106 protein-coding genes, 2 tRNA genes and 2 pseudogenes (2 of these 110 running past the window's edge) are annotated in these 114278 nt (G+C 70.0%); 58 read left to right on the plus strand and 52 right to left on the minus strand.

Going from position 1 to position 114278, the window contains the following annotated elements; translation table 11 throughout:
- From ACPCHZ_RS06105 to egtE, 12 genes are all read left to right on the plus strand, one after another.
- Positions 1-122: the 3' portion of an aspartate-semialdehyde dehydrogenase gene (locus ACPCHZ_RS06105; RefSeq protein WP_423483945.1), read on the plus strand. 913 nt of this gene lie to the left of the window's left edge; only the last 122 of its 1035 coding nucleotides appear in the window; its start codon lies beyond the left edge, outside the window; the stop codon is at positions 120-122.
- A gap of 35 nt (positions 123-157) precedes the next feature.
- The gene (locus ACPCHZ_RS06110) at positions 158-1252 is read left to right on the plus strand and encodes a DUF4185 domain-containing protein (protein WP_423484653.1); all 1095 of its coding nucleotides are present in this window, start codon (positions 158-160) and stop codon (positions 1250-1252) included.
- A 75-nt stretch (positions 1253-1327) separates the two neighbouring features.
- Entirely contained in the window at positions 1328-1732 is a 405-nt protein-coding gene (locus tag ACPCHZ_RS06115; RefSeq protein WP_423483946.1) for a hypothetical protein, read from the plus strand.
- Positions 1733-1787: 55 nt separating this feature from the next.
- The gene (locus ACPCHZ_RS06120; protein ID WP_423484654.1) at positions 1788-2228 is read left to right on the plus strand and encodes a Fur family transcriptional regulator; all 441 of its coding nucleotides are present in this window, start codon (positions 1788-1790) and stop codon (positions 2226-2228) included.
- Positions 2229-2396: 168 nt separating this feature from the next.
- A complete protein-coding gene (locus ACPCHZ_RS06125; protein ID WP_269896269.1) occupies positions 2397-3866 on the plus strand; it encodes a catalase in 1470 nt (489 codons plus the stop codon).
- Positions 3867-3912: 46 nt separating this feature from the next.
- Positions 3913-4341, plus strand: coding sequence for an organic hydroperoxide resistance protein (locus tag ACPCHZ_RS06130; protein ID WP_423483947.1), 429 nt, complete (start codon positions 3913-3915; stop codon positions 4339-4341).
- An 11-nt stretch (positions 4342-4352) separates the two neighbouring features.
- Entirely contained in the window at positions 4353-4988 is a 636-nt protein-coding gene (locus ACPCHZ_RS06135) for a sensor domain-containing protein (protein ID WP_423484655.1), read from the plus strand.
- Positions 4989-5132: 144 nt separating this feature from the next.
- Entirely contained in the window at positions 5133-6419 is a 1287-nt protein-coding gene (gene egtA, locus ACPCHZ_RS06140; protein ID WP_423483948.1) for an ergothioneine biosynthesis glutamate--cysteine ligase EgtA, read from the plus strand.
- Positions 6416-7705 (plus strand): ergothioneine biosynthesis protein EgtB, encoded by a 1290-nt coding sequence (gene egtB, locus ACPCHZ_RS06145; protein WP_423483949.1) that lies wholly within the window; start codon positions 6416-6418, stop codon positions 7703-7705. Before egtA ends, egtB begins: the two co-directional genes overlap by 4 nt.
- Positions 7705-8400 carry an ergothioneine biosynthesis protein EgtC gene (egtC, locus tag ACPCHZ_RS06150; RefSeq protein ID WP_423483950.1) on the plus strand — a complete coding sequence of 232 codons (696 nt, stop codon included), beginning with the start codon at positions 7705-7707 and terminating at the stop codon, positions 8398-8400. The genes egtB and egtC overlap by 1 nt, the downstream gene beginning before the upstream one ends.
- A complete protein-coding gene (gene egtD, locus ACPCHZ_RS06155; protein ID WP_423483951.1) occupies positions 8397-9362 on the plus strand; it encodes an L-histidine N(alpha)-methyltransferase in 966 nt (321 codons plus the stop codon). Before egtC ends, egtD begins: the two co-directional genes overlap by 4 nt.
- Entirely contained in the window at positions 9359-10495 is a 1137-nt protein-coding gene (egtE, locus tag ACPCHZ_RS06160; RefSeq protein ID WP_423483952.1) for an ergothioneine biosynthesis PLP-dependent enzyme EgtE, read from the plus strand. Before egtD ends, egtE begins: the two co-directional genes overlap by 4 nt.
- Here the strand turns inward: egtE and ACPCHZ_RS06165 are convergent.
- A complete protein-coding gene (locus ACPCHZ_RS06165) occupies positions 10492-11163 on the minus strand; it encodes a class I SAM-dependent methyltransferase (protein WP_423483953.1) in 672 nt (223 codons plus the stop codon). The two genes, egtE and ACPCHZ_RS06165, sit on opposite strands and share 4 nt — an antisense overlap.
- Before the next feature lie 10 nt (positions 11164-11173).
- Entirely contained in the window at positions 11174-12667 is a 1494-nt protein-coding gene (locus tag ACPCHZ_RS06170; protein ID WP_423483954.1) for a glutamate--cysteine ligase, read from the minus strand.
- A gap of 84 nt (positions 12668-12751) precedes the next feature.
- Between ACPCHZ_RS06170 and ACPCHZ_RS06175 the strand changes: the two genes are divergently transcribed.
- On the plus strand, positions 12752-13555 hold the full coding sequence (locus ACPCHZ_RS06175) for an MBL fold metallo-hydrolase (RefSeq protein WP_423483955.1): 804 nt from the start codon (positions 12752-12754) through the stop codon (positions 13553-13555).
- Between the two features lie 9 nt (positions 13556-13564).
- On the opposite strand, the gene ACPCHZ_RS06180 is transcribed toward ACPCHZ_RS06175, so the two are convergent.
- From ACPCHZ_RS06180 to ACPCHZ_RS06195, 4 genes are read right to left on the minus strand one after another with little or no spacing between them, the layout of a single operon-like run.
- Positions 13565-14881: an MFS transporter gene (locus ACPCHZ_RS06180; RefSeq protein ID WP_423483956.1), complete on the minus strand. Its 1317-nt coding sequence runs from the start codon at positions 14879-14881 to the stop codon at positions 13565-13567.
- 55 nt (positions 14882-14936) lie between these two features.
- Positions 14937-15542 carry a lysophospholipid acyltransferase family protein gene (locus tag ACPCHZ_RS06185; protein WP_423483957.1) on the minus strand — a complete coding sequence of 202 codons (606 nt, stop codon included), beginning with the start codon at positions 15540-15542 and terminating at the stop codon, positions 14937-14939.
- Positions 15542-16123, minus strand: a complete 582-nt coding sequence (locus tag ACPCHZ_RS06190) for a CDP-alcohol phosphatidyltransferase family protein (RefSeq protein ID WP_423483958.1) — start codon at positions 16121-16123, stop codon at positions 15542-15544. The genes ACPCHZ_RS06185 and ACPCHZ_RS06190 overlap by 1 nt, the downstream gene beginning before the upstream one ends.
- Before the next feature lie 57 nt (positions 16124-16180).
- Positions 16181-16945 (minus strand): class I SAM-dependent methyltransferase, encoded by a 765-nt coding sequence (locus ACPCHZ_RS06195; RefSeq protein ID WP_423484656.1) that lies wholly within the window; start codon positions 16943-16945, stop codon positions 16181-16183.
- A 46-nt stretch (positions 16946-16991) separates the two neighbouring features.
- Here ACPCHZ_RS06195 and ACPCHZ_RS06200 point away from each other — a divergent pair, with 46 nt between their 5' ends.
- Together ACPCHZ_RS06200 and glpK are read left to right on the plus strand one after the other, a co-directional pair.
- On the plus strand, positions 16992-18515 hold the full coding sequence (locus tag ACPCHZ_RS06200; protein ID WP_423483959.1) for a TIR domain-containing protein: 1524 nt from the start codon (positions 16992-16994) through the stop codon (positions 18513-18515).
- A 36-nt stretch (positions 18516-18551) separates the two neighbouring features.
- On the plus strand, positions 18552-20069 hold the full coding sequence (glpK, locus tag ACPCHZ_RS06205) for a glycerol kinase GlpK (RefSeq protein ID WP_423483960.1): 1518 nt from the start codon (positions 18552-18554) through the stop codon (positions 20067-20069).
- Between the two features lie 48 nt (positions 20070-20117).
- Here the strand turns inward: glpK and ACPCHZ_RS06210 are convergent, their stop codons facing one another.
- From ACPCHZ_RS06210 to ACPCHZ_RS06235, 6 genes are all read right to left on the minus strand, one after another.
- Complete coding sequence (locus tag ACPCHZ_RS06210; protein ID WP_423483961.1) at positions 20118-20972, minus strand: oxidoreductase; 855 nt, start codon at positions 20970-20972, stop codon at positions 20118-20120.
- A 14-nt stretch (positions 20973-20986) separates the two neighbouring features.
- A complete protein-coding gene (locus ACPCHZ_RS06215; protein WP_423483962.1) occupies positions 20987-22030 on the minus strand; it encodes an NADP-dependent oxidoreductase in 1044 nt (347 codons plus the stop codon).
- A 107-nt stretch (positions 22031-22137) separates the two neighbouring features.
- The gene (locus tag ACPCHZ_RS06220) at positions 22138-22845 is read right to left on the minus strand and encodes a PadR family transcriptional regulator (protein WP_423483963.1); all 708 of its coding nucleotides are present in this window, start codon (positions 22843-22845) and stop codon (positions 22138-22140) included.
- Between the two features lie 105 nt (positions 22846-22950).
- Positions 22951-24504 (minus strand): NCS1 family nucleobase:cation symporter-1, encoded by a 1554-nt coding sequence (locus ACPCHZ_RS06225; protein WP_423483964.1) that lies wholly within the window; start codon positions 24502-24504, stop codon positions 22951-22953.
- A gap of 109 nt (positions 24505-24613) precedes the next feature.
- The gene (locus ACPCHZ_RS06230) at positions 24614-25045 is read right to left on the minus strand and encodes an ester cyclase (protein ID WP_423483965.1); all 432 of its coding nucleotides are present in this window, start codon (positions 25043-25045) and stop codon (positions 24614-24616) included.
- A complete protein-coding gene (locus ACPCHZ_RS06235; RefSeq protein ID WP_423483966.1) occupies positions 25042-25914 on the minus strand; it encodes a helix-turn-helix transcriptional regulator in 873 nt (290 codons plus the stop codon). The genes ACPCHZ_RS06230 and ACPCHZ_RS06235 overlap by 4 nt, the downstream gene beginning before the upstream one ends.
- Positions 25915-26068: 154 nt before the next feature.
- Between ACPCHZ_RS06235 and ACPCHZ_RS06240 the strand changes: the two genes are divergently transcribed.
- Genes ACPCHZ_RS06240 through ACPCHZ_RS06250 form a run of 3 tightly spaced genes read left to right on the plus strand, consistent with a single transcriptional unit; the run spans position 26069 to position 29637 of the window.
- Positions 26069-26845, plus strand: coding sequence for an SDR family oxidoreductase (locus ACPCHZ_RS06240; protein ID WP_423483967.1), 777 nt, complete (start codon positions 26069-26071; stop codon positions 26843-26845).
- Between the two features lie 56 nt (positions 26846-26901).
- Entirely contained in the window at positions 26902-28218 is a 1317-nt protein-coding gene (locus ACPCHZ_RS06245; RefSeq protein ID WP_423483968.1) for a carotenoid oxygenase family protein, read from the plus strand.
- Positions 28219-28266: 48 nt separating this feature from the next.
- Positions 28267-29637, plus strand: coding sequence for a DUF4253 domain-containing protein (locus ACPCHZ_RS06250; protein ID WP_423483969.1), 1371 nt, complete (start codon positions 28267-28269; stop codon positions 29635-29637).
- A 22-nt stretch (positions 29638-29659) separates the two neighbouring features.
- On the opposite strand, the gene ACPCHZ_RS06255 is transcribed toward ACPCHZ_RS06250, so the two are convergent.
- Positions 29660-30592: an AraC family transcriptional regulator gene (locus tag ACPCHZ_RS06255; protein ID WP_423483970.1), complete on the minus strand. Its 933-nt coding sequence runs from the start codon at positions 30590-30592 to the stop codon at positions 29660-29662.
- Positions 30593-30678: 86 nt separating this feature from the next.
- Between ACPCHZ_RS06255 and ACPCHZ_RS06260 the strand changes: the two genes are divergently transcribed.
- A complete protein-coding gene (locus ACPCHZ_RS06260) occupies positions 30679-31176 on the plus strand; it encodes an anthrone oxygenase family protein (RefSeq protein WP_423483971.1) in 498 nt (165 codons plus the stop codon).
- Here ACPCHZ_RS06260 and ACPCHZ_RS06265 read toward each other — a convergent pair.
- Entirely contained in the window at positions 31160-32053 is an 894-nt protein-coding gene (locus ACPCHZ_RS06265; RefSeq protein WP_423483972.1) for an RDD family protein, read from the minus strand. The genes ACPCHZ_RS06260 and ACPCHZ_RS06265 overlap by 17 nt on opposite strands.
- Positions 32054-32079: 26 nt before the next feature.
- Here ACPCHZ_RS06265 and ACPCHZ_RS06270 point away from each other — a divergent pair, with 26 nt between their 5' ends.
- Positions 32080-33072, plus strand: a complete 993-nt coding sequence (locus tag ACPCHZ_RS06270; protein ID WP_423483973.1) for a stage II sporulation protein M — start codon at positions 32080-32082, stop codon at positions 33070-33072.
- 17 nt (positions 33073-33089) lie between these two features.
- On the opposite strand, the gene ACPCHZ_RS06275 is transcribed toward ACPCHZ_RS06270, so the two are convergent.
- The 5 genes from ACPCHZ_RS06275 to ACPCHZ_RS06295 are packed head-to-tail and all read right to left on the minus strand — an operon-like array spanning position 33090 to position 38436.
- Positions 33090-34412 (minus strand): DUF58 domain-containing protein, encoded by a 1323-nt coding sequence (locus tag ACPCHZ_RS06275; RefSeq protein ID WP_423483974.1) that lies wholly within the window; start codon positions 34410-34412, stop codon positions 33090-33092.
- A complete protein-coding gene (locus ACPCHZ_RS06280) occupies positions 34412-35407 on the minus strand; it encodes an AAA family ATPase (protein WP_423483975.1) in 996 nt (331 codons plus the stop codon). The genes ACPCHZ_RS06275 and ACPCHZ_RS06280 overlap by 1 nt, the downstream gene beginning before the upstream one ends.
- Entirely contained in the window at positions 35404-36537 is a 1134-nt protein-coding gene (locus ACPCHZ_RS06285) for a DUF4350 domain-containing protein (RefSeq protein WP_423483976.1), read from the minus strand. The genes ACPCHZ_RS06280 and ACPCHZ_RS06285 overlap by 4 nt, the downstream gene beginning before the upstream one ends.
- On the minus strand, positions 36534-37187 hold the full coding sequence (locus ACPCHZ_RS06290; protein WP_423483977.1) for a DUF4129 domain-containing protein: 654 nt from the start codon (positions 37185-37187) through the stop codon (positions 36534-36536). Before ACPCHZ_RS06290 ends, ACPCHZ_RS06285 begins: the two co-directional genes overlap by 4 nt.
- A 1-nt stretch (position 37188) precedes the next feature.
- The gene (locus ACPCHZ_RS06295; protein WP_423484657.1) at positions 37189-38436 is read right to left on the minus strand and encodes a glycerophosphoryl diester phosphodiesterase membrane domain-containing protein; all 1248 of its coding nucleotides are present in this window, start codon (positions 38434-38436) and stop codon (positions 37189-37191) included.
- A 164-nt stretch (positions 38437-38600) separates the two neighbouring features.
- On the opposite strand from ACPCHZ_RS06295, the gene ACPCHZ_RS06300 reads away from it, so the two are divergent.
- Both ACPCHZ_RS06300 and ACPCHZ_RS06305 read left to right on the plus strand, forming a co-directional pair.
- Entirely contained in the window at positions 38601-39065 is a 465-nt protein-coding gene (locus ACPCHZ_RS06300) for a GatB/YqeY domain-containing protein (protein ID WP_423483978.1), read from the plus strand.
- 63 nt (positions 39066-39128) lie between these two features.
- A complete protein-coding gene (locus ACPCHZ_RS06305; RefSeq protein ID WP_423483979.1) occupies positions 39129-40115 on the plus strand; it encodes an LLM class F420-dependent oxidoreductase in 987 nt (328 codons plus the stop codon).
- A gap of 2 nt (positions 40116-40117) precedes the next feature.
- On the opposite strand, the gene ACPCHZ_RS06310 is transcribed toward ACPCHZ_RS06305, so the two are convergent.
- On the minus strand, positions 40118-40354 hold the full coding sequence (locus ACPCHZ_RS06310; protein WP_423483980.1) for a three-helix bundle dimerization domain-containing protein: 237 nt from the start codon (positions 40352-40354) through the stop codon (positions 40118-40120).
- Positions 40355-40503: 149 nt separating this feature from the next.
- Between ACPCHZ_RS06310 and ACPCHZ_RS06315 the strand changes: the two genes are divergently transcribed.
- Entirely contained in the window at positions 40504-40662 is a 159-nt protein-coding gene (locus tag ACPCHZ_RS06315) for a hypothetical protein (RefSeq protein ID WP_264015798.1), read from the plus strand.
- Between the two features lie 2 nt (positions 40663-40664).
- On the opposite strand, the gene ACPCHZ_RS06320 is transcribed toward ACPCHZ_RS06315, so the two are convergent.
- On the minus strand, positions 40665-41336 hold the full coding sequence (locus tag ACPCHZ_RS06320) for a phosphodiesterase (RefSeq protein WP_423483981.1): 672 nt from the start codon (positions 41334-41336) through the stop codon (positions 40665-40667).
- 118 nt (positions 41337-41454) lie between these two features.
- Here ACPCHZ_RS06320 and ACPCHZ_RS06325 point away from each other — a divergent pair, with 118 nt between their 5' ends.
- Positions 41455-42153, plus strand: a complete 699-nt coding sequence (locus ACPCHZ_RS06325; protein WP_423483982.1) for a HemK2/MTQ2 family protein methyltransferase — start codon at positions 41455-41457, stop codon at positions 42151-42153.
- A 44-nt stretch (positions 42154-42197) separates the two neighbouring features.
- Positions 42198-42383: a CDGSH iron-sulfur domain-containing protein gene (locus ACPCHZ_RS06330; protein ID WP_423484658.1), complete on the plus strand. Its 186-nt coding sequence runs from the start codon at positions 42198-42200 to the stop codon at positions 42381-42383.
- Here the strand turns inward: ACPCHZ_RS06330 and ACPCHZ_RS06335 are convergent.
- Both ACPCHZ_RS06335 and ACPCHZ_RS06340 read right to left on the minus strand, forming a co-directional pair.
- Entirely contained in the window at positions 42363-43382 is a 1020-nt protein-coding gene (locus tag ACPCHZ_RS06335; protein ID WP_423483983.1) for an iron-containing redox enzyme family protein, read from the minus strand. The genes ACPCHZ_RS06330 and ACPCHZ_RS06335 overlap by 21 nt on opposite strands.
- 50 nt (positions 43383-43432) lie before the next feature.
- Entirely contained in the window at positions 43433-44260 is an 828-nt protein-coding gene (locus tag ACPCHZ_RS06340; RefSeq protein WP_423483984.1) for an acyl-CoA thioesterase, read from the minus strand.
- A gap of 120 nt (positions 44261-44380) precedes the next feature.
- Between ACPCHZ_RS06340 and ACPCHZ_RS06345 the strand changes: the two genes are divergently transcribed.
- Both ACPCHZ_RS06345 and ACPCHZ_RS06350 read left to right on the plus strand, forming a co-directional pair.
- Positions 44381-44791: a VOC family protein gene (locus ACPCHZ_RS06345; protein ID WP_423483985.1), complete on the plus strand. Its 411-nt coding sequence runs from the start codon at positions 44381-44383 to the stop codon at positions 44789-44791.
- 67 nt (positions 44792-44858) lie between these two features.
- Positions 44859-45758, plus strand: coding sequence for a lytic transglycosylase domain-containing protein (locus ACPCHZ_RS06350; protein ID WP_423483986.1), 900 nt, complete (start codon positions 44859-44861; stop codon positions 45756-45758).
- 21 nt (positions 45759-45779) lie between these two features.
- On the opposite strand, the gene ACPCHZ_RS06355 is transcribed toward ACPCHZ_RS06350, so the two are convergent.
- The 5 genes from ACPCHZ_RS06355 to ponA2 all read right to left on the minus strand — a co-directional run bounded on the left by ACPCHZ_RS06355 (position 45780) and on the right by ponA2 (position 51384).
- A complete protein-coding gene (locus tag ACPCHZ_RS06355) occupies positions 45780-46340 on the minus strand; it encodes a hypothetical protein (RefSeq protein ID WP_423483987.1) in 561 nt (186 codons plus the stop codon).
- A 120-nt stretch (positions 46341-46460) separates the two neighbouring features.
- Positions 46461-46534 (minus strand) — tRNA-Pro (locus ACPCHZ_RS06360).
- A gap of 268 nt (positions 46535-46802) precedes the next feature.
- Positions 46803-47906, minus strand: coding sequence for a PLP-dependent cysteine synthase family protein (locus ACPCHZ_RS06365; protein WP_423483988.1), 1104 nt, complete (start codon positions 47904-47906; stop codon positions 46803-46805).
- Positions 47903-48862, minus strand: coding sequence for a metallophosphoesterase (locus ACPCHZ_RS06370; protein WP_423483989.1), 960 nt, complete (start codon positions 48860-48862; stop codon positions 47903-47905). Before ACPCHZ_RS06370 ends, ACPCHZ_RS06365 begins: the two co-directional genes overlap by 4 nt.
- A 74-nt stretch (positions 48863-48936) precedes the next feature.
- Positions 48937-51384, minus strand: a complete 2448-nt coding sequence (gene ponA2, locus ACPCHZ_RS06375) for a transglycosylase/D,D-transpeptidase PonA2 (RefSeq protein ID WP_423483990.1) — start codon at positions 51382-51384, stop codon at positions 48937-48939.
- 323 nt (positions 51385-51707) lie between these two features.
- On the opposite strand from ponA2, the gene ACPCHZ_RS06380 reads away from it, so the two are divergent.
- The gene (locus ACPCHZ_RS06380) at positions 51708-52025 is read left to right on the plus strand and encodes a WhiB family transcriptional regulator (RefSeq protein WP_364976792.1); all 318 of its coding nucleotides are present in this window, start codon (positions 51708-51710) and stop codon (positions 52023-52025) included.
- A 6-nt stretch (positions 52026-52031) separates the two neighbouring features.
- On the opposite strand, the pseudogene ACPCHZ_RS06385 reads toward ACPCHZ_RS06380, so the two are convergent.
- Positions 52032-53176 (minus strand): annotated as a pseudogene (locus ACPCHZ_RS06385) (ArsA family ATPase); the annotation flags it as partial.
- Positions 53177-53210: 34 nt separating this feature from the next.
- Positions 53211-54230 carry an ArsA family ATPase gene (locus ACPCHZ_RS06390; RefSeq protein ID WP_423483991.1) on the minus strand — a complete coding sequence of 340 codons (1020 nt, stop codon included), beginning with the start codon at positions 54228-54230 and terminating at the stop codon, positions 53211-53213.
- Positions 54231-54290: 60 nt separating this feature from the next.
- Between ACPCHZ_RS06390 and ACPCHZ_RS06395 the strand changes: the two genes are divergently transcribed.
- The 3 genes from ACPCHZ_RS06395 to ACPCHZ_RS06405 are packed head-to-tail and all read left to right on the plus strand — an operon-like array spanning position 54291 to position 55692.
- Entirely contained in the window at positions 54291-54452 is a 162-nt protein-coding gene (locus tag ACPCHZ_RS06395; protein WP_006243873.1) for a DUF4177 domain-containing protein, read from the plus strand.
- Entirely contained in the window at positions 54449-54904 is a 456-nt protein-coding gene (locus ACPCHZ_RS06400) for a RidA family protein (RefSeq protein WP_423483992.1), read from the plus strand. Before ACPCHZ_RS06395 ends, ACPCHZ_RS06400 begins: the two co-directional genes overlap by 4 nt.
- Entirely contained in the window at positions 54901-55692 is a 792-nt protein-coding gene (locus tag ACPCHZ_RS06405; protein WP_423483993.1) for an MBL fold metallo-hydrolase, read from the plus strand. Before ACPCHZ_RS06400 ends, ACPCHZ_RS06405 begins: the two co-directional genes overlap by 4 nt.
- Positions 55693-55747: 55 nt before the next feature.
- Here ACPCHZ_RS06405 and crp read toward each other — a convergent pair whose 3' ends face one another.
- Together crp and ACPCHZ_RS06415 are read right to left on the minus strand one after the other, a co-directional pair.
- On the minus strand, positions 55748-56422 hold the full coding sequence (gene crp / locus ACPCHZ_RS06410; RefSeq protein ID WP_005063269.1) for a cAMP-activated global transcriptional regulator CRP: 675 nt from the start codon (positions 56420-56422) through the stop codon (positions 55748-55750).
- 101 nt (positions 56423-56523) lie between these two features.
- Entirely contained in the window at positions 56524-56817 is a 294-nt protein-coding gene (locus ACPCHZ_RS06415) for a hypothetical protein (RefSeq protein ID WP_423484659.1), read from the minus strand.
- Between the two features lie 294 nt (positions 56818-57111).
- Between ACPCHZ_RS06415 and nth the strand changes: the two genes are divergently transcribed.
- Genes nth through marP form a run of 4 tightly spaced genes read left to right on the plus strand, consistent with a single transcriptional unit; the run spans position 57112 to position 60446 of the window.
- Complete coding sequence (nth, locus tag ACPCHZ_RS06420) at positions 57112-57792, plus strand: endonuclease III (protein ID WP_423484660.1); 681 nt, start codon at positions 57112-57114, stop codon at positions 57790-57792.
- 19 nt (positions 57793-57811) lie between these two features.
- The gene (locus ACPCHZ_RS06425; protein ID WP_423483994.1) at positions 57812-58471 is read left to right on the plus strand and encodes a TlpA family protein disulfide reductase; all 660 of its coding nucleotides are present in this window, start codon (positions 57812-57814) and stop codon (positions 58469-58471) included.
- Positions 58468-59262 (plus strand): NUDIX hydrolase, encoded by a 795-nt coding sequence (locus ACPCHZ_RS06430; RefSeq protein WP_423483995.1) that lies wholly within the window; start codon positions 58468-58470, stop codon positions 59260-59262. The genes ACPCHZ_RS06425 and ACPCHZ_RS06430 overlap by 4 nt, the downstream gene beginning before the upstream one ends.
- A complete protein-coding gene (gene marP / locus ACPCHZ_RS06435) occupies positions 59259-60446 on the plus strand; it encodes an acid resistance serine protease MarP (RefSeq protein ID WP_423483996.1) in 1188 nt (395 codons plus the stop codon). Before ACPCHZ_RS06430 ends, marP begins: the two co-directional genes overlap by 4 nt.
- Positions 60447-60450: 4 nt before the next feature.
- Here the strand turns inward: marP and ACPCHZ_RS06440 are convergent, their stop codons facing one another.
- Both ACPCHZ_RS06440 and ACPCHZ_RS06445 read right to left on the minus strand, forming a co-directional pair.
- The gene (locus ACPCHZ_RS06440) at positions 60451-61431 is read right to left on the minus strand and encodes an alpha/beta fold hydrolase (protein WP_423483997.1); all 981 of its coding nucleotides are present in this window, start codon (positions 61429-61431) and stop codon (positions 60451-60453) included.
- Positions 61431-61940, minus strand: coding sequence for a phage holin family protein (locus ACPCHZ_RS06445; RefSeq protein WP_423483998.1), 510 nt, complete (start codon positions 61938-61940; stop codon positions 61431-61433). The genes ACPCHZ_RS06440 and ACPCHZ_RS06445 overlap by 1 nt, the downstream gene beginning before the upstream one ends.
- 137 nt (positions 61941-62077) lie before the next feature.
- Here ACPCHZ_RS06445 and ACPCHZ_RS06450 point away from each other — a divergent pair, with 137 nt between their 5' ends.
- Positions 62078-62785 (plus strand): serine protease, encoded by a 708-nt coding sequence (locus ACPCHZ_RS06450; protein WP_423483999.1) that lies wholly within the window; start codon positions 62078-62080, stop codon positions 62783-62785.
- A gap of 10 nt (positions 62786-62795) precedes the next feature.
- Here ACPCHZ_RS06450 and acs read toward each other — a convergent pair whose 3' ends face one another.
- A complete protein-coding gene (gene acs / locus ACPCHZ_RS06455) occupies positions 62796-64748 on the minus strand; it encodes an acetate--CoA ligase (protein WP_423484000.1) in 1953 nt (650 codons plus the stop codon).
- 126 nt (positions 64749-64874) lie between these two features.
- On the opposite strand from acs, the gene ACPCHZ_RS06460 reads away from it, so the two are divergent.
- Positions 64875-65624, plus strand: a complete 750-nt coding sequence (locus tag ACPCHZ_RS06460) for an oxidoreductase (RefSeq protein WP_423484001.1) — start codon at positions 64875-64877, stop codon at positions 65622-65624.
- Positions 65625-66095: 471 nt separating this feature from the next.
- Here ACPCHZ_RS06460 and ACPCHZ_RS06465 read toward each other — a convergent pair whose 3' ends face one another.
- Positions 66096-66884 (minus strand): HAD-IB family hydrolase, encoded by a 789-nt coding sequence (locus ACPCHZ_RS06465; RefSeq protein ID WP_423484661.1) that lies wholly within the window; start codon positions 66882-66884, stop codon positions 66096-66098.
- A gap of 494 nt (positions 66885-67378) precedes the next feature.
- Between ACPCHZ_RS06465 and ssd the strand changes: the two genes are divergently transcribed.
- The 7 genes and pseudogenes from ssd to ACPCHZ_RS06500 all read left to right on the plus strand — a co-directional run.
- A complete protein-coding gene (gene ssd, locus ACPCHZ_RS06470; protein WP_423484002.1) occupies positions 67379-68443 on the plus strand; it encodes a septum site-determining protein Ssd in 1065 nt (354 codons plus the stop codon).
- Positions 68440-69606, plus strand: coding sequence for a TadA family conjugal transfer-associated ATPase (locus ACPCHZ_RS06475; RefSeq protein WP_423484003.1), 1167 nt, complete (start codon positions 68440-68442; stop codon positions 69604-69606). The genes ssd and ACPCHZ_RS06475 overlap by 4 nt, the downstream gene beginning before the upstream one ends.
- Complete coding sequence (locus ACPCHZ_RS06480; RefSeq protein ID WP_423484004.1) at positions 69603-70388, plus strand: type II secretion system F family protein; 786 nt, start codon at positions 69603-69605, stop codon at positions 70386-70388. Before ACPCHZ_RS06475 ends, ACPCHZ_RS06480 begins: the two co-directional genes overlap by 4 nt.
- Complete coding sequence (locus ACPCHZ_RS06485; RefSeq protein WP_423484005.1) at positions 70385-70966, plus strand: type II secretion system F family protein; 582 nt, start codon at positions 70385-70387, stop codon at positions 70964-70966. Before ACPCHZ_RS06480 ends, ACPCHZ_RS06485 begins: the two co-directional genes overlap by 4 nt.
- Before the next feature lie 57 nt (positions 70967-71023).
- Positions 71024-71227, plus strand: coding sequence for a DUF4244 domain-containing protein (locus tag ACPCHZ_RS06490; protein ID WP_364976786.1), 204 nt, complete (start codon positions 71024-71026; stop codon positions 71225-71227).
- 35 nt (positions 71228-71262) lie between these two features.
- Complete coding sequence (locus ACPCHZ_RS06495; RefSeq protein ID WP_423484006.1) at positions 71263-71568, plus strand: TadE family type IV pilus minor pilin; 306 nt, start codon at positions 71263-71265, stop codon at positions 71566-71568.
- Between the two features lie 40 nt (positions 71569-71608).
- Positions 71609-71833 (plus strand): annotated as a pseudogene (locus tag ACPCHZ_RS06500) (Rv3654c family TadE-like protein); the annotation flags it as partial.
- Between the two features lie 65 nt (positions 71834-71898).
- On the opposite strand, the gene ACPCHZ_RS06505 reads toward ACPCHZ_RS06500, so the two are convergent.
- Both ACPCHZ_RS06505 and ACPCHZ_RS06510 read right to left on the minus strand, forming a co-directional pair.
- Positions 71899-72909 (minus strand): PAS domain-containing protein, encoded by a 1011-nt coding sequence (locus tag ACPCHZ_RS06505; RefSeq protein ID WP_423484007.1) that lies wholly within the window; start codon positions 72907-72909, stop codon positions 71899-71901.
- Between the two features lie 298 nt (positions 72910-73207).
- Positions 73208-75562 carry a DEAD/DEAH box helicase gene (locus tag ACPCHZ_RS06510; protein WP_423484008.1) on the minus strand — a complete coding sequence of 785 codons (2355 nt, stop codon included), beginning with the start codon at positions 75560-75562 and terminating at the stop codon, positions 73208-73210.
- 302 nt (positions 75563-75864) lie between these two features.
- Here ACPCHZ_RS06510 and ACPCHZ_RS06515 point away from each other — a divergent pair, with 302 nt between their 5' ends.
- The 3 genes from ACPCHZ_RS06515 to topA all read left to right on the plus strand — a co-directional run bounded on the left by ACPCHZ_RS06515 (position 75865) and on the right by topA (position 79722).
- Positions 75865-76068 (plus strand): cold-shock protein, encoded by a 204-nt coding sequence (locus ACPCHZ_RS06515; RefSeq protein WP_006243848.1) that lies wholly within the window; start codon positions 75865-75867, stop codon positions 76066-76068.
- Positions 76069-76182: 114 nt separating this feature from the next.
- Positions 76183-76773: a hypothetical protein gene (locus ACPCHZ_RS06520; RefSeq protein WP_364976365.1), complete on the plus strand. Its 591-nt coding sequence runs from the start codon at positions 76183-76185 to the stop codon at positions 76771-76773.
- Between the two features lie 135 nt (positions 76774-76908).
- The gene (gene topA, locus ACPCHZ_RS06525; protein ID WP_423484009.1) at positions 76909-79722 is read left to right on the plus strand and encodes a type I DNA topoisomerase; all 2814 of its coding nucleotides are present in this window, start codon (positions 76909-76911) and stop codon (positions 79720-79722) included.
- Positions 79723-79730: 8 nt separating this feature from the next.
- On the opposite strand, the gene ACPCHZ_RS06530 is transcribed toward topA, so the two are convergent.
- Positions 79731-82484, minus strand: coding sequence for a helix-turn-helix transcriptional regulator (locus ACPCHZ_RS06530; protein ID WP_423484010.1), 2754 nt, complete (start codon positions 82482-82484; stop codon positions 79731-79733).
- Between the two features lie 50 nt (positions 82485-82534).
- The gene (locus tag ACPCHZ_RS06535; protein ID WP_423484011.1) at positions 82535-84124 is read right to left on the minus strand and encodes an adenylate/guanylate cyclase domain-containing protein; all 1590 of its coding nucleotides are present in this window, start codon (positions 84122-84124) and stop codon (positions 82535-82537) included.
- Between the two features lie 81 nt (positions 84125-84205).
- On the opposite strand from ACPCHZ_RS06535, the gene ACPCHZ_RS06540 reads away from it, so the two are divergent.
- Together ACPCHZ_RS06540 and ACPCHZ_RS06545 are read left to right on the plus strand one after the other, a co-directional pair.
- Positions 84206-85414: a DNA polymerase III subunit delta' gene (locus ACPCHZ_RS06540; protein ID WP_423484012.1), complete on the plus strand. Its 1209-nt coding sequence runs from the start codon at positions 84206-84208 to the stop codon at positions 85412-85414.
- A gap of 65 nt (positions 85415-85479) precedes the next feature.
- Positions 85480-85552: transfer RNA gene (locus ACPCHZ_RS06545), tRNA-Thr, on the plus strand.
- Between the two features lie 55 nt (positions 85553-85607).
- Here ACPCHZ_RS06545 and ACPCHZ_RS06550 read toward each other — a convergent pair.
- From ACPCHZ_RS06550 to galE, 6 genes are all read right to left on the minus strand, one after another.
- Entirely contained in the window at positions 85608-86483 is an 876-nt protein-coding gene (locus tag ACPCHZ_RS06550; RefSeq protein ID WP_423484013.1) for an alpha/beta fold hydrolase, read from the minus strand.
- Between the two features lie 957 nt (positions 86484-87440).
- The gene (locus tag ACPCHZ_RS06555) at positions 87441-89699 is read right to left on the minus strand and encodes an EspA/EspE family type VII secretion system effector (protein ID WP_423484014.1); all 2259 of its coding nucleotides are present in this window, start codon (positions 89697-89699) and stop codon (positions 87441-87443) included.
- A 110-nt stretch (positions 89700-89809) separates the two neighbouring features.
- On the minus strand, positions 89810-90346 hold the full coding sequence (locus tag ACPCHZ_RS06560; protein WP_423484015.1) for a hypothetical protein: 537 nt from the start codon (positions 90344-90346) through the stop codon (positions 89810-89812).
- 163 nt (positions 90347-90509) lie between these two features.
- Positions 90510-92870 (minus strand): EspA/EspE family type VII secretion system effector, encoded by a 2361-nt coding sequence (locus ACPCHZ_RS06565; protein WP_423484016.1) that lies wholly within the window; start codon positions 92868-92870, stop codon positions 90510-90512.
- Between the two features lie 56 nt (positions 92871-92926).
- Positions 92927-94678 (minus strand): hypothetical protein, encoded by a 1752-nt coding sequence (locus ACPCHZ_RS06570; RefSeq protein ID WP_423484662.1) that lies wholly within the window; start codon positions 94676-94678, stop codon positions 92927-92929.
- Positions 94675-95667 carry a UDP-glucose 4-epimerase GalE gene (gene galE, locus ACPCHZ_RS06575; protein ID WP_423484017.1) on the minus strand — a complete coding sequence of 331 codons (993 nt, stop codon included), beginning with the start codon at positions 95665-95667 and terminating at the stop codon, positions 94675-94677. Before galE ends, ACPCHZ_RS06570 begins: the two co-directional genes overlap by 4 nt.
- Positions 95668-95756: 89 nt before the next feature.
- Here galE and ACPCHZ_RS06580 point away from each other — a divergent pair, with 89 nt between their 5' ends.
- Together ACPCHZ_RS06580 and ACPCHZ_RS06585 are read left to right on the plus strand one after the other, a co-directional pair.
- A complete protein-coding gene (locus ACPCHZ_RS06580; RefSeq protein ID WP_423484018.1) occupies positions 95757-97544 on the plus strand; it encodes an N-acyl-D-amino-acid deacylase family protein in 1788 nt (595 codons plus the stop codon).
- A gap of 1 nt (position 97545) precedes the next feature.
- The gene (locus ACPCHZ_RS06585; protein ID WP_423484019.1) at positions 97546-98139 is read left to right on the plus strand and encodes a TetR family transcriptional regulator; all 594 of its coding nucleotides are present in this window, start codon (positions 97546-97548) and stop codon (positions 98137-98139) included.
- On the opposite strand, the gene ACPCHZ_RS06590 is transcribed toward ACPCHZ_RS06585, so the two are convergent.
- The 3 genes from ACPCHZ_RS06590 to ACPCHZ_RS06600 are packed head-to-tail and all read right to left on the minus strand — an operon-like array spanning position 98117 to position 104624.
- A complete protein-coding gene (locus ACPCHZ_RS06590; RefSeq protein WP_423484020.1) occupies positions 98117-99382 on the minus strand; it encodes a hypothetical protein in 1266 nt (421 codons plus the stop codon). The two genes, ACPCHZ_RS06585 and ACPCHZ_RS06590, sit on opposite strands and share 23 nt — an antisense overlap.
- Positions 99379-100713 (minus strand): M1 family metallopeptidase, encoded by a 1335-nt coding sequence (locus tag ACPCHZ_RS06595; RefSeq protein WP_423484021.1) that lies wholly within the window; start codon positions 100711-100713, stop codon positions 99379-99381. Before ACPCHZ_RS06595 ends, ACPCHZ_RS06590 begins: the two co-directional genes overlap by 4 nt.
- Complete coding sequence (locus ACPCHZ_RS06600) at positions 100710-104624, minus strand: Pls/PosA family non-ribosomal peptide synthetase (protein WP_423484022.1); 3915 nt, start codon at positions 104622-104624, stop codon at positions 100710-100712. The genes ACPCHZ_RS06595 and ACPCHZ_RS06600 overlap by 4 nt, the downstream gene beginning before the upstream one ends.
- A gap of 291 nt (positions 104625-104915) precedes the next feature.
- On the opposite strand from ACPCHZ_RS06600, the gene ACPCHZ_RS06605 reads away from it, so the two are divergent.
- The 6 genes from ACPCHZ_RS06605 (at position 104916) to ACPCHZ_RS06630 (ending at position 111346) form a co-directional block, all read left to right on the plus strand.
- Positions 104916-105992 (plus strand): TerC family protein, encoded by a 1077-nt coding sequence (locus ACPCHZ_RS06605; RefSeq protein ID WP_423484023.1) that lies wholly within the window; start codon positions 104916-104918, stop codon positions 105990-105992.
- A 45-nt stretch (positions 105993-106037) separates the two neighbouring features.
- A complete protein-coding gene (locus ACPCHZ_RS06610) occupies positions 106038-106433 on the plus strand; it encodes a hypothetical protein (protein ID WP_423484024.1) in 396 nt (131 codons plus the stop codon).
- Positions 106434-106523: 90 nt separating this feature from the next.
- Positions 106524-108119 (plus strand): aldehyde dehydrogenase (NADP(+)), encoded by a 1596-nt coding sequence (locus ACPCHZ_RS06615; RefSeq protein ID WP_423484025.1) that lies wholly within the window; start codon positions 106524-106526, stop codon positions 108117-108119.
- Between the two features lie 29 nt (positions 108120-108148).
- On the plus strand, positions 108149-109084 hold the full coding sequence (locus ACPCHZ_RS06620; RefSeq protein WP_423484026.1) for a 5-dehydro-4-deoxyglucarate dehydratase: 936 nt from the start codon (positions 108149-108151) through the stop codon (positions 109082-109084).
- On the plus strand, positions 109084-110349 hold the full coding sequence (locus ACPCHZ_RS06625; protein WP_423484027.1) for a glucarate dehydratase family protein: 1266 nt from the start codon (positions 109084-109086) through the stop codon (positions 110347-110349). The genes ACPCHZ_RS06620 and ACPCHZ_RS06625 overlap by 1 nt, the downstream gene beginning before the upstream one ends.
- A gap of 67 nt (positions 110350-110416) precedes the next feature.
- The gene (locus ACPCHZ_RS06630; RefSeq protein ID WP_264016168.1) at positions 110417-111346 is read left to right on the plus strand and encodes a LysR substrate-binding domain-containing protein; all 930 of its coding nucleotides are present in this window, start codon (positions 110417-110419) and stop codon (positions 111344-111346) included.
- 11 nt (positions 111347-111357) lie between these two features.
- On the opposite strand, the gene ACPCHZ_RS06635 is transcribed toward ACPCHZ_RS06630, so the two are convergent.
- The gene (locus ACPCHZ_RS06635) at positions 111358-111648 is read right to left on the minus strand and encodes a CDGP domain-containing protein (protein ID WP_423484028.1); all 291 of its coding nucleotides are present in this window, start codon (positions 111646-111648) and stop codon (positions 111358-111360) included.
- A 68-nt stretch (positions 111649-111716) separates the two neighbouring features.
- Entirely contained in the window at positions 111717-112379 is a 663-nt protein-coding gene (locus tag ACPCHZ_RS06640) for a TetR/AcrR family transcriptional regulator (RefSeq protein ID WP_423484029.1), read from the minus strand.
- Positions 112380-112440: 61 nt separating this feature from the next.
- On the opposite strand from ACPCHZ_RS06640, the gene ACPCHZ_RS06645 reads away from it, so the two are divergent.
- Positions 112441-113883: a carotenoid oxygenase family protein gene (locus tag ACPCHZ_RS06645; protein WP_423484030.1), complete on the plus strand. Its 1443-nt coding sequence runs from the start codon at positions 112441-112443 to the stop codon at positions 113881-113883.
- Here the strand turns inward: ACPCHZ_RS06645 and ACPCHZ_RS06650 are convergent, their stop codons facing one another.
- Positions 113884-114278: the final stretch of a 2-hydroxyacid dehydrogenase gene (locus ACPCHZ_RS06650; RefSeq protein WP_423484031.1), read on the minus strand. It continues 613 nt past the right edge of the window; 395 of the gene's 1008 nt are visible here — the last part of the coding sequence; its start codon lies off the right edge, out of view; the stop codon is at positions 113884-113886.

The raw sequence follows: 114278 nt of genomic DNA on the forward strand, positions 1-114278 counted from the left end.
GGCAGGACCCGGGCGTGCCCGACGGCCGTGGGCTTGCGCTGTTCGTCTCCGGTGACAATCTGCGAAAAGGTGCGGCGCTGAACACCATTCAGATCGCCGAGTTGCTGGCCGCTCGGTTGTGACCCGGCGCGCCGTCGGGGCGCTGCTCGGCGTCCTGATGCTGCTGCCCGCGGCGCCGTCCGCGCTTGCCGAACCGCCCTCGCCCGCACCGGGCCCGGTGCTGCCGCCGCTGGCGCCGGGGCAGGTGCTCCGCCTCGGGCCGACCGCCGGAACCGGAACGGCGACACGCGACTACGGCATCGGCGCGACCGACCTGTGCGAGTTCATGGAGTTCCCCAGCGGCATCCTGCAGGTGTGCGGTGACAGCTTCGCCGGCCAGGGCGTCGGGTACGGCGGGTGGTACTCGCCGATCGCCTTGCACGTGGACCCGGAGTCCGTCGGCGATCCGAACGGCGTGCGCTACGACGGGGTTTCGGGAGTCGACACGCCGCTGCTCGCCGACCCCGCGCCGCCGGGGTCCTCGCAGCTGCCGGCCGGGGTGGTGCAGGTCAACCGGGAGAACTGGATGTTGATCACCACCACCCGCGACCTGCGGCCGCAGTCGTCGAGATTGGTGAAAGCATCAGCCGCCGAGGGTGAATGGCCGACGATCGAGGGTTCGGAGCGGGAGGCCGGCTACGACGGCGGCAGGCAGTCCCAGATCAGCGGCTACTACGATCCGATCCCCACCGCGGACTCACCCGGTGGCTGGGTGTACATCGTGGCCAACAACTTCGACCGCACCGCACCGGTGGTGCTCTACCGCGCGAGGCCCGACACCTTCACCGACCGGTCGACCTGGGAGGGCTGGTCAGGTCTGCCCGGTCCGGACGGCGGCTGGGGCAAGCCGGCCACGGCGCTGTGGGGCGACCGCGTGGGGGAGATGAGCGTCCGCCAGATCGACGGCAAGACCGTGCTGTCGTACTTCAACGCCGGCAACGGCAACATGGAGGTCCGGGTCGCCGACGCCCCGACGGGCCTGGGCACGGCGCCGGTGACGACGGTGGTGGTGGCCACCGACTGGCCGGAGCCGGCCGAGGTGCTGCCGCCTCCTGAGGTCAACCGGCTGGCGCAACCGTACGGCGGTTACATCTCGCCGGGCTCCACGCTCGACGAGGTGCGGGTGTTCGTCAGCCAGTGGAACACCACACCGCGCGGCGGGACGCCGTACCGGGTGATCCAGTTCGCGGTGAACCCGTTCAAGCCCTGGTGATCCCCACCATGGCTCACAGCGGATTCATAGCTGATTCAGGATCAGCGCTTGAACACCGCTTGCAGGCTGTGAGTCATGACCGAAACACCTTCATCCCCCGAACCGGCGACGCGTCCCGTCGTCACCGAATCCACCGCGCCCGTGGTCGAGCGTGAACCGCGGCGCGGCAGCCGCGTCACCACCGCCGCCGCGTGGGTCGGCATCGTCGCAGGCGTCGTGTTCGTCGTCGCGGTGGTCTTCTTCTCCGGCTTCATCCTCGGCAAGGCCTCCGACGGCGGACACCGCGGCGGTGGGCCCGGCCACGGCGACCGGGTGATGATGCACCACGGCGGACCGCCGCCGATGATGGGCCCCGGCGGTATGGAGCGGGGCAGCCCGTTCGGACCGGGCGGACCGGGCGGACCCGGCGGACCCGGTTTCGGCCCGCAGCGGCCGGCTGCGCCCGATGCGCCGACCACCACCGCCCCGGCCCGGCCGTGACGCACCTAATCTTGACTCGATCCAGATTGAGGGCATACTCGATGGTGTGACCGCGATGCACGACGCCGACTCCCGCGCCCTCCTGCGGGCAGCCGGTATGCGCGTCACCGCCCCGCGTGTCGCGGTGCTCGACGCGCTGGTCGCCGCACCGCACTCGACCGCCGACGAGGTCGCCGGAGAGGTGCGGCACCGGCTCGGTTCGGTGTCCACCCAGGCCGTCTACGACGTGCTGCGGGCGTGCACCGAGGCCGGGCTGGTGCGTCGGATCGAACCGGCCGGCCCCTCGGCCCGCTACGAGACCCGCACCGGCGACAACCATCACCACCTGGTCTGCCGGTCGTGTGGCCGCATCGCCGACGTGGAGTGCGTGGTCGGCGCGGCGCCGTGTCTCGCGCCGGCCGACACCGACGGCTTCGTCGTCGACCGTGCCGAGGTGGTGTTCTTGGGCGTGTGCGCCGACTGTCGCGACACCGGACCGGCCGACGTGTCCGCCTAGACGTTTCTCTGCAGCCCTTCGAGACGCCCCGTCGCCCCCGCGCCGGGGCGTCTCGTCGTTTCGTGCATCCAAGATCGCGGTTTCGGGTACACCCCGGAGGTGACGCGTCCGCGCGTCCGCGGTCCAGCCCCCACGGCCGCCTGTTCCCCGAGGAGATGAACGACCACGATGACCGCCACCGAGAACAACTTCACCACCAACGACGCCGGCAACCCGGTACCCAGCGACGAGTACTCGCTCTCCGTCGGACCCGACGGCCCGATCCTGCTGCAGGACCACTACCTGATCGAGCAGATGGCGAACTTCAACCGGGAGCGCATCCCGGAGCGTCAGCCCCACGCCAAGGGCGGCGGCGCATTCGGCGTCTTCGAGGTGACCAACGACGTGAGCAGGTTCACCAAGGCGGCGGTGTTCCAGCCCGGCGCGAAGACGGAGATGGTCGCGCGGTTCTCCACCGTCGCGGGGGAGCGGGGCAGCCCGGACACCTGGCGCGACCCCCGCGGCTTCGCGCTGAAGTTCTACACCTCCGAGGGCAACTTCGACATGGTGGGCAACAACACCCCGGTGTTCTTCGTCCGCGACCCGATGAAGTTCCAGAACTTCATCCGCAGCCAGAAGCGGATGCAGGCCAACAACCTGCGCGACCACCACATGCAGTGGGACTTCTGGACACTCGTGCCTGAGTCGGCGCACCAGGTGACGTGGCTGATGGGTGACCGTGGCATCCCCAAGACCTGGCGGCACATGAACGGCTACTCCAGCCACACCTACAGCTGGGTCAACGCCGACGACGAGATGTTCTGGGTGAAGTACCACTTCAAGACCGACCAGGGCGTCGACTTCCTGACCCAGGAAGACGCCGACCGGCTCGCAGGCGAGGACGCCGACTATCACCAGCGCGACCTCTACGACTCGATCGAGGACGGGGACTTCCCGAGCTGGACGCTGAAGATGCAGATCATGCCGTTCGAGGACGCCAAGACCTATCGCATCAACCCGTTCGATCTGACCAAGGTGTGGCCGCACAGCGATTACCCGCTGATCGACGTCGGCCGGATGACGTTGAACCGCAACGTCACCGACTACCACGCCCAGATCGAGCAGGCGGCCTTCGAGCCGAACAACATCGTGCCCGGCACCGGACTCAGCCCGGACAAGATGCTGCTGGCCCGCGGGTTCTCCTATGCGGACGCGCACCGTCACCGCCTCGGGGTGAACTACAAGCAGATCCCGGTCAACGAACCCAAGGTCGAGGTCCGCAGCTACTCCAAGGACGGGGCGATGCGGATGCGGCTGACCAGCGATCCGGTGTACGTGCCGAACTCGATGGGCGGCGCACACGCCGACCCGGCCCGCGGCACCGAGGCGCACTGGATGTCCGACGGTGACATGGTCCGGGCGGCCTACACGCTGCGCGCCGAGGACGACGACTGGAGCCAGGCCGGCACCATGGTCCGCGAGGTGCTCGACGACGATCAGCGGGACCGGTTGGCGCACAACATCATCGGACACGTGACCGACGGCGTGCGGGAACCGGTGCTGTCACGGGTGTTCGAGTACTGGCGCAACGTCGACGCCGAACTGGGCAAGAAGGTCGAGGAGGGCGTGCGGTCGAAGCTCGAGGGCAACGGCGGCTGACCGCCGGCACCTTGCCCTCCGCGGCGCGGCTGGCATGATCGAAGCCATGAGCATCGAGGTCAAGTACACCGCGGAATCCACGGCGAGCGGCGGCGGGCGCGACGGTCACGTCAAGTCCACCGACGGCAAGATCGATCTGGACACCCGCCCGCCGAAGGAGCTGGGCGGCAGCGGCGAGGGCGTCAACCCCGAGCTGCTGTTCTCGGCCGGCTACGCCGCCTGCTTCCTCGGGGCGCTGCGCCTGGTGGCGAAGAACGAGAAGGTCCAGATCGACGACGCCAGCGGCATCACCGCGCAGATCGGGTTCGGTTCCGACTCCGAGGGCGGCTTCGGCCTGACCGCCCATCTGATCGGCTACCTGCCCGGCCTCGAGCAGGACACCGCCGACGACCTGATGCAGAAGGCGCACGGGGTGTGCCCGTACTCGAAGGCCACCCGCGGCAACATCGACGTCAAGCTGTCGGCGAAGGTCTGACCGTGCGGGCGATCGTCGGGGCGGTGCTGGGCGCCGGGCTGGCGCTGACCGCGTCGGCGCCCCTGGCCGCAGCGCGGCCGTCGGACCCCGGCGTGGTGTCGTACGCGGTGCTGGCCAAGGGTTCGGTGGGCAACATCGTCGGCGGTCCGATGCGGTGGGAGTCGGTGTTCACCGATCCGGTGCAGACCTTCTCCGTCGACAACCCGGCGTGCAACAACTGGGCCGACGTCGGGCTGCCCGAGGTCTACGCCGACCCCGACCTCGCCTCGTTCAGCGGCGCGGTCGCCCAGACGTCGGCCACCGACACCACCCACCTGGTCAAGCAGGCGGTCGGTGTCTACGCCAACCCCGACGCCGCCGACCGGGCATTCCACCGCGTCACCGACCGCACGTCGGGGTGCGCAGGCCAGACCACGGCCATGCACCTGAACAACGGGACCACCCAGGTGTGGACGTTCAGCGGCGGACCCGCCACCGCGACCGACGCCGACTGGGTCAAGCAGGAGGCCGGGACGGACCGGCGGTGCTTCACCACCACCCGCAAGCGGGAGAACGTGCTGCTCCAGGCAAAAGTCTGTCAGTCCGGCAACGGTGGTCCCGCCGTCAACGTGCTGGCCGGCGCCATGCAGAACACGCTCGGGCAATAGTCCGCCGCGCCTGTCATCAAGGCGTCACGGTGAATTCGCGAGACTTTGTCGGTCGTCTCTGGAAGATATAGGGGGTAGCGGCGATCAGCCGGTCACCGCGCACGCCTGCCAGCGGTCCAGCCCGGGCCCGAAGGGATGGTTGAGATGACTATGCCCATCAGGTCCGCCGTGCGCCCGGACGAGCCCGCCGTGGAGTTCGCCTCCGCGGCCGACGCGGCCCGCCACATCACCGCCACCTGTCTGCAGGACGGGCCGGTCGGCAAGGTCGGGCTCGAGATCGAGGCGCACTGCTTCGACCGCGCCGACCCGCTGCGCCGCCCGGGGTGGGACGAGATCACCGACGTCATCGCGCGCGTGCCCGCGCTGCCCGGCGGCGGCGCCATCACCGTCGAACCCGGCGGGGCGGTCGAGATCTCCGGTCCGCCCACCGACGGGCCACTGCCCGCGATCGCCGCGATGGCGGCCGACCGCGCGGTGCTGTGCGAGGCGTTCGCCGACGCCGGGCTGGCCCTGGTGCTGCTCGGCGCGGACCCGCTGCGGCCGCCGCAGCGCGTCAACCCCGGCGCCCGCTACCGCGCGATGGAGGAGTTCTTCGCCGCCAGCGGCACCGCCGACGCCGGCGCGGCGATGATGACGTCGACCGCCTCGGTCCAGGTGAACCTCGACGCCGGGCCGCGGGCCGGCTGGGCCGACCGGGTCCGTCTCGCCCACGCGCTCGGCCCGACGATGGTCGCCATCACCGCCAACTCACCGCTGCTCGGCGGCGAGTTCACCGGGTGGCGGTCCGCCCGCCAGCGCGTCTGGAGCCGGCTCGACTCGGCCCGCTGCGGGCCCGTGCTCAGCGCCGACGGCGACGACGACCCGGCGGGTGAATGGGCGCGCTACGCGCTGCGGGCCCCGGTCATGCTGGTGCACAACCCGCCCGACATGCAGGCGCTGCCGGTCACCAACTGGGTGCCGTTCGCCGACTGGGCCGACGGGCTCGCGGTGCTCGGCGGCCGCCGGCCCACCGAGGCCGATCTCGATTACCACCTGACCACGCTGTTCCCGCCGGTGCGGCCGCGGCGCTGGCTGGAGATCCGCTACCTGGACAGCGTGCCGGACGCACTGTGGCCCGCGGTGGTGTTCGCGATGACGACGCTGCTCGACGACCCGGCCGCCGCCGACGCCGCCGCCGAGGCCACCGAACCCGTCGCGACGGCGTGGGACCGGGCAGCGCAGGTCGGCCTCGAAGACCGCAGGCTGCACGCCGCCGCGTTGCGTTGCGTCGAGATCGCCGCCGAACGTGCGCCCGGCGAGCTGGCGGAATCGATGACGCTGCTGCTGCGTTCGGTCGAAGAGGGCCGCAGTCCGGCCGACGACTTCTCCGACCAGGTGGTGGAGTGGGGCGTGGGACCCGCGGTGCAGCGACTCGTGAAAGGTGAGTCTTGACCTCACGACAGGCACTGGCCGACGGGATGGCCCGGGCGCGGGAGCGCACGCTGCGGTTGGTCGAGCTCGACGACGCCGAACTCCGCCGGCAGTACGACCCGTTGATGAGCCCGCTGCTGTGGGACCTCGCACACATCGGCTGGCAGGAGGAACTGTGGCTGCTGCGCGACGCGAACCCCGACCGGCCCGGGCTGCTCGCGCCGGACGTCGAACGGCTCTACGACGCCTTCCTGCAACCGCGCGCCGCGCGCGTCGAATTGCCGCTGCTGCCTCCGGCCGATGCCCGCACGTTCTGCGCGACCGTGCGCGACAAGTCACTGGACGCACTCGACCGACTGCCCGCGGAGACGGCTGACGGCGCCGACCCCGCCTTCGCGTTCGGCCTGGTCGTCAGCCACGAGAACCAGCACAACGAGACGATGCTGCAGGCGCTCAACCTGCGGTCCGGGCCGCCGCTGATCGGGCCCGGCGGCGCGCTGCCCCGCGGCCGGGCCGACGTCGCGGGCACGTCGGTCGAGGTGCCGGGAGGCCCGTTCGTGCTCGGCGTCGACGCCGTCACCGAACCGCATTCACTCGACAACGAGCGCGGCGCCCACGAAGTGGACGTCCCCACCTTCCGGATCGGGCGGGTGCCGATCACCAATCGCGAATGGCGCGAGTTCGTCGCCGACGGCGGCTACGACACCCGGCAGTGGTGGTCGGACCGCGGCTGGGCGCACCGGCAGGAGGCCGGCCTCGTCGCCCCGCAGTTCTGGCTCGCCGACGGCACCCGAACGCGGTTCGGCCACGTGGAGCAGATCCCCGACGACGAACCGGTGCAGCACGTCACCTACTTCGAGGCGCAGGCCTACGCCGCGTGGGCAGGCGCCCGGTTGCCCACCGAGATCGAATGGGAGAAGGCCTGCGCGTGGGATCCCGCCACCGGCAGCCGCCGCCGATTCCCGTGGGGCGCATCGGAACCGACACCGTTCCTGGCCAACCTGGGCGGGGATGCGCTGCGGCCCGCACCGGTGGGCTCCTACCCCGCGGGCGCGTCGGCCTACGGCGCCGAGCAGATGCTGGGCGACGTCTGGGAGTGGACGTCCTCGCCGCTGCGGCCCTGGCCGGGGTTCACACCGATGCTCTACGAGCAGTACTCGGCGCCGTTCTTCGACGGTGACTACAAGGTGCTGCGCGGCGGGTCGTGGGCGGTGGCGCCCGACATCCTGCGGCCGAGCTTCCGCAACTGGGACCATCCGATCCGGCGGCAGATCTTCGCCGGCGTCCGGCTGGCCTGGGACATCTGATGTGCCGGCACCTCGGGTGGCTGGGCGAACCGCGCTCGGTGGCGTCGCTGGTCTGCGATCCGCCGTCCGGGCTGCTCGTCCAGTCCTACGCGCCGCGCCGCCAGAAGCACGGGCTGATGAATGCCGACGGCTGGGGCGTCGGCTTCCATGACGACGAGGGAGTCGTCAGGCGCTGGCGCAGCGCCAACCCGCTGTGGGGTGACGCGTCGTTCGCCTCGGTGGCGCCCGCGTTGCGCAGCAGGTCCGTCGTCGCCGCCGTCCGGTCCGCCAGTATCGGCATGCCGATCGAACCGTCCGCGTCGGCCCCGTTCACCGACGGGCAGTGGCTGCTGTCGCACAACGGCCTGGTCGACCGGGCCGTGCTGCCGCTGTCGGAGCGGGCCGAGTCCACTGTCGACAGCGCACTGCTGGCAGCGCTGATCTTCGCGCGCGGCATGGACCGCCTCGGTGAGACCGTCGCCGCGGTCGGCGCCGACGATCCCGCCGCCCGGCTGAACATCCTGGCCGGCAACGGAACCGAGCTCGTCGCCACCACCTGGGGTGACACGCTGTCGGTGCTGCGGCGCGCCGACGGCGTGGTGCTGGCCAGCGAGCCCTACGACGACGATCCGCAGTGGCAGGAGATCCCGGACCGGCACCTGGTCCGGGTGAACGGCGCGCACGTCGAGATGACCGCCCTGAAAGGAACGGCATGACCTTCACCCTGTCGACCTACCTCGCCGCCGACTCGGCTGCCACCGCGCTGCGCCGCGACGTGCTCGCCGGGCTGTCGGCAACTCCGAAGTCGTTGCCGCCGAAGTGGTTCTACGACTCGGTCGGCAGTGAGCTGTTCGACGAGATCACCCGGCTGCCGGAGTACTACCCCACCCGCACCGAGGCGGGGATCCTGCGCGAGCGGGCCGCCGAGATCGTCGCGTCCTCGGGAGCCGACACACTCGTCGAACTCGGCAGCGGCACCTCGGAGAAGACCCGCATGCTCCTGGACGCCATGCGCGACAACGGATCGCTGCGCCGCTTCATCCCGTTCGACGTCGACCCGACCGTCCTGCGGTCCGCGGGCGCGGCGATCGAGCAGGAGTACCCCGGCGTCGAGATCGACGCGGTGTGCGGCGATTTCGAGGAGCACCTCGGCAAGCTCCCACAGGTGGGCCGCCGGCTGGTGGCGTTCCTCGGCTCGACCATCGGCAACCTGACCGCAGGCCCGCGGGCCGGTTTCCTCGCCGCCCTGGCCGACACCCTGCAGCCCGGCGACAGCCTGCTGTTGGGCACCGACCTGGTCAAGGACGTCGACCGGCTGGTGCGCGCCTACGACGACACGGCCGGAGTGACGGCGAGGTTCAACCGCAACGTGCTCGCGGTGGTCAACCGGGAACTGGACGCTGACTTCGATCAATCGGCGTTCGAGCACGTGGCGCGCTGGAACCCCGACGAGGAGCGCATCGAGATGTGGCTGCGCGCAACGGGTTCGCAGCGGGTGCGGATCGGTGCGCTGGACCGCACCGTCGACTTCGCCGACGGCGAGGAGGTGCTCACCGAGGTGTCGTGCAAGTTCCGGCCCGACGGCGTCGCCGCCGAACTGGCCGCCGCCGGATTGCGGCGGACGCACTGGTGGACCGACCCCGCCGGTGATTTCGGCCTGTCGCTGTCCACCCGATGACAGCGCTCAGCCTGGCCGAACGGTGGCGTTCGGCCCGGCCCGCCGTCGCCGGCCTGCACCTGGATTCCGGCGCGTGCTCGCGGCAGAGCCTCGCCGCCATCGACGCCGCCGCTCGGCACGCCGTGCACGAGGCCGAGGTCGGCGGCTACGTCGCCCTCGAGGCGGCGGCGCCCGTGCTCGATGCCGCCCGCGCGGCCGTTGCCGCGCTGACGGGGCTGGACGCCTCGCACGTCGTGTTCACCTCCGGGTCGAGCATCGGGCTCGACCTGCTGCTGGGCAGCTGGGCCGGTCCGCGCACGGTGGCCTGCCTGCCCGGTGAGTACGGCCCGAACCTGGCGATCATGGCGGGCAACGACTTTCAGGTGCGCGCGCTGCCCGTCGACGGCGCAGGCCGACTCGACGTCGACGCCGCCGCACGTGCGCTGGCCGACGATCCGCCCGCCCTGGTGCACCTGACACCGCTGGGCAGCCACCGCGGGCTGGCCCAGCCGCTGGCCGCGATGACCGAGGTCTGCCGCACGCTCGGCATACCGCTGGTGGTCGACGCCGCGCAGGCGCTGGGCCACCTCGACTGTGCGGTCGCGCCCGATGCGATCTACTCGTCGTCGCGCAAGTGGCTGGCAGGTCCGCGCGGCGTCGGAGTGCTGGCGCTGCGGCCGGAGTTCGCGCAACGCCTGCGGCCGCGGCTGCCGCCCGCCGAGTGGGGGCTGCCGATGAGCGTGGTCGACAAGCTGAGCCAGGGCGAGTCCAACGCCGGCGCCCGCATCGGTTTCGCGGTCGCGCTCGGCGAGCACCTGGCGCTCGACCCGGCGCTGATCCGGCAGGGGCTGGCCGGGATCGGGCGGCTCACCCGCGCCGCACTGGCCGATGTGCCCGGTTGGCGGGTGGTCGAATCCGCCGACGAACCCACCGCGATCACCACGCTCGAACCGGTCGACGGCGCCGACCCCGAGCGGGTGCGGTCCTGGCTGATCGCCAACCGCGCCATGGTGACCACGTTCGCCGGCGTCGCGCGCGCGCCGTTCGAGATGACCACGCCGGTGCTGCGGCTCTCACCTCACGTCGACACCGTCGCCGATGACCTGGCGCTGTTCGCCGCCGCACTGGCCGACGCGACGAAGCAGGCCTGCTAGCCCTTGTGGGCCGTGAGCAGGTACGCCGGCAGTTTGGTGCGACCCTTGTCGTCGGTGTCATGGGCCGACATGTCGGGTCCGTCCGGCCCGGGGAACGGGTTGGCGTGGATGAACGCCGGGCGGACGTCGTCGACCTCCCAGTGCGCCGACACCGCCGCACGCAGTTCCTCCTCGTCGACCGCGTTCGGCTTCATCTCGGCCTCGGCCGGGAAGGCGCTCGTGGCGAAGACCAGCGCGTAGAGGCGCGCGCCCGGAGCGGCGGCGCGGTGCACCGAACGCAGGTAGCCGTCGCGGCCCTCGACCGGCAGGGAGTGGAACAGCGTGCTGTCGACCACGGTGTTGAACCGGCCGTCGTAGCCCTTGAACGCCGTGATGTCGGCCTGGGCGAAACTGGCGGTGGCCAGCCCGCGCAGCTGGGCGGCCTGATTGGCCGCGGCGATCGCCGTCGGGCTCAGGTCGATGCCGACCACCGTGTAGCCGTCGGCGGCCAGGGCCAGGGACAGTTCGGCGTGACCGCAGCCCGCGTCGAGCACGTCGCTGCGGAACGCGCCGGCCCGGTGCAGCGCCGCGAGCTCGGGCTGCGGTTCTCCGATGTTCCACGGCGGTGGTCCCTCGAACCCGCCCTGTCCCCGGTACGCGTCGTCCCAGTCCATCACTTCAGCAGACATGCGAACCAACCTAGTCGGGGCCGTCCCAGGTGTGCACAGGCTCGTTGCTGTGCATCCGCTGGCAGTACAACCGCAGCATCTCCGCCAGCGCAGCGGGCCGGGCGAGGCCGCGTTCCTGCAGCGCACGCACGGTTTCGGTCTGCCACACCGCGCCGTTGCGGCCCGTCTTGGCACGCCCTTCGATCACGCCGAGGTAGCGGTCACGCACCTCCGCGGCGACGCCCCACCGGCGCAGCCCCTCCTCGGCCATCGGCAGCAGCTGGCGCAGCACCAGTTCGTCGGGTGTCACCTCGCCGAGCCCCGGCCAGTAGAGCCGTGCGTCCATGCCGTGCTGCGCGGCCTCGGAGAAGTTGTGGTGCGCCGCGGCGAAGCTCATCTTCGTCCACAGCGGCCGGTCCTCCTCGGACAAGGTGCGCAGCATGCCGTAGTAGAAGGCCGAGTTGGCCATCATGTCGAGCACCGTCGGACCCGCGGGCAGCACCCGGTTCTCCACCCGCAGATGGGGCTTGGCGTCCACGCCGCTCCCGACGATGTCGTACACCGGCCGGTTCCACCGGTACACGGTGCCGTTGTGCAGACGCAGCTCCGAGAGCTTCGGGGTGCGGCCTGCGGCGAGTTCTGCCACCGGGTCCTCGTCGGAGAGGTCGGGCAGCAGCGACGGGAAGTAGCGGACGTTCTCCTCGAACAGGTCGAAGATCGAGGTGATCCACCGCTCGCCGAACCACACCCGGGGCCGCACGCCCTGGGTCTTCAGTTCCTCCGGCCGGGTGTCGGTGGCCTGGGTGAACAGTTCGATGCGGGTCTCGGCCCACAGCTCGTGGCCGAAGAAGTACGGCGAGTTGGCGCCGAGGGCCAGCTGCGGGCCCGCCAGCACCTGGGCGGCGTTCCAGTTGTCGGCGAAATCGGCGGGTGACACCTGCAGGTGCAGCTGCATGCTGGTGCAGGCCGACTCAGGGGCGATGTTCGGGGTCTGCAGGCTGAGCCGTTCGGGCCCGCTGATGTCGATCGAGATGTCCTCGCCGCGCGCGGTGAAGATCGAGTCGTTGAGCGCCTGGTAACGCGTCGACTCGCTCATCCAGTCCCCGGAGACGAGGTGTTCGGGCATCAGGGTGGGCAGGATGCCGATCATCACGATGTGCGAGCCGCTCGAGCCGGCCTTGCGCTCGGCGGCGTTGAGGCTGGCGCGCACGTCGGCCTCCAGATCGAGGCCGGCCCTGCCCGGCAACGGTCGCGGCGGCACGTTGAACTCGATGTTGTAGGCGCCCAGCTCGGTCTGGTAGGCCGGGTCGGCGATGGACGCCAGCACCTCGGTGTTGCTCATCGCCGGCTGGTAGTCGCCGTCGACCAGGTTGCACTCGATCTCCATGCCGGTCAGCGGACGCTCGAACTCGAAACTGGACTGCGACAGCATCGTCTCGAACACGTCCAGGCAGAGCTGGACCTTGCGCCGGTACTCACGGCGATGCTCGCGGCTGAACTCTGTCCGCTTCAGTTCTTCGCCCACACCGCCGATGCTAGTGACGCGCGCGTAGGTGAACCGCGGATCGCGGGTGCGGTTGACCCGTGGCGAGCCGGGTAGCCGCGCGCCATGGACATCACGGTGACCTTCCTCGGCAACGCGACCACGCTGATCACCGCCGACGGCATCACGCTGCTGACCGACCCGAACTTCCTGCACCGCGGCCAGCGCGCCTACCTGGGCTACGGCCTGGTGTCCAAGCGGCTGCACGACCCCGCACTCGACGTCGACCGGCTGCCCGCGCTGGACGCGGTGGTGCTCTCACACATGCACGGCGATCACTGGGACCGCGTCGCCCAGGCCCGCCTCGACAAGCGGCTGCCCGTGTTCACCACCCCGCACGCGGCGAAGCGGCTGCACCGCCGCGGCTTCGGACATGCCGTCGGACTGCCCACCTGGCAGCAGCACACCCTGACCAAGGGTGAGACCACCGTCGCGGTGACCGCGCTGCCCGGGCGGCACGCACCGACGCCGATCGACCGGTTCCTGCCGCCGGTGATGGGCTCGATGCTGGAGTTCTCCCGTACCGGCGACGCGACGCGGCGGCTGTACATCTCCGGTGACACGCTGCTGGTGGAGGAGCTGCATGAGATACCGCGCCGGTACCCCGCGATCGACGCCGGGCTGCTGCACCTGGGCGGCACCCGGCTGCCGTTCGGCCGCCACCTGCCGATCGGCCTGACGGTCACCATGGACGGTGCGCAGGGTGCGGGACTGACCGAACTGCTGGACCTGCCGAAGGTGATCCCGGTGCACTTCAACGACTACGGCGTCTTCGCGTCGCCGCTGTCGGACTTCCACAAGGAGATGGCGCGGCGCGGGCTGGCCGAGCGGGTGGTCGAGATCGGCCGCGGCGAGTCGGTGACGATCTGAGCCACGCCGCTACAGCTCGCGTAGCGGGGTCGGTTTCAGCAACAGCGTGGCGACGACGCTGATCACCGCCGTGGTGACGAGGTAGCCGCACGCCAGCCATGGTGTACCGCCCGCCGCGGCGATCAGCGCGGTGAGGATGAGCGGAGTCAGCCCTGAGGCGTACACCCCGGACAGCTGATAGACCGTCGACAGCCCGGTGTAGCGGATGCGGGCGGGGTACAGCGACGCGTAGAGCGTGCCCTGGGCGCCGTAGAACCACGCGTGGATCACCCCGAACACGATCAGCAGCGCGATCGTGAACGCGGTGACGGTGCCGGTGCCGAACAACGCGAACGCCGGGAACACCGCGACCGCGTAGGCCGCGATACCGCTCGCGTAGACCAGGCGGGGGCCGTAGCGGTCGGCCAGCAGGCCCGACACCGGCAGCAGAGTGGCCATCAGCAGCGCCGACGCGGTCACCGCGAACAGCACCGGAACCTTCTCCAGGTGCAGCGTGCCGGTGGCGTAGGAGATGGCGAACACGCCCCAGGTGTTGAACGCGGCGCCCTCGCCCCACCGGCTGAGCAGGCCGAGCACCGTCGGCCGCAGCGACGGTGGCCGGAAGACCTCCTTGACGGGCACCGCCGAGCGGTCGCCGTCGGCGCGGACCTTCTCGAAGGCCGGCGTCTCGGCGGCCTTCAACCGCACCACCACCCCGAAGACCACCAGCACGATGCTGACGAGGAAGGCGATGCGCCAGCCGTAGGACTCGAACGCGTCCTCGGGCAGCGCGATCTGCAGCAGCGCGAACACCCCGGTGCCCAGCGCGAGCCCGAGCGCGAGACCGACCTGCGGCACGCTGCCGGACAACCCGCGCCGCCGCGGCGCGCTGTGCTCGACCGCGAGCAGCACGGCGCCGGCCCATTCACCGCCGAGCGCGAAGCCCTGGACGATGCGCAGCAGGAGCAACAGGATCGGCGCCAGCACGCCGATCTGCGCGGCGGTGGGCAGCAGCCCCATCAGCGCGGTGGCGCCGCCCATCAGCACCATCGTCAGCGCCAGCGTGCGTTTGCGGCCGATCCGGTCGCCGATGTGGCCGAACACGAAACCGCCGATCGGCCGGACGACGAAGCCGACCGCGAACGTCGCGAAGGACAGCAGCGTGCCGACGAGGGAACTCTGGTCGGGGAAGAACGCCTGGTTGAAGATCAGGCTGGCCGCGGTCGCGTAGAGGAAGAAGTCGTACCACTCGATCGTCGTCCCCACCAGGCTGGCCAGCAGGGCCGTGCGCGCGGTGGCCGGGTCGGGGGCCGGCGCCTCGGCGGACGGCGTGTCGGTGAGGCTCACGCTGCACAATGAGACCCGACGGCGGTGGGCCCGACAAGGGTTGTGCGCGTGACGATCAGAAGTCGCGGGCGCGGACTGCGACCACGAGTGCGCGCAGGGCGGCTGCGTCGACGGAGCCGGGGTCGACCGGTTCGCCAATGCGCACCTGCATCGCGGTGCGGTGGAATCCGCCGTGCTTGGGCAGCACCTCGCAGGTGCCCAGCAGCGCCACCGGCACCAGCGGAACCCCGCAGTCCCGCGCGAGATGGATCGCGCCGGAACGGAACTCACCGACCGACCCGTCCCGGCTGCGGGTGCCCTCGGGGTAGACGACGACGGTGCGCCCCCGGGCCAGTGCGGGCCGCGCGGCCGCGAGCAGCGCCGGGTAGGTGCTGCCGGTGGTGCGGCGCACCGGAAGCCCGCCGGCGAGCGCGGTGATCAGCACCCGCCGCACCGGATCGTCGAACCAGTAGTCGGACGCCGCGGCGAACACCGGCTGCGCCGATGCGGGCAGGGCCGCCATCAGGGCGGCGGTGTCGGCGTGCGAGCCGTGATTGGCCACCACCACGCAGCCGCCGGGACGGCGCCACCGACCGACGACCGTCAGGCCGCCCGACAGCCGGCAGACCGTCCGCCACAGCCGGTGGCGCAGCAGACAGGCGGTGCGGACGGCGATCGACATCAGCCCGCCAATTCCCGACGGACCGCCCGCAGCCGCACGCTCGCCGTGAGCATCGATCCGGCCACGACGACTACGCAGACGAGCGGAATGGCCTGCGGCAGCGCCGTCGCGACAACGACGGCCAGGCAGCGCTCGGTCTTGCCGAACGGGCCGCCGTTGCGCCGGGCGGCACCGGCGCCCGCACCCGCCAGGGCCGCGAAGGTGGGTTGGGTGGCCGCGAGCGCGGCCGTCAACACCCAGGCGACGGGTGTGCCGTTGGCGCCCGCCCACACCGAGAGGCCGGCGAACATCAGGACATCGGATGCGCGGTCGCCCAGTTCGTTGACCACGAAGCCCCACGGCGCGCTGATGCCGCGCGCCCGGGCGACCGCCCCGTCCAGGTTGGCGCCCGCCAGTCGCACCGCGAGGAACGCCAGGGCCGCCGGCCACCACCCGTTCGCGACGGCCACCGCCCCGCACGCCGCGGCGGCCACGCCGACGGCGGTGTAGACATCGGGCGAAATGCGATGCACCACAGCGTGTTCTACGGCGCCTCGCAGTTGCCGGGTGTACCAGGGCTTGAGCGCGTAGAGGCCTTGCACACTTTCATCGTGGCCCGGTGGACGTGGTGTCCGACACCGTAGTTCTACCTGGATCGCTCAGGCGGCGCGGCGCGCCACCACCACCTGCGGGCTCAGCAGGCCGCTGCGCAAGTCGAGTTCGATCGCCGGGTCCGCGTGCGCGGCCAGTGCACGCAGCGCCGACGGGCTGTAGGTGCGCAGCGAGCTGATCACCCCGTCGTGGACGAACGGTACGAACGGCGCGAGCGGCAGCATGGTCGCCAGCCGCAGCAGGTGCAGCGGGGCGGGCGGTCGCGGGAGGTCGATGATGAGCAGCGTGTCGGCGGCCCTGGTGCCCTCGGCGAGCACCCGTGCGGCCGCCGTCGGCGGCAGGTGGTGGAACGACAGCACGAACAGGGCGAGATCGAACGCCCGATCCGGCGCGTCGATCGCGGTGGCGTCCATCTCGCGGACGGTGACGCGGGGGTCGGCGCCGAGGTCACCGGCGGCGATGGCAGCGACCGAATCCGGGTCGACGTCGGTGACGGTGAGCTGCGCGGTCGGATGCTGCTGGAGGATCTCGCGCGACAGGCCGCCATGTCCGGCACCGAGTTCGAGCACCTTCGGATCCGGCACGTCGGCGAGTTCGGCCAGGGCGATACCCGCGAACCTCTGGTGGTTGCCGAAGATCTCCCCGGTGCGGTCCAGCGCCCGGATCACGCTGCGCTTGGTCCGGTCGTCGACGTCGTCGCGGTCGAGGTACTCGGGCCGGTCGGTCTGCAGCAGGCGGTCCAGGCACGACGCATCCGGCCCGCCGCGCGGCATCTTCTCGATACCGGTCGTCCGCCCGCCCACAACCGCCATCATGGCATGCTGAACCGGCGCGCAGGTCCAACGCACGGAGGTGGTCATGAGGGTCTTCGTCAGTTGCGCGCCCGCCGACCGCGCTCTCGCCGAACAGGTCAGCCGCGAGCTGTCCCACGCCGGGCACAGTGTCTGGTTCGACGGCGACATCAGTGGCGCCGAGCAGTGGTGGCGGCGTTGCATCGACGGGGTCCGCGACGCCGACGTGTTCCTCACATTGTGGACGGCCAACCTGGCGGCGGCCAGACCCGCGACGGCGCTGCTCCAGCATGCCGACGCCCTCGGCAGGCCCGTGCTGGCCGTGCGGTTCGGGCAGGTGGACCGGCCCGGTTTCGGGCCGACGGTCAAGGTCCTCGAATTCGGTGACGGCGCGCTGGCTTCGACGGTGCAGGCGATGGCTCAGCAGACCGGTCCGTGGCCGAGCACGCAGGCCCCGCCGCCGCCGTGGCCGTTCGGCTACCTGGGCTCCCTTCGGGAATTCGCCGCCGCACCCGCGCTGCCCGGATACGAGCAGCAGCAACTGCTCGCCCGGCTGCAGGCCGCCTCAGGTGAGGACGGGCAGTATCCCGTCGTCCGCGACGAGGTGGCGGCGATCGTCGCCGGCCTGCGCACCCGCCCCGATCTCGATCCGGCGCTGCGCCCGCAGCTGGACGCACTGTCGCCTGCGCCCGAACAGGCTGCGCCGCAGCAGTACTGGGCGCCGCCGGGACCGCCGGCGTTCCCGGGCCAGGCTCCGCAGGGCTTTCCGCCGCAGGGCTACCCGGCCCAGGGTTACCCGCCGCAGGGTTATGGTCCGCACGGCTATGTGCCGCAGGGCTTTCCGGGATATCCACCGCCGCCCTCGCGGTCGACGAGCGGGGGAGCGCTCGCCGTCATCGGCGCGGTGGCCGTCGTGGTGATCATCGCGCTGGTGGTCGGCATCGTCCTGCTGACCCGGTCGGACGGCGGCTCGTCCGACGCCTTGGGGTCAGGCACCTCCGAGCCGGGCACGTCGTCGCCGGACACCGACGATCCGGCCGTCCAGCTGCTCGCTGACGGCATCTCCGTCGGCAGCCGGGTGGCGCCGGTGACCATCGACGTCTTCAACGACGCGATGTGCCCGGCCTGCGGCCGGTTCATCAGCCTGTACGGCAATGACATCCGAAGCGCCGTGCTGGACAACGAAATCCAGGTGCATTACCACGTGGTCGCGATCCTCGACGACTACTCGTCCAGCGGCGACTACTCGTCGAGAGCGGCCGCCGCGGTGTACTGCGTCGCCCAGGACGCCGACGTCGACACCTTCGAGAACTTCTACTCGGCACTGTTCGACCCGGTCTTCCAGCCCGAGGAGGGCGGCACCAGCGACCACACCGACGACGATCTCGCAGACCTGGCCACCGAATCGGGAGCGCCGGCCTCGGCGGCCGAGTGCATCACGTCGGGCAGCGACGCCAGCGCGGCGGCTCGACGCACCGCCGCGGCGCTGAGCACCTTCGAAGGCCTGGGCGGCGACGGCGTGCCTGCGGTGTACGACGACGGTGTCGAGGTCGACATCCAGCCCGGCTGGGTGGACGCGCTCGTCCGGTAGCCTCAGCCTGCATCACATCACCGAAGGAGTTGCGAGATGGCCGATTTCGTCGCCGCGATCGACCAGGGCACCACCAGCACCCGCTGCATGATCTTCGACCACGACGGCGCCGAGGTGGGCCGCCACCAGCTCGAGCACGAGCAGATCATGCCGCAGGCCGGCTGGGTGGAGCACAACCCCGTCGAGATCTGGGAGCGCACCGCGTCGGTCATCATGTCGGCGCTCAACCGCACGGACCTGTCGGCCGGCGACCTGGCCGGGCTGGGCATCACCAATCAGCGTGAGACGGCACTGGTGTGGAACCGGCGGACCGGCAGGCCCTACTACAACGCGATCGTCTGGCAGGACACCCGCACCGACCGGATCGCCTCCGCACTCGACCGCGACGAGCGCGGCGATGTCATCCGGCGCAAGGCGGGACTGCCGCCTGCCACGTACTTCTCGGCGGGCAAGGTGCAGTGGATCCTCGACAATGTCGACGGGGTACGTGACGCCGCGGAGAAGGGCGACGCCCTCTTCGGCACGGCCGACAGCTGGGTGGTGTGGAACCTCACCGGCGGGCCGCGCGGCGGCGTGCACGTCACCGACGTCACCAATGCCAGCCGCACCATGCTGATGGATCTCGAGACTCTGGACTGGGACGACGAATTGTTGTCCTTCTTCAAGATTCCGCGTCAGATGCTGCCGGAGATCAAGCCGTCGTCGTACCCGCAGGCGTACGGCACGACGCTGGCCGACGGGCCCGTCGGCGGCGAGGTGGCGCTCACCGGAATCCTGGGCGACCAGCAGGCGGCCATGGTCGGCCAGGTGTGCCTGGACGCCGGTGAGGCCAAGAACACCTATGGCACAGGCAATTTCCTGCTGCTCAACACCGGGGAGAAGATCGTCCGCTCGGAGAACGGGCTCCTGACGACGGTCTGCTACCAGTTCGGGGACGCCAAACCCGTGTACGCGCTGGAGGGTTCGATCGCCGTCACCGGCTCGGCCGTGCAGTGGCTGCGCGACCAGCTGGGCATCATCAGCGGTGCCGCGCAGAGCGAGGCTCTGGCGAAACAGGTCGACGACAACGGCGGGGTGTACTTCGTGCCCGCCTTCTCGGGGCTGTTCGCACCCTACTGGCGGTCCGACGCCAGGGGCGCGATCGTCGGGCTGTCGCGGTACAACACCAACGCCCACGTCGCGCGGGCCACCCTCGAGGCGATCTGCTACCAGAGCCGCGACGTCGTCGACGCGATGGAGGCCGACTCGGGCGTGCACATGGAGGTGCTCAAGGTCGACGGCGGCATCACCGCCAACGATCTGTGCATGCAGATCCAGGCCGACGTCCTCGGCGTCGACGTGGTCAAACCCGTCGTCGCCGAGACCACCGCGCTCGGCGCCGCGTATGCCGCCGGGCTCGCCACCGGGTTCTGGGAGAACACCGACGACCTGCGCGCCAACTGGCAGGAGGGCAGGCGCTGGTCGCCGGACTGGAGCGACGACCAGCGCCAGGAGGGGTACGCCGGCTGGCAGAAGGCGGTGCAGCGCACCCTCGACTGGGTCGACGTCGACTGATCTGTGGAGCCGCAGCCGCGCTCACCGCGGTTGCGGCTCCACAAATCGCTACGGGGCGAAGCCGGCGGGCAGCTCGATGTCGTCGACGGCGAGGTTCTCCTCGAGGTGGGCGACCGACGACGTCCCGGGGATCAGCAGCACGTTCGGCGCCACCGACAGCGTCCACGCCAGCGCGACCTGGGCCGGGCTGCGGCCGAGGTCGGCGGCGGCCTGCTTGACGGCGGGATTGCCCAGCACCGGATTGTCGGCGGAGAAACCCGAACCCAGCGGGAAGAACGGCACGAAGGAGATGTCGCGCTCGACGCACAGGTCGAGCACCGGCTGAGAGGTCCGGTCGACCAGGTTGTAGGCGTTCTGCACGGTGACGATCTCGGTGCGCTCGAGGGCGAACCGCAGATGATCGACCGAGATGCTGGACAGCCCGATGCCGCCGATCAGCCCCTCGTCGCGGGCGGCGATCATCGCGTCGAGCTGGCGTCCGAACAGCTCGGGGTCGACGTCGCCCACGGCGTCGGGATCTCCGGAGTGGATGCGCAGGTTGACCGCGGCGAGCCGGTCGGTGCCCAGCGTGCTGAGGTTCTCTTCGATGTCGGCGCGCAGCTCGTCGGGCTGTTGCGCGGCGGTCCAGTTGCCTTGGTCGTCGCGGCGTGCGCCGACCTTGCTGACCAGCACCAGGTTGTCCGGATACGGGTGCAGCGCCTCGCGGATGAGTTCGTTGGAGACATTCGGGCCGTAGAACTGCGCGGTGTCGATGTGGTCGACGCCGAGTTCCACCGCCCGCCGCAGCACCGCGATGGCGGCGTCGTGGTCACGGGGCGGGCCGAACACGCCGGGGCCGGGAAGCTGCATGGCGCCGAAGCCGACGCGGTGCACGGGATAGGAGCCGATATGAAAGGTCGTCATGTCAGGTACTGACGTTATTCGGGCGCGATTTCATCCGCCCGGTCCGAGATCCGCACGAGTTGCTTGCCGAAGTTCTGCCCTGTGAACAGCCGTCGTAGCGCGTCAGGAGCGTTCTCCAGGCCGTCCACCACGTCGATGTGATCCTTGATCTTGCCCTCGGCTGCCCAGCCGGCGAGCTCGCCGACGGCCTCGCCCACCCTGCCGAAGTAGTCGAAGATCAGGAAGCCGCGCATGGTGCCCCGCTGCAGCACGAGATTGGTGAGGTTGCGGATGCCGTCCTGCGCGCCGGGGTCGCTGTAGCCGGCGACGGCGCCGCACAGCGCGATGCGCGCGCCCGACGCGAGATTCGCGAGCACCGCGTCGAGCACCTGACCGCCGACGTTGTCGAAGAACACGTCGACGCCGCCGGGACAGGCGGCACGAAGTCGGGCGGGGAAGTCGTCGGCCTTGTAGTCGACGGCCTCGTCGGCACCGACCTCGTCGCGCAGCCATTCGCACTTGCGGGCGCCGCCGGCGATGCCGACCACGCGACATCCCTTGAGCTTGGCGATCTGGCAGACGAGCGCCCCGACCGCGCCTGCGGCGGCGGAGACGACCACCGTCTCTCCGGCCTCGGGGCTGCCCACGTCGAGCAGTCCGAAGAATGCGGTGAGCCCCGTGATGCCGAACAATGACAACGCGGTCGCGGGGTCGACTCCGGGTGGGAGCTTGAGGGGTGCGACGAGGCCGCCGAACGCCGACCCGTCGCTGACGGCGAAGTCCTGCCAGCCGAACGCCCCCGAGACCAGATCACCCACGCTGAACGACGGGTGCTTCGACTCCACCACCACACCGACGGACGCGGACGCCATCACCTCACCCAGCGGAATGCGGGGGATGTAGGTGTCGATCGACATCCAGCTGCGCTGGGCGGCGTCGCAGCTGAGCCACAGGTTCCGGATGAGGAATTCGCCGTCGCCGACCGCCGGCACCGGGTCTTCCCGCCATTCGAAGTGTTCCCGTCCGACCACGCCATTCGGGCGCTCGGCGAGTACCCATCGACGATTGATGTCCCTCATCTTCGCTGCCTTTCGATCGGCGCCTGCTCACCGATCCCAGCGCACGCGACGCGATTTCGGCGCGGTTTCATCCGCTGAGCGAACGAAACCGCGCCGACGTCACGAATTCAGTCGGATTCGCCGAGGATGCCGTAGATCTCCCGGCGGGCATTGTTGAGTATGTCGACGATGCGCTGCTGCTGCTCGCCCGTCGCCGCGTGAGCGGACTGGGCGACCGCGCCCATCAGCTGGCCGACCGCACTGCGCAGGTTCATCGCACCGGGATCGGCGTCCGCGGTGATGTCGTCCCACGGCGCCGTCTCGATCTTCTCGGCGGCGGTGCGACCGTCGTCGGTCAGGTCGAACAGCTTCTTGCTGCCGTCGGTCTCGGTGGCGATCAGCAGGCCCTCGTCGACGAGCAGCTGCAGCGTCGGGTACACCGAGCCGGGGCTGGGTTTCCACAGGTCCTGGCTGCGTGCGGCGATCTCCTGGATCATCTCGTAGCCGTGCATCGGCCGCTCGGTGAGCAGCTTGAGGATCGCGGCGCGGACGTCGCCACGCCTGCCGCGACCGCCGCCACGCGGACCGCCGCGCCGTCCGCCGGGACCGAAGCCGAAGCCGGGGCCGAAGCCGCCGGGGCCGAAACCCGGACCGAAGCCGCGGTCGCCGCGGCCGTGCTCACGGACGTGGCCGCGGAATTCGCGGCGGGCCTGCCGCCGTCGTTCGTGCAGGGCTCGCCGGTCCTCGGGGCTGAAGCCGAAGCCGAAACCGCCCGGACCGAATCCGCCGGGATGCCCGCCGAACGGGCTGTCTTGAGGGGTGAATGGGGTGTTCATGGTGTGTTTCCTTCGTGTGCGAGGAAGCACGATGTGCGCTTCCGATACGTTAACGATATATCGGAAACTATCGAGATGCAACGTCGACCGCTCGGGCCGGCGATGTCACGACACCAGCGTCGCTCCCTCGGCCACCCGCAGCGCGGTCATGCGCCACGGGCCGCGCGTGGCCAGCACGTAGTAGATGGCGAACGCGACACCGCAGCCGATGAACCAGCTGTACTGCGCGGCGCCGGCCATACCGAGCACCTTGCCCCCGAGCAGCACGGGGATCATCGCGAGAACGGCGCCGACCAGCGTCGCGGCCACCGCCACCGGGTTGTAGCCCTTGGCATACCAGTAGTTGGCGGTCTTGGACATCGTGAACAGGTCGTCGACGACGATCTTCTGCTTGCGCACCAGGTAGAAGTCGGCGATGAGCACGCCGAACAGCGGGCCGATGAACGCACCGAGCGTCTCCAGCGTGTAGTGGATGACCTCGGGATTGCTGTAGAGATTCCACGGGGTTAGCAGCACCGAACCGACCGCGGCGATCATGCCGCCCATCCGCCAGCTGATCCGCTGCGGGCTGACGTTCGAGAAGTCGAACGCCGGCGAGATGAAGTTGGCGACGATGTTGATGCCGATGGTGGCGATCGAGAAGGTCAACGCGCCCAGCACGATTGCGGTCACGCTGTCGATGCGGGCCACCGTCGCCACCGGGTCGGTGAGCAGTTCGCCGAACACCGGCACCGTCGCCGCCGCCGTGATGACGACCAGCAGCGAGAACACCAGGAAGTTGACCGGCAGGCCGAGGAAGTTGCCCTTCTTGACGGCCTGGAAGCTCTTGCCGTAGCGGGCGAAGTCGCCGAAGTTCAGCATCGGGCCGGAGAAGTACGACACCACCAGCGCGATCGCACCGAGCATGATCACCAGCGAATTGCCCTGCTTCTCGCCGCCGAGGGACAGGCTGACGTGCCAGCCGGACTTCCACAGCAGGTATCCGCACAGGATGAACATCACGACATAGACGGCGGGACCGCAGAAGTCGATGAATTTGCGGATCGCCTCCATGCCGCGCCAGAACACCGCGGCCTGCACCACCCACAGCAGGGTGAAGCTGCACCATCCCAGCAGGGACAGCCCGGTGAACCCGTACTGGTCGACGTCGGCATACGGCGCGAGGCCGGGAAAGAGCTTGAGCAGCACCACGTCCAGCGCCGCCGAGGCCAGATAGGTCTGGATGCCGTACCAGGCCACGGCGATCAGGCCGCGGATGATCGCGGGGATGTTGGCGCCCAGCACGCCGAAGGAGCTGCGGCACACCACCGGATAGGGCACACCGGCCTGCTGACTGGGTTTCGCGACGAGGTTGCACAACAGGTACACGATCACGATGCCGACGAGCAGCGCGATCAGCACCTGCCAGCTCGCCAGGCCGAGAGCGAACAGGCTGCCCGCGGTGACGTAACCGCCCACGCTGTGCACGTCCGACATCCAGAACGCGAAGATGTTGTACGACGACCAGGACTGCTTGGCCAGCGGTGCGAGATCCTCGTTGGTCAGCCGGGGGTCGTAGTGGTCCTTGATCAGACCGCCGCCGACGGGGTGGCCCGAGGCCTCGACGATGTCGCCCGCGCCGATCACGGCGCTGGGCGGTAGGTCTCGGGTGTCTGTCATGTCCGCTCCCTGCAAGAAGTCCGGGCGAATTCGATGCAGGAAAGCTAGCGACGTGATGTTTCACCGCCGTTGCGCGCAGAATATGTTCTCGCGGCGACGGCCGGTGCGGTCAGCTCTCGATGTGCGCGCCGAGTTGATGCACCAGCGAGAACAGGTTGGCCACCCCCCAGTGCTCGACGATCCTGCCGTCGCGCACCCTCATCGCGTCGACGGTCTCGAACGACACGGTGCGGCCGGTCGGGGCGATGTCGAACAGCGGTCCGCGATGCGTGCCGTGATAGGTCTTGTAGGTGGTGACGATGTCGTCTTCGATTGTCTGCCAATGGATCTCGGGACTGAAGTCGGGGAATGCGTCGCGCAGCCTGCGGTACAGCACGAGCACCCCCGCCTTGTCGGGCGTGGTTCCGGGCTGCGGGGTGCGATCGACGAAGTCGTCGGCGAACAGCTCGTCGAAGAGCGCGAAGTCGCCCTGCCCCTGCACCACTTCGGTGTTGCGACGGACGATCGCCATCATCGCCTTCTGCTCGTCGGTGCGGCTCATCGGTGTGGTGTCCTCTCGTGGGAGTGTTCGTGCCAGGTGGCCAGCAGCCGGAGTGCGGTCTCGGAGGTCGATCCCGGCTCGGTGGTGTACACGAACAGGATCTGGTCGGGATCGCCCGACGAGTTCAGGGCCTGGTACTGCACCGTCAGGTCGCCGACCAGCGGGTGATGGTAGGCCTTCGTGCCGGTGGTGCGGCGCTGCACATCGTGATCGGACCACCACTTGCGGAACTCCTCGGACTGGATGGAGAGCTCGCCGATCAGGGCGGTCAGCTTGTCGTCGTTCGGGTAGCGGCCCGCATCGAGGCGCAGCATCGCCACCGTGTCGGCGGCCACTTGCGCCCAGTCGGAGTACAGCTCCCTGGCGTGCGGGTCGAAGAAGACGAATCGCGCCTGGTTGCGTTGCGCCGCAGGCAGCTCGCGGAACTCGGTGATCAGTGCGCCGGCGATGCGGTTGTGGGCCAGCACGTCGAGACGGCGACCGAGCACGAACGCCGGCGAACACATCTGGTCCAGCAGGTCGAGCAGCCGCAGCGTGGCCGGTTCCACGATCTGCGGGCGGGGCCGGCGCCTGCGCCCCGCGGGCTGTGGACGGCCGAGCTGGTGCAGGTGCTGGCGTTCGGCGTCGTCGAGTTGCAGCGCGGTGGCCAGCGCGTCGAGGACGTCGGTGGATGCGCTGCGGCTGCGGCCCTGCTCGAGGCGGGTGTAGTAGTCGACGCTGACCCCGGCCAGCCGGGCGAGTTCCTCGCGTCGCAGACCGGGCACGCGTCGGCGGACGTAGTCACCGCTGAGGCCGGCCTGCTCGGGGGTGAGCCTGGCCCGGCGGGCGCTGAGGAACTCCGCGAGTTCGGTGCCGGTGCGATCGCTCACGACGACATTCTGCCGCGAGGCGCCCGGCGCCGCGGCGCCAAGGTGGCCCATCTTGTCCCCCGATGAGCGCGGCCAGGCTGGCCGCGAAACAACGGCCGCGATCGCGGTTGTGTCGAGTGCACGACCACGTGAGCACACACGAAAGGAACCCACCATGTCCTCACTCATCACCGGCACCCCGCTGGACGGCCGCATCGCGGTGGTCACCGGAGCGTCGAGCGGCATCGGCGAAGCCACGGCGGAACGGCTGGCGGCGCTGGGCGCACGCGTCGCCGTCGCCGCCCGCCGCGCCGACCGGCTCGAGACGCTCGCCGGCCGCATCCGGTCGGCCGGCGGCACCGCGCTCGTCCTTCCCCTCGACGTCACCGACCGGACCGCCGTCGCGACCGCCGCCGACCGGGTGGCCGCCGAACTCGGTCCCGTCGACCTGGTGTTCAACAACGCCGGGGTTCAGCTGATCTCGCCGATCGACGATCTCCGCGTCGACGAGTGGCAGCGCCAGATCGACCTGAACGTCACCGGCGTGATGAACGTGATCGGCGCGTTCGTCCCGCAGCTGGTCGAGGCGGCCGCGGCGGGCAGGCCCGCCGACCTGATCAGCACGTCGTCGATCGCGGCCACCCGCGTCCTGGAGAAGTTCTCCGTCTACTCGGGTACCAAGGCCTACATCAGCCACCTGACGCGGCTGCTGCGGGTGGAACTCGGCCGCAAGATGGTCCGGGTGTCCACGATCGAACCGGGAATGGTCGACACGGAACTGCCCTCGCACGTCACCGACCCCGACGCCAGCACGCTGATGGCGGACCTGATCCGCGACATCGAGGTGCTCTCCCCGGCGGACGTCGCCGAGACCGTGGCATTCATCGCGTCGGTGCCCCGGCACGTCAATCTCACCGAGATCACCATCCTGCCCACCGGGCAGGCGATCTGAGGCGCATGATCGATCCGGAGGGGCGTGCCGCGCCCCTCCGGACGGCAGGAGCATCAATGACCGACACCGCCGACGCCTCGGCCCTGTCCGGCACCGACCAGTTCTTCCAGCGCGGGAACTACGCACCCGTTCCGGACGAACTCACCGCGTTCGACCTTCCCGTCGAGGGCGCCATCCCGCCGGACCTGTGCGGCTGGTACCTGCGCAACGGGCCGAATCCGCGGCAGCCCACCGGCCACTGGTTCACCGGCGACGGGATGATCCACGGCGTCCGCATCGAGAACGGTCGCGTCGCCTGGTACCGCAACCGGTGGGTGCGCACCGAGAGCTTCGAGAACGACTTCCCGGTGTTCAACGACGACGGCACCCGCAACCTGCGATCCAGCGTCGCCAACACCCACGTCGTCAACCACGCGGGCAAGACGCTGGCGCTGGTCGAATCGTCGCTGCCGTACGAGATCTCGAACGACCTGCAGACAATCGGGGCCTACGACTTCGGCGGCAGGCTGGACGACTCGATGACCGCGCATCCGAAGATCTGCCCGGCGACCGGGGAGCTGCACTTCTTCGGCTACGGCAGCCTCATCGCCCCGCACGTCACCTATCACCGGGCCGACGCCGACGGCGTGCTGACGGTGAACCGCCCGGTCGATGTGCCGGCGCTGACGATGATGCACGACTTCGCGCTGACCGCTGAGCACGTCGTGTTCATGGATCTGCCCGTCGTGTTCGACCTCGACATCGCGATCAGGGGCGACATGCCGTTCCGCTGGGACGACGCCTACGGGGCGCGCTTGGGTGTGCTGCGGCGCGACGACCCGTTCGGGACGGTGCGCTGGTTCGACATCGATCCCTGCTACGTGTTCCACGTCGTCGACAGCTACGACGACGGCGGTTCGCTCGTCCTGCAGGCGGTTCGCTACCCGAGCCTGTGGCGCGGCAGCGGTGCTTCCGACCCCGACGGTGTGCTGTGGAGCTGGACGCTGGACCTCGCCGCGGGCACCGTGTCCGAGCGTCCGCTCGACGACCGCGCGGTCGAGTTCCCGAGGATCGACGACCGGCTGGCCACCCTGCCCGCCCGGTACACGGTTACCGTCGCCGACCACAGCCTGCTGCGCTACGACCTGACCACCGGTGCGGCCGTCGAGCACTCCTTCGGCGACGGCGTACCCGGCGAGGCGGTGTTCGTGCCGTCCGCAGGCGCTGCCGACGAGAGCAACGGCTACTACCTGGCCTACAACTACGACCCGGTCCGCGACGGAAGTGACCTGGTGATCCTCGATGCGGCCGACTTCGCGGCCGCACCGGTCGCGAAGATCGCTTTGCCGCAACGCGTTCCGTACGGCTTCCATGGCAACTGGATCGCGGGCTGACGAAATTGCCGCACAGCGGCCTCTCCGATCGGCCATAAACTCACCGGGGTGAGCGAGATCGGGCGGGCGGCGGCCAGGGTGCTGGCGGACAGCGGGCAGGTGCCCATCGCGGCGGGCCTCACCGACGCCGAGATCAGCGCCGTGGAGGCGCGCTTCCGTTTCGAATTCGACGACGACCACCGCGCCTTTCTTGCCGCCGGCCTGCCGACCGGCCGTGGGTGGCCGGACTGGCGCGGTGACGACACCGCGCTGATCTTCCACGTCGGCTGGCCGGCCCGCGATCTGCTGCGCGCGGTCAAGGAGGACGAATTCTGGGGTGTCGCCTGGGGAGAGCGACCGGATTCGGAGTACCTGCGGACACACGCGGTGAGCCGGATGCTCGGCACAGCGCCGCGGATGGTGCCCGTGTTCCGGCAGTGCTACCTGCCCGCGGGCAGAGGCGGGACGGGTTCGCCGGTGTGGCTGCTCGACGGCGCCGACGTGTCCCACGCGGGTGCGGACCTGCACGACTTCGTCGCCCGGCTCTGCGGTGGTCCGGCGCAGCCGGTGAAAGCCGATGTGTCACTGGCATTCTGGAGCGATCTGCTGCCTGGCGCCCAAGCGCAGGCACCCGAGTACCCGGCCCTCGGCGCGCCGCCGTTCGAACCCGACCCGGCGGTCGAGGCCCCCGCGGCCGTGCGACCGTCCGCCGACCCCGTCGCCGCCTTCGCCGCGCGCGGCGTCGATCTCGCCGAGGTGAGCCGCCACGACGGGGTGCTGGCGCACGGCGGGCCGCTGTGGACGGTGCCGGTGACACCCGGTGACGAGGCGGCGCGATTGTGGGCGCAGACCCGGATCCTGTTCCCGGAGACCGGCCTGTGGCCGGTGCTCATCACCGCGCGCACCTGGCATCGCATCGGTGTCGAGGGCGTCGAGGATCCCGCGCTGTGGACCGGCGGCCTCGACGGGGCGGCCTGGCTTGACCGCGAATACCGCTCCTACATCGGGCACAACGACGACCTCCCGCGGGCCGAGGGCGTCGAGCTGGTCGGTCTGCAACGCACCCACTGGAGACAGACCTGGACCGGGATGGACGACACCGGGCGGTTCGACCGGCTGGCGCTGGTGCCGACGCCCGCCTCCTGGTACGTGCCCGCGCTGCTGCAGTGGTCCGGCGCCGTCAACTACGACATCACCGGCCGCGACCACACCGCGGTCCTGCGGCGCTGGGCGGGCACGTTCGACGCGCACATCGCAGCACTCGACGACGAGTCCATGGTGCTGCGGGTCAACCAGCCGCCGCGGCTACCGCCCGCGATGCGCTCGGCGGCACTGGAGGCGTTCCTCTACTGCGTCGACTCCGTGCTCCAGGGATCGGGTTCGATCGACGCGCTGGCCAATCGGCTGGGCTACGACATCTGGAACTTCTGGTGGGACTGAACCGCCTGCCGCAGAAGCCGTCTCACAGCGCCGCCACCCGGTGCGCGTTCGGGCTCATCCCGTAGGCGCGCTTGAACGCACTGCTCAGGGCGAACGGTGTGCTGTAGCCGACCCGGCGGGCCACCGCGGCGATGGTGTTCCCGCCGTCGCGCAGCAGGTCGGCGGCCAGGGCCAGCCGCCAGTGGGTCAGGAACGCGATCGGCGGCTCGCCGACCAGCCCGGTGAACCGCCGTGCGAAGACGGCACGTGAGACGCCAACGGCCGCAGCGAGTTCGGCGACGGTCCAGGGGTGGGCGGGATTGTTGTACATCGGCTTGAGCGCCGGGCCGGCCACCGCGTCCTGCTCGGCGTACCACCACGTCGGCGCGTGACCCTCACGGCCGAACCAGTTGCGTAGCACCGCGATCAGCAGCAGATCCAGCAGCCGGTCCAGGTAGGCCTCCTGGCCGGGCCCGTCGCAACCGGCCTCGGCGGCCAGCAGGTCGACCAGCGGGCTGTCCCACTCGTCCGAGCGAACCACCAGCACCGGTGGCAACGCGTCGAGCAGTCGGGTGCTCACCTCGCTGCGGCCCTCGTAGGCGCATACCACCGAACGAGTCGAGCCCGCCGCGGAGTTACCCCACGTGCGGACACCGACCGACATCTCGAAGCGCAGATCGGCGCCCGACACGGTGGTGCACCGCTGGCCTGGGTGGATCACCACCGTGGGAAGGCTGGACGGGTCGTCGGCGAACACGTAGTGCTGGCTGCCGCGGGCGACCGCGACGTCCCCGGGGTGCAGCCAGGTGGTCCCGCTGAGTGGGCCGACGATGGCCGCGTTGCCGGCGGTCTGGCAGATCAGCGTCAGCGGCGCCTCGTCGCGGATGCTCATCGCCCACGGCGGGTCCATCATCATCCGCAGCACGAACGCGCCGCGCGCCCGAACCCCCTCGAGCAGGCCGACCACCGCGTCCACGCCGCGAGCCTAGACCGAGACGCCTGCGTATGGAAGCGCGACGATCGACGATGGATCGTCTCACCCGAGCGCGGTTGAGTCGACCTATGAGCCTCAACCCCGTCGTCGCCCTCACCGTCACCGCCGCGATCGCCGCCGCCGCGGTCGGCGGGGTGTTCTACGCGTTCTCCACGATCGTCATGCGCGGCCTCGATCGGACGGGTCCGGTGGCCGCGATCACCGCGATGCGCGGGATGAACGCCGAGGCACAGGCGAACGCGCCATTCCTGATCCTGTTCGTCGGGTCGGCGCTGCTGTCGGCGGCTGTGGTGGTGGCCGCGGTGGTGCGCTTCGGCCGGCCCGGCGGCTGGCTGCTGCTGGCCGGCGGGCTGGCAGGCGTGGCCGGCTTCGTCGTCACCATGGCGTTCAACGTGCCGCTCAACAACCATCTCGACACCGTCGACCCCGGTGCGCTCGGCGCGGTCGAGGCCACCCGCGAATGGGCCGCCTATCTCTCGACTTGGACGGCGTGGAATCACGTCCGCGCCGCCGCCGGCATCGCGGCGGCCGTGCTGATGGCCCTCGGGCTCAGTTCGGGGGAGTGAAGCCGGTGTCGCGCTGGGGGCCCGGTTGCGGCGCCACGACGTACGTCGGGGGAGCGGGTGCGTACGGCGGGGGCGCGGGAACGGGTGCGAACGGCGGGGCCTGAGGAGGCGGCGGCGGTGCGGTCTGCGCGCCGAGCCGCACCAGTTCCCTACGATGACGCTCGGCGAGGACGGCGGCGAGCACGTACTGCGCCGGTGCGCCCGGTGGTGGTGGCGGCGAGATCTGTGCGACCACGTCGGCGGCGATCCGGTGCCCCATCACCTCACGGATCCGTGGGTCGAGTTGTGGTGCGCGGTTGAGGAACTGGCGGGCCAGCTCGATCGTCTGGGCACGCAACCCGGACAGTTGCAGGGTGCCGGCCCACCACGCCATGGACGGCGGCATCGCGGGCGGCGGACTCATCTTCGGCGCCCGCTCGCTGATCACCACGGTGCCGGCGAAGATGTCGCCGATGCGCTTGCCCTTCGCCGAGAGCAGGCTGCAGATGACCGCGGGCCCGCCGGTGAACGTCCAGAGCTCGATGAAGCCGGACAGGCCGCGAAACAGCGCCTGGCGGAACCGTTCCGGGCTGCCGTCCTCGGACACCACCCGCAGGCCGAGGGCCATCTTCCCCAATGACTTTCCGCGCGTCGCTGTTTCGAAGACGACGGGGTAGCCCACGATGGTCACGACCGTGAAGATGATGAGCACCGCCGCGACAAAGGCGGGATCGCGGTCGGTCAGCGTCAACGCCCACAGCAGCACCCCGACGAGGTAGCCGGTCAGCACCACGATCACGTCGATGGCCGCCGCCAGGACACGCACCGGCAGTTGCGCGATCTGTACGTCGAGGACGACCGCGTCCCCGGTCACCACCGGCTCGGGCTGGGAGACCATGTCGCCACGCTACTAGGCTCGGACGCGTGGATGTCGACGCGTTCGTGCTGGCCCACCGACGCAGCTGGGACCGGCTCGATGAGTTGATCAAGCGCCGCCGCAAGCTGTCCGGGGCCGAGATCGACGAGCTGGTCGACCTGTACCAGCGGGTGTCGACGCACCTGTCGATGGTGCGCAGCGCCTCGGCCGACGCGATGCTGGTGGGCCGGCTGTCGGGGCTGGTGGCGCGGGCCCGGTCGGCCGTCACGGCGGCCCACGCGCCGCTGTGGTCGGAGTTCGTCCGGTTCTGGACGGTGTCGTTCCCGGTGGTGGCCTACCGCTCGTGGCGGTGGTGGCTGGGTTCGGCGGTCGCCTTCTTCGCCGTCGCGGCGGTGATCGCGCTGTGGGTGGCGGGCACCCCGGAGGTGCAGGCCACGATCGGCACGCCGGAGGAGATCGCCAAGCTCGTCAACGAGGAGTTCGCCGCCTACTACAGCGAGAACCCCGCGGGGTCGTTCGCGCTGCAGGTGTGGGTGAACAACGCGTGGGTGGCCGCCCAGTGCATCGTCTTCGCGATCCTGCTCGGCCTGCCGATCCCGTACATCCTGTTCCAGAACGCGGCCAACCTCGGCGTCGCGGCGGGGCTGATGTTCGACGCCGGGAAGGGCGACGTGTTCCTCGGCCTGCTGGCGCCGCACGGCCTTCTGGAGCTCACGGCGGTGTTCCTCGCGGCGGCAGCCGGGATGCGGCTGGGCTGGACCGTGGTGTCACCGGGTGACCGGCCCCGCGGCCAGGTGCTCGCCGAACAGGGCCGGGCGGTGATGTCGGTGGCCATCGGACTGGTCGCGGTGCTGCTGGTGTCCGGCCTGATCGAGGCGCTGGTGACGCCCGCGCCGTTCCCCACCTTCGTGCGCATCGCGATCGGGGTCGCCGCGGAGGTCGCGTTCCTCGCCTACGTCGTGCACTTCGGCCGGAAGGCGGTGCGGGCGGGCGAGACCGGCGACGTCGACGACGCCCCCGATGTGGTGCCCACCCGATAGATCTCCGCGGAAGAGAGCTAGAGGCGGCCGGTGGCCTTCATCGCCAGGTAGTGGTCGGCCAGCGCGGGAGCGAGGTCGTCGGGCGGCGCATCGACCACGTCGACGCCGTGCCGCCGCAGCCGCGACGCGATCGCGCGGCGGTCGTTGCGGGACCGCTCGGCCGCCGCGGCGTCGTACACCGCCGCGGCGTCGGAGCGCCCTGCGGCCAGGGTGTCGACACGGGGGTCGGCCACTGCCGCCAGCAGCACCTGGTGGCGGCCCGTCAGCTGCGGCAGCACCGCCATCAGGCCCTCGTCGAGCGCCGAGGCGTTCAGGTCGGTCAGCAGCACCACCAGCGCGCGGCGGCGCACGCGGCGCGCTACGGCGGCCACCATCGCGGCGGCGTCGGATTCCACGAGTGCGGGCTCCAGCGGCGCCATCGCCGTCACCAGCTGCGCCAGCACCTCGGTGCGGGAGGCGCCGAACACACCGGCCCGGCTCACCCGGTCGTGGGCCAGGAAGTCGACGTGGTCACCGGCCCGCGCGGCCAGCGCCGCCAGCAGCAGCGCCGCGTCCATCGACCAGTCCAGCCGTGGCCACCCGGAGGGTTCGCTCGACGTCGGGTCGACGCCGACACGACCCGCCGACGTCCGCCCGGTGTCGAGCACGATCACCACCCTGCGGTCGCGCTCGGGGCGCCAGGTGCGCACCACCACGTCGCCGCGCCGCGCGGTCGCGCGCCAGTCGATCGACCGGACGTCGTCGCCGACGACATACTCGCGCAGGGAGTCGAATTCGGTGCCCTGACCCCGGATCAGCACCGGCACCATGCCGTCGAGTTCGCGCAGCCTGGCCAGCCGCGACGGCAGATGCTTGCGGGACAGGAACGGCGGCAGGATGCGTATCGACCCGGCCACCCGGTGGCTGCTCTGCCGCCCGGCCATGCCGAGCGGACCGATCGACCGCGCGGTGACGAACTCCGAGCGTAGGTCGCCGCGGCGGCTCGGGCGCAGCCTGGTGATCACCCGAACCGACTGTCCAGCAGTGATTTCCAGCTGATGGGCGCGTGGCTCGCCGCGCGCGCTCGGCGGCCAGGCGTCGCGGACCCGGCCGCGGAAGCGGCGCCGCCCAGGATGCTCGACGGTCAGCACCGCGTCCACCGGCTGGCCCAGCCGCGCCGACGCCTCCCCGGAGCGGTGCATCCGGAGACCGCGGGTGCTCGCCGCCAGTGCGACGTCCAGCGCGAGCACGGCCACCAGCGCGCCGAACAACACCACGAAAGCCGCTGCGGGCCATGGCGACAGGGCGATCGGCAAGACGAAGGCCAGCGCGACCAGGCCGGCACGCCCGGTGAGGACCACTACCGCGGGACCGGAACGGCCGCCAGGATGCCGTCGAGCACACCGTCGGGATCGGCGCCCTCGAGTTCGGCCTCCGGGCGCATCGCCACGCGGTGCCGCAGCGTCGGCCGCGCCATCGCCTTGACGTCGTCGGGGGTGACGTAGTTGCGCCCGGACAGCCAGGCCCACGAGCGCGCCGTGGCGAGCAACGCCGTCGCGCCGCGTGGCGACACGCCGAGCTGCAGGGAGGGCGAATGCCGTGTGGCGCCGACGATGTCGACGATGTAGCCCAGCACCTCGTCGCCCACCAGCACCTGACGCACCGCGTCCCGGGCGGCCGCGAGGTCGGCGGGTCCTGCCACCGGTCTGACGGCCGACAGATCCCGCGGGTCGAAGCCGCGGGCGTGGCGGGCCAGGATGGCGATCTCCTGGTCGCGCGGCGGCAGCGGCACGGTGAGCTTCAGCAGGAACCGGTCGAGCTGGGCCTCCGGCAGCTGGTAGGTGCCCTCGTACTCGATCGGATTCTGGGTGGCCGCGACGATGAACGGGTCGGGCAGCGGCCGGGGATGACCCTCGACGCTGACCTGACGTTCCTCCATCGCCTCCAGCAGGGCGGCCTGGGTCTTGGGCGGCGTCCGGTTGATCTCGTCGGCCAGCAGCAGATTGGTGAACACCGGGCCGGCGTGGAACTCGAACTCCGCGCTGCGGGCGTCGTAGACCAGCGATCCCGTGACGTCGCCGGGCATCAGGTCGGGCGTGAACTGCACGCGCTTGAACTCCAGTTGCAGCGCCGCCGCCAAGGTGCGCACCAGCAGTGTCTTGGCGACGCCGGGCACACCTTCGAGCAGCACGTGTCCGCGGCACAGCAGAGCCACCACCAGCCCGCTCACCACCGCGTCCTGCCCGACCACCGCCTTGGCGATCTCGGTGCGCAACGCCAGCAACGCGTTACGTGCGGAGTCCGACGATGCCGATGCGGCGGACGGGTCGGTGGTGTGTGCGGCCGGCTGAGTCACGACTGGGCGACCTGCCTTTCGGTGTCGTCGAGGTGGTGGGCGAGGTGGAGCAGGTCGTCGTCGGTCTCAGGGGGTGGGCCGAACAGCGTGTGACCGACCCGTTGCGGGTCCGCCCCCGTCCGCGCCGCGACGGCGGCCACGACGGCGGGTGGCGCCGCCCCGGCCGACAACCCGAGTCTGGGCAGCAGGCGCCCGAGGGTCGCGGTGCGCAGCGCGTCGGCGGCCCGGTCGCGGGCGCGTCGCGAGCGGTACAGCCGGCCGCGGCCCTCGACGGTCTCCGACGCCCGCACCACGACGGGCATCCGCTCGGCGACGAGCGGCCCGATGCGGCGGCCCCGCCACACCGCGACCAGTGCCACGGCAAGGCACAGCTGCAGCACGATCCAGATGACGGCGCCCGGGATGAGCTCGAAGATCGTTGCGGCGCCCGATGACTCGCCCTCGGGTTGCTGCGGGGCGTACCAGATGACCTGTGGCCGGGAGCCGGCGAGGTTCATCGCCAGCGCAGCGTTCCCGCGGTCGGGGAGTGCGCCGTTGGTCATGAACTCGGCGGTGCCGACCACGGTGACGACGCGCCCGCCGTCGCGGTACCGCACGACGGCGCCGTCGTAGCAGCGCGTCAACGAGACCCCGTCGGCCGCGTCGTAGGTGTCGCTCACCCCGAGTTGCACGTCACCCGCCGCGACCGCCTCACGCAGATCGCAGTCAGGCTCGCCCCCGAACGAGGTGTCCTCGCCGGGCTCGACGCCCGGGGCGAGAGCCTTCCGCACCCGCGAGCCGGGCTCGACGAGCAACCGGTCACCGGGCACCTCCGCGAGCCGGTCCATCAGCTCGTCACCGACCTGGAAGGTCTGCGCCGTCACGAGCAGGGTGTCGGGTGTGGCGGCACGCTCCACGTCGGCCACCGAGTCGGCGACCGTGACGTCGACGCCGTGGTCGCGCAGCAGCGTGACCAGGGCGCGGGCGCCGTCGGGTGACGTCGACCCGGCATCCATCCGGCCACCCGGCCGGGGTGCGGTGAGGTACGTCCCGATCGTGGCGACCGCCACGATGACCGCCAGCGCGAGCACCACCCAGCGTCCGGTGCCCCAGCGCTGCCGAAGGGTCGGTCCCGTCGCGGTGGACGTCATCGGACCTCGGCCCAGCCGCCGGCCGGCGCGGGACCGCCACCGGTGGACGAGGCGGCGTACGTGCGCGAGCGCAGGTGATCGTCGAGGCCGGCGATCAGGCGGTACGCGGATTCGGTTCCCGGCCGTTCGCCGTAGGTGACGTCGTTGAAAGCGGTTGCCGAAGAACGGAATTCGGAGTCGAGGCCGGGGAGCGCGGCTCCGGCGTCGCGGGCGAGCTCGGTGGCCGTGCGGCCCGGGACCGGCGCGAGCACGCCGGTCTGCTCGAGGTGGCGCGCGACGGCGCGCAGACGGTGCCTGATCGCCGACGCCCAGTCGCCCGCGGCGGCGAACTGCTCGGCGGTGGCCCGGTGTTCCGCGGCGCTGAGTTCCTGTCCGGTGAACAGCGCACCCTGCGCGCCGCGGTTGGTGCGCAGGGTGCGCCGGGCGACCCGGAATGCGACGACCAGCGCCACGAGCACCATCAGGATCAGCACCGAGATGGTGAACCAGCCGCCGGGGACCGTGGAACCCTCGGCGGCGATGCGGTACAGCAGTTCGTCGAACCACTCGCTGAGCCGTTCGGTGAGCGACGGCCGCGGGTAGATCGGCTTGCCGAGTTCCCGCTGCGCGGCGTCGTGCGCGGCGTCGCGGCCGATGTCTAGCGCAGGCACGTCACCGTTGCCGGGTCAGCCACAGGTGGTCCGTGGAGTCCTGCGGTGCGCCGGGCACGGCCGCCGCGCCGGTCTGCAGCACGAGGTCGAACGCCTCGCCGCGGATGCGCCGGTCGGTGTACAGCAGGACGATGACGCCCGCGGAGAACGGTGCGGTGAGGATCTGGCCGAACACACTGCCGATCGACACGAGCACCAGCCCGAGGATCGCGCTCGAGGACTCGTCGGCCGTCGTCGTCAGCACCTGGCCGATCAGGCTGAACGGCACCGACACCGCGCCGGCGATCAACGCCGTGACGATCGTGGCGAGCAGCCAGATGCCGAGCACCCGCCAGAAGTCCTTCTTCACCAGATCGAAGGACCGTGAGATGGCCGGGAAGACGGGAAGCCGTTCCAGCACGATCAGCGGCGGCGCGAATATCAACACGGTGGCGGCGTAGATCAGACCGGCGACGGCCAGCAGCACCAGCGGAGCGCCCACCAGGAATCCGGCGACGGCTCCCCCGGCGGCGATGGCGAGGGCGATGACGATGCCGATCAGCACGGCCGCGACCAGGAACACCGCGATCTCGAGCAGGGTGAACCCGAGCAACGCGAGCAGCCTGTGGCGCAGCCGCTCCCACGCTTCACCGACGGTGATCGAGGCCCCGAACACCGCCCGGCCGATCACCACGGTCAGCATGCCGCTCAGCACGATCGACGCCAGCATGGTGGTGACCCCACCCACCAGTGACGACCCGGTGAGGGCCACGAAGTCGCCGAACGTCGTCGGTTCGCCCTGCACCGTCGAGAGCAGTCCGCCGCTGGCCGCCAATGGGCCGATCTGCAGGATCAGCGCCACGATCTGGGAGACCACCACGACGATCGTGGTGAGGCCGAGCGTCGCCTTGGGGTTTCGCCGGATGTAGGCGACCGCGCCGTTGAAGATGTCCGACAGGGTCAGCGGTCGCAGCGGGATGACCCCCGGCTGCAAGGCCTGCGCCGGACCGCCGTACGGGTAGCCCGGTGGCGGGCCGTAGCCGGGAGGTGCGTAGCCCGGCGGCGGGTATCCGGGCGCGCCGTAGCCGGGCGGCGGGTAACCCGGCGGTGCGTAGCCGGGCGGAGGGTAGCCGGGTGGCGGATAGCCCGGAGTTTGGTACCCAGGCGGCGGATAGCCGGGCGTCTGATACCCGGGTGGCGGATGACCCTGGTGCGGCGGCGGCGGGCCGGTCTGACCGAACCCGTCGGCGTCGTTGCTCATGCCCACCATCCTGTCGAGCGGCGCAGGAATCGGCAACGTGTCCGCCCCACCCGCCGCGGCCTGCACTCGGCCCCGGGCGCCGTCGACCGATCGAAGGTGTTGCTACTCAACGTGTCCCGGTGGTGAACGCCGAACGTGTCGATCGCGACGGGCGGCGGGCGTAGGTTGGCGGCATGGCGGAACTCAAGCAGCGCCTTCGCGCAGATCTCACCTCGGCGATGAAGTCACAGGACAAGCTGCGTACGGGGACGCTGCGAATGCTGTTGGCGGCCGTCCAGAACGAGGAGGTGGCAGGCAAGCAGGCGCGGGAGTTGTCCGACGACGAGGTGCTCAAGGTGCTGGCGCGGGAAGCGCGTAAGCGCGCCGAGGCGGCCGAGGTCTACACACAGAACGGTCGTGGGGAGCTCGCCGCCAACGAGCACGCCGAGGCGCGGGTCATCGACGAGTACCTGCCAACCCCGCTGACGGAGGCCGAAGTGGCCGACGTCGTCGACACCGCGATCGCCCAGGTCGCCGAGGAGATCGGCGAGCGTCCCGGGATGCGCCAGATGGGTCAGGTGATGAAGGCCGCCACCGCGATCGCGGCGGGCAAGGCCGACGGTTCCCGGCTGTCGGCCGCGGTGAAGGCCCGCCTGTAGCGGCGGTGCCCACGGCTGCTCGGTGGCCGTTTGCCGGTGTCTGCGACGGGCTACCCGGTGCGCATGACGCGCTTCGGCTACACCCTGATGACAGAACAGAGCGGCCCTAAAGACCTTGTCCGTTACGCCGTTTCGGCGGAGCAGGCGGGATTCGACTTCGAGGTGTCCAGCGACCACTACTCGCCGTGGCTCGCCGCCCAGGGGCACGCACCGAACGCGTGGACGGTGCTGGGGGCGGTGGCGCACGCCACCGAACGCGTCGAACTCTTCACCTACGTCACCTGCCCGACCATGCGGTATCACCCGGCGATCGTCGCCCAGCAGGCGGCGACGTTGCAGATCCTGGCCGACGGGCGGTTCACGCTGGGCCTCGGCAGCGGCGAGAACCTCAACGAACACGTGGTGGGCCAGGGCTGGCCGACGGTGACACGCCGGCAGGACATGCTGCGCGAGGCGATTCAGATCATCCGCGAGCTGTTCACCGGCGAGGTCGTCGACTGGAAGGGCGAGTACTTCGAGGTCGACTCGGCCAGGCTGTGGGACCTTCCGGACATTCCGGTGGCCATCGCCGCGGCGGTGTCCGGTGAGCGGTCGGTGGAGACGTTCGCCCCGATCGCCGACCACCTCATCGCGGTGCAGCCCGACCGCGAGGCCGTCGACGCCTGGCACCACGCCAGACGCGGGACCGGGCTGTCCGGTGACGTGCGGGTGATCGGTCAGATCCCGATCTGCTGGGACCCCGACCGGGATGCGGCGGTGCAACGGGCCCACGAGCAGTTCCGGTGGTTCGCCGGCGGCTGGGCGGTGAACGCCGACCTACCCACCACCGCGGGCTTCGCCGGGGCAACGCAGTTCGTCCGCCCCGAGGACACCGCCGACGCCATCGCATGCGGACCCGACCTCGATGCGATCGTCGAGGCGGTCAGCGAGTACTGGAAGGCCGGGTTCACCGACATCGCGCTGGTGCAGGTGGGCGACGAGGGGCAGGAGCGATTCCTGGACGAGGCGGCGGGGCCGCTGCTGGAGAAGCTGCGCAGCGCGGCCGGCTGAGTTCAGGCCCCGGCGAAGGCGAACGAGCGGTCGGGCTGTGTGGCGGCCACCACGGCCAGCTCGTCGCTGACCCTGCGCTCGACGAGCAGCGGGATGAAGTCGCGGATCATGCTGTGCTCGAACCGGCGGTAGGCGTCGTCCACCGTGGTGGCCACCAGGCCGGCGGGAATCTCAGCGAACTTCTCGACGAGCCGGTGCTCGACGTCGTCGATCAGTTCGCGCTCACTTTTCTTTGACACGCTATCTATGGTCGGGCCCAGTTCTGTTGACAGTCAACGTTTGCTGCATCACATGACTTGACAGCCGTCAAGAGGGTGTATGGCCGTCGCGGAACGGTTGGGCCGGGACGGCGACGGGTAGCCGGTGCGCGACGAGAAAGGGGCAGCCAATGCCACGCGGACAGGGGATCTACGACGACGAACTCGCCGACGAGCCCAAGGGCGGCCGGCCGGGCCCGACCGACGAGGGCAAGGAGGGCGGGATGGCGACCCGTGAGGTCGCCCCCGAGGTCACCACGCCCGAAGACGCCCCGGAGTCGTCGGACTAGCCCTACTCGGCGTCACGCCCCTCGCGGCTGCGCCGGTAGGCGGCCTCCCGGAAGTCGGTCAGCCAGCCGGGGAACAGGCGCACGCCCGGCGCACTGTTGCGGGTCGGGTCGAAGGAGACATCCTCGCCCTCAGGAGCCCGCGCCTGCAGCGTCAGCGTGGCCAGCGGGTGGAACTCGCCGGTGCCCGCAGCCTGCTCGATGTCGAATGCCAGCCCGCCACCGGCGATCTGATCCTCGGCCGCGGACAGCGGCAGGCCCGCCACGTCCAGAACCGTCGTCATCCGGGCACGCACCCACCACAGGCCGTCGCGGTACCGCAGCGGCATCAGACTGGTGAACGACACGTCGGACCAGGTCGCCACCGGCCGCAGCAGCACCCGTCCGATTCCGTCGCCGACCGTGGAGACGAGCAGCACGTCCCACGGACTGGCGGGGGAGTCCGGGAGCGTCATCCGCCAGGCGAGACCGACGATGTCGGGCCACGAACCGGGCAGGCCGACGCCCTTGGACACCCTGCCGACGACGTCGCCGGACGGCATCGGCAGTCCCTCGTTCGGTGGGGCGACCCGTTCGATCGTTCCGGTGGCCAACACGCCGGACGGATGGAACAGCCTGCGGTGCCGCAGCGCGGCTCCGGCCTCGACGGGAAGGGCGGCGATGTCGGAGATCTTCATCGGTTCCGGGTGCCCCGACCGGCCCCGCGCAAACCCGGCGGGGGTTTAACGAATCGCACGGCGGGCATTAATCACCGCAGTGCTGTGACACCACAGCGAAGCACGTCGAAAGGCCGAAGTGACCACCGCATACACCGACGAACGCGACACCGTTGTCGTGCCGGAGGGCGTGTACGCCCCGCAGGAGGATTCCCAGCTACTCGTCGACGTGATGGAGAAGACGGGACTGGCAGTCGGCAGCCGGGTCGCCGACCTGTGTACCGGCAGCGGATTCGTCGCCATCGGCGCGGCGCTGCAGGGCGCATCGGCTGTGGCGGCCTTCGACATCTGCCCCAGGGCGGTGCGCACCGCGCGCGTCAACGCCGCCGCGGCGCGCGCCGCAGTGGACGTGCACCTCGGCTCGTGGGCACGGGCCGTCGAGTTCGGGCCGTTCGACCTCATCGTCAGCAATCCGCCGTACGTGCCGCACGATCCCGACCTCGCCGACGATTCGACCATTCCGGCCCATGCCGGCCCGCCGCGGGCGTGGAACGCCGGGCCCGACGGCCGGTTGGTGCTCGACCCGCTCTGCGCCGCGGCGCCCAGCCTGCTCGCCGACGGCGGATCCATGCTGATCGTGCACTCGGAGTTCTCCGGGCCCAGGCAGACCCTCGCCGGTCTGGCGGCGGCCGGTCTCGACGCGGAGATCATTGCCTACCAGTGGATTCCGTTCGGCCCGGTGCTGTCGGCGCGGGCCGCGTGGCTCGAGGAGGCCGGGCTGCTCGAGCCGGGCCGCCGCGAGGAGGAGCTCGTCGTGATCAGAGCCGACAAGCCGTGAGTGAGGAAGCCCGTCTCGTCAGGGTGGTGCCGAACGGGCCCGTGATGGTGCAGGGCCCGGTCCGCATCGAGATGCCCGACGGCAGCGTCGTGGAATCCGACCGCTTCATGGTCGCGCTGTGTGTGTGCAAACGCTCGAAGAACTACCCGCTGTGCGACACCAGTCACCGGCGCCGTCGCAGGAGCGGCGCCGGGGAGACGGTCGAGAACTCAGTCCAGCGGCCGGCGTAGCGAGCTCTCGCCCGCGGCCCAGCTGCGCATCACGTGGTCGGCGAGGCGGTCCTCGACGAGCGCGTGTGCCCTGATTCCGAACACGACGTCGGCGTCGAGATGCGGTTCCCGCGCGACCAGGTCGCCGACCACGTCGGTGCGCACCACCTGTTCGTGCACCGCGTCGGCCTCCACGTGCTCGCGGTAGAACGCCACACACGCCTGCGGGGCGGCCATCCGCTCGAGTGCGTCGACCAGCCTGCGTGATCCGGGCGAGGACGTGATCTCGGTGGACGCGAAGTGGCCGACGGCCGCGCCACGCAGCGCTCGGTGCAGACCGAACATCGACATCAGGTTCACCGCGGCCAGCGCCTCGGCGGGCACGTGATCGATGTACCCGAGATAGGTGTTGTCCAGGCCCGCCGCGGCCATCAGATCGGCGAACAGCTGCTGATGCAGACGGGGACCACGGCCGCCACCGAACTCGTCGAACTCGACGGCGACGAACGACGCCTTGGCCTGGCCGGTCAGCCGCGGGATCGCGAAGGCGTGCGGGTCGCCCTCCTTGAGGTGGTACAGCGAGCGGTGCACGAAGTACTCCTGCATCTGCTCCCAGGTGCCCTCGTCGCGCAGGTAGTACGACGGACCGGAGCCGTCGACCGGCTCGACGGCCAGCGCGTCCATCTCCGCGGCGGCCGTCTCGTCCTCGGAGATCTCGCCAACGTCAGTGCGCACCGCGGTGAGGAACGCGTGCTCCAGCTGACCGCGCAGATGCAGCAGTCCGGCATTCCACTCCCACGCCGGGTCGACGCCCGCGAAGCCGCGATAGTGCAGCTCATAGCAGGTGTAGAGCGCCAGGTGCAGGTCCAGACCGTACGGATCGGAGTCGCCGACGGACGCCTCGACACGGGACAGGTGGTTGCGCGGAGCACGCTCCGACAGCAGGTTCACCACCGCCAGGGACAGCGGGCCGCGGGCGTCGGGAAGCGTCGGTTCGATCAACAGAGGAGCAAGTGTCACGCGTGTCTCTTACCCCGTCACGACGTGGGCAAACACCCGGCGCGGCGAGATCAGAAGCGCCAGAGGGCTTCTTGAGTGGTGCTGGCCACCAGAGCGCCGGACATGTCGTACAGAGAGCCGATGGCGAGCCCCCTGGCGTCGCTGTTGTTGACGCCGTTCACCTCGTAGCGGTGCCAGTGGTGCGGGACGAACGGCCGGTGGAACCACACCGAGTGGTCGAGGCTCGCCGCCATACCGGCACCGGGGACCGCAGGCGCCCCCGGCGGTCGGGCGGACGGCACCGGGCCGAAGTCGGACATGTAGGTCAGCGCGCAGGCCCTGATCAGGGGGTCGTTCTCGATGTGCTCGACGGTGCGGATCCAGAACGGGGGCACCGCGAAGGGGGAGTCGTCGTCGGGGTGCATGCGGATCTCGAAGTGCTCGACCGACTCCAGGTCAGGGGACTTCGGCACCGCGTCGGCGAAGGCGATGCCGGGAGTGCGCGGCGGATGCCAGTCGGTGCCGGCCTCGGGCCGGTGGAACGACGCGATCATCTCGAGGATGGCGGTGCCCTGCTGGACGGCCGTGACGCGGCGGGTGTCGAAGGATCGGCCGTCGCGGGTGCGCTCCACGTGCAGTTCGACGTCGACGCCGTAGCGGCCGCCGCGCACGAAGTAGGCGTGCAGGGACTGCGGCAGCTTGTCCGGTTCGACGGTCGCGCCTGCGGCGCCGAGGGCCTGGGCGGCTACCAGCCCACCGAACAACCGGTGCTCCGGACCGGTGCTGACCTGCGGCGCGACGAAGGTGTCGCCGACGCGGCGGTACTGCAGCAGCTCAGCGATCCAGCTGCGCCCTGCGGCCGTGGCGGCGTCCGTCTTGTCGTCGTCGAGAGCGGTCATCACCGGTGAGCCTATCCACCGCTTGGTTGGGCGGCGGGCCGGGGAGGTGAATGGGTCGACCGGCCGCGATGACTTCGGCGCGGTTCTGCGGTCAGCCCTTCGGGACGAGAGGAGACGACGATGGTGCTCGACGCCGCCCGGGTGGCGACCCGGTTACCTGCACAGGATCTCGACCGGGCCCGCCGGTTCTACGCCGAAGCGCTGGGCCTGGAACCGGCCGAGGAGCGTCCGGGCGGGCTGCTGTACCGCTGCGCGGCGGGGGAGTTCGCGGTCTTCGCCTCAGCGGGCACGGCGTCCGGGTCGCACACGCAGATGGGCTGGGAGGTGGACGACCTGGACTCCGTGGTGGCCGAACTGACCCGCCGCGGTGTGCGATTCGAGCGCTACGACATGCGCGGTACGACGACGACCGACGGTGTCGTCACCGTGGAGGGCAACTATCCGAGCAAAGGCGGCATCGGTGAGCGCGCCGTGTGGTTCCGCGACAGCGAAGGCAATCTGCACGGCATCGGGCAGCCGATCCGCGACTGAGCCGGGTGGGCGTTGCTATCGTCGCCGCATCGCTGCCACACGCTGCTCGCGGTCCGTCGCGGCGGTCGTGACCGCTCTCGTCCTCGCCGGGTGTTCGGAGCCGACCGCGCCGGATCCGGCGGCCTCGACGCCGGCTCGATCACCGGCGCCGACGGCCGAGCCGACTCCGACTGCGGCCGCGCCCGAGCCCACGCAGCCGCGCCTGGCGGCCGACCCCGCGGCACTCGCCGATGACCTCGTCGCCGACGAGCGGGCGCTGCGTGACCCGTCGCTGCCCGAGGACGTGCTGCGGGCGGCGGCGCGGCGCCAGCAGGCGGCCTACCGCGCCATCGGCAGGCATCCCGAATGGGACGCGGTCACCCGCCCCCGTGTCCCGCAGTCGCTGCTGGCGGTCTTCGATCTCAACGTCTCCGCGCGACGCGCGCTCGACGCGCTCCTGCAGGGCGAGGCGAAGGACACGTTGCCCGCCTGGCGGATCGATCCGCCGCGGCCGGCGCAGGAACTGCTGAGCCACTACCGGGAGGCCGAGGCGGCGTCCGGGGTGGGCTGGAACTATCTGGCTGCGATCAACCTGGTCGAGACCCGGCTCGGCAGCATCGTGGGCACCAGTACCGCGGGCGCGCAGGGTCCGATGCAGTTCCTGCCCTCGACCTTCGCCGCGTACGGCGCCGGAGGTGACATCTACGCCCCGCGCGACAGCATCCTGGCCGCCGGGCGCCACCTCGCCGCCAACGGCTTCGCCGCCGATCCCGCACGTGCGCTGTTCCGCTACAACAACTCCGACGACTACGTGCGGGGCATCACGGACTACGCGGCGGTGCTCGCCGCCGACCCCGCCGCGTTCAACGGCTACCACCGGTGGGAGGTCTACTACCGCACGACGGCCGGTGACGTGCTGCTGCCCGTCGGATACGCCGCGACATCGCCGGTCCCCGTCGGGGAGTACCTGGCGACCCATCCGCAGTAGGGGCCCGAGAAACGCCCTGGACTATTGCATCTGGTCGAGCATGGTCGAGAAGGACGCCTTCAGCGTCAGCGCCTTCTTGATCTCGTCAGCCGTCACGAAGGGATACTCGCCGTACTCCAGGAAGCTCGGTACGTGATGCTCACGAACGAACTGGACGAATCCCTCGGGACGCTCTCGCCAGTCCTTCGGGAAACCTTCGAGATTCTCGAACGTGGTCGCGATGCCTGACTGGCTGAACAAAGCCACCGCATCCTCGGTGTATTTGTCGAAGTCGGTGTCGAAGATGCCCTGGTACTGGAAGTAAAGGTCTTCGCCGATGTCGAACAGCTGCCACCGCAGATAATGCAGCTTCAGCGGAGCCAGAACCTCTGGATCCTTCTCGACTGCAGCTTGAATGGTCCTCCCGTGCTCTCGGATCGCCTCCTCGCGGCCCGGTATGACCTTCGCGATGATAGTGAATCCGTAACAAGCTGGAGTGCGCGGAAACACCGGTCCATACCTGCCCCGCTCCATCTCGAAATACCCCTCTTCGGGGATGGCCAGTGCCGCCGGCTTGGTCCAGTCATGATCGGTCGCAGGCATGTCGGGCTCCTCTTCTCGAAGCTGATGGAGCGGACACTACGCCGCTGTTCACGACACCTGACCCACACGAAAAAAACCCTGACCAGAAGTCATTGGTCAGGGTCTCTCGACTGCACCGAGTCGGGGTGGCGGGATTCGAACCCACGACCTCTTCGTCCCGAACGAAGCACGCTACCAAGCTGCGCCACACCCCGCGTGAAGCTTTGACAGGGTATCGCACCGGCGGGCCGATAAGCCAAACGGATACCGCGACCGGCCAAGCGGCGCAGATCACTTCCGAACCCGGGAAGGAAGTGGGTACCCCAGACGTTAACCACGGTGACGGCAGAGCGCCGACCGAGAGGCAGAATCGAGGCACGACATGACCGGGTTGGGAGCGTCCATCTATCTGGGGTTCTTCGTCCTCGCGGCAGTCTGGCTGTTCCTGACCTCAGACGGCCCGCTGATCAAGGGCTCCGACGATCAGGCCCAGCGGCAGGACCGCTCGAACTCCACCAATTCCGAGGCGGACTTCGACGGGTCGATGCCCTGGCTGGTCAGCCACTCGTCGCAGAAGTAGGTGTCGGCGTAGCGGTCGCCGCTGTCGGCGATCAACGTCACCACCGACCCGCTTCGCCCGGCCGCGGTCATCTCCGCCAGTAATCCGAACGCGCCCCACAGATTCGTTCCCGTCGACGGCCCGACGCGTCGGCCGAGTACCGCGCTGACATGGCGCGCCGCCGCAACCGATGCCGCGTCCGGCACCACCGTCATCCGGTCCACCACACCCGGCAGGAACGACGGTTCCACCCGGGGCCGGCCGATCCCCTCGATGCGTGACGACGAACCGGTCACGTCGTCGCGATCCTGGGCGTAGGCCGGGAAGAAGGCCGAGTTCTCCGGATCCACGACGCACAACCGGGTGGCGTGCCTGCGGTAGCGGATGTAGCGGCCGATCGTCGCGCTGGTGCCGCCGGTGCCCGCACCCACCACGATCCACTCCGGGATCGGGTGGGCCTCGTCGCGCATCTGCTCGTAGATCGACTCGGCGATGTTGTTGTTGCCGCGCCAGTCGGTGGCGCGTTCGGCGTTGGTGAACTGGTCGAGGTAGTGACCGCCTGTCTCCTCAGCGAGCCGCTCTGCCTCCGCGTACACCTGGGACGACTCCGCCACGAAATGGCAACGCCCACCCTGGGATTCGATGAGCGCGATCTTCGACGGGCTGGTCGACGACGGCATCACGGCGATGAACGGGAGGTTGAGCAGCGCCGCGAAGTACGCCTCGGACACCGCTGTCGACCCCGACGACGCCTCGATCACCGTGGTGTTTTCGCCGATCCAGCCGTTGCACAGCGCGTAGAGGAACAGCGAGCGCGCCAGCCGGTGCTTGAGGCTGCCCGTGATGTGGGTCGACTCGTCCTTGAGGTACAGCGCGACGTCGGCGTCGCCGCACCAGGCCGAGGGCAGTGGGTACCGCAGCAGGTGGGTGTCCGCACTGCGGCGGGAGTCGGCCTCGATCAGCCGGATGGCGTTGTCCAGCCACTCGCGCGGCTGGCTGCGGGCCGCGGTCGCGGCCCGGTCGATCACCGCGCCGACACGGTGGGGTGCGACTCGCCGGCGCGGCTACCCACGTCCTTGCCGCCGATCGGCGCCGCCACCAGTGTCAGCATCGTGGCCTCGGGCCGGCAGCAGAACCGCAGCGGGGCGAACGGCGACGTGCCGATGCCCGCCGAGACGTGCAGCTGCGTGCGAGCGCCCCACCGCGAGGCGCCCTTGGCCCGTGACCGGTCCAGTTCGCAGTTCGTCACGATGGCGCCGTAGAACGGCAGGCACAGCTGTCCGCCGTGCGTGTGCCCCGCCATCACCAACTGGTATCCGTCGGCGGCGAAGCGATCGAGCACCCGCGGCTCCGGGGAGTGCGTCAGCCCGAGGGTCAGGTTCGCCGTCGGGTCGGCCGCGCCGGCGATCGCGTCGTAGCGGTCCCGCTTGAGGTGCGGGTCGTCGACCCCGCCGAGGGCGATCTTCAGGCCGGACACCTCGAGCTCGCGTCGGACGTGCGTCATGTCCACCCAGCCGCGCTCGGTGAACGCGGCGCGCAGGTCCTGCCAGGGCAGCGGCTGACCGTGCACGCGGTGCGAGGGATTGGTGATGTAGTTCAGCGGGTTCTTCAGCCGCGGCGCGAAGTAGTCGTTGCTGCCGAACACGAACACGCCGGGCACCGACAGCAGATCGCCGAGTGCCTGCACCACCGCGGGCACCGCCCGGGGATGGGCGAGGTTGTCGCCGGTGTTCACCACGAAGTCCGGCTGCAGCCGCGCCAGGTCCCGCAGCCACGCCTGCTTGCGCCGTTGACCCGGGCGCATGTGCAGGTCGGACAGGTGCAGCACCCGCAGCGGCGACGAGCCCGGCGTGAGCACCGGCATGGTCACCTCGCGCATCACGAACGCATTGCGCTCGATCAACGACGCGTAGCCGATGCCGGCGGCCAGGCTGCCGACGGACACGGCGGCGGCGTTCTTCAGAACCGTCGAAGGGTCGGGCATGACTCGCAGCCTACTGCGAGACGTGCCCGCTCACCGCTCCGCGCCCCGCGGTCGTAAGCAATCGCACAGGTCGATCACGGCGGCGGCGGCGGTGGCGGTGGGGGCGGCCCGAGCACCGGCACGGTGATCGGCGGCAGTCCGGGGATCTGGACGACGGTCTGGCCGACCGGCGCCGGCGGACCGCCGGGCACACCCGGGATGCCGACCGGCGGTGGCGGCGGTGCCGGTGGGATGCCGTTGCTGACCTGGATGGTGACGATCGATCCCGGGATGGTCTGCCCGCTCGGCGAGGTGCCCACCACGGTGCCCGAGCGGGAGTTGCTGTTCACCGAGCTGATCTGGTCGGCAACCTGGAATCCGGCGTCCTTGATCCGCTGCCGGGCGCCGTCGGTGGTCAGGCCGATCACGCTGGGCACCTGCGACCCCGGGCCGCCGTCGACGTAGCGCGGGTCGGTCGGCGGCAGCGCCACGTCACCGAAGTTGGTGGCGATCGGCTTCATCGCCGCGAACCAGGTGCGCGCCGGTTCGTTGCCGCCGAACAGGCCGCCCGACCCGCATTGGCGCAGCGGGAACGAGCACAGCTCGCTGGGCTCGGTCGAGTCGTCGTAGATGTAGTTGGCCGCCGCGTACTGGTTGGTGAAGCCGAGGAACGCCGAGGACCGGTTGGACTCGGTGGTGCCGGTCTTGCCCGACATCGGCAGGTCCCACCCCACCGAACCGGCGGCCCCGGCCGCGGTGCCCGAACCGCTGTCGTCCTTGCTCAGCGCGTTGGCCAACGTGTTGGCCAGGCCTTCCGGCACCGCCTGCTCACAAGTCTCCGTGGTGACCGAGACCTCGTTGCCCGCGCGGTCGAGGACCTGGGCGATCGGGTTGGGCGGGCACCACATGCCGCCGGAGGCGATGGTGGCGCCGACGTTGGACAGTTCGAGGCCGTTGACCTCGATGGGGCCGAGCGTGAACGAGCCGATGTTCTGCCGCTTGACGAAGTCGGCGAGGCTCTCGTTGCTCTCCGGGTCGTAGTCGCGGGCGGTGCCCGGCAGCGCGTAGGACCGCAGGCCCAGCCGCACCGACATGTCGACCGCCCGCTGCACGCCGACCTGCGAGATCAGCTTGGCGAACGCGGTGTTGGGCGACGTGGCCAGCGCGTCGGTCACATTCATGGTGCCGCGGTAGCCGCCGGCGTTGCTGACACACCAGGTGGCCGCGGGGCAGCCCGGCCGGTCGCTGCTGCCCAGGCCCTTGGCCTGGAACTGCCCGGGGACGGACAACTGGGTGTTGATGCCCATGCCCATGTCCATCGCGGCGGCGACGGTGAAGATCTTGAACACCGACCCCGCGCCGTTGCCGGCCAGCGAGAACGGCTGGGGCTGCATGGTCTCGCCTGCCTCGGTGTTGAGGCCGTAGGTGCGGTTGGACGCCATCGCCAGCACCGGGTGCGACTCCTTGCCCGGCTTGATCACGCTCATCACGCTGGCCACGCCCTCGAGGTCGGGGCTGGCGAACTGGTTGATCGCCGACTTCACCGGGGCCTGCACGTCGGGGTCGAGCGTCGTCCTGATCAGATAGCCGCCGCGGGCCACCTGCTCCTTGCTGATCCCGGCGCGCGCCAGGTAGTCCAGCGCGTAGTCGCAGAAGAACGCCCGGTCACCCGCGGCGATGCAGCCGCGCGGGAGTTCGTTGGGCACCGGCAGGACGCCGAGCGGCTGCTCCTTGGCCGCCCGCAACGCTTCTGCCTCGGCCGGGATGTTGTCGATCATGGTGTCCAGCACCAGGTTCCGCCGCGCCAGCGCACCGTCGGGATTGGTGTAGGGATTCAGCGTGCTCGTCGACTGCACCATGCCCGCCAGCAGTGCGGACTGCTGCCAGTTCAGTTCCGACGCGTTCACCCCGAAATAGGTCTGCGCGGCGTTCTGGATGCCGAACGCGCCGTTGCCGAAGGACACCAGGTTGAGGTAGCGGGTGAGGATCTCCGGCTTGGTGAACGTCTTGTCCAGCGTGAGCGCCATCCGGATCTCACGCAGCTTGCGGGCGGGCGTGGTCTCGATCGCCGCGCGCCGCTCGGAGTCGGTCTGCGCGACCACCAACAGCTGATAGTTCTTCACGTACTGCTGCTCGAGGGTCGATCCACCGCGGGTGTCGGAGTCGCCGCGCATGTAGCCGGCGAGGCCGGTCAGGGTGCCCTGCCAGTCGACGCCGTTGTGCTCGGCAAACCTCTTGTCCTCGATCGAGACGATCGCCAGCTTCATGGTGTTGGCGATCTGCTCGCTCGGCACCTCGAACCGGCGCTGCGCATACAGCCAGGCGATCGTGTTGCCCTTGGCGTCGACCATCGTCGAGACTTGCGGGATCTCGCCCTCGACGAGCGCGGCCGAGCCGTTGGCAACCACGTCGGACGCCCGGTTGGACATCAGCCCGATGCCGCCGACCACGGGAAACAGCAGCGCCGCCGTCAGCACACTGGCCAGCAGGCAGCACCAGGCGAGCTTGATGAGCGTGACGGCTCTGGGAGGGCGCTCCGGCATGGGTACAGAGTAACGAGGCCGTCGGAGGACATCCCCTGACCGGCATGATTGCCCGTTCGGACCACGTCAGCGGAATCGGCTCGACCTGGCAAAGCGGGCGTGTCGGCACGGGAGTGCCAAAAAAGTGCCCGACAAACTGTTGCGTAAATACCCGCTGACCACCTAGCTTGGACACACAGTGCGATCCAGGACACACTTTCTGGCGCAGTGTGGCGTAGATCGCAGCAGTGATCTACTCGGGTGGACTCGCCGACCGGGGCGGCGGCAGAACGAAGGGATCGCTGGTGTCAAAAAATGGGCTCGCGGCGCAACGAACTACCACTATTCTCTCCTCCCCGACACCTTTACCGGGCGCCGAAGCCGAGGCGCGGATCGCCTGGGTATCGCAGGCACGCTGTCGTCAGGCCGATCCCGATGAGCTCTTCGTTCGTGGCGCCGCCCAGCGCAAAGCCGCCGTCATCTGCAGGCACTGCCCGGTGATCCTCGAGTGCGGAGCCGATGCACTCGACAACCGCGTGGAGTTCGGTGTGTGGGGTGGACTGACCGAACGGCAGCGCCGCGCCCTGCTCAAGCAGCATCCCGAGGTCAACTCCTGGGCCGAGTTCTTCTCCGCCCAGCGCAAACACCGCAGCGCCGTCTGACGCTGCCCTCAGGCCTGTTCGGCCTGCTGGTTCACCGAGCCGGTGATCTGATCGGCGATCGCGCGCAGCGCGTCGAGATCCGACACGTCGAACGGCAATGACGGCACACCGACGATCGCCACGTGCGGGTTGGCGCCGGTGAAGCGCGACAGCAGCCGGATCTCCCGCTTGGCGGTCGACGCCCTCGCGGCGTGCACCTGAAGCACCGCCGCGGGCAGCGAACCCGAATCCTTTGCCAGCAGCTCCTCGGCGGCCTCGGACGCCTTGTCGGCATGCAGGTCGCACAGCATCGGATGAGTGCGGTTGAGGATCAGGCCTGCGAGCGGCATCTTCTCCTGGGACAGCCGGTCGACGAAGAACGACGCCTCGCGCAGAGCGTCCGGCTCGGCCGCCGACACCACCACGAACTGAGTGCCCCGCCGTTTGAGCAGCGCGTAGGTGCGGTCGGCCTTCTCCCGGAAACCGCCGAACGTCGTGTCGAGCATCTGCACGAAACCCGCCGCGTCCGACAGCATCTGTGAGCCGAGGATCGTCGACATCGCCTTCATCGCCAGGCCGACGGCACCGGTGACCAGCTTGCCGATGCCGCGGCCCGGCGCCAGCAGCATCCGCCACAGCCGGCTGTCCATGAAGCTGCCCAACCGCTTAGGCGCGTCCAGGAAGTCCAGTGCATTGCGGGAGGGTGGGGTATCGACCACCACAAGGTCCCACTTGTCCTGTCCGAGAAGCTGACCCAGCTTCTCCATGGCCATGTACTCCTGCGTGCCCGCAAGTGACGTCGCGACCGTCTGATAGAACTGGTTGTCCAGGATCGCTTCTCCGCGTTCGGGTCCCGAGTACTGCATCACCATCTCGTCGAACGTCCGGCGCATGTCGAGCATCATCGCGTGCAGTTCGCCGGTCACCTCCGGCGCCAGCGGCACCCGCTGTGGCGTGTTTCCCAGGTCCTTGATCCCCAGCGCCTGAGCCAGCCGCTTGGCCGGGTCGATGGTCAGCACCACGACGGTGCGGCCGTACTCCGCGGCCCGCAACGCCATCGCGGCGGCGGTGGTGGTCTTACCGACACCGCCTGCGCCGCAACACACCACGACGCGGTTGGCCCGGTCGGACAGGATGGCGCCCAGGTCGAGGGCGGGCGGGGTGGTGCTCATCACCTACCAACTTTCATGGTGGTCTTCTCTTCGTTCATCGCACGCCTTGCTGGGCGAGCTCTTCGGCCAGTTCGTAGAGGCTGCCGAGATCGACGCCGTCGGGCAGTGCGGGCAGTTCGAGCCGCGGGATGTCGAGCCCGTCGAGCTGCTCGGCACTCTCCGCGCGTGCGGCGATGCGGGTGGCGTGCTGGATGGTCTCCGTGAGCAGGCCGGCGAACTCGTTGTCGGACAGCGTGATTCCGGCATCGGCGAGTCCGGACCGGATGCCGGCAGCGTCGATGCCGCCCTCGGCGGCGCTGGTCAGGTCATCGGCATCCAGGTACGTCGGGATGTTGCGGTTGACGATGACGCTGCCGATCGGTAGGTCGAGCGCCTTGAGCTCGTCGATGGCCTCCAGCGTCTCCTGGATCGGCAGCGCCTCCAGCAGCGTGACCACATGGATCGCGGTGAGCTCGGAGTGCAGCACCTTGACCACGCTCTCGGCCTGCGAGTGCACCGGGCCGCCCTTGGCCAGATCGGACACCGCCTTGGTGACGTCGAGGAAGCGGGCGATGCGGCCGGTCGGCGGTGAATCGACCACCACCGCGTCGTACACCGGCTGCTTGCCCTTCTCGGCACGGGTGACGATCTCGCGGATCTTGCCGGTGAGCAGCACGTCGCGCAGGCCGGGGGCGATCGTGGTGGCGAACTCCACGGCGCCGATCCGGCGCATCGCCCGCCCGGCCAGCCCGAGGTTGTAGAACATGTCGAGGTACTCGAGGAACGCGGCCTCGGTGTCGATGGCCAGCGCGTTGACCTGTCCGCCGCCGTCGGCGGTGGCGATCTTGACCTCTTTGTAGGGCAGCGGCGGCACGTCGAAGAGCTGCGCGATGCCTTGTCGCCCTTCGACTTCGACGAGCAGCACCTTGCGCCCGCCTGCCGCGAGCGCCAACGCCAGCGATGCCGCGATGGTCGATTTGCCGGTGCCGCCCTTGCCGGTCACGAAATGCAGCCGCGCCTTGGTCAGCCGCGAGGGCCAGCCGACGGGTCTACCGCCGTTGGTAGTGGATGCCACTCCTGCATGCTAGCCATGCGGGCATCCCGGACCGAGGGCACGGACCGATAAGCTCGGCACATGAGCGAACCGACCCGCTGGGAATACGCCACGGTGCCGTTGCTGACGCACGCCACCAAACAGATCCTCGACCAGTGGGGGGAAGACGGCTGGGAGCTGGTGTCGGTGCTTCAGGGCCCGACCGGCGAGCAGCATGTCGCGTATCTGAAACGGCCCAAGTGAGCCACTCCGAGAAGCTCGCCGAACTCGGGATCGAGCTGCCCGAGGTGGTGACGCCGCTGGCGGCGTACGTGCCCGCGGTGCGGACCGGCAGCCTCGTCTACACGGCCGGCCAGCTGCCGATCGTGGCCGGTGAGCTGACCGCGACCGGCAAGGTGGGCGCCGAGGTGAATCCCGAGCAGGCCAAGGTGCTGGCCCGGTTGTGCGGGCTCAACGCGCTGGCCGCTGTGCACGCACTCGTCGGGATCGATGAGGTGGTGCGGGTCGTCAAGGTGGTCGGCTTCGTGGCGTCCGCCCCGGGTTTCCACGGCCAGCCCGGTGTGATCAACGGTGCCTCGGAACTGTTCGGCGAGGTCTTCGGCGAGGCCGGCGCGCACGCCAGGTCCGCGGTCGGGGTCTCTGAACTGCCGCGCAATGCACCGGTGGAGGTCGAGATCGTCGTCGAGGTCGCGTGAGCGACGGGGCCGCCGCGGTCGCGCATCCGGCATACGGGCAGTTGCGCCCGGTGACGGCGACGGCGTCGGTCCTGCTCTGCGACAACCCGGGCATCATGACGCTCGACGGCACCAACACCTGGGTGCTGCGCGGTCCGGGTAGCACCGAGATGGTGATCGTCGACCCCGGTCCCGACGACGACGAGCACGTCGGCCGGCTGGCCGAGCTCGGCCGCATCCCGCTGGTGCTCATCAGCCACAAACACGGCGACCACACCGATGCGATCGACAAGCTCGTCGAGCGCACCGGCGCGGTGGTGCGCTCGGTGGGCAGCGGATTCCTGCGCGGACTCGGCGGACCGCTGACCGACGGCGAGGTGATCGACGCCGCGGGCCTGCGCATCACGGTGATGGCGACACCGGGGCACACCGCCGACTCGCTGTCGTTCGTTCTCGACGACGCGGTGCTGACCGCCGACACGGTGCTCGGCCGCGGGACGACGGTCATCGACCACGAGGACGGCAGCCTGCGCGACTACCTCGAATCGCTGCGCCGGCTGCAGGGTCTCGGCGGGCGCACGGTGCTACCGGGCCACGGCCCCGATCTCGAGGACCTCGCGTCGGTGACCGGGATGTACCTCGCCCACCGTGAGGACCGGCTCAACCAGGTCCGCGACGCGCTGCGCACGCTGGGCGACGACGCCACCGCGCGGCAGGTGGTCGAACACGTCTACACCGACGTCGACGAGAAGCTGTGGGAAGCCGCGGAGTGGAGCGTGCAGGCCCAGCTGGACTACCTGCGTTCGTAGCGATTTGTGGAATCTCACCCGCGCTCACCGCGGCTGCGGCTCCACAAATCCCTGACTATCTCGCTCGGCGGGCCAGCCGTTCGGAGTCGCTGATCAGCACGCTCTTGCCCTCCAGGCGGATCCAGCCGCGATGGGCGAAGTCGGCGAGCGCCTTGTTGACGGTCTCGCGAGATGCGCCGACGAGCTGCGCGATCTCTTCCTGCGTGAGGTCGTGGGTGACGCGCAACGCGCCGCCCTCCTGGGTGCCGAAGCGCTGCGCGAGTTGCAGCAACTGCTTCGCCACCCGGCCCGGGACGTCGGTGAAGATGAGGTCGGCCAGGTTGTTGTTGGTGCGGCGCAACCGGCGGGCCAGCACGCGCAGCAGCTGCTCGGCGATCTCGGGACGGTCGGCGATCCAGGCGCGCAGCGCGTCACGGTCCATCGAGACGGCCCGCACCTCGGTGATGGTGGTGGCGCTGGACGTCCGCGGACCGGGGTCGAAGATGGACAACTCACCGAACATGTCCGACGGGCCCATGATGGTCAGCAGGTTCTCCCGGCCGTCCGGCGAGCGGCGGCCGATCTTCACCTTGCCCGTGATGATGATGTACAGCCGGTCGCCGGGCTCACCTTCGGCGAACACGGTGTGTCCGCGCGGGAAGTCGACGGGCTGAAGCTGCTTGGTCAGCGCGGATACGGCGCTGGGCTCGACTCCCTGGAAGATTCCGGCCCTGGCCAGGATCTCGTCCACGTTGCCCCTTAAGCTGTTCGGTGATATGACATGCGCTATCGAACCCTCTTACTGAATAGCGAGCTCAGTGTAGAGGTACGCGCTCTCGCAACGTGCCAACGCTACACAGGATTGGCGTGGCGAGTCGGCTGAAATTGCGGATTGGGCCGATGCGTCAGATGAAGGCGTGTCGGCAAACCCGTCGGGGCGAGTCGGGTCGGCAGGGTCTCGACCGACGGCTCCCGGTCGTGGCGCCGCCGCTGCTGGCCGTCGATCGCCTCACTCATCCCGTCGCGGGCCAGCGTGTTGACGTCGGCGGCCTTGGCCTGGGCCAGGAATTCGGCGACATCGGTGGCCGACACCGTATCTCGACTGAGTCCGGACTCCAGCCGCTCGAGCCCGAACGTCGCCAGCATCAGCAACGCCGGGATGAAGGCAACGAGCAACCAGGACACACGGAGAAGTAAACCTGCCGAAGGTCTCAGCAGGATCACGGTTTGTCACCGGTACGAACCGCCCCGAAACACGCTCCGAGCAGGCCGGGAAGCACTTCGGACGCAGCCGTGTCGGAGACGGTCAGTAGGCTTGCCGTCGTGACTACAGGTGCGTCGTCGGCCGAGAAGCCGACGCGGTCCGCGCCGTCTCGGCGCCCGTCGGCCAAGAAGTGGGACAACGAAACCCGTCTCGGCCTGGTGCGGCGCGCCCGCCGGATGAATCGCGAACTCGCCGTTGCCTTTCCACACGTGTACTGCGAACTGGACTTCACCAATCCACTCGAGCTGACGGTCGCGACCATCCTGTCGGCGCAGAGCACCGACAAAGGGGTCAACCTCGCCACGCCGGCACTGTTCGCGAAGTACCGCACCGCACAGGACTACGCGCAGGCCGATCGCACCGAACTCGAGGAGCTGGTCCGCACCACCGGCTTCTACCGCAACAAGGCCAACTCGCTGATGCGGCTGGGTCAGGAACTGGTGGCGCGGTTCGACGGCGAGGTGCCCGCCACCCTCGAGGAACTGGTGACGTTGCCGGGCGTGGGCCGCAAGACCGCCAACGTGATCCTGGGCAACGCGTTCGACGTCCCCGGCATCACGGTCGACACCCACTTCGGCCGCCTGGTGCGCCGCTGGCGGTGGACCGCCGAGGAGGATCCGGTCAAGGTCGAGCACGCGGTCGGCGAACTCATCGACCGCAGCGAGTGGACCCTGCTGAGCCATCGGGTGATCTTCCACGGGCGCCGCGTCTGCCACGCCCGCAAGCCGGCCTGCGGCATCTGCGTGCTGGCCAAGGACTGCCCGTCCTTTGGCACCGGTCCCACCGATCCGCCGACGGCCGCCGCGTTGGTCCGCGGCCCGGAGACCGAGCACCTGCTGGCGCTGGCCGGCCTCTAGCGGTTCCGCCGGAATTCCCGTGAGCACGTCGACCCGCTGGACCGTCGTGGTGCTCGTCGTCGTCGCGGCGCTCATCGGCGCGCTGTGGCTGCAACTGCAGGACGACGACACCGCGCCCGGCGCCGGTCCCGCGGCGGCCCGGGACCGCCGGGACGCCGACACCGCCGAGGCCCTCGCCGGTCCGCGATCGCGCGCCGACCTGCGCCCCTGTCCGGCGCCGTCCGGGTCGCCCGGCCCGGCTCCGCTGCGGGGCGTCACCCTCGAATGCGCGGGCGACGGCGTGCCGGTTGACGTAGCGGCCGCGCTCGCCGGTCGCACGGTGGTGCTCAACCTGTGGGCGTACTGGTGCGGGCCGTGCGCCGACGAGCTGCCCGCCATGGCCGAATACCAGCGGCGCGCCGGCGACCGGGTGACGGTCCTGACCGTCCACCAGGACGAGAACGAGACGGCGGCGTTGTTGCGCCTCGCCGAGCTCGGCGTGCACCTGCCGACCGTGCAGGACGGCCGCCGACTCGTCGCGGCGGCCCTGCGCGTGCCCAACGTCATGCCCGCAACGGTGGTGCTGCGCACGGACGGTAGCGTTGCCGAAATCCTGCTCAGATCCTTCGCCGACGCCGACGAGATCGCGGCGGCGGTGGACCCGGTGATCGGCCGGGAGACAGGAGGAGGGCCGGGGTGAGCACCGCGCGCGACCAGGGTGTGCTGCGCCCTGATGCCGCGCCCGGCTGGTTGCGCCCGCTCGTCGACAACGTGGGCCGGGTGCCCAGTGCCTACCGCCGGCGCGTCCCGCCCGATGTCCTCGCCACCATCACCGCCGCCAACGCCGCCGCGACTCTGACGGGGTCCAAACGCGACGCCGCCGTGCTGGTGCTGTTCTCCGGTCCGCAGGACCACCCGGCGGGCGGACTGCCCGACGACGCCGACCTGCTGCTGACCGTCCGGGCGTCCACGTTGCGTCACCACGCCGGCCAGGCCGCCTTCCCCGGCGGCGCGACCGATCCCGGCGACGACGGCCCGGTCGGCACGGCGTTCCGGGAGGCCACCGAGGAGACCGGCATCGACACCGCCCGGATCACCCCGTTGGTCACCCTCGACAAGATGTTCATCCCGCCCTCGGGCTTCCACGTCGTCCCGGTGCTGGCCTACTCCCCGGACCCCGGCCCGGTGGTCGTGGTCGACGAGTCGGAGACCGCGGTGGTGGCCCGGGTCCCGGTGCGCGCGTTCGTCAATCCGCAGAACCGGCTGATGGTGTACCGGCAGGCCAACAGCCGGCGGTTCTCCGGGCCGGCGTTCCTGCTGAACGAGATGCTGGTGTGGGGCTTCACCGGGCAGGTCGTCTCGGCGATCCTCGACGTCGCCGGGTGGGCGCAGCCGTGGAACACCGACGACGTCCGCGAACTCGACGAAGCGATGGCGCTTGTCGGAGACCACGACGGCGCCGCCGACGGCTACGGTGAAGGCCAATCATGACTTCGTCACAGTGGCTCGACCTCGCCATCCTGGGCATCGCGTTCGTCGCAGCCGTGTCCGGCTGGCGCTCCGGTGCACTCGGGTCGCTGATGGCGTTGCTCGGCGTCGTGCTCGGCGCGGTGGCCGGCGTGCTGTTGGCTCCCCACCTCGTCGAGGCATTCCCCGGCCCCCGCCAGAAGCTGTTCGTCACTCTGTTCCTGATCCTGGCGCTGGTGGTGATCGGCGAGATCGCCGGCGTGGTGCTCGGCCGGGCGGTCCGCAGCGCGATCCGCAACGGCCCGATGCGCCTCTTCGACTCGGTGGTCGGTTCCAGTCTCCAGCTGGTCGCGGTGCTGCTGGCGGCCTGGATGCTCGGCTTCCTCGTGCAGTCCTCGGACCAGCCGAAGCTGGTCTCCGCGGTCACCGGTTCCAAGGTGTGGACCGAAGTCGACCAGGTGGTCCCCGGGCAACTCCGGACGGTGCCCGGCCGGCTCAAGGCGCTGCTCAACACCTCCGGTCTGCCGAACGTGTGGCAGCCGTTCGGCCGCACCCCGATTGCGGACGTCGAGGCCCCCGACGTCGCGCTGATCACCGATCCGGTGGTGGAGCGGGTCAAGCCCAGCGTCGTGAAGATCCGCGGGTTCGCGCCGGGCTGCCAGAAGGTGCTCGAGGGCAGCGGGTTCGTCATCTCACCCGGCCGGGTGATGTCGAACGCGCACGTGGTCGCCGGCTCCGAGACCGTCACCGTCGACGCAGGCGGGCAGGAATACGAGGCGTTCGTGGTGTCCTACGACCCCGCCGCCGACATCTCCATCCTCGACGTGCCCGACCTGCCTGCACCGGCGCTCGAGTTCGTCACCGAGGACGCCCCCGACGGCACCGACGCGGTGGTGCTGGGCTATCCCGGTGGCGGCGACTTCACCCCGACCGCTGCGCGGGTACGCGAGCGGATCGAGCTGAACGGGCCCGACATCTACCAGAAGTCGACCGTGTCGCGGCACGTGTACACGATCAGAGGACAGGTGCGGCAGGGCAACTCCGGTGGCCCGATGATCGACCGGGAAGGCCGGGTGCTCGGCGTGGTCTTCGGTGCCGCCGTGGACGATCCAGACACCGGATTCGTGTTGCGCTACAGCGAGATCGCGCGTCAGCTGATGAACGTGAACAACACCGCGCCGGTGGCCACCGGCGCCTGCGTCGGCTGACCCGTCAGGTCCCGTAGACCTGCGCCAGGAAGCGCGACAGCTGTTCGTTGACCTCCTGCGGCGCCTCCTCGTGGGCGAAATGTCCTGCGCCGGCGATGGATACGTACCGGCCGTGCGGGGCGTACCGCTGCGTGCGGTACACCGGGTCGGCCAGCACATAGGGATCGGCGTCGCCCCGCAGGTGCAGTACGGGCACGGCGATCGGCCGCTTCATCGAACGCATGAACCGCCTGCCCTCGCCGCGCAGCTGACTGCGCACCGCCCAGCGCTGGTACTCCAGCGCCGAGTGGGCGGCCGACGAGATCTGGATGGCGCGGCGCAGGTGAGTGACGGTCTCCGCGAAATCCTCCGAGGCCTGCCAGTGGGCGGCGGAACGGCGACGCACCAATGCTTCGAGTTCGTCGGCGTCGTGACGGGTCAGCGACCGTTCCGGCCACACCGGCACCTGGTAGCTCAGCATCGAGGGCAGCAGGGCGCGACCCTGGTCGCGTCGCCGCATCGCCGAACTGCGCAGCGCCACCGGATGCGGCGAGCTGACCACCGCGATCGCCCGCACAGCCCGCGGGTGCAGCACGGCCGTCGCCCAGCACACCAGCCCGCCGTCGGCGTGGCCGACGAGCGTGGCGTTCTTGTGGCCGAGCGCGCGCACCAGGCCTGCGGTGTCGCCGGCCAGCGTCCAGCCGTCGTAGCCGCGCGGTGGCTTGTCGCTGCCGCCGTATCCGCGCAGGTCCACCGCGACGACACGGGCACCGGTCAGACCCCGGAGTTGATGGCGCCACGACCACCAGAAGCAGCCGAAGCCGTGCAGCAGGATCACCAGCGGCCGCTCGCTCATCGGCACCGGTGACTGTGCCGCGTCGTCGGCTTCCACGACATGGAACCGGATGCCATTGGCGTGCACCTCGAGATGCCGCCACGGGCCGTCGATCCTGGTGACCGACGGATCAGGCGGGGGCCGGACGTCGCCGCCGCGGCGGCGGGGCACTACCAGCCCGACGGGTCGGTGGTCTGCTGACCGTTCGGAGACGTGAGCGCCTTGCCCGGGTTCTTGTCGTGTCCGGGGGTGAGCGCCTCGCGGGTCTCCTTGACCGACTCGATCGTCTTCTGCGGTCCGCGGATGCGGCGCACCTTGAGATATCCGAACAGCGCCAGCACCCCGGTGACCAGCACCATGATCCCGAAGACGATGAGGAACGCGGCCCAGCGCCAGATCCAGGTGTCGAGCAGTTCGGCGACGAAGAAGAAGAAGAAGAACGTGGAGTAGAACAGCACGACCAGCGCGAGGATGAAGAAGACGCTGCCGGTGAGCCCCTTCTTGACGTCGCGGGTGATCTCGGCCTTGGCCAGCTCGACCTCGGCGCGCACCAGCGTCGACACCTGCGAGGTGGCGTCCTTGACCAGGTCGCCGATGGATGGGTCGGGCTTCGGCGCGTGCGGATCCACCAGGGGGATCGAGGCGACGGTGGTGGGCACGCCGTTCTTGCGGTCGCTCACGGTGACATCCTCTGCGCTTTGATTCTCGGTCGCGCTTCATGTTGCCATGCTGTGACCGGCTAAACGATCCCGGCCGCCATAGACTGGTGTCAGTTCAGCAGCGTTGGCGGGTCGGGCCGCATCGACAGGGGATTGGTTTGTACTCCAGACACCGCCGCCACATTTTCGTCGTGGTGATCACCGCCGTGCTCGCACTGGCCGCAGCGGCGGCACCGGCGCAGGCCCAGTCCCCGGTGGTGCTCGGGGGCGGCTCGGGCATCGTGGTCAACGGTGAATCGCTGTGCACGCTCACCGCGATCGGCAACGACAACCGCGGCGCCCTGGTCGGATTCACCTCCGCACACTGCGGCGGGCCGGGCGCCACCGTGGGCGTCGAGGGAGTCGAGGCGGCGGGCGTCGTGGGCACCATGGTCGCCGGCAACGAGGCGCTCGACTACGCCGTGATCGAGTTCGACCCGGCCAAGGTGACGCCGACCAACAACGTCAACGGCTTCCAGATCGACGGCATCGGCCCCGACCCGGCGTTCGGCGAGATCGCCTGCAAGCTGGGCCGCACCACCGGCCAGTCCTGCGGGGTGACGTGGGGCCCGGGGGAGGACCCCGGCACCATCGTCAACCAGGTGTGCGGTCAGCCCGGTGACTCCGGGGCGCCGGTCACGGTGAACAACAAGCTGGTCGGCATGATCCACGGCGCCTTCACCGAGGGCCTGCCGACGTGCGTCGTGCAGTACATCCCGTTGCACACCCCGGCCGTCACGATGTCGATCAACGCCCAGCTCGCCGACATCGTCAGCAAGAACCGGCCGGGCTCCGGGTTCGTCCCGGTGGGCGCCCGAGCGGCCTGACTCCTTCGAGCTACTTGCTGGCGCGGATCGCCTCGAAGACGCTGGGGTCCACCAGCGTCGAGGTGTCGCCGAGTTCGCGACCCTCGGCGACGTCGCGCAGCAACCGGCGCATGATCTTGCCGCTGCGGGTCTTGGGCAGCTCGGGCACCACGTGGATCTCGCGCGGCCGGGCGATCGGCGAGATCTCCTTGGCCACCTCGGCGCGCAGCTCGTCGACCATGTCCTCGGCGCCACCCTTGGCGCTGGCCTTCAGGATGACGAACGCGCAGATGGCCTGACCGGTCTGCTCGTCGGTCGCGCCCACGACGGCAGCCTCGGCAACGCCCGAGTGCCCGACGAGTGCCGACTCGACCTCGGCGGTCGAGATGCGGTGCCCGGAGATGTTCATGACGTCGTCGATACGGCCGAGCACCCAGATCTCGCCGTCCTTGCCGTACCGGGCGCCGTCACCGGCGAAGTACCAGCCCTGTTCGGCGAACCGCGACCAGTAGGTCTCCTTGAACCGCTCCGGGTCGCCCCAGATGCCGCGCAGCATCGACGGCCACGGCTTGTCGAGCACCAGGTAGCCGTTGGCCTGCTCGCCGTGATCGGTGCCCGGCTCTAGCTGGTTGCCGTCGTCGTCGACGATCTTGGCCGAGATGCCCGGCAGCGGCGTCATGGCCGAACCCGGCTTGGCGTCGGTGACGCCGGGTAGCGGCGAGATCATGATGGCGCCGGTCTCGGTCTGCCACCACGTGTCGACGATCGGCGTCTTGTCGGCACCGAACACCGTGCGGTACCAGCGCCACGCCTCGGGGTTGATCGGCTCGCCCACCGAGCCCAACAGGCGCAGGCTCGACAGGTCGTGCTCGGCGGCGATCTGCCTGCCCAGCTTCATGAACGTGCGGACCAGGGTCGGCGCCGTGTAATAGATTGTCACGCCGTACTTTTCGATGACCTCGAAGTGCCGGTGCTCGGTCGGTGACGTGGGCGTGCCCTCATAGACCACCTGCGTCACGCCGTTCGACAGCGGGCCGTACACGATGTAGGTGTGCCCGGTGACCCAGCCGATGTCGGCGGTGCACCAGTAGACGTCGGTCTCGGGCTTGACGTCGAAGACGTTGTAGTGGGTGTACGACGACTGCGTCAGGTAGCCGCCGGTCGTGTGCATGATGCCCTTGGGCTTGCCGGTCGTGCCCGAGGTGTAGAGCAGGAACAGCGGGTGTTCGGCGTCGAACGCCTCGTAGGCGTGGTCGGTGGACGCGCGATCGACGACCTCGTCCCACCACAGGTCGCGACCTTCGGTCCACTCGACGTCGATCCCGGTGCGGCGCACCACCAGAACGTTGGTGACGGTGGTCTCGCCCTCGACGGCCTCGTCCACGGCTTCCTTGAGCGACGCTGCCTTGCCGCGGCGGTACTGCCCGTCGGTGGTGATGACGATCTTCGCCTCGGCGTCCTCGATGCGCGCCCTCAGGGCAGACGCGGAGTAGCCGGCGAACACGACCGAGTGCATCACGCCCAGCCGGGCGCACGCCAGCATCGCGACGATCGCCTCGGGCACCATCGGCATGTAGATCGCCACCCGGTCGCCGGCGGACAACCCGAGATCGGTCAGCGCGTTCGCCGCCTTGCACACCTCGTCCTTGAGTTCGGCGTAGGTGATGGTCCGCTGATCGCCCACCGGCTCACCCTCCCAATGGATCGCGACGCGGTCGCCGTTGCCGGCCTCGACGTGGCGGTCGACGCAGTTGTAGGCGACGTTGAGCTTGCCGCCGACGAACCACTTCGCGACCGGGGCCTCCGACCAGTCCAGCACCTCGCCGAACGGGGTGTCCCACGACAGCCGCTCGGCCTGCGTCGCCCAGAACGCCAACCGGTCGGCTTCGGCGTCGCGGTACAGCTCATCGGTCGCATTCGCCTGCGCGGCGAACTCGTCGGGCGGCGGGTAGGCGGACGGAATGTCGGTGTGCGTCTCGGACATAGGTGTGAGCGTAGTCACCACGCGGGCCGCGGACGGGCTGACCTCACATCCTCGGCTGCGGGCGGCGGATCCGGCGCGCCGAGCGTCGCGGAACGGTAGGTCAACGGTCGGCTAGCGTGGGCTGCCATGACTGGGGCACGCGATCCGCTGGCGCCGCTGGCCGCACTTCCGGGCGTCGCCGACGCGGCCGAGGAGGCCCGCGAGGCGCTCGGGCGGGCGCATCGGCACCGCGCGAACCTGCGCGGATGGCCGGCCACCGCAGCCGAGGCCGCTGTGCGGGGCGCCCGCGCGTCCGCGGTGCTCGACGGCGGCGCGCTGGCGATCGGCGAGGACGGCGAGCCCGACCCGGTGCTGGCGGGCGCGCTACGAGTGTCCGAGGCGCTGGAAGGCGGCGCCACCACTCTGATCGGCGTGTGGCAGCGGGCACCGCTGCAGGCGCTGGCGCGGCTGCACTCGCTGGCTGCGGCCGACCTCACCGATGACGAGCACCTGGGCCGGCCCCGGGCGGACCCCGAGGTCGGACCACGGCTGGAGCTGCTGGCCGGCGTCCTCACCGGCGGTTCACGGGTGCCCGCGCCGGTGCTCGCCGCCGTCGCGCACGGCGAGTTGCTCACGCTGGCGCCGTTCGGGTCCGCCGACGGGGTGGTCGCGCGCGGGGTGGCGCGACTGGTCACCATCGCCACCGGCCTCGACCCGCACGGTCTCGGCGTACCGGAGGTGTACTGGATGCGCCGATCCGGCGACTACCGGGCGGCCGCGCGCGGGTTCTCCTCGGGCACGCCCGACGGGCTGACGGCCTGGCTCGTGTTGCACTGCACCGGTTTGCACGCGGGTGCGCGGGAGGCGCTGCAGATCGCTGCCGGGGCATCGGGGTAGCGGCGCGCGAAGTGGGCTGCCAGCAAAATGAAGCGGGCGGCGCTCCGAACAGAGTTCGGCTCGCCGCCCGCTAGCACGGAGACCGGTTACCAAGCGTGCTCGGTATGGCTGCGTGGGTTGGCCTCGGCGTCTTGGCGATGCGCTTCGCCTGCAACCCCACCCAAGGAGTCGTCGTGGTCGTCCGCTTTTCGCTATTACGCAGGCCCGCAACACTTTTGCCTATTTCGCGGCATGTGCTCCGCGTGGGTGCCGGGATCCGTGCTGGGTAGCCTGGTTCGGGAGATCCAGCCTTCTCTTCCGACTGGGTCTTGGCCTCTCCGGGCTTCCGTGCCTTCCTTTGTACTCCGTGACCAGCGTCACATCAAGGGCTGATTGTCGGCGATTCCGGATCGTTACGCCTCGCGTCCAGCTACTACAGGGCGTAGCGGTGCGCGGCGATTCTTTGCGGTGTGTGCGCGCGGTGTGTGCGCGTCAGAGCGCGAAGCGGCGCAGCAGGGAGTACGTCAGTGCGCCTGCGGCCAGCGCGCTCATCCCCACCACGGCGGTGGTGGCGACCGCGGCGCCCGACGGCGCGGGTATCCGGTCGCGCAGAGACACCGGCCGGGTGAATGTCAGCACCGGCCACCCGCGGCTCGCGGCCTCCCGGCGCAGCGTGCGGTCGGGGTTGACCACGGCAGGGTGGCCGACGGTCTCCAGCATCGGCACGTCGGTCGCCGAGTCGGAGTAGGCATAGCAGTGCTCGAGCGCGTAACCCTCGCGCGCGGCGAGCGCCTTGATCGCCTCGACCTTGCCCTCGCCGTAGCAGTAGAAGGCGATCTCACCGGTGTAGCGGCCGTCCTCCACCACCATCCGGGTGGCCATCGCGTGCGTCGCGCCGAGCGCCCGCGCGATGGGCGCGACGATCTCCTCACCGGACGCCGACACCACCACCACGTCGCGGCCGCACAGTTTGTGGTCGGCGATGAGGTCGGCGGCCTCGGCGAACACCAGTGGGTCGACGATGTCGTGCAGTGTCTCCCCGACGATCGACTTGATCTGCTCGACATCCCATCCGGCGCACATCGTGGTGACGTAGGAGCGCATCCGGTCCATCTGTTCGTGGTCCGCACCGGACATCATGAACAGGAACTGGGCGTAGGTGGACTTGAGCACGGCGCGCCGGTTGATCAGGCCCTGATCGAAGAAAGGTTTGCTGAACGCAAGCGTGGACGACTTCGCGATCACCGTCTTGTCCAGATCGAAGAAGGCTGCGGTACGCACCGGGCGGTCGCTTTCGGGCTCGGCCCGCGCAGCCGTCGCCGGCTCTGCGGACCGCTCGGATGCGGTCACATCGCCAGCATAAAGGCCCGACTGCGTCACTATTCGGATGAGTGTGTGAATTGGCAGATCTAGACAGCTGACTGTGACTGCAAATTTTCCTCCTATCTGGTTGTTTCCCGGGCAAGCACTACTTGCCATCCTCGGCAGATCCGTGTGTATAGTGAGCATTACTCGGCTTATGGCCGGGTGTGTATCAGCCCGACCCCCCGGGGCTGATACACGACGACCTCCGCCTCCTCCCCCCCTGGCGGGGGTCGTCCCTTTTTCCGGTCCTTTCGCATTCAGGACAACTCCTCTTTCGTCCGACGGCGTCCTCCGCGTAAATATCTGGACCGCGCCGTGACGGCAGCCCACGTTGTCCACAGTTGCCAGTTCATCCACATTCGGTGCAATTGCGATGGCGGCGCCGTAGCCCCGCGCCCGATGCTGAGGTCGTGACCACGACGACCGGGGTGCTTGCGCTGCTGACCGATCCGTCCCTGCGTGCCGACGTCGACCGCGTCGCCGCCGCGGCCGGGGTGACCGTGGTGCACGCAGGTGAGCCGTCGTCGCGCAAGGCGTGGACCGCCGCCGCGGCCGTGCTGCTCGACACGCCGAGCGCCCGCCGCTGCGCGCAGCGCGCACTGCCGCGCCGGGGCCGGGTCGTCCTGGTCGGACGCACAGATCCGCAGGAAGGCGACTGGCAGGCCGCCATCTCCGTCGGAGCCCAGCACGTGATCACACTGCCCGCGCAGGACCGGGCGCTGGCCGCCGAGCTCGCCGACGCCGCCGAATCGCGCCGCGGCGACACCCGGCGCGGAACGGCGATCGCCGTGCTGGCCGGCCGCGGCGGGGCCGGTGCATCGCTGTTCGCGGCGGCGCTGGCCCACGTCGCGCCGGACGCCCTGCTCGTCGACACCGACCCGTGGAGTGGCGGCATCGACATGGTGCTGGGCGCCGAATCGCAACCGGGCCTGCGGTGGTCGGACCTCTCACTCGAGGGTGGCCGCCTCGACTTCCCGGCGCTGCGCGAGGCGCTGCCGCGTTCGAACGGCGTCAGCGTGCTCTCGAGTGGCCGGGCCGGAACCGAGATCGACGCCGCGGCACTCGCGGCGGTCGTCGATGCCGGCTGCCGCGGTGGCGCGGCCGTGATCTGCGACGTGCCGCGCCGTCCGACCGCCGCCGTCGAGGTGGTGCTGGACGCCGCGGATCTGGTGGTGCTCGTGGTCACCGCCGACGTGCGGGCGTGCGCGGCGGCGGCGGCCGTCACGCCCTGGCTGACGGGGATGAACCCGAACGTCGGGGTGGTCGTGCGCGGTCCGGCGCCCGGCGGCCTGCGGCCACGGGAGGTCGCGCGGGCAGCCGGGCTGCCGCTGCTCGCGGCGATGCGGCCGCAGCCAGGCGTGGCCGAGCGACTCGAGCAGGGTGCGCTGCGGCTGAACCGCCGGTCGCCGCTGGCCCTCGCCGCCGGCCGGGTTCTCGCTGTGCTGCAACACCACCCGGCGACGGAGGCGGCATGACCGCCTCGCTGCTCGACCGGGTCCGCGAACGGCTCGCGACGGAGTCGGGCCCACTGCACCCCACGGTGGTCGCCGCCGCCATCCGTGCGGAGTCCGGGGGCGTGCTCGGTGACACCGAGGTGCTGCGCAATCTGCGGCTACTTCAGACCGAGCTGACCGGTGCGGGCATCCTGGAGCCGCTGCTCTGCGCCGAGGGCACCACCGACGTGCTCGTCACCGCACCCGACGCGGTGTGGGTCGACGACGGAAAGGGATTGCGGCGCAGCGCTGTCCGCTTCGCCGACGACGCGGCGGTGCGCCGGCTGGCACAGCGGCTGGCACTGGCCGCGGGCCGCAGGCTCGACGAGGCGCAGCCGTGGGTCGACGGTCAGCTGTCCGGCCTCGGCGCGGGGCGGTTCACCGTCCGGCTGCATGCCGTGCTGCCGCCGATCGCGGCCGCGGGCACCTGCCTGTCGCTGCGGGTGCTTCGCCCCGCGACGCAGGACCTCGCGGCGCTGACGGAGACCGGCGCCATCGCCGCGCCCGCGGCCGCGCTGCTGCGCGACGTCATCGACGCCCGGCTGGCGTTCCTCGTCTCCGGCGGCACCGGCGCGGGAAAGACGACGCTGCTGGCGGCGATGCTCGGAGCGGTCGCCGCCGAGGAGCGGATCGTCTGCGTCGAGGACGCCGCCGAACTCGCCCCGCACCACCCGCATCTGGTGAATCTGGTCGCCCGGTGCGCGAACGTGGAGGGCGTCGGCGAGGTCACCCTGCGCGACCTGGTCCGCCAGGCGCTACGGATGCGGCCGGACCGGATCGTGGTCGGCGAGGTCCGAGGAGCCGAGGTCGTCGACCTGCTCGCGGCACTGAACACCGGCCACGACGGAGGCGCGGGCACCGTGCACGCGAACAATCCGGCCGAGGTCCCGGCCCGGCTCGAGGCGCTCGGTGCTCTCGGCGGGCTCGACCGGGCCGCGCTGCACAGTCAGCTGGCGGCGGCCGTGCAGGTGTTGCTGCACGTCGGCCGTGACCGCTCCGGTACTCGCCGGCTGACCGAGATCGCCGTCCTGCAGTCGGCCGACGACGGCCGGGTCCGAGCGGAGGCCGCGTGGCGCGTCGACTCCGGATTCGGTAGCGGCGCAGCGCGGTTGCGTCAGCTCGTCGACGGGCGGGGGCGAGTGTGACGGCGGCGGCGCTCGCGCTGGCGGCGGCCGTGCTGCTCGCGCCGGTGTCACCGCGGCGGCGGTTGGTGGCGCTGCGCGCCCGGCCGGTCGGTCCGCGGCGTATCCGGCCCGCGTGGTGTCTCGCGGTGGCCGCGTCGGCGATCGCGATGCTCGTCCCCGTCACGGTGGCCATAGCGGGGGTGATCGTGGGCGGGACGCTGCTGCTCCGTCGTCGCCGGCGCGGCGCCCGGCGCCTGCGGGTCGCGGAATCTGCTGCGCTGCAGGGGGCGCTGGACGTGCTCGCCGGTGAACTACGGGCCGGTGCCCACCCTGTCGCCGCGTTCGGGGTCGCCGCCTCAGAGGCGGACGAGGCGGTCGCACCCGCGCTTCGTGCAGTGGCGGCCCGGGCCCGTCTCGGCGCCGACGTCGCCGCCGGACTGCGCAGCGTCGCCGCCCGCTCGTCGCTGCCCGGGCACTGGGAACGCGTCGCGGTCAGCTGGCAGCTGGCACAGACACACGGTCTCGCCATCGGCACGCTGATGCGGGCGGCGCAGCGCGATGTCGCTGAGCGGCAACGGTTCTCGGCACGGGTGAACGCCGGTATGGCCGGCGCGCGCACCACCGCGACGATGCTGGCCTGTCTGCCCGTGCTCGGCATCGGCCTCGGCCAGCTGATCGGCGCCGAGCCCGTCCGCTTCCTGCTGTCCGGCGGGCCGGGCGGCTGGCTGCTGGTGGTAGGGGTTTCGCTGGGCTGCGCGGGTCTGCTGTGGTCGGACCGCATCACCGCTGGGGTCGCCGCGTGAGCTGGGCGGCGATGCTGCTCGCGGTGGCCGTCTTGATCGCGGCTGATCCGTTGCGGGTCCGCGTCCGTGCGGGTGTCGCGGCGCCGCGCGCCATGCGGCGTCGCGCCCCGTCGAGCGCCACGTCAGACCCACTCGCGGCGGCATCGGCGTTCGACGTGCTCGCGGCGTGTCTGTCGTCGGGCATGGCTGTGTCGACCGCCGCGGCGGCCACAGCGCCGACCGCACCGCCCACGCTGGCGGCCGTCCTCACCCGGGCGTCGGATCTCCTGGCGCTCGGCGCCGATCCGGCGACAGCCTGGTCGCACCCCGGCGCGGAACCCGATCCGCAGACGAGGGCGCTGCTGCGACTGGCGCGACGGTCGGCGTCGTCGGGTGCCGCCCTCGCCCAGGGCGTGGCCGAACTGGCTGTCGAGTCGCGGAGCGCAGCGGCCGATGCCGCCGGCGCGGCCGCCGAGCGGGCCTCGGTGCTCATCGCCGCCCCGCTGGGGCTGTGTTACCTGCCGGCCTTCCTGTGCCTGGGCATCGTGCCCGTGGTGGCCGGACTGGCCGGCGACGTCCTGCAGACGGGCGTGCTGTGACGACGGCGGTGCGTGGACCGGCCACGGATGCCGATGGTGATCCAAGAAGGGATAGCAATGCTGGAGAACATGATTCGCGATCTACAGGTTCGGGCGACGCTGCTGGTGATCGACGAGGAGGGGATGTCGACGGTCGAGTACGCGATCGGCACGATTGCCGCCGCGGCGTTCGGCGCGATTCTGTACACGGTCGTCACCGGCGACTCCATCGTCAGCGCGCTCACCAACATCATCAGCCGCGCGCTGAACACCAACGTCTAGCCGGCCGGTGTGGCGGCGAGGCGGGTGCGGTCACCGTGGAGGCGGCGTTCGCCATCGCCGCCGTCTTCGCGGTGCTGGTGCTGTGTGCGGCGGGCGTGTCCGCCGTGGCGATGCAGGTGCGCTGCCTCGACGCCGCACGTGAGGCGGCGCGGCTGGCCGCGCGCGGCGACGACCGCTCGGCATCGGACATCGCCCGCCGCATCGGGCCCGACGGAGCGGGTGTCGAGGTGCGCCGCGACGGCGACCTGGTGGTCGCGCGGGTCACCGCACGCCCGGTACTGCTGCCTGGCATCACCGTCGCCGCCGAGGCGGTCTCGGCCGCCGAACCCGGCGGGCCCTGACGACGGGTCGGCGACTCTCGTCGCAGTGGTGGCGATCGCGGTGCTGATCGCCGTCACCGGCGCGGCGCTCTACGTCGGTGCGGCGGTGATCGCCCGGCACCGCGCCCAGGCCGCCGCGGACCTCGCGTCGCTGGCGGCCGCGGGCATGGTGCCCGCGGGTGGCGACGCGGCCTGCGTCGCCGCATCGCGCATCGCGACGGCGATGGACACGACGCTCACCGACTGCGCGGTAGACGGCCTCGACGTGCAGGTCATCGTCGACGCCGCGGTGGCGCTGGGCGCGTGGCGGGTCGGCCCGGCGCGGGCGGTCGCGCGCGCCGGACCCGCCGATCAACCGTCGGTGGGCAGCCCGGCCGCGGCGACTTCCTCGGATGTGGCCCGCCGCAACGCGATAAGACCGGCGAACGTCCCCGGTTCGAGTTCGATCCGGTTGATGGTCATGTGCACCGGCGCCCACTGGCCGTCGACGGCCTTGAGGCGCAGCACCGCGACGGTGGTGCCGGTGGTGAACTCCCGCGTCATCCGGTCCATGTGCGCCGCGTCGTCGGGGTGCACCTCGCTGGTGCGCCAGTCGTAGAAGTCGGCGGGCTCGTCGAGCCACTTGAGCAGCTTCCACGAGTCCAGGTCGACCAGCGCCCGGTGCACGCCGGGCTGGGCCAGGCCATTGAGGATCCGCTGCGCCAGATAGTCCGGCGGCGTCACCGGGCTGTCCCGCTCGCCGCGCCAGTTCATCGCCCGGCAGATCAGCCGCTCTTTGCCGTCCTCGCCGTCCTCCAGCACCGCCCGCGCAGCGAAGCCGACCGTGATCTGCTCGCCGCGGAAGTCCGTGACGTCCCACGTGCTGCACAGCGTCCGGCCGGGCTCGGGCTTGATCGCCAGCGACAGCACCTTCGTCTCGTCGGCGTTGAGGTCGCGCATCGGCAGGTCCTCGGCGAACGCGCGGCCGTGGGTGTCCTCGTTGTCGGCGTCGCGGCCGCTGTTGATCAGCGACTGCTTGGTGTCCGTCGCGACCCCGCTGGACAGGTCCCACGTCAACGGCCCGGGCAGCGGCCGCTCCGGGGGTTCTTCGTCGGGCGGTCCGATCCACACGTGCACACCGTGGATCCGCCCGTCGGACATCTGCACCACCTCGGTGCGGATCACGCGGTCGTGTTTGGGGGTGATGCTGCTCAGGCCCTTACCGACCCGGACCGTCTCACCGATGGCACTCTGCACCGCCATCAGGTGCGGATTCCGTCGCAGAAAAGCGCTGATCGGCACCAAATTCTTGGTCTGGCGGCCACGCGCGACCACGACGGGCTCGTCACCCAGGGTCTCCACGAGCAGCCAGTCGTGGCTCATGGCTGTGATTTTAGCCAGCGGCGCCCGGCGGCCGACGCGCAGCAACCGCCTACGGAATCCGTCGCCACTTGACGGCCGTCAGCTCCCGGGCGCCGTCAAACCGCCCTGCATGAGTTGCACGCATATACGGGGACAAGGTATTTTTCGTCTGCGCCCGGCTTCCGGGGCTTGGAACGGATCGCGTTGTCCGACCGTTCGTCGCAGCGTCTGCGTGACCGGCATGCCCGGGACACCGCCATTCGCCTTGACCCCGTGGAGTCGACCGTCGAGGGGTCGGTCGTCACCACGCCGTCGGCGACTACGAGCGCCTCGCGGATTCCCCCCGACCGGCTGCCAACTCCTCGAGCACCAGACGCAGCACGCGCACCGCCCCCGACTTGTCCAGCGGATCATTGCCGTTTCCGCACTTCGGCGACTGCACGCACGACGGACAGCCCTGCGGGCATTCACAAGCCTCGATCGCCGACGCCGTCGCACCCCACCACGTGGCGAGCTGCCGGAAACCGCGGTCGGCGAAGCCCGCACCGCCGGGATAGCCGTCGTAGACGAAGATCGCGGGCAGCCCGTCGACCGGCCCCACCGCCGTCGACACCCCGCCGATGTCGCCGCGATCGCAGCTGGCCACCAACGGCAGCAACCCGATCGCCGCGTGTTCGGCCGCATGCAGTGAGCCAGGCACCCGCAGCATCTCGATCCCGCTGCGTAGCAACGCTTCCGGTGTGATCGTGCACATCACCGCCATGGTGTCCAGCGACCGTGTGGGCATGTCGAGTTCGACGAAGTCGATCACCTCTCCGGTGAGCCGCCGCCGCAGGTAACCGACGACGGTGTTGCTCACGCACACCGGCACCAGTCCGACGGTCACCGGGCCGTACGACAGCCGCTCGCCCTCACCGGTGACCGTGATGTCGGTCAGTTCCCGGGCGAAAGTGGTGTAGCCGGGGTCCTCGGCGTGCACGAACGCCACCCCGTCCTCGAAGTCCAGCGAGTCGACGACGAAGCTCTCACCCTGGTGCAGATAGACCGCCCCCGGATGCACCGTCGCCGGCGCCCGGCCCGCGTCCGCACTGCCCAGCATCCGGCCCGTGCCCGCCTCCAGGATCGCGATCTGGCCGCCGGAGGACCCCCTGATGTCCACCGCCGGGTGCGGGTCGATGCCGGGCACAGGAAAGTAGCCCGCAGGCCGCCGGCGCAGCAGCCCGTCGTCGACGAGGGCTGCCGCCACCGCCTCGGCGTTCCACATCCGCACCTCGGCGTCGGTCAGGGGCAGTTCGGTCGCCGCGCACAACAGCTGCGGACCCAGCACGAACGGGTTGGCCGGGTCGATGACCACCCGCTCGATCGGCTTGTCGAGCAGCGCCTCCGGGTGGTGGACGAGATAGGTGTCCAGCGGGTCGTCGCGAGCGACGAGCACGATCAGCGCACCCTGACCGCGCCGCCCGGACCGCCCGGCCTGCTGCCAGAACGACGTGACGGTGCCGGGGAACCCCGCGAGCACCACCGCGTCGAGGCCGGCGATGTCGACGCCGAGTTCGAGTGCGTTGGTGGTGGCCATGCCGCGCAGTTCGCCCTCGGCGAGGGCCCGTTCCAGCTCGCGCCGGTCCTCCGACAGGTAGCCCGCGCGGTAGGAGGCCACCAGCCCGGCCAACTCGGGCGCGACGTCCTCCAGCCGGGCGCGGGCGGCCAGCGCGGTGAGTTCCGCGCCGCGCCGTGACCGTACGAAGGTCAGCGTGCGCGCACCCTCGGCGATCAGGTCGGCCATCACCCGCGCCGCCTCGGCGCCGGCGGCACGCCGCACCGGAGCGCCGTTCTCGCCGACCAGGTCGGTGCGCAGCGCCGGCTCCCACAGCGCCACCGTGCGGGCGCCGTGCGGTGAGCCGTCATCGGTCACCTCGGTCACCGTCTCGCCGATCAGCTCGGCCGCGGTGGCGGCCGGGGCGGCGGTGGTGGCGCTGGCGAAGATCACGGTCGGGCTGGCGTGATAGCGGGTGCACAGCCGCAGCAGCCTGCGCAGCACCATCGCCACGTTGGAACCGAAGATGCCGCGGTAGTAGTGGCATTCGTCGACCACGATGAATCGCAGGTGCCGCAGGAAGACCGCCCAGCGGGCGTGATTGCGCAGCAGCGAGAGATGGATCATGTCGGGATTGGAGAAGATCCACCGCGAGCGTTCCCGCGCGAAGCGGCGCACCTCGGTCGGGCTGTCCCCGTCGTAGGACGACGGCGCCACGTCCCGAAGGGCAGGCACCGCGTCGGTGAGCGCCTGCGCCGTGCGCAGCTGGTCGTGGCCGAGTGCCTTGGTCGGCGACAGGTACAGCGCCCGGGCCCGGCGGTCGACGGCCATCGTCGACAGGATCGGCAATTGATAGGCCAGCGACTTGCCCGACGCGGTGCCGGTGCTCAGCACCACGTGGCGCCCGCCGTGAGCGAGGTCGGCGGCCGCGGCCTGATGCGACCACGGCGCCGAGATGCCGCGGTCGACGAACGCCTTCACCACGTCCGGCTCGGCCCACGACGGCCACTCCTCGGGCCTGCCGCGGCGCGGCGGCAGATCCGCGACGTGACGCAGCGGGTGCTCGTCGGGGGGTGTGCCCTCCACCGCGCAGGCGAGCAGTTCGCGGCCGAAGTCCGACCCCCGATCCGCCACCGTCATCCCTCCTCGGACACCCCTGGGACAACCCGCCGGATACCGGCCGTCAGCCATCACTTGAATTGTTCCCCACGGAACTGCGCCGGGACTGTTGCGGCTGGCCAGAAACGTGATTGACTGATGGCGGTCGCAGCTTCTGTGTTCGTGTTCCAACACTCGCAGGATCGACGTTGCGATCGCGGTTCCTGCGAGGTTGTGAGTCGGGTCAAGTTCCGACGACTCCACGAGGTATGGCGGTCGGAACGGGCCCGGTGCGCCGGAAGTCGGCGGGCCGCACCCGGTAGAAGAGAAGGAAAGTACGAGAGATGCCACAGGGAACTGTGAAGTGGTTCAACGCGGAGAAGGGCTTCGGCTTTATCGCTCCCGAGGACGGCTCCGCCGATGTCTTTGTCCACTACACGGAGATCCAGGGTTCGGGCTTCCGCACGCTGGAAGAGAACCAGAAGGTCGAGTTCGAGGTCGGCCAGAGCCCCAAGGGGCCCCAGGCGACCGGCGTTCGCGCAGTCTGATCACCGACTGAGAAACACCCCTCGGCACGTCCGTCAGCGGACAGCCGGGGGGTTTTCTCGTCCTGGCGGCCCGGCGCGCGCATCGACGGCACCGGACTGCCTTACTGTCGATGCGTGAGCCAGCTGTCGTTCTTCTCGGCAGAGTCGGTACCGCCGGCCGTCGCCGACCTGACGGGCTTGCTGGCCGCGCCGGGGCAGGTCGTGCTGTCCGGTGCCGCCGGCGGCCAGGCCGCCCGGCTGTCCATCGTCGTGGACCGGTCGTGGCGGGCCGAGGCGCTGGCCGAGATGATCGACGAGGTCGGACTGACCTCGGAGATCGCCCGCACCGACGAGAACAATCCGCTGGTGCGCACGGCGCCGGACCCCCGACTGGTCGCCATCGCCGCCGAATGGACCCGTGGGGCGGTCAAGACCGTCCCGCCGCAGTGGCTACCCGGCCCACGCGAGCTGCGGGCCTGGACGTTGGCCTCAGGCACCCCGGAGGACGACCGCTATCTGCTCGGCCTCGATCCGCACGCGCCGGACACCCACACGGCGCTGGCGTCGGCCATGATGAGGGTAGGCATCGCACCCACCCTGATCGGCACCCGGGGCTCCCGGCCGGCGCTGCGAATCAGTGGCCGGCGGAGGCTGTCGCGCCTGGTAGAGAACGTGGGGGAACCTCCGGACGGCGCCGAGGCGTTGTCCCAATGGCCTCACCTCTGACGGCCCGCGACGACGTGGAACGGCCTGAGTCAGTTTGCGTCGGCAGGCCCGGGGTGCGAAATTGTCAGTTGCCTGGCAAGCCGGTGAGCGGTTTCGGCACGGTCAGGCAACTCAAGAAGTGGAGCGTGCGCACAGTTGGCTGACCGGGACCGCGGCAGCGGAGGCAACGGATCGATTCGGCGACTCGTGATCGTCGAGTCGCCGACCAAGGCGCGCAAGATCGCCGGATACCTCGGCTCCAATTACATCGTCGAATCATCCCGCGGGCACATCCGTGACCTGCCCCGCGCGGCCGCTGACGTGCCCGCGAAGTACAAATCGGAGCCGTGGGCGCGCCTCGGGGTCAACGTCGACGCGGACTTCGAGCCGCTCTACATCGTCAGCCCGGACAAGAAGGGCACGGTCACCGAGCTCAAGAGCCTGCTCAAGGACGTCGACGAGCTCTATCTCGCGACGGACGGCGACCGCGAGGGCGAGGCCATCGCCTGGCATCTGCTCGAGACGCTCAAGCCGCGCATCCCGGTCAAGCGGATGGTGTTCCACGAGATCACCGAACCGGCCATCCGCGCGGCCGCCGAAAGCCCCCGCGACCTGGACATCGACCTGGTCGACGCGCAGGAGACCCGGCGCATCCTGGACCGCCTCTACGGCTACGAGGTGAGTCCCGTGCTGTGGAAGAAGGTGGCCCCGAAGCTGTCCGCCGGGCGGGTGCAGTCGGTGGCGACCCGCATCATCGTGCAGCGCGAACGCGAGCGGATGGCCTTCCGCACCGCCGGCTACTGGGACGTCACCGCCGAGTTGGACGCCAGCGTGTCCGACCCGCAGGCGTCCCCGCCCCGGTTCACCGCGAAGCTCAACTCGGTCGACGGCCTCCGGGTGGCCACCGGCCGTGATTTCGACTCGCTGGGCCAGGTCCGCAAGCCCGACGAGGTGCGGGTGCTCGACGCGTCCGCCGCCGGCGCACTGGCGACCGGCTTGCGGGGCGCCCAGCTGGCCGTCACGTCGGTGGAACAGAAGCCCTACACCCGCAGGCCGTATCCGCCGTTCATGACCTCCACGTTGCAGCAGGAGGCCGGCCGCAAGCTCCGGTTCTCCTCGGAGCGCACGATGAGCATCGCGCAGCGGCTGTACGAGAACGGCTACATCACCTACATGCGCACCGACTCGACCACGCTGTCGACCAGCGCAGTCGAAGCCGCACGCAACCAGGCCCGCCAGCTCTACGGCGAGGAGTACGTCCACCCGACGCCGCGGCAGTACACCCGCAAGGTGAAGAACGCGCAGGAGGCCCACGAGGCGATCCGGCCGGCCGGCGACGTGTTCCAGACACCCGGCCAGCTGCATGCCGCGCTCGACACCGACGAGTTCCGGCTCTACGAACTGATCTGGCAGCGCACCGTCGCCTCGCAGATGGCCGACGCGCGCGGCACCACGCTGAGCCTGCGGATCGGTGGCCAGGCGTCCTCCGGCGAGCAGGTCGTCTTCAGCGCCAGCGGCCGCACCATCACCTTCGCCGGCTTCCTCAAAGCCTATGTCGAGAGCCTCGACGAGCAGGCCGGTGGCGAGGCCGACGACGCCGAGAGCCGGCTGCCCAACCTCACCCAGGGCCAGCGCGTCGACGCCGCGGACCTCACCGCCGACGGCCACCAGACCAGCCCGCCGGCCCGTTACACCGAGGCGTCGCTGATCAAGGCGCTCGAGGATCTCGGCATCGGCAGGCCCTCGACGTACTCGTCGATCATCAAGACCATCCAGGACCGCGGCTACGTCCACAAGAAGGGCAGCGCGCTGGTGCCGTCCTGGGTGGCGTTCGCGGTGATCGGACTGCTCGAGCAGCACTTCGGCCGCCTGGTGGACTACGGCTTCACCGCCGCGATGGAGGACGAACTCGACGAGATCGCCGCAGGCAACGAGCGACGCACCAACTGGCTCAGCAACTTCTACTTCGGCGGCGACCACGGCGTCGAGGACTCCATCGCGCGCTCCGGTGGCCTCAAGAAGCTCGTCGGCGGCAACCTCGAGGAGATCGACGCCCGAGTCGTCAACTCCATCAAGCTCTTCGACGACGACCAGGGTCGCGCCATCAACGTCCGGGTCGGCCGGAACGGCCCATACCTGGAACGCATGATCGTCGATCCCGACAGCCCCGACGGTGAACTCAAGCCGCAGCGGGCCAACCTCAAGGACGAGCTCACCCCCGACGAGCTGACGCTGGAGCTGGCCGAAAAGCTGTTCTCCACACCGCAAGAGGGCCGCTCGCTGGGCATCGACCCGGAGAGCGGACACGAGATCGTCGCCAAGGACGGGCGGTACGGCCCGTACGTCACCGAGGTGCTGCCCGAACCACCCGAGGACCCCGACGCCGGGTCGACGGCGAAGAAGGGCAAGAAGCCGACCGGACCCAAGCCGAGGACCGGTTCGCTGCTGCGCACCATGGATCTCGAGACAGTCACCCTCGAGGATGCGTTGCGGCTGCTGTCGCTGCCCCGCGTCGTCGGTGTGGACCCGGCGAACAACGAGGAGATCACCGCGCAGAACGGCCGCTACGGCCCGTATCTCAAGCGCGGCACCGACTCCCGCTCGCTGGCCAACGAGGAGCAGATGTTCACCATCACCCTCGACGAGGCGCTCAAGATCTACGCCGAGCCCAAACGCCGGGGCAGGCAGGCCGCCGCCGCGCCGCCGCTGCGTGAACTCGGCAATGACGCCGCGTCGGGTAATCCGATGGTCATCAAGGACGGCCGGTTCGGGCCCTACGTCACCGACGGGGAGACCAACGCGAGCCTGCGCAAGGGCGACGACGTGCTGTCGATCACCGACGAGCGCGCGTCGGAACTGCTCGCCGACCGGCGGGCTCGCGGCCCGGTGAAGAAGGTCGCGAAGAAAGCCGCCAAGAAGGCGCCCGCGAAGAAGAAGGCACCGGCGAAGAAGGCTGCCAAGCGCAGCTGAGGTGGCCGCTACTCGAGCGGGGTCAGTCGGCCCAGCTCGGCGCGCGACCGGATGCCGAGCTTGCGGTAGATCCGGGCGAGGTTGGCCTCCACCGTCTTCGGGCTGATGAACAGCGCCGCGGCGACCTCACGGTTGGTCATCCCGGTGGCGGCCAGTTCGGCCACTCGCCGCTCGGACGGGGTGAGACCGCCGGTGCGCCGCGGCGCCACGTTGGCGCGACCCAGCTCCGCACGGGCGCGGTCCGCCCACAGCGGGACACCGAGTTGCTCGAAGGTGACCAGCGCCTCCTTGATGGTGGCGGCCGCCGCGTCCTTGTGGCGGCGCCTGCGGTGCAACTGGCCGAGCAGCAGCTGGGTGCGGGCGCGTTCGAACGGCATGGGCACGCGATCGTGGTGACTCATGGCGATTTCGGCGCTGCGCGCGGCGTCGTCCACGTCGCCGCGGGCGGCCAGCAGCATCGCGCGGCAGCGGGCGCCCACCGCCGACGCCCAGGGCCGGTCGAGCCGATTGCCGTTGCGCTCCAACAGGGTTGTCAGGCGATCGGCGTGATCGAGTTCGCCGAGGCCGATCATCGCCTCGACGGCGTCGGGGATGAACGTGGCACCGATGACCTCGGTCGCGTCCGGCGCCATCTCCGGCATGACGAGAAGCGGCGTGATGGTGTCGAGCGTGGCCCGGTGATTGCCGAGCGACACCTCGAGGAAGCCGACGGCGGTGACCGGCCACTCCATCAACCGGGTCGAACCGCACCGCCGGCCCGCGGCCAGCGCCTCGAGGGCGTCGGCGCGTGCGTCGTCGGCGCGTCCCGCATAGGCGGCGAGCAACGCCCGGGTGGTCAATGCCACCGACAGCGGCAGGTCGGTGCCCAGCTGCAGCGCCCGCTCCATGAAGTCCTCGGCGATCAGGGCCGCCGCCGAGAGGTCACCGGCCCAGACTTCGGCCATCACCTGGTGAAAGGCGACGAAGATGAGCTCGCTCTCGTCGCCGCGCTCGAGGCACTGCCTGCGGATGGCGGCGAGCTCTCTGCGTGATTCGTCAAGACGGCCGATCCACGCTTGCAGGAGGGCGTACTGGGCGCGGGGGCGGAACGCGACCGGCGTGAGTGCGTCGCTGTCCTCGAGGTCGAGCGCGCGGGCCATGGCCTGCTTGTCGTAGCCGTCGCCACGCATGAACCCCAGCACCACCGTCATGCTCAGTGCCTGGCTCAGCAGGTGGTCGTCGCCGAGCAGGGTCGCTTCGTCGATCGCCGTCCTGGCGCGGGTGATGGCGTCGTCCATCCGACCGGAGTTGACGAGCGCGAAGCTCAGCGTGATCAACATCGGCACCCTCGCGGCGAGGCTGTCGTACGCCTCGGCGAGAGCCCGCTCCAACAGCGCGGCCGACTCGACGAAGCTGTCGGCGAACAGGAGCACGATGCCGAGCATCCGCAGCGCCTCGGCACGGACTTCGCCCGGTGCGGTCTGCGCGACGGCCCGCTCCAGTGCGGCGCGGGCCCGGGTATTGTCACCGGCGTTGAAATGCATTGTGGCGGAGCGCACGCGGCGCTCAGCGGTGTCGCCGCCCAGGCTTATGGCGAGGTCGATGAATTCGGCTGCGGCCGCGGGTGCACCCCGGTTTCTGGCGGACTCGGCGGCTTCGTCGAGCGCCTGCAGGGTGCGCTGGTCGATCATGGTGGCGCCCAGCGCGAGATGACGGGCGCGCAGTTCGGTCTGCTCGACGATGCCGGCCAGCCGCCGGTGCATCGCGCGGCGCTTGCCGGGTGCGGCCTCGGTGTAGACGCCGTGTGACAGCAGTGGATGGGCGAATCGCAGTGTCAAACCGTCGATCTCGATCAGACCCTTGCTCTCCGCCTCCTGCATCAGGTCCACGACGGCGGCCGGATCGCTGCCGACGGCACGCGCCACCGTCTCGACGGTGGGAGAAGCCAGACATGCTGCGGCGAGCAGACATTCGTGTAAGGCCGGGTCGAGGTCGCCGAGCCGGCCGCGGACCAGCTCGGCCAGCGTGGTGGGCAGGTGCGCGGCGGCGCCCGCGGCGCCGCTCATGGTCCGGGCGAGTTCGAGGGCGAAGAACGGGTTGCCACCGGAGATGTCCCTGATCCGCGCGATCACCGGCCTGGGGAAGGAGCGGCCGAGGCGTTCGGACAACACGGCGTGCAGACCGCCGAGGCTCAACGGCCGGACGCCGACGTGGCGCACCGCGTCAGGGGCCGCCAGCTGCAGCCAGTCGATGGCGGCACTGCCGTCGGCGCCGGTGCGGACGGTCAACAGCATGCGCGTGCGGGCGGGAAGCCTGCGCGCGACGAAACCGAGGACGTGTGCGCTGGACGGGTCGAGCCACTGTGCGTCATCGACGACCAGGAGCACCGGCGCGCGGTCGGCGAGGACCTCGACGAGGGTGAGGAATCCGGCGGCCACCGCGCGCTGATCGGTGGCCGGGCCCGTCGCGTCGTCCCAGAGCATCACCCGGTCCACCGCGTGCCGCTGCGCCGGCGGCAGCTGATCCAACGCCGAGGACTCGACGTCACCCAGCAGATCGGTCAGCGCGGCGTAGGCCAGTACCGACTCGGCCTGAGCCGGATGGGCAACCAGCACTTGATATCCCAGGCCGCGGGCCTGCTCGACGGCGGCGATCAGCAGGGTGCTCTTGCCGATTCCGGCGTCGCCCTCGAGCACCAGGGCGCCGGCATCGCGTCGCGCGGAGTTCAGGAACTCGTCGACGGCCGCGGTCTCGGCGATCCGCGATGCCATCCGGTTGGGCACCGACTGAGAATCTCAGCAAAGCGGACCACTGTCCACCTAGAGCGCGACGATCAGCGGGAAATCTCCGAACGCGCCTCGCTCGGTGACACCAGGTTCACGGGGCGGGCCAGCTGGGTCGGAGCGGAACGCCCTCGGAGTTCGACGATTTCGCCGACGTCCCAGCACAGCGCCTCGGCATCGAGGGCGCCGCTGACGGCGATCGAGGACGCCAGCACGTGGCCCCGCTCGAGCTTGGCGAGCTCGGTCAGCCGGGCCGCCTCGTTGACCGGGTCGCCGATGACGGTGTACTCGAAGCGGGCCTGCGCGCCGATGTGGCCGGCGATCGCTCGCCCGGCCGACACCCCGATACCGAACTCGGTCTGGCCGAGCACCTGGATGAGCTCGTCGTGCAGTTCACGCGACGCCGCCAGCGCCGCGCCACAGGCGTCGGGATGTTCGATGGGCGCGCCGAAGATGGCCAGGGCGGCGTCACCCTGGAACTTGTTGACGAAGCCGCCGTGCCGGTTGACGGCGTCCACCACGACGCGGAAGAAGTCGTTGAGCAGGTTCACCACCTCGGAGGCGGGGATGGTCGACGCCAGCTGGGTCGAGCCGACGAGGTCGACGAACAACACCGCGACGTCGCGTTCCTGACCGCCGAGTTCGGTGCCGCGCTCCAGGGCGCGGCGGGCCACGTCCTCGCCGACGTAGCGGCCGAACAGGTCACGCAGGCGCTGCCGTTCGGACAGGTCGCGGACCATGTCGTTGAAGCCGGCCTGCAGCAGGCCCAGCTCGCTGGCGTCGTAGATCTGCATGTGGGCGTTGTAGTTGCCACGCTGCACCTCTCCGAGCGCCCACCGCAGCTGGCGCAGCGGATCGGCGATCGACATGGCCACCAGGACGGTGCCGGCCAGCCCGATCAACAGGGCGGCGACGGCCATCAGCAGCAGCGGCATGGTGAGCCGCTCTGCGGGCGCCGTCAGCACCTGGAACTGGCTCGCCACCAGCGCCAGCACGATGGCCAGCAGTGGCACGCCGGTGGACAGCACCCAGGTGAGGACTTGGCGCAGGATGACCCCGGGCGCGCGGAAGTTCGCCGGGACGCCGCCGCGCAGAGCGGCGACCGCGACGGGCCGCAGCACGCGTTCGGACTGCAGGTAACCGATGATCGCGGTCGCGGTGGCGCCCAGGCCCGAGGCGACGGCCACCACCGGCGCGGCGTGGCTGGCGACCGGCCAGCTGGCGACGATGAAGACGATCGAGCCCAGACACCAGTTGGTGACGCTGATCAACGAGCGGTAGAACGGCATCCGCAGGGCGCGGGTGCGGGCCAGCGCAGTGATGGTCGGGTCGCCGTCGGTGAGCAGGGTGTCGCGGCGCTGCCAGCGGATGACGGGCAGCAGCAGCCGCAGGCTCAGATAGGCGCCGACGGTGAACGCGACGAACAGGTAGCCAAGGAAGATCGCCAGGTTGAACGCGGGCAGATCCTGCAGCTGGACCCGGTCCTCCGGGGGCAGGCCGAACCGCAGGAAGCCCAGCACGAACAGCGCGCCGATGATGTCGGACTGCAGCATGCCCAGGGAGAACACCGGCCACGGCGTACGCGCCACCCACTGGACGAATGCGGTGATTCGCCCGATCGGTAGCGCGCTCGCGGTCACGTGATTACCGTATCGGGCCGCGGCGACGCCGTGCGCCGGTGTGAGCGACCCGTGTCGGCCTGACCACTACTGTTGGCTGCGATGAGCGGTGTTTTCTCCCGATTGGTGGGCCAGCACGCCGTAGAGGCGGAGCTGGTGGCCGCGGCACGGGCTGCCCGCGGTGACGCGGCTCACTCGGCGGCCGCGATCGGGACCATGACACACGCGTGGCTGATGACGGGGCCGCCGGGTTCCGGCCGTTCGGTGGCGGCGCTGTGCTTCGCCGCGGCGCTGCAATGCACGTCAGAGGGCGTTCCGGGGTGTGGCGAGTGCCGGGCGTGCGCGACGACGATGGCCGGCACGCATGCCGACGTGCGGCGCATCATCCCCGAGGGGCTGTCGATCGGCGTGGACGAGATGCGCAACATCGTGCAGATCGCGTCCCGGCGGCCCGGGACCGGGCGGTGGCAGATCGTGGTGATCGAGGACGCCGACCGGCTCACCGAGGGCGCGGCGAATGCGCTGCTCAAGGTGGTGGAGGAGCCGCCACCGTCGACGGTGTTCCTGCTGTGCGCGCCGTCGGTCGATCCGGAGGACATCGCGGTGACCCTGCGGTCGCGGTGCCGGCATGTCGCGCTGGTGACCCCGCCCGTCGAGGCGATCGCGCAGGTGCTGGTCGAGCGGGATGGTCTGTCGGAGGCCGACGCCCAGTGGGCGGCGTCGGTGAGCGGCGGTCATGTCGGCAGGGCACGGCGGCTGGCCACCGACACCGATGCACGGGAGCGCAGGCAGCGGGCGCTGGGGCTGGCGCGGGACGCGGCGACGCCGTCGCGGGCGTATGCGGCGGCCGAGGAGCTGGTGGCGACGGCGGACGCCGAGGCGCGGGCCATGACCGAGGGCCGCAACGAGGCCGAGACCGAGGAGCTGCGGACGGCGCTGGGTGCGGGCGGCACCGGCAAGGGCACCGCGGGCGCAATGCGGGGCGCCACGGGTGCGATCCGCGACCTGGAGAAACGGCAGAAGTCGCGGCAGACGCGGGCGTCGCGGGATGCACTGGACCGGGCGCTGATCGATCTGGCGACCTACTTCCGGGACGCGCTTCTGGTGTCGTCGGGGGTCAACGGGGTGGCGCCGAACCACCCGGACATGGCCGACAAGGTGGCGTCGATGGCCGAACACGTGCCGCCCGACCGGCTGCTGCGGTGCATCGAGGCGGTGCTCGAATGCCGCGAGGCGCTGGCGGTCAACGTCAAGCCGAAGTTCGCGGTCGACGCGATGGTGGCCACCGTCGGCCAGGCGCTGCGCGGCTGACCCGGGCGCTTTTGGCGGCCGATGGTGGCTGCCGCTAGACTCGTCCCGCTTGGTTCGCCGGGCACGCCGCCTTAGCTCAGTCGGTAGAGCGATTCACTCGTAATGAATAGGTCAGGAGTTCGATTCTCCTAGGCGGCTCTCTTTTTCGGGCGTCGAGCGCACGGTTGTTCGCACGTGCTCTCGGCGTTTGCGTTCACCTTCCGTACGTTCGCGCCAGGAATTCTCGAATTAGGGGCACGACCTCGTCGAGGTGGGTCTCGAGCAGCCAGTGTCCGCCGCGGAGCAGGTGCAGCGGGGCGTCGGGCAGGTCGCGGTGATACGCGCGGGCGGACTTCTCGGGCATGTAGCCGTCGTGCGGTCCCCAGACGATGAGCGCGGCGGGCCGGCGCTCGCGCAGGTAGGCCTGTTCGGCCGGGAACCACTGCAGGGTGTTGGGCTGGTCCTCGAGCAGGCGGATGAGGTTGGCGATGCGCTCGGGGGTGTTCATCAGCGACCAGTGCAGGGTCCACAGGTCGGGGCTGATGCGGTCGGCGACGTCGGCGGGCAGCTCGCCACGGAACTCGGACTCGAAGCCTCTGAGGGTGACGTGGTCGGCGATCTTGCGGCGCGACTGCGGGCCGGGGTTGTGCCAGGAATCCTTGAGGAAGTCGTACTTCGGCCCGAAGGCGTCCTCGTAGATGTCGCCGTTCTGGATGATCAGGCCGGCGACGTTGTCGGGTTTGGCGAGCGCGAGTTGGAAGCCGAACTGCGAGCCGTAATCGTGCAGCCAGATGACGTAGCGGTCGAGTCCGAGTGCCTCGACGAAGCGCTGCAGGAACTGCGCGTAGCCGGCGAAGGTGTAGTCGAAGTCGTCGGCCGAAGGTGTTGCGCTGTAGCCGAAGCCGGGCAGGTCGGGCGCGATGAGGCGGTAGGTGTCGCCGAGTGCGGCCATCAGGTTGCGGTAGACGTAGGACGACGCCGGGTAGCCGTGTGGGAGCAGGACGACGGGGGCGCCGGCCGGGCCGGCCTGGCGGTAGAAGGTGTCGACGTCGTCGACGACGATGCGGTGGTGGGTGATTGGTGAGGTCACTTTTTCTGCAACACGTGGGGGGCGGGCGTTATTGCGGGTGTCGTAAGACGGTGCCGCGTTGGACGCAGTAGACGTCCCAGCCGTCTGTCGTCGGGTTTGGGGAGTTTGATGGAGCAGCACGCCATAGTGCTGGGCAGCAGACGATGGCACGAGGTGTCCGTCAGCCGGCTGGCTCAGGCCAACCGGGTGAAGCCGGAAGCGTCGGAAAATCACTTCTTGGGTGTTCGCCATTCGAAAGGAACTTGCGTTGTTCGACTGGCTCGGGAGCTGCTGCGACACATGCGGCTTGGTCAGCCTCCATGGTCGGCCACTGTGAAGCACTCGACGGAGATGTCGCGGCGAGGAATCCGACAATCTTCCAACCCCCGAAGACATTGTCAGATGGACTCGACGCAGGTCCCTCCTGGGGAGGTAGCGCTTCTTCCGAAGTGCCCTCAGGAGCCGTCAGCGTCAACCTCATCGCGATGATGCCGTTTGTCGGACTCGACCCGCCTTCGATCAAAGGCCGGAAATTCTCGCCAGAGCCTCTCTCGGCTACGCGGTAAAGGAATCCGCAAACTTGAGTGACAACGGTCCCGCCGGTTCGGTTGACCGACATCAACTTGTACTCGAGGTTACCCACGAGCGGATACGTCGAGGGATAGTCCGTGTTGGGTTGCCTATTTCGGCCACCGACGTCAGTGCTGTCGCGTGGAACATTCGGGGGTACCGCCTCTGAGAAGCCGGCATAGACGTCGTTGATGTCTCCGGTGCTCTCGGCAACAAAGCGCGACTCCAAGTAGCCTCGCACTGGCACTGCGGCACCTCCCAACAGATCGAGGCCCGGTGCTGCTGACCACCTCGCAGTTATTTGGCCGACTCGCTCAGCCCATACGTCTTGAGGGGACCCGCCGTCACGGTCGCAAGCGGCAAGAAGAATGCACGCTAGCAGCGAGCAGATGAGGAGCCGTGCTGTGGTCATTTGCCTTCGTCGTCCGGATTCTGCACGTGGGGGTTCTTCACGATGTTGTCGTAGGTCTTCGATATGGAGTCGGCGAGTGTGTATCCAGTCGGATCTCCGAATACACGGTTCATAGCCGCCATCATCTGCTGCTCCATGACGCCCGGGTCAACAGACATGCTTTGGAGGTCTTGCAGCGACTTTATTTCAATTCTGGTGCCCTGCGTTGGATCATCGGGTCGGATAGGGACTTCCCTTGTCCAGTTTTCTGGTAGTTCGCCGATGTCATAGCCGGTCGATAGAAGGGCGTTCAAAGCAAAGCGCGCTGATTCATGATGAGGCATATCGGCAACGGTTACCGTTAGGGAGCGTGGCTCCGTGCCGATGATCGAGGTCTCCATTCCTTGGCCGATAGTTTCGATCTGCCACCCAGCGGCAGGACCCGCGACTCCCAACATGTTCCCGGGGACGGCAAGTGCTTTGATCACATTCTCGTAGTTCTCTTTGCGTTGCGCGAACAGCTCCTGAGCGTTGACATTCACCGATTGCGCTGCCTGTGCCGTTCCGACCGCTTCAAGGGCTCGTAGGGTGGCGCAATCGGTAAGACGAAGATCCTTGAGATCGATTGGTCCGCCTGGTTCGACAGAGTTCGCCCAGTCGGCTGTCCGAGCGAGTATATGAGCGTCGCTCGCTTGCATGAATTCGAGGTATGCGTCCTTTTGGGTCGCAATGACGGAATAAACTTCTTTAGCGTTGGGTAGCTCGGCATCTCCATCATTGAACGAGTGACTGAAGGGTGCTGTTGTGCCATCGATGGAAAGCCCGGCTATCTCGGGGATGAAGGGCACTAATCCGTGTGCATAGCCCTTGACTAATTCCGGATTGCGCTGACCGAGCGTTTGATTCTCGGTATGCAAGAGATCGTAAGAAGTTGCTTCGATATGCCTCGCGTATTTTTCCGCCGTTTGTGCCGCCATTTCAGCTTCGGGACCCTGGTGGGACTCGTTCGTCCACGCGAAGAGACCGGCTGCAGCCTTTCCGTCATCAGTCCAATTGAGCCGATCGATGTCGCCGAGGAAATCATCGCCTCGATCGCTCAGTATGTGCTCACTGATCGTCTGGTGGTCTGGTGCAACTGCTTCGAACAGACTCTCGGTCACGTACGAGATCGAGTGCGGTCGAATGGATTCGTCTTTGTCCAGTATCTCATCCGCAGCAGTCATCAGGCCGCGGTCAAGCTCGGTACCATGTCTGAAGTCGCCGTCGCCGTGCTTGACGATCTCGCTGATCTGGGTGAGTTCCTCTGAATGTAGGAGTGTCGCTTCTTCACCCCCGCCGCGGTGACCGATCTGGTCCGCTTCATTGATGGCCTCTTGGACACTCTGAGGTAGCTGCTCGAAGCCTCCTGTCATGCCGCTCGTGGGGTCGTCGAGTTTGTCGGGACTCAACTCGGTACGGGTGAATTCGACATCTTTGTTGCTCATCAGCTGCCACGAGTTCGCGATAATGTCACGACGGTCCCCCAGGCGCTCTTCGGCGGTCGCCAATTCATCGACGGACATCCCGTGCTGTTGCGCTTGCATCTGACTCAAGTACGACTTCTGTTCAGGCGTAAGGGCTTGCCCCGGTTTAATACCAGTCAGGGCATCGTCGACGCGGCCGGCTGCTTCCTGGTCACCTGCGAGGGCGTCTTGGACGTCCTGCTCGGCCCGCTTCCGTGCCTCTTCCTCCGCGGACCGTTCTTTGAGGTCCTCGAGCAAGGGATCGCCCTCGCCTTTCCCCTCGCCGAACCCAATCGCCTGGAATTCCGGCTTGAGCCTGTTCATGTTGTCGCGGATGGTGTTGTTGGCGTCGTTCGAGGTCTGCACGATCTCGCTGACCTGGCCTAGGCCGCTGTTGGCGATCCTCATCAACAACTCGTCGCGTTGCTTGCCCGGCGGAACGCTGTTGGCCGCGTCGGTCACCCACTGGCGGACGGCGTCGAGGTTGCCGCGGCCGGTGGTCACCACGTCGGCGGCCTGGTCGAGTTGGGCGGCCAGCCGTCGGTCGAGGTCGGCGAGCTTGGTCAGGTTCTCGCCGTGCTTCTTGTTGGCTCCGCCGTAGGCCTCGGACGCCGCTCCGGTCCACGTGCTACCCGGTGCTGCGGCCTGGACGTCCTCGCCGAGCTTGGAGAACGTGGGGCTGGCGTCGACCAGCGCTCCACCCTGCGGCGTGCCTTCACCGAAGGTGTTCCTCGCGTCGTTCCACGTCGCATAGAAGCCGTCGAGTGCACTCACGAGCGCCCCCCACTCGCCACGTCGCAAACTCACGTGCCCAGTATCCCGCACCCCCGAGGGCGTCTGTGTCACGAATCCGACCGGCCAGGAACGGTCGCCCAAGGCGGGATCTACCTCGTCGGCGTCGCCGGCGAAGAGGTCGGGCTGGGCGCCTTCTGAACGAACGGCTCGGGTTTGAACGGATCGCACACCCCGGCGACCTGCTCCTTCGTCATGTACTGGACGGCGCCGACATCCAACAGCAGCCAACGGGGCTCCTGAGACGTCGACCCGTCGGCCGCCGGACGATTCGTCCACTGGATCCGCGGTCGCCACAAGTTGATCGGTCCCGTCGACGGCGCAGCAATCAGCTCGCCGTCCTCCTTCATCACGTACAGGCCCGGGGTGTCGAACAAGCAGATCGACACCTCGGCCGCTCCGTCGGGCAGCTGCTCAACGGCGACGGCGCGGTGCAGTGCACCGCCCGTCTGGCCCACGTACGGGCCCGGATCGCGAGGCGGGTCGCTGTCCGCCTCCGGCGCCAGCCTGCTTCGGTATTCCCGGTACAGCTGCTCCTCATCGGGATCGTTGGTCAACCGCGCGTCGACGGACATGTCGAGCGCGAACTGCGCTGCGCCGAGCAGTGGCTGGTTCAGCGGCACCGCCACGTCGGTCCGAATCTCGAACGGCGGATAGGGAAACGGCGGTAACGCGGAAGTCGACGGCGCTGACGGTGTGCCGTCCTGCGTGCGGCACCCGCCCACAAGAGCAACCGAGCACAGTACGAACACGGTGCCGGCTACGACAAGGCGACGTCCACCGACGCCCGCGTTATCCGCCGACATCGATCTTGTAGCTCTGTCCGTAGTTCTCGACGTACGGATTCAGGCCGCGGCTGTCCAGGAAGTTGTCCAGCGCAATGGCTTCCGGACTGCCGGGAGCCAACGGTTGCCCGGAGAGGTTGATCGGCTGTCCGTTCGGCGCCAATTCCGGAGGGAGCTGCCCCGCATCGTAGGCGGCCTGCAGAATAGCTTGCTGCGCTTGCCGATTCGCTCCCGCGCCCAGGTCATCCTGGTGAGGCGCCGAGATCCCCTCGTACTGGGCCGTGCCGATCGCCTCCTTGATCTGATTCTCCACGAGGTCCCCAGGTGCCAGCCCCGTGACGTCGGAGATCGTGCCCGAGCCCGGGATCTTGCCCGCCAGTTCGTCGGTGGCCACGCCGGCCAGTTCGGCGCCGAGGATCTTGGCGCGGTACACCGCGTCCCTCTGCTGTTCCTCGGTCATCTCGTTCTGGAACACCTCGTTGTGGTGGCCGATCGCATCGAGCATCGCGTTGTCGATGCGGCCGGACAAGCTGCCCGCCGGACTGTTGTTGACGTCGTCCTGGATGTTGCCCGGGTTGTCGCGCATGGCCGCCGCGAGTTCGTCGATGCGGCCTGTCTCGGCAGCGTGCGCGAGGGTGACCCGGCCCTCTTCTGAATAGCTGCCCAGTTCCAGCAACCGGTTGGCCTCAGACGCGGCGAGGACGGGGTTGCCCGCGGAGTCGAACGTCGTCTCCGGGTAACCGTTCGCGTACGTCCCGGGCCCGGCCAGTGAGCCCGTGTTCTCCGCGAGGAGCTGAGCCATCTCCGTCGACACCGCATCGTTGTGCGCGAACGCATCTCGCATCGTGTTGAACACCGGATCGTTGTCATCCGGCGCCAGCATGCCGGGCACCTCGGTGAACGCCTGCCTGGCCCGGTCGCCGATCGGGTCACCGACCGGGCGGTCCATGTCTTCGTTCATCCAGTCGAGCAGCGTCGCCGCACCCGTGCCGCCACCGGCGTTGGACCAGTCCTGGCCCATCAACGTCCGGACGGTGTGCTCCGCGTTGTACCCCGGTTCCATTCCGTCGCCAGACCAGATCCGGTAGGACGCTTCGTTGTTGCGTCCGGCGACATCCGCGTAGTTGTTCGCCGCACGTTCGTAGGACTCCACCGACGTCTCGCGGAAGCCCCAGCCATCGCGGTTCGGTTCGACCATGTCGGCCGCCTTCTGATACATCTCGGTGCCCAACTGGGTCCCGGGTTGGAAACCGGGGTTCGCCTCGCCGAACAACTCGCCGAGCTGGGTCATGTCGGCGACGTTCTGCTCCTGCGCGGCGACGGTGCCGAGTTCGAGTTCGTTGGGGATCGCGTCGCCGTTGCGCCACTCGATGAAGTCGCGCAGTTCGGACGGCAGCTGGTCGTATCCGCCGCGGGCGGCGATGCTGCCATCGGGGTTCTTCTCGACGATGTTCTCGTTGCTCGTCATCATCAAGCCGTTGGAGAGCCGGTCGCGCTGCGCCCCCGCATCGGCGTCGCCTGCCGCCTCCTGTGCCTCGAGATGCCGGTCCAGCGCCAGCAGCCCGTCCTTGCCGGCCGCTTGGTAGAAGTCGCGGTAGTAGTCCAGCGTTTCCGGCGGGACGTCGGACACTTCCTCGCCGCGTGCGAGCGCATCGATCTGGGCCTGGGTGAGCTGAGTCTCCGGGAGGTTGTCGGCCACCTGGTCGAGCACCGCGGGATCCTGCTGATCGGGCGGCAGGTCGGCCTGCTCGGCCACCGCCTCGCCGTCCTGCTCTCCCTCGCTCTCCGCCTCGCCGGTCGGTGTGCCGCGCGGAAGCCTGTCGCGCTCCTCGGTCTCCTTGTCGTCGCCGGGGTCGCCGGACGGGCTGCCCTCACTGCTGAAGTTGACGGACTCGAACTCCGGCTTGAGCTTGTTCATGTTGTCGCGGATGGTGTTGTTGGCGTCGTTGGACGTCTGCACGATCTCGCTGACCTGGCCGAGGCCGCTGTTGGCGATCTTCATCAACAGTTCGTCGCGCTGCTTGCCGGGCGGGACGCTGTTCGCTGCGTCGGTCACCCACTGGCGGACGGCGTCGAGGTTCGACCGGCCGGTGGTCACCACGTCGGCCGCCTGGTCCATCTGGGCGGCCAGCCGTCGGTCGAGGTCGGCGAGCTTGGTCAGGTTGTCACCGTGCTTCTTGTTGGCTCCGCCGTAGGCCTCGGAGGCCGCCCCGGTCCACGTGTCGCCGGGGGCCGCGGACTGAACGTCGGTTCCGAGCTGACCGAGCTTGGCACTGGCGTCGATCTGCGAGCCACCCTGTGGCGTTCCCTCACCGAAGGTGTTGCGGGCGTCGTTCCACGTTGCGTAGAAGCCGTCGAGTGCACTCACGAGCGCACCGGCCCGCAACGTCGCAAATCCATGTGCTCAGTATCCCGTACCCCTGACTACCTCGGTGCCACGAATCCGACCGGCCCGGGGGAGATGCACACCGACAGCGCCGCGGTGTTCGCCCTGACCTCGATCGCGTCGCCGGCCCCGGGCAGCCGCACGAACACCCGGTTCAGACCGGGCCGCACCGGCACCCGGGCTTCGCGTCCCTCCGCCAGCGACATCGTCAACGACCCGTCGCTGTTGGCGAGGTAGTTGATCTCCGCGGTCCAGTCCGCAGGCAGCAGTGGCCCGTCCAGCGGGATGCGTACCGGGGCGTCGGGCTGCACCAGATATCCACACTGCGGTTGTGGCCCGGGCCGGATCGCCCGCACCCACGTCACCAGCGCGTCGACCACTCGTCCCGTCCGGTCCAGCATGCGCAAGTCCGTTGCGGCGTCGGCGAACTCGGGTCGGTCCCGGACCAACGCGAACATGTGGCTCACCAGATTCTCCGGCCACGCCACCCGCTGCAGGATCAGCGGGTCGACCTCCTGGTCGAGCATTGTCTCGCCCGGACCCACCGCTGCCAGCCCCCCGCGCGCGTTCGCCACATACGCAGGCACCGGGCTGTCGCGCCACACCGTGAAGAACGTCGCCGTCGAATACAGGCTGCTGCCAACGAAAGCCGCCACCGCGCCGACCACCACCACCGACCGCACCCGCGACGCGTCCAGCCACGCCGACACCCGGTTCGGCGCACACAGCCCCACCGCCATCAGCATCGCCAGCACCACCACCAGGTCCGGGAAGTACCGCAACGTCTGCGCCAGCTCCAGCGCGGTGAACTGCGATGAGCGCATCAGGTAGATCGGCACCTGGCACGCGACGGCGTAACCGACCGCCACCGCCCACACCGGCGCGATCCGCTGCTTTCGGGCCAGCGACACCGCCACCACCGCGGTCAGCGCCACCCAGCCCAGCACCATCGCCGCCACCGGCGGCGTCCCCCACGGCGACGCGGGCGCCCACCGCTGCCACTCCCACGGCCCGCCCACCAGGCCCGGCACGATGCCGTGCGTGATCGAGCGCCCCAACAGGTCCCACGTCATCGCCAGGTCGAGACTCCACCGCTGCTGGTCGACCACCAGCACATAGAGCGCGATCCACACCGCCACCAGCGCCAGCGACGCGATCCACAACCGCTGTCCCCGCCGCCACACCGCCGCCACCGGCTCGCCGCGCACGTGCGCCAGCAGCGCCGTCACCGCGAACGCGACGAACGGGATCACCGCGGCTTTCTCGAAGAACAGCAGCCCGCCGAAGAACACCAGCACGCCCGACACCGCGTAGCGCGCACGCCCAGTGCGCACCAGCAGCACGGCGTCGGCGCTCACCCAGGCCAGCGCCGCCAGCATCGGCAGCGAGTTCAATGCCGCCGCCCACCAGGCGAACCCCGGCACCGCCAGCGGGGTGAACAACGCGAAAGTCAACGGCAGCAACAACACCGGCCGCCACCCGAGGATGACGTGCAGCACCCGCAGCAGCGCCAGCGACGCCAGTGCCTGCAACACCACCAGGCTCAGTGCCGGAAGCACCCAGCTCCACGGTGCCACCCGGGTGATCGCCCCGGAGAGCAGGAAGGCCGCGGGCATCACGTGCCCGTCGTGGTCGTCGAACAGGAACGACGGCGACAACAGGCTCGACGTCCCGGCCCGTCCGATCAGGATCAGGTCGTCCCAGTAGAAGTAGCCGCCGAAAGCCAGCACTCCGCGGAGCACCAGCTGCGCCGCGATCAGCGCGGCGGCGAGACGCGCGACCCGGTTCAGCCGGCCCACTCCGCACCCGGCGCCGCCGCCCGCGCCGACAGGCTGGCCCGCCACGCCGACGACACCATGTCCTGCAGCGAGTGCCGCATCTGCCAGTCCAGGTCGCGGCGGGCCAGATCGCCGGTCGCGACGATGCGGGCCGGATCGCCGGGCCGCCGCGGCATGATCTCCGGTTCGAACTCGATCCCGGTCACCTCGCGGATCGCGGTCATGATCTCGCGCACCGACGTGCCCGCCCCGCTGCCGAGGTTGTACACCGGTTCGACGGGCAGGCCGTCGGCCAGCCGCCGCGCCGCCGCGACATGCGCCAGCGCCAGGTCGGTGACGTGGATGTAGTCGCGGATGCAGGTGCCGTCGGGCGTCGGGTAGTCGTCACCGTTGATACGCGGGAGGCGGCCCTGGTGCAGCATCTCGAACACGACGGGGAACAGGTTGTGCGGGCTGGCGTCGTAGAGCGCGTCGGACCCGGAGCCGACCACGTTGAAGTACCGCAGGCTGGTGTGCTGCAGGCCGGCGGCCCGGCCGAGGTCGCGAAGGATCCACTCGCCGACCAGCTTCGTCTCGCCGTAGGGCGATTCCGGCCGGGTCGGCGTCTGCTCGTCGACGACGTCGGTGTCGGGCGTGCCGAAGGTCGCCGCACTCGACGAGAACACCACCTTGTCCACGCCTGCGCTGTCGGCGGCCTTGAGCAGCGTCACCATCGCCGACACGTTCTGCTCGTAGGTGTGCAGCGGGCGGGTCACCGAGACCCCGGCGTACTTGTAGCCGGCGATGTGGATGATGCCCCGGACCTCGTGGCGGCTCAGCGTGTCGAACACCAGGTCCTCATCGAGCAGGTTGCCGCGGACGAACGGCACCGGGTCGGGGACGAAGTGCGCGATTCCGGACGAGAGATCGTCGATGACCACCACCGGCATGTCGGCGTCCAGCAGCGCATGCACGACGTGCGAGCCGATGTATCCGGCCCCACCCGTCACCAGCCAGGTCATCGGCCCTCCTCTGTCTCGTCGATCGGTCGGGCGCCAGGATATCCGCCAGAAAAGATTGCAAGTGCTCACTATCTGGCCTACGGTGAGCCATGCCCTACGACGTGATCATCCGCGACGGTCTCTGGTTCGACGGAACGGGAGCCGCCCCCCGCGTGCGCACCCTCGGCATCCGCGACGGCGTCGTGGTCGCCGTCTCCGTCGGCAGCCTCGACGAGACCGGCTGCACCGACGTGATCGACGCCAGGGGCAAGTGGGTGGTCCCCGGCTTCATCGACGTGCACACCCACTACGACGCCGAGGTGCTGCTCGACCCCGGCCTGCGCGAGTCGGTGCGCCACGGCGTGACGACGGTGCTGCTGGGCAACTGCTCGCTGTCGACGGTGTATGCCGACTCCGAAGACGCCGCCGACCTGTTCAGCCGGGTGGAGGCGGTGCCACGCAAGTACGTGCTCGGCGCGCTACAGGCCCACAAGACGTGGTCGACGCCGGCCGAGTACGTCGCCGCGATCGACGACCTGCCGCTCGGCCCCAACATCGCCTCGATGCTCGGGCATTCGGACCTGCGCACCGCGGTGCTCGGCCTGGACCGGGCCACCGACGAGCGGACCCGGCCCACCCGGGCCGAGATGCGCACGATGGTCGGGATGCTCGATGACGCCCTCGACGCCGGCCTGCTCGGCATGTCCGGGATGGACGCCGCCATCGACAAGCTCGACGGTGAGCGGTTCCGCTCCCGGGCGCTGCCCTCGACCTTCGCCACCTGGAAGGAGCGTCGCAAGCTGATCGGGGCGCTGCGCCGACGCCGCCGCATCCTGCAGAGCGCCCCCGACGTCAAGAACCCGCTGACCGCGCTGTTGTTCTTCCTCGCCAGCAGCCGCATGTTCGGCCGCCGCGCCGGGGTGCGGATGAGCCTGCTGGTCTCCGCCGACGCGAAGTCCGCGCCGGGTGCGGCCCGCGTGTTCGGGCCGGGCACCCGCCTTCTCAATCGTGTGCTCGGCGCCAGCGTGCGGTTCCAGCATCTGCCGGTGCCGTTCGAGTTGTACTCCGACGGGATCGATCTGCCGGTCTTCGAGGAGTTCGGCGCAGGCACCGCCGCGCTGCACCTACGGGAACAGCTGGAGCGCAACGAGTTGCTCGCCGACCCCGACTACCGGCGCCGCTTCCGCACCGAGTTCGACCGCCGCATCCTCGGACCGACCCTGTGGCACCGCGACTTCCACGACGCGAAGATCGTCGCCTGCCCCGACGCGTCACTCGTCGGCAAGAGCTTCGGGGAGATCGCCGACGAACGGGACTGCCATCCACTCGACGCGTTCCTCGACGTGCTCGTGGAGAACGGTGAGCGCAACGTCCGCTGGACGACGACCGTGGCCAACCACCGGCCCCGCGAACTCGACCGCCTCGCCGCCGAACCCTCTGTGCACATGGGCTTCTCCGACGCCGGAGCGCACCTGCGCAACATGGCGTTCTACAACTACGCGCTGCGGCTGCTCAAGCGCACGGTCGAGGCGGACCGGGCGGGCAGGCCGTTCCTGACGGTGCAGCGGGCGGTGTACCGGCTCACCGCGGAGGTCGCCGACTGGTTCGGCGTTCCCGCGGGCACCCTGCGCGACGGCGACCGCGCCGACTTCGTGGTGATCGACCCCGCAGGCCTCGACGACTCCGTCGACGGCTACCACGAGTCCGAGGTCGACTTCTACGGCGGGCTGAGCCGCATGGTCAACCGCAACGACGCCGCGGTGGCCGCCACCGGTGTCAACGGCGTCGTCGTGTTCCGCGACGGCGAGTTCTGCGACGGCTACGGCACCACGGTGCGGGCGGGACGCTTCCTGCGCGCCGGCGCGGAACCTGTCAGTCGCGTGAAAACGCCTGTCTGACATGGCGAGAACGCAGCAGCAGCGACGGGCGGAGACCGTCAGCCGGCTCCTGGACGCCAGCATCGAGACCATCATCGACGTCGGATACGCGCGGGCGTCGGCCAAGGTGATCGCGGGCCGGGCACAGGTCTCCGACGGCGCCCTGTTCCGGCACTTCCCGACCATGGGCGACTTCATGGCGGCGACGGCCTACGAGGTGATGCGGCGCCAACTCGACCTGTTCACCAAGCAGGTCGCCGAGATCCCCGCCGACCAGCCCGCGCTCGAAGCCGTGCTGACGATCCTGCGCGACGTCACCGGCAACGACACCAACACCGTGATGTACGAACTGCTGGTCGCCGCGCGCACCGACGACAAGCTGCGGGCCACCCTGCGCGACGTTCTCACCTTGTACGCCACCAACATCGGTGACATCGCCCGCTCGCTGCCCGGCGCCGACGAGTTCCCGCACGATATGTTCGGCGCGCTCGTCGCCATGCTCACCAACACCTTCGACGGGGCGGCGCTGGTGCGGCCCGTCCTGCCGCAGCCTGAGATCGAGGCGCAACGCATCCGGCTGCTGGCCGCCCTGCTCAGTCCGCAACCACCGGGCTGACGTCCGAACGGGCCAGCGCCACCAGGTGGACGGCGATGCCCACCACCGGTCCGCACAGCAGCGCCACCACCGTCCTGGTCTCCAGGTCCAACGGCAGCAGCAGCAACAGCACCGACGCCACCGTGGCGCCCACCCAGCCCACCGCGTACGCCCGATGCAGCGCCGCCGCGACGGTGGCCGCACCGGTCAGCGTGAGCAGCGCGATCGCCACCGCCGCCGCGGTCAGCCACGCCAGCAGCGCCCCGTCGGCCCGGTATTCCGCCCCGAATGCGTTCTGCAGCAGCCACGGTCCCAGCAGGCCGGCGGCGATCACCCCGACCGTGCCGAGTGCGAGCACCGCCACCGCGGGTGTGACGAGGGCCCGCAGCCGCCGGTCCTGCTGGTCGACGAAGTGGGCGATCAGGTTGCCCTGCATGGCCGTCAGCGGCACCAGCAGCGGCGCCCGCGTCAGCGTCACCGCGAGGATAACCACGCCACCCGCCGCGCCGAGGTCCTCCGAGGTGGCCTTCAGCAGCACCGGGAAACCCATCACCAGGATGGCGCTCGCGCCTGCGGCCGTCACCGAATGTGCGGCACCCCGAAGGAAAGTGACGATTCCACCGGGGGTGAGCAGCCGGGCCGCCGCCCGGGTGGACGGCGACGCCGCCAGCATGATCAGCCACGCCACCGCGCCGGCCACCGTCGCCCACAGGAACCCGACCAGGCCCCAGCCGAGCACGAACGTCGCCACCGCGACCACCACCCGGATGACGGCGTCGGTCACCATCAGCGACCCGTACTGCGTCCAGCGGTTCACCCCGGCGAGCATCCCGAGTAACGTTGCGTGCAGGCAGAATCCGGCGAGGCCGACGCTGAGCAGCGCCACGCTCAGAGCGCCCGACTCGACGAACACGTGCCCCGACCACAACGGCGAACTCCCGGCGATCAGCAGCGCCGTCACCACTCCCACCATCGCGGCCACCCGCATCGGTGGTGTGCGTTCACCGGAGGTGACCTCGAGGTGCCGCGACGAGCGGACCTCCCGGGCGGCCTCCTGGAGCAGGCCGTTCGCCGCGCCGGTCACCAGTCCGAAGGCGCCCCAGAACACGCCGAACACCGAGAAGCCCTCGGGTTCGAGTGCACGCGCGGCCAGATACAGCACGGTGTAGCCGCACAGGGCGGTCAGCGCCGTCGCCACCCCGACCCGGGCCACGCTGCCCCGGGTGACGGGCCCGGTCGAGGGCGCCCCGCCGACGTCGGTCACAGCTTCGGCAGATCCTCGGAGTACAGCCACGCATCCCACAGCGGCCGCAGCGAGTCCTGCGCGTAATTCGCAGCCAGGCCGGTGAAGTCGTCGGTGAACGCGGTGCTGTGGCGGTGCCGGGCCGTCCAGTCCTGCAGCAGCGCGAAGAAGTCGTCGTCACCGAGATGGCGGCGCAGCACGTGCAGCGTCAGCGCGCCGCGCTTGTACACCCGGTCGTCGAACATGTCCCGCGGACCGGGGTCGGCCAGCAGCAGGTCCTCCGGCGAATCCGCAAGCCGGTGGTGGTAGTGCCGCGCCCACTCGTCGGCCGAACGGCCGCCGGAGTTCTCCGACCACAACCACTCCGCGTAGCAGGCGAATCCCTCGTGCAGCCAGATGTCGCGCCACCGCCGCACGGTCACCGAGTTGCCGAACCACTGGTGGGCCAGCTCGTGCGCGATCAGCCGTTCGGAATTACGATGCCCGTCGCAGTGATTGGCACCGAAGATCGACATGCCCTGCGCCTCGAGCGGAATCTCGAGGTCGTCGTCGGTGATCACCACGGTGTAGCCCGACGACAGCGGATACGGCCCGAACAGCTTGACGAACAGCTTCATCATCTGCGGCTGGTGGTGGAAGTCGTGATCGAAGTGGTCGCGCAGCCTCGGCGGCAGCGCGGCGTGGATGGGCACCGGCGACTTGGCCAGCCGGTGCCGTTCGTACATCCCGATCTGCAGCGTCACCAGGTACGTCGACGTCGGCTCGGCCAGCTCGTAGGTCCACACCGTGTGCGCGGCCCTGGTGCGCCGGGAGACCAACTCGCCGTTGGCCAGCACCCGGTAGGGGCTGTCGGCGCTGACCTGGATGCGGTAGCTGGCCTTGGCGGCGGGATGGTCGTCGCACGGGAACCACGACGCAGCGCCGTTGGGCTGCCCCGCGACCAGTGCGCCGTTGGACAGTTCCTCGAACCCGACGTCACCCCAGTGGGACCGGATCGGCCGCGGGTTGCCGCCGTAGCGGATCTCGACGGTCATCGCCGCGCCTGCGGGCAGCGCCGCAGGCAGCACGATGCGCAACTTGCCGTGCGCACTGCCGAACTGTGCCGGCCGCTTCCCGTTGACCGACACCTTGCTCACCGACAGCGCGTCGGACAGGTCGAGGGTGAAGTCACGCAACGCCGCGAGCGTCACCGCGGTGATGGTCACCGTGCCCGACAGCCGGTTGATCGCGACCTTGTACTCCAGGTCGAGTTCATAGCGCGACACCCGGTAACCGAAGTTGCCGTTGCGCGGCAGGTACGGGTCGATCACCGGCGCCGACGACTTCTTCGCGGCCTTCTTCGCACGCGTCACGCGGCGTTGTCCTGTCGACTGTCCGTCGCGTCCCGGCGCTTCTTTCGGGAAAGGATCCACGGCGCAATGGGATTGCCCTGCCAGCGGCTCGACGCGGGCACCTCGTCACCGCGCATCACCAGCGAGCCGGGGCCCACGGTCGACCCGGCGCCCAGCCGGGCCGCGGGCAGCGCCACGCAGTGGGTGCCCAGCGTCGCCCCTCGCTCCAGCACGACCGTGTCCATCCGCATGATGCGGTCGTGGAACAGGTGCGTTTGCACCACGCAACCGCGGTTGACCGTCGCGCCGTCGGCCAGCGTCACCAGGTCGGCCTCCGGCAGCCAGTACGTCTCGCACCACACGCCGCGGCCGATGGTCGCGCCGAGGCCGCGCAGCCACAGGTTCATCACCGGGGTGCCGCTGGCGGCCCGCGCGAACCAGGGCGCCGCCACGGTCTCCACGAACGTGTCGGCCACCTCGTTGCGCCATACGAACGACGACCACAGCGGATGCTCGATGGCCGTGATCCGGCCCACCACAAGCCATTTGGCGAGCACCGCGATCGCCCCGGCCACCGCGCCCGCGATCAGCAGCACCACGCCGCAGGCGAGCGCGGTCCACAGGTAGCCGAACCGGATCGCCAGCGCCTGCAGCGTCAGCAGCACCGCCACCCCGATCGAGAACGACACCAGGACGGGGATCAGCCGGCAGGTCTCCACCGCGGCCCGCATCAGCTTCAGCCTCGGCGGCGGGTGGAAGGTGCGCAGCGCATCGGCCGCGGTCGGCTTGCGCCGCAACCGCACCGGCGGGCTGCCCAGCCAGGACGAGCCCGCCTTCGCCTTGTGCGGGGTGGCCGACAGCACGGCCACCAATCCGTCGTCGGGAACTTTGCGGCCCGGCTGGGTGATGCCGGAGTTCCCGAGGAACGCCCGCTTGCCGATGGTCGCCTTCGCGATGTGGATCCAGCCGCCGCCGAGTTCGTAGGACGCCACCATGGTGTCGTCGGCGAGGAACGCGCCGTCCTGCACCTCGGTGAACTTCGGGGTGAACAGCGCCGTCGAGATCTCGGTCCCGCGGCCGACTCTCGCGCCGAGGAGGCGCAGCCACGACGGTGTCAGCAGGCTGGCGTACAGCGGGAACAGGAAGGTGCGTGCGGCGTCCATCAGCCGCTCGGTGGCCCACACCTGCCAGCCTGTGCGACTGCGCACCGGGTGGTAGCCCTCGCGCAGGCCCAGCGACAGCAGCCGCACTCCGGCGACGGTCAGCGCCGCGTACGTGAGCACGGCGGCGAGCATCGCCACCGGAGTCCACAGCGCCGCCACCGGCACCGCGGCTCCCAGCGAATCGGTGTGTCGCACAGCCCAGCCCAGCACGGCGAGGCCCACGGCGAGCGCGGCCAGCGGCAGCGCGCCGAGCAACACCGACGTCGCGCCGTAGATCGCCACCCACAGGGGCGCGCGGCGCGGGCGGTGATCGGGCCAGGGGTGGCGGGCCTTGCCGGACTTCACCGCAGGCGACCCCTTCCAGTACTGGCCGTTCTTCACCTTGCCGACCACCGCCGACCCGGGGGCCACGTCGGCGTTCTTGCCCACCACGGCGCCCGGCAGCAGCGTGGTGCGGGCGCCGATCGTGGCGTCATTGCCGACGGTGATCCGGCCGACGTGGAAATGGTCGCCGTCCACCCAGTGGCCGGACAGGTCGACCTCGGGCTCGATCGAACAGCGGTGACCGAGGCGCAGCAGGCCGGTCACCGGCGGCGAGGAGTGCAGGTCGACACCCTTGCCGACGGTGTTGCCGAGGGCGCGGGCGTAGTAGACCAGCCACGGCGCCCCGGCGAGGTTCTCCGCGCCGCTGGCCTCGGCGAGCCGCTCGGCCAGCCACACCCGCAGGTGCACCGGCCCGCCGCGGCGGTAGGTGCCGGGTTCGAGGCTGCCGATCAGCATCCGCGCGCACAGCACCGCGATCCCCATCCGGCCGGGCGGCGACACGAACAGCAGGAAGCCGGCCAGCAGCCACCACCAGTTCACCGGCGTCACCCACGGCACCAGGTCCACCGCGGCGGCGAGGTTGTTGAGCAGGGCCAGCCACACGACCCACTGCAGTCCGGTCAGCGTGGCCAGCGGAACTGACAGCGCGACCTGCACCAGCTGCGTCAGCCGGGGAGTCGGCGCAACGTCGCGGGTGACGACGGCCGGCGGCGGGTCGAGTTCGTCGAGATAGCCGGCCAGCGACCCCAGCCGTGGGTGGTCGTAGAGATCGGCGACGGTGACGTGCGGGTAGCGCTGCCGCAGTGCGGCCACCAGCTGTGCCGCCGACAGCGACCCGCCACCGAGGGCGAAGAAGTCCGCCTCCGGCCCGTCCACCGGTGCGCCCAGCACGTCGCGCCACAGACCGGCCAGCCATCCGGTGGTGCCGCCCAACTCCGTCGCGACGTCTGCGGGCTCACCGGGCGGGGGCCACGGCAGGGCGTCACGGTCGACCTTGCCCGAGGTGCGGGTGGGCAGCTCGTCGAGCAGCACCAGCCGCGGCACCAGCGCCGCGGGCAATGATTCGGCCAGGGCGGCGCGAGCGGCCGAGATGTCGAAGGCGGGGTCGGCGCTCGCGACGTAGCCGACGAGCAGGGGAGTGCCGCTGGTGGTCCGGCGCACGGCCGTCGCGCCGCCGCTGACGCCGGGCAGGTTGACCAGTGCGGCGTCCACCTCGCCCAGTTCGATGCGGCGCCCGCCCACCTTGACCTGGTCGTCGGCCCGTCCGACGAAGTACAGGCCGTCGGCCTGCAGCCGCACCAGGTCGCCACTGCGGTACGCGCGGGACCAGCCGAGCGTCGGCATCGGCGCGTACTTCTCGGCGTCCTTCTCCGGATCGAGGTAGCGGGCCAGGCCGACGCCGCCGATCACCAGCTCGCCCACGTCGCCGTCGGCGACCGGGACACCGTTCTTGTCCACGACGGCCAGGTCCCAGCCGGCGAGCGGCAGCCCGATGCTGACCGCCGACCGGCCGTCGAGGCGCGCCGCGCAGGCGACGACGGTGGCCTCGGTGGGCCCGTAGGTGTTCCACACCTCGCGGCCGTCGACCGCCAGCCGCTCGGCGAGCTCCGGCGGGCACGCCTCGCCGCCGAAGATCAGCAGCCGCACCGCCTCCAGCGCCTCGGCAGGCCACAGCGCGGCGAGCGTCGGCACCGTCGACACCACGGTGATGTCCCGCGAGACCAGCCACGGGCCGAGGTCCATCCCACTGCGCACCAGCGACCGCGGGGCGGGCACCAGGCAGGCGCCGTGCCGCCAGGCCAGCCACATCTCCTCGCAGGAGGCGTCGAACGCCACCGACAGCCCGGCCAGCACCCGGTCACCCGGGCCGAGCGGATTGTCCTGCAGGAACATCCGGGCCTCGGCGTCGACGAACGCCGCCGCGTTGCGGTGGGTGACGGCCACACCCTTCGGTGTCCCGGTCGATCCCGAGGTGAAGATGATCCAGGCGTCGTCCCGGCTGAGCGGGGCGGCCGCGCGCCAGCCCCGCGACGATCCGGTGGCGCGTACCAGTCCCTTCTCGGTGATGACGGCCACCACCCCGGCCTCACCGAACACCAGGGCGGCGCGCTCGTCGGGGTCGTCGGCGTCGACCGGCACGTAGGCGGCGCCGGTGGCCAGCGTCGCCAGGATCGCCACGTACAGCGCATAGCTGCCCGACGGCATCCGGATGCCGATCCGGTCACCGCGGCCGATCCCGCGGGCCGCCAACCACGCGACACTCTCGTCGATGTCGGCGACGAGCTCGGCATACGTCAACTGCACTGTGCCGTCGTCGAGGGCGGGCGAGTCCGGGAACCGGCCCGCCGTCTCGTGCAGGATGTCGATCAGCGTGCGCGGCTCCGGAGCGAACGGCGACAACGCATATTGAGCGGGTATTTCGTGCCGCGGGTCCGCTGCTGTCACGGGTACAAACTACTCAGCACAGCGGCCCCGGGTCGGCGGCGCGGCGGCGTGTGGTGACGTTTAGCCGTTGCGGGGTATCCCCCCTTGGATCGCGACAGTGATCGACCGGCAGGACCCCGATTGGCCACGACCGTCTCGGCCAGGCACAATCGGTTCCGGAGGGGAGTATTCCTTCGCCGCGGTGTCGTCATTACGTCGGCCGTCATCGGCCGACCGGTGCTGCGGGCCCCGCGTGTCATGCGCGGCGGCGGAAGAGACCTCCGGCGTATTTGACGACCGGAGGTATGTCGAGTGAACGTTTCCGCCCTGGAATGGGGCATCACCATCGCGGTGACGGTGGCGGTGCTGCTGTTCGACGTGGTGGCCATTGCCCGCAACCCGCACGAGCCGAGCATGAAGGAATGCTCGATCGCGCTGTCGGTCTACGTCTCGCTGGCGGTGGCCTTCGGGGTGTGGGTGTGGTTCTTCCACGGCGGTGACTTCGGGATCGAGTTCTTCGCAGGCTGGCTGACCGAGTACAGCCTCTCGGTGGACAACCTGTTCATCTTCCTGATCATCATGGCCAGCTTCAACGTGCCGAAGAAGTACCAGCAGGAAGCGCTGATGGTCGGCATCATCCTCGCGCTGATCTTCCGCGGCATCTTCATCGCCCTCGGCGCGGTGGCCATCGAGCAGTTCTCCTGGATCTTCTACATCTTCGGCGCATTCCTGGTCTACACGGCGATCAACTTGACCCGTGACAGTGATCACGAGGACGACGGCGACAACCGGGTGGTCAAGTTCGCCCGGAACCACCTGACGCTCACCGACAAGTGGGACGGCCTCAAGCTGTGGGTCAAGGAGGACGGCAAGCGGCTGATGACGCCGATGTTCCTGGTGATCGTCTCGCTGGGCACCACCGACCTCATCTTCGCGCTGGACTCGATCCCGGCGATCTACGGCCTGACCCAGGAGCCGTACCTGGTGTTCACCGCCAACGTGTTCGCGCTCATGGGTCTGCGGCAGCTGTACTTCCTGCTCGGCGGCCTGGTCAAGCGCCTGGTGTACCTGTCCTACGGTTTGGCGTTCATCCTCGCGTTCATCGGCGTGAAGCTGGTGCTGCACGCGCTGCACGAGAACGAGCTGCCGTTCATCAACGGCGGCGAGCCCGTGCCGGTGCCGGAGATCCCGACGCTGCTCAGCCTGGGTGTCATCATCGTGACGCTGATCATCACGACGATCGCCAGCCTCTACCGGACCCGCGGCAAGAGCGCCGAAGAGGTCGAGAACATGCAGGATTCGAAGCTCGTCACCACTGACGAGCCCGCGACCGACACCTCGGGCGACAATTCCGGTGACAGCGGTTCGAAGAGCTTCGATTCGCGCTGAGCGCAAGCCTCGACGCGGCGGCAGGCCGCTCGTACGGTGGCTGCCGTGCGGCTATATGTGGTTGACGGTGACTGGCAGGAACTGACGACCGGCGAGCAGCGGGCCGTGCGGGTGGCCGCGACCGATCTGCAGCAGGCGCGCCGCGCCAGGAGCCGGATCAGGGCCGACCGGGCAGACGTCGCGGTGATCCTCGATGTCACCGTCGCGGTGGCCGCCGACTTCCGTGCGGCACGCGGCGCGCTGGGACCCGCCGAGGCCGCGACGACGCTGCAGTACGCAGGAACCGTCGACGGGTTGACCGGACTGGTGGCCGACATCGAGACGGCCGGCGTGGCCGACGGCGTCACCCTCATCGCGGCGTCGGCGGATCAGGACGTCCGGGCGGTCGGGCGCGACGTGCTGCGCCGGCTCGCGGCGCGGGACGAGCCAAGGGCGTCGTAGCGCGCAGCTGACTCCAGCGATTCAATGCAGGCATAAGTCGACCCCAAAACGGACTTAGACAAGCATTTATCGGCGTTCTACCGTGGGACCATGACTTCCACAGTGACGGCTGGTGAACTCACCGGCCAGCTGCTGATCGCAGGGCAGGCGGTGGACGGCTCCGGCGCGGAGATCCGCGGCTTCGACCCCAACACCGGCGCCGAACTGGAGCCCGCCTACCACTACGGTGACGCGTCGCACGTCGACGCAGCCTGCGCCGCGGCCGCCGACGCCTTCGCCGAGTACCGCAGCGCGCCCGCCGAGAAGCGGGCCCAGTTCCTCGAAGCGATCGCCGAGCGTATCGAGGCCGTCAAGGACACCCTCGTCGCCCGGGCGCACGCCGAATCCGGCCTGCCCGAGGCACGGCTCACCGGCGAGGTCGGCCGCACCACCGGCCAGCTGCGGCTGTTCGCCGCGGTGGTCCGCGAGGGCAGCTGGAACGGCGCCCGCATCGACCCGCCCCTGCCCGACCGCGCGGTGCCGCGCCCCGACATCCGCCAGCGCTTCGTCCCGCTCGGACCGGTGGCCGTGTTCGGCGCGAGCAACTTCCCGCTGGCCTTCTCCGTCGCCGGCGGCGACACCGCCTCCGCGCTGGCCGCCGGCTGCCCCGTGGTGGTCAAGGGCCACGACGCCCACCCCGGCACCTCCGAACTGGTCGGCCGGGCGATCACCGCCGCCGTCGCCGACGCCGGCTTCCCCGCGGGCACCTTCTCGCTGCTGTTCGGCGACGGCCCCGAACTCGGTGGTGCGCTCGTCAAGGACCCGCGGATCAAGGCCGTCGGCTTCACCGGCTCGCGCGCCGGCGGCCTGGCACTGGTCGCCGCGGCGGCAGGCCGGCCCGAACCCATCCCGGTCTACGCCGAGATGAGCTCGATCAACCCGGTGTTCCTGCTCGAGGGCGCCTTGGCGACCCGCGCCGCCGACCTCGGCCGCGAGTACGTCGGTTCGCTCACCATGGGTGCCGGTCAGTTCTGCACCAATCCCGGACTGGTCATCGCGATCGACGGACCCGACCTCGACACGTTCATCGCCGCCGCCCGTGACGCCCTCAGCGCGAGCACGCCCGCTGCGATGCTCACCCCGCGGATCGCCGACACGTACCGCCAGGGCGTCGACGCGCTGGCCGCCGAGGCCGATCTGATCGCCCGCGGGTCGTCGGACAACGCACCGAGCGTGTCCTGCCGTGCGGCGCTGTTCTCCACGGACGCCGCCAGCCTGCTGGGCTCGGAGGCATTGCAGGCCGAGGTGTTCGGCGCCTCGGGGCTCATCGTCCGGTGTGCCGACATCGGCGAGATGCAGCGCGTCGCCGCCGGCATCGAAGGCCAGCTGACCACCACGGTGCAGGCCGACGACTCCGACGTCGAGCAGGCGGGCGCACTGCTGCCCACGCTCGAACTGAAGGCCGGCCGGATCCTGTTCAACGGCTGGCCCACCGGCGTCGACGTAGGCCACGCGATGGTGCACGGCGGACCCTTCCCGGCCACCTCGGACTCCCGGACCACCTCGGTGGGATCCCGGGCGATCGAGCGCTTCCTGCGCCCGGTCTGCTATCAGAACGCACCGAAGTCGTTGCTTCCCAGTGCGATCGCGGACAGCAACCCCGACCGGCTCTGGCGCCGCATCGACGGCGAACTCACCCGCGACTGACCCCCTCTCGATCGATCTAGGAGCAACCCATGCTTGACGGCGTCCTGTTCTTCCCCGTCACCCCGTTCACCGCGGCAGGCGAGGTGGACACCGAGCGCTTGGCGCAGCACATCGCGACCGGCGCCGACGCCGGACCCGGCGGTGTGTTCGCCGCCTGCGGCACAGGCGAATTCCATGCGCTCGACACCGACGAGGTGCGCGCGGTGGTCCGCACCACCGTGGACGTGGTCGGCGGCCGGGTGCCGGTTTACGCCGGCGCCGGGGGATCGCTCGCCCAGGCCAAGGCGTTCGCCAGGGCCGCCGCGGAGGCGGGCGCCGACGGACTGCTGTTGCTGCCGCCCTACCTGGTGGAGATGCCGCAGGCCGGACTGGTGGCCTACACCCGCGAGGTCGCCGCGGTCACCGACCTGCCGCTGATCGTGTACAACCGCAACAACGCCCGTTACACCGAGGCCTCGGCCGTCGAGGTCGCGCAGATCCCGAACGTCGTCGGATTCAAAGACGGCACAGGTGATTTCGACCGGGTCGGCCGGATCGTTCGCGCGGTCTACGATGCGCTGGCGCCGTCGGGCAAGCCGTTCCAGTTCTTCAACGGCCTGCCCACCGCCGAGGTCTCGCAGCAGGCGTTCCGCGCCATCGGCGTGACGCTGTACTCGTCGGCCACCTTCGCGTTCGCGCCCGATCTCGCACTCGCGTTCTACCAGGCACTCGAGACCGGCAACGAGCCACTCACCGAGGCGCTGTCGCGGACCTTCTTCCACCCGCTGGTGCGCCTGCGCGACAAGGTGCCCGGCTACCCCGTCGCACTGATCAAGGCCGGCGTCGCCCTCGAGGGCCTCGACGCCGGACCGGTGCGGGCACCGCTGATCGACGCCGCCCCCGAGGATGTCGAGGAACTCCGCGCGATCATCGCCGCGGGCCGCGCGGTGCTGGCCGAGGCACTCGCCGCACCCGCGGTGCGCTGATGCCGGATCGCCCGACCCGGATCACCGGCGCGCGCATCACCCCGGTCGCGTTCGCCGACCCGCCGCTGCTGAACACCGTCGGCGTGCACCAGCCGTACGCACTGCGGGCGATAATCCAGCTCGACACCGATGCCGGCGTGACCGGACTGGGCGAGACGTATGCCGACACGAAGCACCTGGAGCGGCTCAGCGCGGCCGCGGGCGCCGTCGTCGGCCAGGACGTGTTCGCGCTGAACGCCATTCGCGCCGCAATCGCCGACAGGCTGCGCGGTGACGACGCCGCGGTGGGCACGGCCGGGATGATCACCTCGGCCAGTGCGGTCGACCAGGTACTCTCGCCGTTCGAGGTGGCGTGCCTCGACGTGCAGGGCCACGCGACGGGCCGGCCGGTGTCGGACCTGCTCGGCGGGGCGGTGCGCGACGCCGTGCCGTTCTCGGCGTACCTGTTCTACAAGTGGGCGGGCCATCCCGGCGGCGAGCCCGACGGATGGGGCGAGGCGCTCTACCCGGATCAGCTGGTCGCCCAGGCGCAGAAGATGATCGCCGAGTACGGTTTCACCGCCATCAAGCTCAAGGGCGGCGTCCGGCCACCCGAGGAGGAGATGGCCGCCATCGAGGCGTTGCGGGCGGCCTTCCCGCACCACCCGCTGAGGCTCGACCCGAACGCGGCGTGGACGCCCGAGACGTCGGTGAAGGTCGCCACGGGCCTGGCCGGCGTGCTGGAGTACCTCGAGGACCCCACCCCCGGCCTCGACGGCATGGCCGAGGTCGGCCGGCAGTCCCCGATGCCGCTGGCCACCAACATGTGCGTGGTGGCGTTCGACCAGCTGGCGCCCGCGGTGGCGAAACAGTCTGTCGGCGTTGTGCTCTCCGATCACCACTACTGGGGCGGGCTGCAGCGGTCACGGCTGCTCGCCGGCATCTGCGACACCTTCGGTCTCGGCATGTCCATGCACTCGAACTCGCACCTCGGCATCAGCCTGGCGGCCATGGTGCAGCTCGCGGCCGCCACGCCGAACCTCACCTACGCCTGCGACACGCACTGGCCCTGGAAGACCGAGGACGTCGTCGAGCCGGGCGTGCTGCGGTTCGTCGACGGCGCGGTGCCGGTTCCCACCACGCCCGGACTCGGCGTCCAGATCGACGAGGACAGCCTCGCCGCCCTGCACGAGCAGTACCTGCGCTGCGGCATCCGGGACCGTGACGACACCGGCTACATGCGCAGCATCGACCCGACATTCCGGGCGGGCAGCCCGCGCTGGTGACCCCCGCGGGTCTACGCTGATGCACTGACGCCTCCATGGCGGCGGCGGTGATTCAAGGAGTGCATCGGTGTTCTCACTCGCCCGGTTGTCGTGCTTCATCGCAGTGGCCGAGGAACTGCACTTCGGCCGTGCCGCGGAACGGCTGCACATGACCCAGCCGCCGCTGAGCAGGCAGATCCAGCAGCTGGAGAGCGAGCTCGGCGTCCACCTCATCGACCGCACCACGCGGTCGGTGACGCTGACCCCGGCGGGTGTGGCGTTCCTGCCCGACGCCCGCCGCATCCTGCAGCTCGCCGAGGGTGCCGCGCAGACCGTGAAGCGGATTCCCGCGGGCGATCTCGGCACCGTGGTGGTCGGCTTCACCGCCGCGTCGGCGCACGCGGTGCTGCCCCGGCTGCTGGACCGCACCAGGGAGCGACTGCCGGACGTGAAGCTCGACCTGCGCGAGATGGTCACCGCCGCACAGGTCGAGGGGCTGATGACCGGTGAGCTCGACCTGGGCATGGCCCGGCCGCCGCTGAAACGGCCCGGCCTGGTGTCGCGGCCGCTGCTGCACGAGCAGCTGGTCGCCGCGCTGCCCAGCGGCCACGACCTCGTCGGCCTCGGCCGTCAGCTCACCCTCAACGATCTCGACGGCCAGGACGTGGTGATGTATTCGCCGGTGCAGGCCAGGTACTTCAACGAGCTGCTGATCAGCACGTTCACCATCGCGGGCGCGACGCCGCGGTACGTGCAGTACGTGACGCAGGTGCACACGATGCTGGTGCTGGTGCGGTCGGGTATCGGCATCGCGCTGGTGCCCGCCTCGGCGGCGACGCTGCATCCGGAGGGCGTGGTGTTCCGGTCGATCGGCGCATTCCGGGAGCGGCCCGTCGAACTCGACGCGGTGTGGCGCGGTGACAGCTCCAACCCCGCGCTGCTGCGGCTACTCAAAGATGTCTTGCCGCAACGTGAATGGACCACCGACGACCTGCTGGAGACCTGGTCTACAGCGTAGCCGGGAGCAGCTCAGGGCGCGATGCGCACGGGTGGGTCGTTGAAGCCGGGATCGCCGCCGGGCTGGCCGGGACCCATGAGGTTGCAGTGCTTCACGGGCACCAGATGGGAACCGAGGCCGCTGGGAACCCACTGGGCGACCGCCACGCACCGCTGCCAGGTCCCGCCGGGCTGCACGGGCCCGTCGCACTTGCTGATGACCGGTCCGCCGTATAGGCAACCGGCGGCGGCCGGGGGAGCTGCGGTGATCAGCGGTACGGCCATCAGCAGGGCGGCCGATCCTCCGGCGATCCAGCGTTTCATGGTGGCCTCCCGTCGAAGTACCCGACCACTGTCGACGCTACCTACTCGGCCGCCGGGTTTCGGCGGTACTAGCCGATCGCCTCGATCGCCGCGGCCAACGATCGGTCCAGGCGTTCCCGGTCGTCGCCGAGGCCGACGAGTACGTCGATGGTGAGCGGGGCGAGGATCTGCGTGAGGCCGTGGTCTTCGTGGCCGAAGAAGCCGGCCATCTCCAGCAGTACCGTGCCGTGAGTAATGCTCCACAACCGCCCCGCGATCACCGACACCCCGTCGTCGCGGATCCGGCCCGCCGCGATCATCCGGCGCACCACGGTCAGCAGCGCCTCGAACGACACCGCGAAATCGGGCCTGTTGCTGGAGTTCCCGGTGACGGTGAGGTCGGCGTGGTGGCGGTTGAGCGACTGCGCCGACGTGCCGAACATCATCTGGTAGCGCTGCGGGTGGGCGAGCGCGAATTCGCGGTAGCGCACGCCCATCACGAAGAAGTCGGCCACCGGGTCGTCGGTCTGCGCGATGTCGGTGAGCGCCCGGGTGAAGCGGGCGAACGTCTCCGCGGCGATGGCCTCGATCAGCCCGGGCATGCTGTTGAAGTGCGTGTAGACCGCCATGGTGGACGTCCCGGTCTCGGTCGCGACGCGGCGCGCGCTCAGGGCGGGCAGGCCGTCGCGCTCGAGGATCAGGATCCCCGCCTCCACCATCTGATGTTTCGGGTCGGCGTTCATCATTGCCATCGTCTCATAACGGTGTTATACATAGGGCGACCGCGAAATAACACTGTTATAGGGGCATGGCATGGGAAATCGCTATCTCGAGGGTGCTCTCGCGCCGATCGACGAGGAGTACACGCTGACCGACCTCGAGGTGCAGGGCACGATCCCCGGCCACCTCGACGGGCGGTACCTGCGCAACGGGCCGAACCCGATCGGGGAGATCGACCCGGCGCTCTACCACTGGTTCATCGGGGACGGCATGGTGCACGGCATCCGGCTGCGCGACGGGAGGGCCGAGTGGTACCGCAACAGGTGGGTGCGTGGGCCGCACGCCAGCCGGATGCTCGGTGACACCCCGCCGGCCGGTAGCCCCGGCGTCTCGGCGATCGGCGCGAACACCAACGTGATCGGGCACGCAGGCAGGACGCTCGCGCTGATCGAGGGCGGCGTGGCGAACTACGAACTCACCGAGGAACTCGACACCGTCGGCGTCTGCGACTTCGACGGCACCCTGCACGGCGGATACGCCGCACATCCCAAGCGCGATCCCGACACCGGCGAGCTCCACGCGGTCACCTACAGCATGCATCGCGGAAACACCGTGCGGTACTCGGTGATCGGTGTCGACGGCCGGGCCCGCCGCACCGTCGACGTCGAGGTGAACGGCAGCCCGATGATGCACGACTTCTCACTCACCGAGCGCTATGTGGTGTTCTACGACCTGCCGGTGACCTTCGACAACCGCCAGGCCGCGGAGATGACGGTGCCGCGCGGACTGCGGCTGCCCGCGCGACTGTTGTTGTCCGCGTTGATCGGTCGTGTCCGCATCCCCGATCCGATCGCCGCCCGGCAGGCCGGATCGATGGGTGCCGACCGGCGCTTCCCGTATTCCTGGAATCCGCGCTATCCGGCACGGGTCGGGGTGATGCCGCGCGACGGCGGCAGCGCCGACGTCCGGTGGTTCGACGTCGAACCGTGCTACGTCTTCCACCCGATGAACGCCTACGAGGACGGTGACACGGTCGTCCTCGACGTGGTGCGTCACCCGAAGATGTTCGACACCGATCATCTCGGGCCGAACGAAGGCCCGCCCACCCTCGACCGCTGGACGGTCGACCTCGCCGACGGCAAGGTTCGGGAGTCCCGGATCGACGACCGCGGGCAGGAGTTCCCGCGGGTGGACGAACGGCTGGTGGGCAAGCGGCACCGGTACGGCTACGCCCCCGCCGTCGGTGACGGCACCGCCCCCGAGGGCACGCTGTTCAAGCACGACCTGATCGGCGACGGCAGCCTGGCCCGGTCCTTCGGGACCGGAAAGGGTCTCGGCGAGTTCGTGTTCGAGCCGACGTCCCCGGACGCCGACGAGGACGAGGGCGTGCTGATGGGGTACGTCTACGACCGCGAAACCGACCGCAGCGAGCTGGCGATCCTGGACGCGCAGACCCTTGAGGATGTCGCCAGGGTCAAACTTCCCCATCGGGTGCCCGCGGGCTTCCACGGCAACTGGGTGCCGACGGGAACGTAATCAGCCCGCGGCGGGCACCGGCATCGGCACCGGCGTGACGAGCGTGCCGTCGGCGAGGAACGAGTCGAGGTTGCGCAGCGTCAAGGCCTCCATGGCGGCCCGGGTCTCGACGGTGCCGCTCGCCACGTGCGGCAGCAGCACCACGTTCTCGAGGGCGATGAGCGCCTCGGGCACATGGGGTTCGTCGGCGAACACGTCGAGACCGGCGCCGGCCAGGCGGCCCTGCGTCAGGGCATCGACCAGTGCGTCCTCGTCGACGACGCTGCCGCGGGCGATGTTCACGAGGTAGCCGTCGGCGCCCAACGCGTCGAGCACGTCGCGACCGACGAGCCGCCGGGTGCCCGAACCGCCTGCCGCGGCGACGACCAGCACGTCGACGGCACCGGCGAGTTCGA

Source organism: Mycobacterium sp. NPDC050041, assembly GCF_049541695.1.
Lineage (GTDB): Bacteria > Actinomycetota > Actinomycetes > Mycobacteriales > Mycobacteriaceae > Mycobacterium.

Bases quoted from the DNA above. Each gene is read 5' to 3' on its own strand.
- ACPCHZ_RS06110 (WP_423484653.1), top strand. From the start codon at position 158: ATGCTGCTGCCCGCGGCGCCGTCCGCGCTTGCCGAACCGCCCTCGCCC.
- ACPCHZ_RS06115 (WP_423483946.1), top strand. From the start codon at position 1,328: ATGACCGAAACACCTTCATCCCCCGAACCGGCGACGCGTCCCGTCGTC.
- ACPCHZ_RS06120 (WP_423484654.1), top strand. From the start codon at position 1,788: ATGCACGACGCCGACTCCCGCGCCCTCCTGCGGGCAGCCGGTATGCGC.
- ACPCHZ_RS06125 (WP_269896269.1), top strand. From the start codon at position 2,397: ATGACCGCCACCGAGAACAACTTCACCACCAACGACGCCGGCAACCCG.
- ACPCHZ_RS06130 (WP_423483947.1), top strand. From the start codon at position 3,913: ATGAGCATCGAGGTCAAGTACACCGCGGAATCCACGGCGAGCGGCGGC.
- egtA (WP_423483948.1), top strand. From the start codon at position 5,133: ATGACTATGCCCATCAGGTCCGCCGTGCGCCCGGACGAGCCCGCCGTG.
- egtC (WP_423483950.1), top strand. From the start codon at position 7,705: ATGTGCCGGCACCTCGGGTGGCTGGGCGAACCGCGCTCGGTGGCGTCG.
- egtD (WP_423483951.1), top strand. From the start codon at position 8,397: ATGACCTTCACCCTGTCGACCTACCTCGCCGCCGACTCGGCTGCCACC.
- egtE (WP_423483952.1), top strand. From the start codon at position 9,359: ATGACAGCGCTCAGCCTGGCCGAACGGTGGCGTTCGGCCCGGCCCGCC.
- ACPCHZ_RS06165 (WP_423483953.1), bottom strand. From the start codon at position 11,163: ATGTCTGCTGAAGTGATGGACTGGGACGACGCGTACCGGGGACAGGGC.
- ACPCHZ_RS06175 (WP_423483955.1), top strand. From the start codon at position 12,752: ATGGACATCACGGTGACCTTCCTCGGCAACGCGACCACGCTGATCACC.
- ACPCHZ_RS06185 (WP_423483957.1), bottom strand. From the start codon at position 15,542: ATGTCGATCGCCGTCCGCACCGCCTGTCTGCTGCGCCACCGGCTGTGG.
- ACPCHZ_RS06195 (WP_423484656.1), bottom strand. From the start codon at position 16,945: ATGGCGGTTGTGGGCGGGCGGACGACCGGTATCGAGAAGATGCCGCGC.
- ACPCHZ_RS06200 (WP_423483959.1), top strand. From the start codon at position 16,992: ATGAGGGTCTTCGTCAGTTGCGCGCCCGCCGACCGCGCTCTCGCCGAA.
- glpK (WP_423483960.1), top strand. From the start codon at position 18,552: ATGGCCGATTTCGTCGCCGCGATCGACCAGGGCACCACCAGCACCCGC.
- ACPCHZ_RS06210 (WP_423483961.1), bottom strand. From the start codon at position 20,972: ATGACGACCTTTCATATCGGCTCCTATCCCGTGCACCGCGTCGGCTTC.
- ACPCHZ_RS06215 (WP_423483962.1), bottom strand. From the start codon at position 22,030: ATGAGGGACATCAATCGTCGATGGGTACTCGCCGAGCGCCCGAATGGC.
- ACPCHZ_RS06220 (WP_423483963.1), bottom strand. From the start codon at position 22,845: ATGAACACCCCATTCACCCCTCAAGACAGCCCGTTCGGCGGGCATCCC.
- ACPCHZ_RS06225 (WP_423483964.1), bottom strand. From the start codon at position 24,504: ATGACAGACACCCGAGACCTACCGCCCAGCGCCGTGATCGGCGCGGGC.
- ACPCHZ_RS06230 (WP_423483965.1), bottom strand. From the start codon at position 25,045: ATGAGCCGCACCGACGAGCAGAAGGCGATGATGGCGATCGTCCGTCGC.
- ACPCHZ_RS06240 (WP_423483967.1), top strand. From the start codon at position 26,069: ATGTCCTCACTCATCACCGGCACCCCGCTGGACGGCCGCATCGCGGTG.
- ACPCHZ_RS06245 (WP_423483968.1), top strand. From the start codon at position 26,902: ATGACCGACACCGCCGACGCCTCGGCCCTGTCCGGCACCGACCAGTTC.
- ACPCHZ_RS06260 (WP_423483971.1), top strand. From the start codon at position 30,679: ATGAGCCTCAACCCCGTCGTCGCCCTCACCGTCACCGCCGCGATCGCC.
- ACPCHZ_RS06265 (WP_423483972.1), bottom strand. From the start codon at position 32,053: ATGGTCTCCCAGCCCGAGCCGGTGGTGACCGGGGACGCGGTCGTCCTC.
- ACPCHZ_RS06285 (WP_423483976.1), bottom strand. From the start codon at position 36,537: ATGACGTCCACCGCGACGGGACCGACCCTTCGGCAGCGCTGGGGCACC.
- ACPCHZ_RS06295 (WP_423484657.1), bottom strand. From the start codon at position 38,436: ATGGTGGGCATGAGCAACGACGCCGACGGGTTCGGTCAGACCGGCCCG.
- ACPCHZ_RS06300 (WP_423483978.1), top strand. From the start codon at position 38,601: ATGGCGGAACTCAAGCAGCGCCTTCGCGCAGATCTCACCTCGGCGATG.
- ACPCHZ_RS06305 (WP_423483979.1), top strand. From the start codon at position 39,129: ATGACGCGCTTCGGCTACACCCTGATGACAGAACAGAGCGGCCCTAAA.
- ACPCHZ_RS06315 (WP_264015798.1), top strand. From the start codon at position 40,504: ATGCCACGCGGACAGGGGATCTACGACGACGAACTCGCCGACGAGCCC.
- ACPCHZ_RS06320 (WP_423483981.1), bottom strand. From the start codon at position 41,336: ATGAAGATCTCCGACATCGCCGCCCTTCCCGTCGAGGCCGGAGCCGCG.
- ACPCHZ_RS06330 (WP_423484658.1), top strand. From the start codon at position 42,198: ATGGTGCAGGGCCCGGTCCGCATCGAGATGCCCGACGGCAGCGTCGTG.
- ACPCHZ_RS06340 (WP_423483984.1), bottom strand. From the start codon at position 44,260: ATGACCGCTCTCGACGACGACAAGACGGACGCCGCCACGGCCGCAGGG.
- ACPCHZ_RS06345 (WP_423483985.1), top strand. From the start codon at position 44,381: ATGGTGCTCGACGCCGCCCGGGTGGCGACCCGGTTACCTGCACAGGAT.
- ACPCHZ_RS06355 (WP_423483987.1), bottom strand. From the start codon at position 46,340: ATGCCTGCGACCGATCATGACTGGACCAAGCCGGCGGCACTGGCCATC.
- ACPCHZ_RS06370 (WP_423483989.1), bottom strand. From the start codon at position 48,862: ATGCCCGACCCTTCGACGGTTCTGAAGAACGCCGCCGCCGTGTCCGTC.
- ponA2 (WP_423483990.1), bottom strand. From the start codon at position 51,384: ATGCCGGAGCGCCCTCCCAGAGCCGTCACGCTCATCAAGCTCGCCTGG.
- ACPCHZ_RS06395 (WP_006243873.1), top strand. From the start codon at position 54,291: ATGAGCGAACCGACCCGCTGGGAATACGCCACGGTGCCGTTGCTGACG.
- ACPCHZ_RS06415 (WP_423484659.1), bottom strand. From the start codon at position 56,817: ATGCTGGCGACGTTCGGGCTCGAGCGGCTGGAGTCCGGACTCAGTCGA.
- nth (WP_423484660.1), top strand. From the start codon at position 57,112: ATGAATCGCGAACTCGCCGTTGCCTTTCCACACGTGTACTGCGAACTG.
- marP (WP_423483996.1), top strand. From the start codon at position 59,259: ATGACTTCGTCACAGTGGCTCGACCTCGCCATCCTGGGCATCGCGTTC.
- acs (WP_423484000.1), bottom strand. From the start codon at position 64,748: ATGTCCGAGACGCACACCGACATTCCGTCCGCCTACCCGCCGCCCGAC.
- ACPCHZ_RS06460 (WP_423484001.1), top strand. From the start codon at position 64,875: ATGACTGGGGCACGCGATCCGCTGGCGCCGCTGGCCGCACTTCCGGGC.
- ACPCHZ_RS06475 (WP_423484003.1), top strand. From the start codon at position 68,440: ATGACCGCCTCGCTGCTCGACCGGGTCCGCGAACGGCTCGCGACGGAG.
- ACPCHZ_RS06490 (WP_364976786.1), top strand. From the start codon at position 71,024: ATGCTGGAGAACATGATTCGCGATCTACAGGTTCGGGCGACGCTGCTG.
- ACPCHZ_RS06505 (WP_423484007.1), bottom strand. From the start codon at position 72,909: ATGAGCCACGACTGGCTGCTCGTGGAGACCCTGGGTGACGAGCCCGTC.
- ACPCHZ_RS06510 (WP_423484008.1), bottom strand. From the start codon at position 75,562: ATGACGGTGGCGGATCGGGGGTCGGACTTCGGCCGCGAACTGCTCGCC.
- ACPCHZ_RS06515 (WP_006243848.1), top strand. From the start codon at position 75,865: ATGCCACAGGGAACTGTGAAGTGGTTCAACGCGGAGAAGGGCTTCGGC.
- ACPCHZ_RS06540 (WP_423484012.1), top strand. From the start codon at position 84,206: ATGAGCGGTGTTTTCTCCCGATTGGTGGGCCAGCACGCCGTAGAGGCG.
- galE (WP_423484017.1), bottom strand. From the start codon at position 95,667: ATGACCTGGCTGGTGACGGGTGGGGCCGGATACATCGGCTCGCACGTC.
- ACPCHZ_RS06580 (WP_423484018.1), top strand. From the start codon at position 95,757: ATGCCCTACGACGTGATCATCCGCGACGGTCTCTGGTTCGACGGAACG.
- ACPCHZ_RS06585 (WP_423484019.1), top strand. From the start codon at position 97,546: ATGGCGAGAACGCAGCAGCAGCGACGGGCGGAGACCGTCAGCCGGCTC.
- ACPCHZ_RS06615 (WP_423484025.1), top strand. From the start codon at position 106,524: ATGACTTCCACAGTGACGGCTGGTGAACTCACCGGCCAGCTGCTGATC.
- ACPCHZ_RS06620 (WP_423484026.1), top strand. From the start codon at position 108,149: ATGCTTGACGGCGTCCTGTTCTTCCCCGTCACCCCGTTCACCGCGGCA.
- ACPCHZ_RS06625 (WP_423484027.1), top strand. From the start codon at position 109,084: ATGCCGGATCGCCCGACCCGGATCACCGGCGCGCGCATCACCCCGGTC.
- ACPCHZ_RS06635 (WP_423484028.1), bottom strand. From the start codon at position 111,648: ATGAAACGCTGGATCGCCGGAGGATCGGCCGCCCTGCTGATGGCCGTA.
- ACPCHZ_RS06640 (WP_423484029.1), bottom strand. From the start codon at position 112,379: ATGGCAATGATGAACGCCGACCCGAAACATCAGATGGTGGAGGCGGGG.
- ACPCHZ_RS06645 (WP_423484030.1), top strand. From the start codon at position 112,441: ATGGGAAATCGCTATCTCGAGGGTGCTCTCGCGCCGATCGACGAGGAG.